We start from the raw sequence: 115343 nt of genomic DNA, 5'->3' as shown, positions 1-115343 counted from the left end.
TCATCGATTCGCGGAAGGCATCTGGTTTGAGTTCGAGCAACTCACCACCTCACCTGCTCACCTGGATCTTCTGAGCCCCTGTGAAGCCAGAGTGACCATTTACGAGGGCCGCTACCATCAGGTGAAGCGCATGTTTCATGCCGTCGGTAACCGTGTAACGGCCCTGCATCGGGAACGGATGGGAAATATCCTGTTGGACGATACACTGGCGGCCGGCGAATACCGCCCCCTTGCTAACGAAGAAATCAATTGGATGCCTGATTGATCTAACTCACAGAGCCTTCGCGAGCATCGACTATGCTTGTATGGCACTCTCACCAGAAACAGGGACGATTCACGGAAATGGCTAACCAGGCGAGCGATTTTTACCCACGGCCACTGCGTCATCTCAGCAGCTACCTCTCGGGACTGGTGCAGGGAAAGCTCTGGCTGAAAGTTTTAATCGGCATGTTCCTTGGGCTGGTAACAGGCACGCTACTGGGCCCGTCTGTGGGACTGGTGGAACCGGAAACAGGCACATTGATCGGTAACTGGCTGGCCTTCCCCGGGCAACTGTTCCTGGCCACCATCCAGATGATTGTGATCCCACTTGTGATTGCCTCGGTGGTTCGCGGGCTCGCCGCCAGCGAAGATCTTGAACAGTTGCGCAAGCTCGGTCTGAGAGTAACCACTTTTTTTGTCATCACCACGGCGATGGCGGCATCGATAGGCCTCTGGATCGGTGACCTGATCAACCCGGGAAGAATGATGGCAGGGCTTGGGACTCCTGTTGCGGCCGGAGAAAACAGCGTGCCCGTCGCGACCATGCCGGGCGTGGATGAATTGCCCAAGACCCTGATCGGCCTGTTACCCGGAAACCCACTCGATGCCATGGTTGAAGGCCAGATGCTCCAGGTGGTGATCTTCTCCATCATTGTCGGCGTTGCCCTGGTGAGCATGGCTCCGGAAAAATCCCGGCCCATGCTCGATCTGCTCGATTCACTCCAGCAAATCTGCATGACGGTTGTACGCTGGGCAATGCGCCTTGCCCCCATTGCCGTGTTCGGCCTCATGGCCCAGCTCACAACCACCCTCGGGTTCAAGGCAATGCTGGGCATGGCCTCCTACGTTGCAACCGTCCTGGCGGGCTTGCTTGTGCTGCTGGGCGTTTACATGCTGATCCTGAAGCTGCTCGCTGGCCAATCCCCCATCCGCTTCCTGAAAGACACACGGGATGTGTTGCTGCTTGCTTTCTCTACATCCAGCTCGGCAGCCGTCATGCCTCTCTCAATACGAACCGCAGAAGACAAACTGGGGGTCCGGCCGTCGGTTTCCCAGTTCGTGATTCCCCTGGGCGCCACCATCAACATGAACGGCACGGCGCTCTACCAGGCCGTTGCCACCATTTTTCTGGCACAGGTCTACGGCATTGATCTCAGCATGGGCAGTATGGCACTCGTGGTCGCCATGGCCGTGGGCGCGTCGATCGGCTCGCCGGCCACGCCCGGGGTGGGCATTGTGATCCTCGCCATGGTTCTGCAGACCGTAGGTATCCCCCCAAGCGGCATTGCGTTGATCATGGGTGTGGATCGGATCCTGGATATGTGCCGGACCGCCATCAACGTCACAGGCGATCTGGTCACCTGCCGTCTGATGGAGAACTGGGCGGGAAAGAGGCTGCCGTCCGAGCCGGTGCCTCAGGAAACTTCATAATCAGACCGAAGTAAACATGACCCCATTGCGCCTGATCAGATGCTGTCAGAGCGTTTTTCTGACTCCTTATACAGCTCTTCCTCGGTGTCACTCCATTGCTCCGAGAGCGCGTCATAAGCCTCCGAAAATCCCTTGCGGGCACGCTCCCACGCTGACGCGGAACTTTCTTTAAGCTCCTGATACCAGTTTTCAACACGAGCCCTCTGTTCTCGCAAAGACTCCAGACTCTTCTGGGACCGCTCCCGCGCCGTATCGCTCATGTCGTCCCAGTTTTCGGAGAGTTGTTGCTCAAGCTCGGCGATACGTCGATCCAGCGCAGAAAGCGTTTGATTGATCGAATCCTCGGCCTGCTCTTTCTGGTCTGCACCGTACTCTTGCAGCGCCTCACCCAGCTCCCGCGTTTCCTGCTTTAGCGACTCCACGGAAGAATCTGAAGAAGAGTCCGGCGAAGACTCGGCCAGAGCAGCCCCTGAAAGCATTCCCACAAAAATCACCGCAAGCGCGTAATCCCGGCTCTTCATAATTCATTCCTCCTGATCATCTCCCTGAACTTTAGCAGCGAGGTCTGGTCGGATGCACGTTCACTAACCCTAATACTGGGAATCACGGCTGATCTGAAAAGAGGCTCTCGACGACCGCCTCGCAGACCTGATCCTGATTGAGGCCTGCGCCTTTCACAGTGAGATCCGCATACCGGGAATACAATTCGAACCGCTCTTCGAACAGCGCGTGGAGCGACTGATCCGGCCTCCGGGAAATGCCCCGCATGCTGTGATCGCCGATTCGCTCAATGACGAGCTCAAGCGGGATATCAAGAAACACAACAGTACCGTTGGTCTTGAGATGTTCCATGGCGCGGGCACTGTAGACGGCGCTGCCTCCCGTGCTGATCACCTTGTGCCGGAGATCCAGCTTCAAAAGTACCTGTTCTTCAATCCGGCGCAGGGCTTCGTAGCCGTCCTGGTCTACAATAGCCTGTAGGGTGCGACCGGCTTCTTCCTGAATGAGGAGATCGGTATCCACAAACCCGAGGCCCAGCCGTTTTGCCAACAGAACACCCACGGTGCTCTTGCCACTGCCGGGCATGCCGATGAGAACGAGGTTTCCTGTATCGGTCGGGTTAACCATGATGCTTGCGTGTACCCCTTTTGAGAATGAGAACTGGCCGGCAATAAAAGCAGAACGTAACATTTTTACGACAGAGCGCGCGCTTTATTCCACCCGGCAAGCCCGTATAATCTCGCAAGAGGCGGTGTTAAAGAATACCTTGAGCCGGCGGTTGTCGGCATTTTTGGCGAGTGAGTAATGACCATCGGCAGATCACGTCTGATCCCATCTATAGCAGCTTTTTTGCTTGTTCTGTCGGCACCCGCCATGGCAGATGGCATCAAGCGTATTGTGCATCCCGATGGGACCGTCGAATTCACCAACGTGAAAAGCGCCAGCCAGCCCAGAGCCTCCAGCGGCAACGACACGGTTTACCGCTATACCGATGACAACGGCGTGATTGCCTACAGCAGTGTGCAGCCGGCTGCTGCCGAGTTCGACGTTATCCGTTTCCACTGCTACGCCTGCGACCCCGAGTCCAACGTCGACTGGCGCAAAACGCCGCTGTTCACCAAGCCTTTCGATTCCGAAATCCAGACCGCTGCGCAGGAATACGGGGTTGATCCTGCACTCGTGCGCGCCGTTATCCACGCAGAGTCCGCCTTCAATGAGAAAGCCCTCTCCCCGGTCGGGGCCCAGGGTCTGATGCAGCTGATGCCGGGTACGGCTGAAGAGTTGGGTGTGCGGAACGCGTTGGCGGCGGCCGAGAACATCCGTGGCGGCGTCCATTATCTGGCCAAGATGCTCAACCGGTTCAACGGGGACATTCGGCTGGCCACCGCCGCCTACAATGCGGGGCCCGGCGCCGTGAGCCGATACCAGGGTGTACCGCCCTACGCCGAAACGAAAGCCTATGTCGAAAGGGTTGGCATCCTTCACGAGCGCTACGCTGCGCTATAGGCCCCTCAGAGGTCCGATAATCAATGAACTTCAAGCGTCTGGAGACCTTTATCTGGGTTGCGACGCTGGGCAGCTTTCGCAAGGCTGCCGAGCATCAGCACACCACTCAGCCAGCCATTTCCAACCGTATCGCCGCTCTTGAAGAGGAGCTTGGAGTCAAGCTGTTTGAGCGCGAATCCGGTCACAGCAAGCTTACGAGCAAGGGGCAGGAGCTACTGCCCTATGCCGAAAAAATTGTCGTTATGGCCCAGCAGCTGCGCAAGCGCGCAGACCGTGGAGCCTCGCTGTCAGGCATTCTCAGGCTCGGGGTTTCCGAAACCATTGTACACTCCTGGCTGCCGAGTTTTTTCCGGGAGCTGAATGAAACGGCCCCCAACCTGGATGTGGAAATCACGGTAGATGTCTCTGGCAACCTCCGGTCCGGTTTGCTGGACCGCAGCCTGGACCTGGCCTTTCTGATGGGCCCCGTTACCGAACCAAAGATCGAAAACCGGGAGCTCTGCAGTTTCCCGCTGATCTGGGTAGCCAGCCCGCAACTGAACCTTCCGGACAGACTTCTGGACCTCAAGGAGCTTGCGGAATGGCCCATCATTACTTACGCCAGAAATACCAAACCCTTTGCTGAAATCAGCCAAAAATTCAGTGAGCTGGATGAGCTGCCGGCGAGATTCTATTCTTCGAGCTCACTGGCAGCCTGTCGACAATTGACCCTGGATGGCATCGGTATCTCCACGCTTCCGCTAAGTGTGATCAAGCACGAACTGGATAGTGGCCGCCTGGTCCAGCTCAGCACCTCGTGGACACCCTCCGAGCTCGCCTTCACCGCTTCCTATTCCGGCACCCCTTTCAACCCGATTGCAGAGCTCGCAGCAAACCTTGGAGTGATGGTGTCCGACGAATACGACCGGACAACACATCACAAAAAGTTATCGCTTGACCTAAAAAACGATAATTAGACTTTTTCAGCAGCCGGTATACCCTGAAATTTAGATGTAAAAGACAATTTCAATCAGGGGTTACCGACATGCACACCGGTGCGTATTCCGATTTCAAGAATAACCTGCTTGATCAGGCCTCAGAATTACGCGCTCGCATTCGTTCGGGCGCCCATACAGCGCCCACAAGTGGCCTGGCCAACAGCTTGCTTCAGGGGAACGTGGTCATCCTGCCGTCCGAATGGGCCGGCGATTTTCTCCTATACTGTCAGAACAACCCGGTTGCCTGCCCCCTGATCGGCATGTCTCAACCCGGGGATCCCAGCCTCCCTGACCTGGGACACGATCTGGATATCCGTACCGATGTGCCCGAATACCAGGTTTTCAGAAATGGCGAGCGAGCGGAGAAAATCACTGATCTCAAAAGCCTTTGGCAGGACGACCTGGTGACGTTTGTTCTGGGTTGCTCGTTCTCGTTTGAAGATGCCCTGATCAGAGCCGGTCTCTCGGTCCGGAACGTGGACGAGGGACGGAACGTTTCCATGTTCCGCTCGAACATTGCCACCCGGCCAGCCGGCCGTTTCAGTGGCAACATGGTGGTCTCGATGCGCCCGTTCAGCGGTCCTGATGCCATCCGCGCCATACAGATCACGACACGTTTGCCCAAAGCCCACGGTGCCCCGGTTCATATCGGCGATCCGGCGCTCATTGGCATTCAGGACGTTAACCAACCTGATTTTGGAGATCCGGTAACGATCAGGCCGGGCGAGCTTCCGCTGTTCTGGGCCTGTGGGGTCACCCCGCAACTCGCCCTCGAGAACGCGCGCCTGCCTTTCGCAATAACCCATGTACCGGGAAAAATGCTGCTCACAGAGCGGCTCAATGAAGAACTTGCGGTACTCTGAGGCCGCAGTTCCGTTTAAACGATAAAAAGCAGAAACACGGGAGATTCGTTATGTTCAAAAAACTCGCTACAGCCACCCTGGTTGCCGGGGCGCTGCTGACCTCATCCGTTCAGGCCGATCAATGGCACATGCCAACGCCTTACGGCGACGCCAACCTGCCAACCCAGATCGCCTATGGTTTTGCCGAGGACATCAAAAACGGCACCGATGGTAATATAGACATCACCGTTCACTCCGGCGCTTCGCTGGTTAAGCACCCGGAAATTCCCCGAGCTGTCAGGACCGGGCAGGTGCAGCTGGGTGAAATTTTCATCGGCATCATGGGTAACACCCATCCGGTGTTCAAACATGACAACATTCCTTTCCTGGCAACCAGCTTCGAAGATGCCAAAAGACTTTGGGAAGCCGCCAAGCCGCAGATCGAAAAGCAGCTGGACAAGGAAGGTATGATCCTGCTGTATACCGTCCCCTGGCCCGCCCAGAGCCTGTATACCAAAGCTCCGGTCAACACCCTGGAAGATCTGGAGGGCCTGAAGATGAGGGCTTACAGCCCGTCCACATCGCGTCTGGCTGACCTGATGAACACCACCCCGACAACCGTTCAGGTACCCGAGATTCCCCAGGCGTTCAGCACCGGCATCATCGACGCCATGATCACCTCACCGTCAACCGGCGCCAACGGTCAGGCCTGGGATTACCTCTCCCACTACACCGACATTAAGGCCTGGATTCCGAAAAACGTTGTGGTCGTTAACAAGCGGGCTTTCCTTCGCCTGAGCGATGAGCAGCAACAGGTGATCCTGGATGCGGCCGCCGCTGCCGAGGCCAAAGGCTGGGAAGGTGTTCGTAAAACCGCTGCCGAGGACACGGCAACCCTGGCGGAAAATGGCATCACCGTTTCCGAGCCGTCTGATGAACTGATGGCCGAACTCCAGAAGATCGGCGACATCATGGTGAAAGAGTGGGAGCAGGAAGCACCGGAGGAAGTTGGCGCCATCCTCTCCAACTACCGCTAAAAGTTCAATCAACGGAAGCCTCCTGAGCATTCGGGAGGCTGTTCCGGGAGGCATCCGTTATGAACTCTCTCCGAGAGAAGTTTTATCTGGCATCTGGCTACGCTGCTGGTTTCTGCATCGCCCTGATCATGGTCGTCATCCTGGCGCAGATCGTCGGCCGCCTGTTCGGCTTTATCATTCCCTCGGCGGAAGACGTGTCCGGCTGGGCGCTTGCAGCCTCCACCTTCTTCGGTCTTGCCTACACATTTCATAACGGCGGACACATCCGGGTCACCCTGGTGATCCAGAAGTGGTCGGGACGGCCAAGATTCTGGCAGGAGCTCGTCGTTCTTATTTTCGGGTTCGCACTCGCCTGCTATATGACATTCTATTGCTGGCACATGGTTTGGGAGTCCTACATCTTCGAAGAGGTCTCTCACGGCTATATTCCTATCCCCATCTGGATACCCCAGGTTCCGGTTGCACTTGGGATGACAGCACTCAACATTGCCATCCTCGACGACCTGGTCGGGATGATCCGCAAGCGCACACCCTCCTATCAGCAGCATGAAGACGAGCTCAACCTGGAGGACGTGTAATGGATATCGCGTTTCTCTCCATTGTACTGGCAGTGTCGATGATCCTGATGCTCGCGGTGGGCGTGTGGGTCTCACTGACGCTGGTTGGCATCGGCGTCCTGGGCCTGCTGCTCTCCGGCAACGATCAGATCGGCCTGCTGTTCGCCACGTCGAGCTGGGGTGCCAGCACCAGCTGGTCTCTAACGGCCCTGCCCATGTTCATCTGGATGGGCGAGGTTCTGTTCCGTACACGGCTTTCCGAAGATCTTTTCAAGGGCCTGGCGCCCTGGATGGGCGGACTGCCCGGCAAGCTCCTCCACGTCAACATTCTGAGTTGCGGGATCTTCGCGGCGGTTTCCGGCTCATCGGCTGCTACTGCCGCAACCATTGGGCGAATGACCCTGCCGGAACTGAAGGCGCAGGGTTACAGTGACAAGATGGCAGTAGGCACTCTGGCGGGCTCCGGTACGCTTGGGCTGTTGATTCCGCCCTCCATTATTCTGATTGTTTATGGCGTGGCCGCAGAGGTTTCCATTGGCCGCCTGTTTATCGCCGGTGCCCTGCCCGGCCTGATGCTGGTCGCCATGTTCATGGGTTACACCATGATCTGGGCCAAGTTCAACAAGGACCAGCTACCGACCACCAAGAAGGAAAACCTGACGTTCTCGGTCAAGATCAAGGCGCTCAGGATGCTGCTCCCGATTGTTGGCCTGATCATCTTCGTGCTGGGCTCTATCTATACCGGTTTTGCCACCCCGACCGAGGCAGCTGCCCTGGGTGTGTTTGGAGCTCTTATCATTGCGGCCGCAACCGGTTCACTAAGCATTCAGAGTTTCAAGGACAGCCTGTTGGGCGCGGTGAAAAGCTCCTGCATGATCGGTCTGATTCTCGTCGGCGCCCACTTTCTGACACTGGCCATGGGCTTCCTGGGCATTCCGCGGGAACTGGCCGCCTGGATCGGCAGCATGTCCCTGTCACCGTTCGAACTCCTGATTGGCCTGACGGTGCTGTTCGTCCTTCTCGGCTGTTTCCTCGACGGGATTTCGGTCGTGGTTCTGACCGTGGCGGTTGTCATGCCGATGGTTCAGCAGGCTGGCATCGACTTGCTCTGGTTCGGGATCTTTATTGTGCTGGTGGTAGAGATGGCACAGATCACGCCCCCGGTGGGCTTCAACCTGTTCGTCATCCAGGCTCTGACCGGCAAGGACATACTGTATGTGGCTCGGGCAGCCCTGCCGTTCTTCCTGCTGATCATGGCAGCACTATTCCTGATTGGCTGGTTCCCGGAGATTGTCACTTACCTGCCCCAGACCATGAGCCGGGGATGACGCAGGCAACAACGTTTTTCGGAGGTACACAATGAAACTCAACTGCGATATGGGTGAGAGCTTCGGCACCTGGACCAAAGGTATGGACTCTGAAGTCATGCCTTACATCGATATGGCCAGTATTGCCTGCGGTTTTCATGCGTCCGACCCACTGACCATGGACCATACCGTCAAGCTCGCACTGGCCCAGAACGTCACCATCGGCGCCCACCCCGGCTACCCGGACCTGCTCGGTTTCGGCCGCCGCGACATGGACTGCCGGCCGGACGAGCTCAAGGCCATCCTGGTATACCAGATGGCCGCGCTGAACGGGATCTGCCAGGTGCACGGCACGTCCATTTCCTACGTGAAGCCCCACGGGGCTCTCTATAACCGGATGATGGTGGACAACACCACTCTATCCGTTGTTATGTCCGCCGTGCGCTCCTATGCGCCGCAATGCCCGCTGGTGGTTATGGCAACCCCCGAATGGCAACAGGTCAAGGACCGGGCGGATGAGTACGGTATCGAGGTCTGGTTCGAGGCCTTTTCCGATCGTGCCTACAGCGACGAGGGCAAACTGGTGAAACGGTCGGTTCGGGGTGCCGTCCACGAAACCACCGAAGCCATTGAAGAACAGGTCACCCAGATTATCCGGGACGGCACTGTCACCTCCATTTCGGGCAAACGCATTCCGATCAAAGCCGATACCATCTGCATTCACGGTGACAGCTACCACGCCGTCGATGCGGCGCGGCACATGCGCCAGGTTGTTGAGGCCCTATGAGAATCGAATCGGTCAACGAAAACACCTGCATGGTGTATTTTGGCGACCAGATCGGAGCGGAATCCGCGGGCCTGGTCAAGCGGGCCACGGACCAGCTGCGACGCGACATGTCCGACCTCATCGTCGACCTGGTCCCCTCATACACCTCAATTCTGGTGACCTGGGATCTGGACCAGGCTGACCGGTTTGCCATCGCCCGCAGGGTGCGCGCAGCGATAGACTCCGACGACGATGGTTCCACCGGGGACGACTCCGCCCGCGTCGTCGAGCTCCCCGTCTATTATGATCCCGAAGTTGGTCTGGACCTGGAGGATGTCTGCGAACATGCCGGCCTGCCCCGGGACGAGGTCGTTCGCATTCACAGTGAACAGCTTTATCAGGTCTACGCCATCGGCTTCGCTCCGGGGTTTGCCTACCTGGGAAGTACCGACGAACGGATTGCCATTCCGCGGAAATCCACTCCCCGTCTGAAAGTCCCTACCGGCAGCGTCGGTATCGCAGGCACTCAAACCGCAATCTACCCGAGCTGCACGCCCGGTGGCTGGCAGATCATTGGCCGCACACCGCAGAAAATGGTTGATTGGGACAGCGACTCCCTGGCCCTGGTACAGGTAGGCGATCAGGTGCGCTTTCGCGCCATAAGCCGGGACGAATTCCTTGAGCTGGGAGGCAATCTCGATGAGCTTTGAAGTCCTCGAACCCGGAATGCTCGCCCTTGTTCAGGATGCCGGCCGCCACGGCTACCAGCATATGGGTGTGACCACCGGTGGCCCCATGGACGAGTTTTCGTTTTTCTGGGCGAACCGTTTGCTGGACAATGATCTTAATGCCCCTCAGATCGAAATCACCTTTGGCAGATTCAGCCTGAGGGCGAACCATGATGCCTGCATTGCCATTACCGGCGGCGATCTGGGCGCCCACATCAACGATCGTGCCGTTGAACCCTGGCGAACCCATCACATCAGCAAAGGTGACCGGCTGGACTTCAACGCGCCCATGAGCGGCTTGCGGGCCTACCTGGCGGTCAGCGGCGGATTCAAGCCAGCCATGAAGCTGGGCAGTTGCGCCACCGTGGCACGCGAGGGCCTGGGCGGCCTCGATGGCAAGGGCGCGAAACTGGCCAAGGGCGATAAGCTCGAGTTTGAGAAAAACGCATCGTTTGTTGAGGCATTTCTTCCCGAACCAGAAATTCCCGATTATCAACAGCACCTGCGCCTGGGGGTTATTCCCGGCTATCAGTATCAGAGCTTCCCCGCGGTTCAGCGGATGAAGTTTTTCTCTTGCGATTACGAAATCAGCCCGAATATCGATCGAATGGGGTATCGCCTCAAGGGCGATGCCATCTATTCGGATCTGGACGGGATTGTCTCGGAGGGGATCGCCTATGGCGCCATTCAGGTTCCGAAAGATGGTCAGCCGATTGTCTTGATGAAAGACCGGCAGACCATTGGCGGTTATCCGAAGATCGGTTGCCTGAGCGCCCTGGATGCGGGCCTTCTGGCCCAGAGGGGGCCGGGTTCATCGGTCAGCTTCTACCTCTCGGACGTTGCCGAGGCCGAAGGCCGCCGAATGCTGTTTAACCAGCGCCTGAAAACAGGCGCGCCCGGCATCAGGGCTGACTGACGCCGGGCGCGTTTGGTAGCAATTGCCGCTGATTATTCGGAGGCGGCAATCAGGCTGGCGTTACCGCCAGCTGCAGTTGTGTCGACGCACAGGTGACGTTCGATCACAAAACGCTGATCCAGGGTGTGCTCTGTAATCAGCGGTAGCAAGGCGCCGTCACGCTTGGCCAGTGCCTCGCGATAGGCTTTCAGCAAGGACTGAACACCGCAGCTGACCACCGCCTCGAAGCCATCGATGGTTGCCAGTGCCTCCGGCTCCAACAGACCCTCTGCGCCAACGATCGGCAGCCCGGCCTTGTTCGCTTTATCGACCACATCCTGAGTGCCCGGTGCAATCACCACAACCTTATTGCCCTGTGACATCGCGGTGCCGGCCTGCTCCAGAGCGGTTTGCTTGTCTGGACCCAGACAGAGCACCACACCACGGGCGTGGTGGGACAGGCGGTTGGTTTCGCCCGTTGGCCCCGGCAACGCCTCCACATGTGCATCCAGCGGCTCCGGAACGTCCCCGAAGATGGCCCTGACTGCGTCCATACGGGCTTCCGGTTTAGTCGAACTCAGTTTGCTGAGCTGGCCGATCAGCTTCTGAAGCTGCTTGGCGTCAACCTTTTTCGCGTTCGAATCCGCCTCGTGCTCCACGGTTTCCCCTTTCAGGAATCGACGAACATACTGAGGACCGCCAGCCTTGGGACCGGTGCCGGAGAGGCCCTCACCGCCGAACGGCTGGGAGCCCACGATGGCACCGATCTGGTTGCGGTTCACATAGGTGTTACCCACCTTGATCCGGCTGGTAATGCGCTCAACCCGGCGATCAACACGGCTGTGGATACCAAACGTCAGACCGTAGCCCTTGGCGTTGACGTCATCCACCACCTTGTCGATGTTCTTCGCCTCGAACGTCGCCACATGCAGTACCGGGCCGAAGATTTCCTCCTCCATTTCTTCGATGCCACTGACGCTGAGAACCGCTGGCGAAACAAACAGCCCTTTCTCGGGGACCTTCATCTTCTTCAACAGCTTGCCGTTGCGCTCGAACTTCTCGCAGTGGTCCACGATCTTCTTGCGGGCGTTCTCGTCGATCACCGGGCCCACGTCCGTGGACAGCAACCAGGGGTCGCCGATGCCGAGTTCTTCCATTGCTCCGTAGAGCATTTCCAGAAGGCCATCGGCAATGTCTTTCTGCACATAGAGCATGCGCAGGGCTGAACACCGCTGACCGGCACTCTGGAACGAAGAGGCCAGCACGTCACGGACAACCTGCTCCGGCAATGCCGTGGAATCCACGATCATCGCATTCAGGCCACCAGTCTCCGCCACCAGCGGCGCGTCCGGCGCCATGTTCTCGGTCATCACCTTGTTGATGCGCTGGGCCGTCGCGGTAGAGCCGGTGAAGCACACGCCACTAACCCGCGAATCGGAGGTCAGGGCCGCACCCACGGTGGCGCCGGTACCTGGCACCAACTGGATGGCATCGGTCGGGATACCCGCCTGATGCATCAGTTCCACAGCGCGAATGGCCAGCAGGGATGTCTGCTCAGCCGGCTTCGCCACCACGGTGTTGCCGGCCGCCAGGTTGGCCAGAATCTGCCCGGTGAAGATCGCCAGCGGGAAGTTCCATGGCGAAATACAACACATCACGCCGCGGGCATCGCCGCTGTCTTTATAGCGAATAGCCTCGTTGGCGTAGTACTGGGAGAAATCGACCGCTTCACGGATCTCAGCAACCGCATCCAGCAGGGATTTGCCGGCTTCACGGGTAGTGAGCGCGAACAGCTCGGCGTAGTTCTCCTCGTACAGGTCGCCCACCTTGCGGACGCAGGCAGCACGCTCTTCAGCCGATTTGGCAGACCAGCTCTCGAACGCAGCCGCCGCGGAGGTAATCGCAGTGTCTACATCGGCATCGGAGGCCTGAGTGACGTGGCCAACCAGATCGTCCGGATCGGCCGGGTTACGTACCACCTGCACTTCGGTACCGGCCACCTCGCCAGCAATCAGCGGACCACCTTTCCATCGATAATCCTTGTAGGCTCCGCGACCTTTCTCGATCTCGTTCACGGTGACCGGATCGGTGATATCCCAGCCTTTGGAGTTCCTGCGCTGATCGCCAAACAGCTTGAAAGGATGCACGATCGCCTTGCTGGAAATGTTACTGCCCATCTCCTCAACACTGACAATCGGGTCCTTGGCAATCTCTTCCGGCGTGATGCGCTTGTCGACAATCTGGTTCACGAAGGAGCTGTTGGCGCCGTTCTCCAACAAACGACGCACCAGATACGCCAGCAGATCCTTGTGCGGGCCAACCGGCGCATAAATGCGACAGGGCACACCACTGACCTTCAGAACCTCATTGTGCAAGGACTCGCCCATGCCATGCAGGCGCTGGAATTCATAATTGTCCACCCCCTTGGTCTTGGCCATTTCAAGAATGGCGGATACCGAATGGGCGTTGTGAGTAGCGAACTGCGGGTAGATCCGGTTCGTCATATTCAACAGTTTGGTGGCGCAGGACAGAAACGATACGTCACTGCAGGCCTTGCGGGTAAACACCGGAAAGCCGTCCAGGCCCATTACCTGGGCACGCTTGATCTCGGCATCCCAGTACGCACCTTTCACCAACCGCACCATGAACTTGCGGTCGTACTTCTCGGCCAGCCCGTACAGCCAGTCGAGAACGAACGCCGAGCGCTTGCCGTAGGCCTGAACAACGACGCCGAAGCCATCCCAGCCGGCAAGCTCGGGATCGGCTACCAGCGCCTCGATCACGTCCAGTGACAGATCCAGACGATCCTGCTCTTCGGCATCGATATTGAAGCCCATGTTCGCAGCCGCGGCCTTTTTAACCAGTTCGCGGGCCCGGGGCAGCAACTCGTTCATAACCCGCTCTTTATTGCCGTACTCGTAGCGGGCCAGCAAGGCAGAGAGCTTGACCGAAATGCCCGGGTTCTTGCGGACATCGCCCTTGCTCGCCTTGGCAATGCTGTCGATAGCGTTGGAATAGGAGTCGTAATAACGCTTGGCATCATCATCGGTGCGCGCGGCTTCACCCAGCATGTCGTAGGAGTAGGTGTAGCCCTTATCCATGTACTCTTTGGCTTCATCCTGGGCTTCATCAATATCGCGACCCAGCACAAACTGGCGGCCCATTTCCTTCATGGCCTGCCCGGCAACAGTTCGGATAACCGGCTCACCAAAGCGCTTGAGCAACTTGCGAAGGGTTTCGCCCACGGTGTTGCGCTCGGAGTCCTTCAGCAGATTGCTGGTCATCAGCAGGGCAACAGTGGCAGTGTTGATCAGTGAAGACGACGCCTTGCCCACGTGAGTGCCCCAGGCGCCTGAGGTGATCTTGTCTTCGATCAGTTCATGGATGGTTGTATTGTCGGGCACGCGCAACAGCGCCTCGGCCAGACACATCAGGGCCACGCCCTCTTTGGTAGTCAGCCCATACTCAGCCAGGAACTTCTCCATGATAGTGGACTTGGCGTTCTTGCGAACGCCGCGTACCAGTTCAGCCGCACGAGCGGAAATGGCGTCGCGCTCGGCCTGGGACAACTGGGCACCAGCAATCATCTCGTGGATAACTTTGTGCTCGTCAGCGAGATAATAATCACGAATCGCCTGCCGGCTATCGACAAGCTCGGGCGTCTGTGATTGCTGCGGTCTCATAGTTGTACCCTCTTAGTTGTTTGTCTCTCCCGCATTCTACCGAGATCGACAAAGACTATTTCTCTATAAAATTCCGACAGGCACCCCATTACGGCTTTTTTAGATAATGAAAATTTAATAATTTTCTTCCAAAACCTTAATTTTAGGGCGCTTTGCCTCTCTTGGTCCTCTACGCGGCTTTCATTGCCAGCTCTCTGAGGACGCCATGCGCCACCGAGAAAACAGCGCAATCCACATCATTGGCGGCCTGCATATCGTTCAGCATCCGCTCCCATCGGCTCAGCAACATCCTTTTGTCCTCGCGCCAGGCCTCGAGACGTGTTTCCGGCGTGCCCTCACCTTCCACGGGTTCGGAAAACACACTGAACGTGAGATTCCGCAACTGGTGATCCAACTCGTCCCTGAAGTGAATGGTCGCCAACACCTGCCAGTGGCCGCTTGCACGGAACGCCCGCATCTGCCTGTCCAACCAGGTCAGATTCAGGCTTTCACCAAGGGTGAAATAGACCCACGCCACGGACTCCAGGTCCTCATCAAGCTGACGGGCAATCTCGACCATATCCATCAGCCAATAGCGGCTCTCCGCAGACGCACACCAGGCAGACAAGCTCTCTGGAACCATCTGCTTACAGTATTCAGCATAGCGGTCATACCACCGACTTGCAGGAATCACCGACTCAAGACGGCTTCTGGAAGCCAAAACATCGGCCATTGGCGCCCTGTAGTGGTCGATGCAGGAAACCGGATCCAACCCCTGCCGACGGTTCTGCAGCAGCCAACTGGTGCTGCGGGTGACCAGGCGGATGGCATCGGCAAACAGATCTGCCTGAACGCCAGCACTGACTTTCCCATCCAGTGATTCCATGGCCTCCCAATGGGCGTCTACGTCATGGATGCGCAGAGAGATCAGGTAGGCCGCAGCAATCCGGCCAGCATCTGCCCCTGTGGCACTGCGAATACGATCGAACCAGGTAATGCCCATGCGGTTCACCATATCGTTGGCAATCTGTGTGGCCGAGATTTCGGCACGCAGGGGATGAGACTCGACGGCTTCCGGAAAAGCGGCCAACAGGGAGGCAGGAAAGGCCGAGTGCAGAGCCGAGTTGAATCGTGGGTCCTGCACGATCGGGGACGCGACCAGAGCCTGCTTGAGCTCAATCTTTGCGTAGGAAACCAGAACCGCCAGCTCCGGCCGGGTCAGACCTCCACCGTGTTCGCGGCGGGCCTGCAACTCCTCATCAGAAGGCAGAAATTCAAGACCACGATCCAGCTTGCCCTCAGCTTCAAGCCTGCGCATCAGGCGATTATACTGGTCGGCAGTGGCAACCGCCGGATTCTGGGCCAGGCTGAGCGCCATGGCCTGCCGGTAATTGTTGCGGAGAACAAGTTCAGCCACCTCAGGGGTCATGGCCCTGAGCATTCGGTTCCGCTCCGGAAGCGACATCAACTGCCGATGCACCAGGTCGTTGAGCAGGATCTTGATATTTACCTCGTGGTCCGAGCAGTCGACGCCACCGGCATTGTCGATGAAATCGCTGTTCACGGAACCGCCGCGACGGGCGAAGTCGATACGGGCCTTCTGGGTAACCCCCAGGTTGCCGCCTTCACCCAGGGCTTTGCAGCGTAGCTCGGTGCTGTCGATACGCAGAGCGTCATTGGTTTTGTCGCCCACATCCTCGTGGGACTCCGAGGGCGCTTTCACATAGGTGCCAATGCCACCGTTCCACAACATGTCCACGGGTGCTTTCAGCAGGGCGCTGATCAGATCCGCCGGCGACAGGCTCCTGGCCTTTATGCCCAGCACCTTTCGCATTTGCGCAGACACCGGAATGGACTTCATGGAACGCGAGAACACCCCGCCGCCATCGCTGATCAACCCGGCATCATAATCGGCCCAGGAAGAACCGGGCTGGTTGAACAGTCGCTGTCGCTCGCGAAACGATGCCGCGGCATCCGGATCGGGATCCACAAAAATGTGCTGGTGGTTGAACGCGCCGACCAGGCGAATCCGCTCCGAGAGCAGCATGCCGTTACCAAACACATCGCCACCCATATCACCAATGCCGACCACGGTGAATTCATCCGTCTGGGTATCCGTGCCTTTTTCGAGGAAATGCCGTTTAACCGACTCCCAGGCGCCCCTGGCGGTAATCCCCATTTTCTTGTGGTCATAACCCTCACTGCCGCCCGAGGCAAAAGCATCACCCAGCCAGAAGCGGTACTCTGCGGCCAGTGTGTTCGCTATATCAGAAAACGTGGCCGTACCTTTATCAGCGGCGACCACCAGGTAGGTGTCATCGCCGTCATATCGAACCACATTTTTCGGGGGCACCACCTGGCCGTCATCAAGGTTATCCGTGATATCCAACAGCCCCCGGATAAAGGTCTGGTAGCAGGCGACACCCTCTTCCCGCAAAGCCTCCCGCGACCCATCACGTGGCGGCTGCTTTACCACGAAGCCGCCCTTGGCGCCTGCGGGCACGATGACCGAGTTCTTAACCTGCTGGGCTTTCACCAGGCCAAGGACCTCGGTGCGATAATCCTCGATCCGGTCAGACCAGCGAAGCCCGCCCCTGGCCACCGGCCCGGAGCGCAGGTGCACGCCTTCGATCCGGGGCGAGTAAACGAAAATCTCGAACTTCGGCCTTGGGCGCGGAATATCGGGAATGGATGACGGATCCAGTTTGAGCGACAGGTAGGACGGAAATCCGCCGTCCTCCCGGACCTGAAAATAGTTGGTTCGAAGCGTTGCCCGGATGAGCATGAAGAAGCGCCTGAGAATACGATCGTCATCCAGGCTTGCCACGGCCTCCAGGGCATCTCGGAGCTCGGCCTCAAGTCTTTCCGCCTTGCCTTTCCGCCCTTTTACATTGGGATCGAAACGGCTGAAGAAGAAAGCAACGAGCCGCGAGGCAACAGCCGGATGACGGGCCAGGGTTTCTGCGATGAAAGGCTGACTGAACCCGAATCGAAGCTGCTTGATGTAACGGGCATAAGCCCTGATCAACGCCACTTCACGCCAGTCGAGGCCGCACAGCATAATCAGCTGGTTAAAGTCGTCGTTCTCGGCAAAGCCGTTCCAGATTTCCCGGAAAGCCGACTGGATCAACGGCCTGGCAGCGCCCAGGTCCGCATCCCGGCATCGATCGTGGAGTTCTACGGTAAAGTCGCTGACGCCGAAGGTTTCGCCATCCCGGCGACGAACACGATAGGGATGCTCACCAAGAACCCGCATGCCCAGGTTTTCCAGAATCGGGATAACGTCTGAGAGAACTACCGGCTGGCCTTCACTGTAGAGCTTGAAGTGGAATCCGGTCTCGGCCGGATCCCGGGGCTGGTAAAAGCGCATGGGCACATCGGTGCTCACCGCAATAGACTGGATCTGCTCGATGTCTGCAAGCGCCTCGGATACCGGAAACCTCGCCCGGTAGGCCGAAGGAAACCCACCACTGAACACCTGGGCATAGCGCCCGCCAATCGAGTCGCCGAAACTCCGGACCAGTTCGCCGTGGAGGTCGTCATCCCAGGATCGGGACTCCTCCACCATCCGGGCCACGATTTCCCGGAGTTCCAGGGATTCATCGTTATCGGACGCCTGATTCTGAAGGACATCGGCAAGCTGTTCCAGCAGGGTTTGTTTTTGTAATGCGCGGGAATCGGTCATCGAAACTCTCCGGACTTGGTATACGTTCACACTGGGCTGATGCAACTATCAGTATACGCAAGGCCGGAAAGTCACTTAGACCATATAGTTTCGGATTAGAGGAGTTTCGATTATATTTGCCATATGATTTAGCCGTTAATTCAATCTGGAACAGACAACATGGCCGAATTGGATCGAATAGACCAATCCATTATCCGCGAGCTACAGAAGAACTCCCGGATCACGGTAACCGAGCTTGCGTCCCGGGTAGGCCTTTCCAAAACCCCTTGCCAGGTACGGATGCGTCGACTTGAAGAGCACGGCTATATCACCGGTTACACGGCGCTGGTGAACCAGACCAAACTGGGCCTCAGCCACATTGCTTTTGCACAGGTCACATTGAATGACACCAGCAGTGGTGCGCTCTCTGCCTTCAACAAGGCCGTTCAGAATGTCTCGGCAGTGGAACAATGTCACATGATTGCCGGCAACTTCGATTATCTGTTGAAAGTCAGAACCCGGGACATGCAGGAATACCGGCAGGTTCTTGGGGAGGAGATTTCGGCCCTGCCCCACGTGCTGCAGACAAGTACCTTTGTGGTTATGGAGAACGTGAAGGACGCGGGTATCTGACACCTGGCACGACGCGCCCCACTACTTCCTTTCCGTACCAATGCCTTTTCCGAGAAAGCGGGGCAGAATAATGCCCTGCTGTCCAATCCACCGGTAAATTGTTGGTCGCGAAACATCGAACTGCCGAGCCACCTCTGAAATATTCCACTGATGGACCTGAAGCGCATCCAGCAACGGGGTCGATTCCGGTTCCGTGCCGGCCAGGTCTCCAGCTGAAGGCGGCATCCGATCGGACACACATTCTTCCGGCAGATCGTAAGCCGTTATCTCGCCGCCATGGCACGTTGCCTCGGCAAATGTCAGGGCGTTGACCAGTTGTCGAATATTTCCCGGCCAATCGAAGGCCAGAAGCGCGCTCACCGCATCGGCGCGTAAGCGAACCTCCGGAAGGCTTCCGCTGACAATCAGGTTTTCCAGCACCGACTGGATAACGTGCAGGCGGTCTGCCCGCTGCCTTAACGGCGGCAGTTTCAGGCAAGCACCGTTGAGTCGATAGTAAAGGTCCGCACGAAATTCACCACGCGCGATCAGCTGAGACAGATCCTGGTGGGTTGCGGCGATAACCCGGCAGTTCACGCGAACCGGTCGATCTGAGCCTATCGGAAGAATTTCGCCCTCTGCCAGAACCCTCAGTAATCGGGTCTGGAGCTGCAGCGGCATATCGCCAATCTCGTCGAGGAACAAGGTGCCACCATCCGCTTGCTGAATCAGCCCTCGCATACCCTTGTTCCGCGCGCCTGTGAAGGAGCCTGCAACGTAGCCAAACAACTCACTCTCAATCAGCGATTCCGGAATTGCCGCACAATTGACCGCCACAAACGCCTGTCCGCTCCGATTGCTCGAATCATGGATAGCGCGGGCAAGAATCTCTTTTCCGGTACCTGTTTCGCCAAGAATCAGCAAACCCACATCCCTATTCCGAAGTCGCTTGGCCAGACCAAGCGTGCGCCGCATGACTGGGTCATCAGCCGCAAGGATATCGAGCCCGGGAACCCGCTCGTCGGCAGCAAGCGTTTCAACCTCAGCCGGCCTGGATGACACGATGCGAGGCTGAATCAGGGCAGCAAAGAATGTATCCCCGCTTCCCTGGCGCCGGAAGGCCCGCACCTGATCGTCCTGATCGAACGGAATGCTCCAGATGTCGTCCAACTGGCATTCGAACAGCTGGGTAAGGTCCGGATTCTGATCCGTCCTTTTCTCCAGGTGCATATCCTCAATCAGCTCTCGCCCGGCTGTATTGCTAGCTTCGACGCGCCCCGCCTCATCAATGGCAAAGAGATACTGACCGTTGACCTGTACAAACTCCCGCGACTTATCGCACCGAAAAATCACCTGACTCCGGTACCTGCGCAGGAAATAGGCATCTTCAATCATCCGCGCGTAAAGTTGAGTCAGGTTCAGAGCGAAGGTCTGACTGTAACGCGCCTCAGGGGAGTCCAGAGCGGAAATGTCCAACACCGCCAGAAGTTCGCCCGAAGGGTCCCTGATGGGCGCCGATGTGCAGGTCAGGCTGATATGGGTGGCATCAAAATGATCGACCCGATGACAGGTCAGTGGCAGCTGTTCCGCGATACAGGTGCCAACCGCGCAAGTGCCAGCGTACTGCTCACTCCAATCGGCTCCCAAATAAAGTCCCGCCTGTCGCAGGCGTCGGTCGGACCGCCGGTCGCCCAGGTACTGCACCGTAATTCCGCGATGGTCCGTCAGAAGCAGCACGTACCCCAAATGGCAAATCATCCCATATAGCTGTTCGACGCCGGCCCTCGCCACGTTCAGGAACTCATCCACAGAATCCTGATGTTCCCGAAGCGTCTGCTCTGTGACGATACGTGCGCTACGTGGCCGACTCGGATCCAGCCCGTATTCCGTAAGGCAACGCGTCCACGAGCGTCCGATCAGCTCCGTCTCGGGAAATGAATGTGCAGGCTGAACGCCATCCACATAACTGAGGATGTTGTCGATGTGTTGACGCTTGGCAAGTTGTTGCGTGGTCATGCAAAGCTCCTGACCCGACGGGCTCTTGTGGTTGTCATCTGTCGGAGGACTACTGCAATATTTATTCAGCTTATACCCTTAACACTTCTCCCCGCATCCTCCTTTAGTACCAGCCAGTAGATTACACCTGTAACGTCGGCAAGCTGGCGGACATGACAGCTGTAATGCACTGAGGCAGAAATTGGCACTGGAGCTTGCACTTCCGCTCATTCAATCCCCCAAAAGACGCCAATCATTTCAGATACCTGGAAGCTCTGGGTGCGCGGAACCGCAACTTGGCACAGCAGCTGCTACGACCACTCTGCAAACAAAAACAATGCAACAGTGGAGATCAGTAATGACGCAGCAACCCAGCACACCCACGCAAAAAGCAGAACAGTGGCTCGCCGGTTTCGAGGAAACCCTGCGATCCGACGCCCCCGAGCAGGCTGCCAATCACTTTGAGGAAGGAGGCTACTGGCGAGACCTCGTTTCGATGACCTGGAACATAAAGACCATGGAGGGGCGGCCAGAGATACAGGATATGCTCGCCAGCGCCGCCAAAGACCGCCGCCCCCATAACTGGCAAGTTAGTGAAGAAGCCACAGACCAGGACGGTGTTATCGAAGCCTGGGTCACCTTCGAAACTACCGACGCTCACTGCAAAGGGCACTTGCGGCTCCGTGACGGGAAAGCCTGGACTCTTCTGACCACCATGCAGGAGCTTCGGGAATTTCCTGAAAAACGCAATCACCTGCGCCCCAAGGGCGCTCAGCACGGCGCGAGCAAATCTCGCAAGACCTGGCTCGAGGCCAGACAGGAGGAAGAACAAGAACTCGGTTACAGCAAACAGCCTTATTGCGTGGTGATCGGTGGTGGCCAGGGAGGCATCGGCCTGGGAGCGCGTTTGCGGCAACTGGACGTCCCTACCATCGTTATAGAGCGCAACCCAAGGCCCGGCGATTCCTGGCGCAACCGTTACAAGTCCCTTTGTCTTCACGACCCGGTGTGGTACGACCACATGCCCTACATCCCCTTCCCCGACCACTGGCCTGTTTTCTGCCCCAAGGACAAGGTTGGTGACTGGCTGGAGATGTACACCAAAATCATGGAGCTGAATTACTGGAGTTCAACGGAATGCACCGGCGCCCGCTTTGATGAGCAGCATCAGGAGTGGGTCGTTGACGTGGTCCGGGATGGAGAAAGAGTTACCCTCCGCCCAAAACAGCTTGTATTGGCCACCGGTATGTCCGGCATCCCCAATATCCCCAACATTCCGGGCATGGACAGCTTTGAGGGAGAACAGCATCACTCCAGCAAGCACCCGGGCGGGGAAGCCTACAAGGGCAAGAAATGCATTGTGCTGGGCTCCAATAACTCAGCCCATGACATCTGTGCCGCCCTCTGGGAAAACGATGCCGACGTGACCATGATTCAGCGTTCTTCCACCCATATCATCAAGTCCGACACACTCATGGACCTGGCACTGGGTGGACTCTATTCAGAGCAGGCAGTCGAAAACGGCATTACCACCGAAAAGGCCGATCTGACTTTCGCGTCCCTCCCCTACAGGATCATGCCTGAATTCCACAAACCGGTTTACGAGCAGGCGCAGGAACAGGATGCGGATTTCTACAACCGCCTGAGGAGAGCAGGCTTCATGCTGGACTTCGGTGATGATGGCTCTGGCCTGTTCATGAAGTACCTACGGCGTGGCTCCGGCTATTACATTGATGTCGGCGCTTCGGAACTCGTCGCCCAGGGGGAAATCAAGCTGAAAAGCGGCGTGACCATCGAACGCGTTAACCCACGATCGGTGACGCTGACCGACGGCACCGAACTTCCAGCAGACCTGATTGTGTATGCCACCGGCTTCGGATCAATGAATGGCTGGGCTGCCCGAATCATTTCTCAGGAAGTTGCCGACAAGGTCGGAAAATGCTGGGGCATGGGTTCTGACACTACCAAGGACCCCGGGCCGTGGGAGGGAGAGCTGCGCAATATGTGGAAACCAACCCAGCAGGAGGCGCTCTGGTTCCACGGTGGCAATCTGCACCAATCCCGACATTACTCCCGCTATCTGGCTCTGCAGCTGAAAGCACGCATGGAGGGGCTGGAAACGCCTGTTTACGGATTACAGCCAGTCCATCACTTGTCCTGATACAGCAGGCGGCCCCGAACCGAGGACGCTCGGGGCCGCCTTGCAGTTCATCACTGCTCGTACTTCGGCTTGTAACCCCCTGCGTCCACGCGGGCCCGATCCTGGTCGGCTTCGGCCAGTGGCTGGACCTCCTCCAGGCTGGCAAGAGAACGCAACGTCAGTCGCTGGTACTCCTCGGTTCCCTTTTTCTTCCAGGCAATTTCCTTGTCGCTGAGCATCCGCATTACCTTGGCTGGTGAGCCAACGATCAGCGAGCCTGGCTCACAGGTGAATTTCGCTTTTACGAAGGCGCAGGCACCAACAATGGAACGAGGCGCGATATGGGCCTCATCCATCACCACCGCATTCATTCCGACCATGGCATCCTCGCCGACAATGCAACCGTGCAGAATCGCCCCGTGCCCGACATGACCATTCTTCTCGACAACCGTGTCCATTCCCGGGAAGGCATGCATCACACAAGTGTCCTGCACATTGGAACCCTGCTTGAGAACGATCCGACCGAAATCCGCACGTAACGAAGCCGCCGGTCCCACGTAGCAATCCGGCCCAATCCAGACATCTCCAATCAGAACGGCGGTGGGGTGCACATAGGCGGACGGGTGAACGACGGGAACAACGCCTTCTATACTGTAGCTGGGCATAACGATCTCCTGGTTAGCCGGGCCCGGCAGCGATCCGCCATACACCGGAATGAAACGTGGGACCCGAAAAGTTATTGTGATTCATTTTCTGTATCACATTATCCTTTTCCGGGAGTTTTTTGATACCCCGGCAGCGGTTTCAGGTGTTAAATCGACCACCATTATGCAGGGAATGCCAGAGCCCAAATAAAATTTCATCGACTTTTCAGGTATATAGCACTGACAAACTATCGCGCCCTACTAAAGTGATACAAAACCAAGCCAGCACAATCCTTGACGAGTATCAATTCTAAGATATACTCATTTTCCACGATCGATAGCACCGTGCCGACCAAGGACACCTTTCACGCTATCCCCCTACAACAAACAACAGGACAACAACGCCATGACTCAGCCGAGCATTCTTCTTGAAATCGATCAGGGCGTGGCTCTGCTTACCCTGAACCGTCCAGACAACCTGAACAGTTTCAATGTCGAAATGCACGAACGCATGCGTGATGCCATCAGCACCGTGCGCAAGGATGAGTCTGTCCGTGTACTGGTCATCACCGGCTCCGGCCGGGGCTTTTGCGCGGGGCAGGATCTCTCCGACCGCAGCGTTTCCCCGGATCAGGAAATGCCGGATCTTGGCGCCTCTCTGGAAAACTACTACAACCCGCTGATGCGTAGCCTGCGGGATCTGCCGATGCCCGTGCTGTGTGCCGTGAACGGTGTGGCGGCTGGTGCCGGCGCCAATATCGCCCTGGCCTGCGATATTACTCTTGCAGCCCGCTCAGCCAATTTCGTTCAGGCCTTCTGCAAACTGGGTCTGGTGCCCGATTCCGGCGGCACCTGGACTCTGCCCCGCGTAGCCGGCATGGCTCGGGCCAAGGGCATGGCGCTTCTGGGTGACAAGATCAGCGCCGAGCAGGCCGAAAACTGGGGCATGATCTGGCGCTGTGTCGATAACGACCAGCTCATGGAAGAAACCATGAAACTTGCCCGCCATTTCGCGACCCAACCCACCAAGGGCCTTGCGCTGATCAAGCGCGCACTGCACGCCAGCGCCAGCAATACCTTTGAAGAGCAGATCAACCTGGAGCGCGATCTGCAGCGCATGGCCGGACAAACCGAAGACTACCGCGAAGGCGTTGGCGCCTTCATGGAAAAACGCACGCCGAACTTCAAGGGGAAATAAGCCATGCCGGCACTGGATACTCAAACCAAAGTCGCCGTCGTCGGCGCCGGAGCCATGGGCTCCGGCATTGCCCAGGTGGCCGCCCAGGCAGGCCATCAGGTTTACCTGCACGACCAGAGAGAGGGAGCGGCTGAGGCAGGCCGTGACGGTATTGCCAAACAACTTCAGCGTCGTGTCGACAAGGGCAAGATGCAGCAACAGGAACTGGACGATGTTATCGGCCGGATTCACCCGGTCGCGAACCTGGATGATGTTGCCGATGCCGGGCTGGTGATCGAGGCCATCATCGAGGATCTCCAGATCAAACGTCAGCTGCTGGCCAACCTCGAGAACCTGTGTGCCGGGGACGCGATCCTCGCCACCAACACCTCCTCCATCTCTGTGACTGCCCTCGGCGCTGAAATGAACAAACCCGAGCGCCTGGTAGGCATGCACTTCTTTAACCCGGCGCCCCTCATGGCCCTGGTAGAAGTTGTCATGGGGCTGGCGACCAGCCAGGCCGTCGCCGATACCGTTCATGCCACGGCAACCGCCTGGGGCAAGAAACCGGTCTACGCGACCTCGACTCCCGGCTTTATCGTAAACCGCGTGGCCCGTCCGTTTTACGCGGAAAGCCTGCGCCTGCTGCAGGAACAGGCCACCGACGCCGCCACCCTGGATGCCATCATCCGCGAAGCCGGCCAGTTCCGGATGGGTGCCTTTGAGCTGACCGACCTGATCGGCCATGACGTCAACTACGCCGTGACCAACTCGGTCTTCAATTCCTATTACCAGGACCCGCGCTTTCTGCCGTCGCTGATCCAGAAAGAACTGGTGGAAGCCGGCCGTCTGGGTCGCAAGAGCGGCCAGGGTTTCTACCCCTATTGCGAGGGCGCCGAAAAGCCCCAGCCTCAGACACAACCGGCTCAGCAATCGGATGAGTCCGTGGTTATTGCCGAAGGCAATCCCGGTGCAGCCGCTCCGCTGCTGGAGCGTCTCAAAGCTGCCGGCCTGACGGTTGTGGAGCGCGACGGCCCGGGGCAGATCCGTTTTGGCGATGCGGTACTGGCACTCACCGACGGCCGAATGGCTACCGAACGTGCCGCCAGCGATGGCATCGCCAACCTGGTGCTGTTTGATCTGGCTTTCGACTACAGCAAGGCCTCCAGGCTTGCCCTGGCGCCAGCCGACCAGGCCTCCGAGGCAGCACTTACCTGCGCTTGTGCTTTACTGCAGAAAGCGGGTATTGCCGTCAGCGTGATCGCTGATCGCCCTGGCTTGGTGATCATGCGCACCGTTGCCATGCTGGCCAACGAAGCCGCCGATGCCGCCCTGCATGGTGTGGCGACAATCGCGGATATCGACCTTGCCATGAAAGCAGGCCTCAACTATCCCGACGGCCCGCTGAGCTGGAGCGACCGCCTTGGTGCTGGCCACGTGTTCAACGTGCTCACCAATATCCAGAACAGCTACGCAGAAGACCGCTATCGCCCTGCCCTGCTGCTCCGGAAGAACGCATTTGCACAGAAGGGGTTCTATTCATGAGCGAGATGGATCCGCAAGTACTCGCCGAAGAATGCGCCAAGGCCATGTTCGCGCGGGACCGCGCCAGCCAGAAGCTGGGCATGAACATTGAGTCTGTCGCCCCCGGTAAAGCGGTCATCACCATGACCGTGACAGGCGACATGATCCAGGGCCACGGCTCCTGCCATGGCGGCTACCTGTTTACCCTGGCCGACTCTGCGTTTGCCTTTGCCTGTAACAGCTACGACCGGGCCACCGTTGCCTCCGGTTGCAGCATTGATTACATGTACGGCGCCAAAGAGGGTGACCAGCTGACCGCCACCGCCGAAGAGCAGGCCCGGGGCGGCCGCACCGGCGTTTACGACATCACATTAACCAATCAGGATGGCCGCAAGGTTGCCCTGTTCCGGGGCCGTTCCTACGAGGTTCGTGGCACCGTACGCAATTCGGAGGAAACTGCATGAGCACCGACAATACCCTTAAAGACGCCTACATCGTCGATGCCATCCGCACCCCCATCGGTCGTTACGGCGGCGCTCTCTCCGCTGTACGTGCAGATGACCTGGGCGCCATTCCCATTAAAGCGCTGACCGAACGCCACCCGGATCTGGACTGGTCGAAAGTTGACGACGTCCTCTACGGCTGTGCCAACCAGGCCGGCGAAGACAATCGCGACGTTGCCCGCATGTCCCTGCTATTGGCAGGCCTGCCGGTGGACGTGCCGGGCAGCACCATCAACCGTCTGTGCGGCTCCGGTATGGATGCGGTCGGCAGTGCAGCCAGGGCCATTCGCACCGGCGAAACCCAGCTGATGATTGCCGGAGGTGTTGAATCCATGTCACGGGCTCCCTTCGTTATGGGCAAGGCCGAGTCTGCATTCAGCCGCAAGGCGGAGATTTTTGACACCACAATCGGCTGGCGCTTTGTAAACCCGCTACTGAAAAAGCAGTACGGCATCGATTCCATGCCCGAGACGGCGGAGAACGTTGCGGCCGATTTCAGTATTTCCCGGGAAGACCAGGACGCGTTCGCCCTGCGCAGCCAGCAGCGCACCGCGGCTGCCCAGAAAGAAGGCCGGCTGGCCGCTGAAATCACGCCGGTCACCATTCCCCGCCGTAAGCAGGACCCGCTGGTGGTGGACACCGACGAGCATCCCCGGGAAACCAGTCTGGAAAAACTTGCCTCTCTGCCAACCCCGTTCCGTGAGAACGGCACAGTGACTGCAGGCAATGCCTCCGGCGTGAACGACGGTGCCTGCGCACTGCTCCTGGCGGGAGCCGATGCCCTCAAGCAGTACAACCTCAAACCCCGCGCCCGCATTGTTGCCATGTCAACGGCCGGTGTGGAGCCGCGGATCATGGGCTTTGGCCCGGCACCGGCCACCCGCAAGGTTCTGGCCACTGCCGGCCTGGAGCTGGCCGACATGGATGTTATCGAGCTTAACGAGGCGTTTGCTGCCCAGGCCCTGGCGGTGACCCGTGACCTCGGCCTGCCGGATGATGCCGAGCACGTGAACCCGAACGGTGGTGCCATCGCCCTGGGCCACCCTCTGGGCATGAGCGGTGCCCGGCTGGTGACCACCGCCCTGAACGAACTGGAGCGTCGTCACGCCGCGGGCCAGAAGGCCCGATATGCCCTGTGCACCATGTGCATCGGCGTTGGCCAGGGGATCGCGCTGATTATTGAACGGACGGATGCGGTGGCCTGAGGCCACCCACCAACAAGAACAAAGACCATTATTCGACAAGAACAACGCAGGACAGAACCATGACCTTACCACTGCAAAAACTTGGCAAACTTGACCGCATGGAAACCGCCAGCATTGATGAGCTGCGCCACGAACAGCTGCAGCGTCTGCGCTGGAGCGTAGTCCATGCCTACACCAACGTGCCTTTCTATCGCAAAGCATTTGATGACATGGGCCTGAAGCCCATGGACATCAACTCCCTGGAAGACCTGGCCAAGGTACCATTCACCACCAAGGCGGATCTGCGGGACAACTACCCGTTCGGTATGTTTGCCACCCCAATGTCCGACGTGGTTCGGGTGCACGCGTCCAGTGGTACCACCGGCAAGCCAACCGTGGTCGGTTACACCCAGAGTGATATCAACACCTGGGCCGACATTGTGGCACGGTCCATCCGGGCCGGCGGCGGTTCTCGTGGCGACAAGGTTCATGTAGCTTATGGCTACGGTTTGTTCACCGGCGGCCTGGGCGCACACTACGGTGCCGAACGACTTGGCTGCACTGTCATTCCGATGTCTGGCGGCCAGACCGAGAAGCAGGTCCAGTTGATCAAGGACTTCGAACCGGACATCATCATGGTTACGCCGTCCTACATGCTGAACATTGCCGACGAAATGGAGCGTCAAGGCATTGATCCCCATAAACTGCCCCTACGGCTCGGCATTTTCGGCGCAGAGCCGTGGACCAACGCCATGCGTTCGGAGATCGAGGAGCGCCTGGGCATCGAGGCTCTGGACATCTACGGCCTGTCCGAAGTCATGGGTCCGGGCGTGGGCATGGAGTGCATTGAAACCAAAGATGGCCCGACCATCTGGGAAGACCACTTCTATCCGGAAATCATCAACCCGGAAACCGGCGAAGTTCTGCCCGACGGCGAATACGGTGAGCTGGTATTCACTTCTCTAACCAAGGTGGCCCTGCCGATTCTGCGCTACCGCACCCGTGACCTCACCCGCCTGCTCCCGGGCACAGCGCGCCCGATGCGTCGGATCGACAAGATCACCGGCCGCAGCGACGACATGCTGATTATCCGTGGCGTCAACGTGTTCCCGAGCCAGATCGAGGAACAGGTTCTGAAGTGCGAGGCCCTGGCGCCTCACTACGAGATCGAGGTTTACAAGGATGGCAATCTGGACTGCGTGGACATCCGGGCCGAATTGAAACCTGGCGCAACAGACACCCCCGAGAGTCGTGCGGCAGCAGCCAAGGAACTGGCCCACCACATCAAGTCCTACATCGGCATCAGCACCCGTGTCGAGGTGGTGGAAACCAATCGCCTGGCTCGCTCGGAAGGCAAAGCCAAGCGCGTATTTGACCGCCGTAACAAGTAAATCAGACCAACCAGCAGAGAGTCAGACGGCAGCGGATGCCGCTGACTCTCGCGCCTTTACCCACCTGAAAGCCCCTGCAACTACCGATTTAAAATTGCTTTCCGTTTGCTGATCTCAATAGCATTTACTCACGTATCACTTTTTTTGTTATGTAAATCAGCACTATAAGATCTTATAAGGAAGCTTTCAGATATAACATGACACACAAAGACAGTTCTTGATATTTATTCAGTATCATATAATATGGAGCTAATGGCCTTCAGTCGTCACTGAGGGATCTCTGTTCACGGACAACAGAACAACAAGCCCGATCCGGAGGTATTTGTTTATGTACGCCCAGCTCGTTGAAACCGGCGCCAAGCGCCTCAAGACCAAAGAGGAAATGTCGCCTGAAGAGCGCGAGTTTCAGGAAAAGGTCGACGCCGAAACCAAGATCGAACCCAAAAACTGGATGCCGGAAGGCTACCGGAAGACCCTGGTTCGCCAGATTTCCCAGCACGCCCACTCGGAAGTGGTTGGTATGCTGCCGGAAGGCAACTGGGTCACCCGCGCGCCGACGCTCAAGCGTAAGCTCCAGCTGATGGCCAAGATTCAGGACGAAGCGGGCCACGGCCTGTACCTGTACAGTGCCATGGAAACCCTGGGTGCTGACCGTGATGAAGAGATCGAGAAGCTGCACCAGGGCAAAGCCAAGTACTCCAGCATCTTTAACTACCCGACCCTGAACTGGGCGGATATGGGTGCCGTTGGCTGGCTGGTGGATGGCGCCGCCATCGTGAATCAGGTAGTGCTTCAGCGCACCTCTTATGGCCCCTACTCCCGCGCCATGATCCGCATCTGTAAGGAAGAGAGCTTCCACCAGCGTCAGGGTTACCAGATCCTGCTGGACATGATGCGCGAAGGCACCGAGGAGCAGAAAGCCATGGTGCAGGACGCCATCAACCGTCTGTGGTGGCCGGCCCTGATGATGTTCGGACCGCACGATGATGAGTCCCCGAACTCCCAGCAATCCATGGCCTGGAAGATCAAGCGTAAGAGCAACGACGAACTGCGTCAGATGTTCATTGACCAGACCGTGCCGCAGCTCGAGTTCCTTGGCTGTACCGCGCCAGATCCGGACCTGAAGTACAACGAAGAAACCGGCCATTACGATTTCGGCGAAATCAACTGGCAGGAATTCTATGACGTTCTCAAGGGCAACGGTCCCTGCAACCGCGAGCGCATCAAGACTCGCAAGAACGCAATTGATGAAGGCGCCTGGGTCCGTGAAGCGGCCGTCGCCTATGCCGAAAAACAAAAACAGCGCGCGCAAGCCGCCTGATATCGGAGGATTAAAACATGTCTGAATGGCGCCTTTACGAAGTCTTTGTACGGTCCAAGCACGGCCTGAACCACAAACATGTGGGCAGCGTGCATGCCTCTGACGCCGAAATGGCCATGGAAAACGCCCGCGACCTGTATACCCGCCGCAGCGAAGGCGTGAGCATCTGGGTGGTTCCCTCTGACACGATCACAGCGTCCGCGTCCGATGAGAAGGAAGTACTTTTCGATCCGTCGGAAGACAAGGTTTACCGGCATGCTTCCTTCTACAAGCTGCCCGATGAAGTCGGACACATGTAAGGAGCGGTACCAATGACACAAGCAGAAGCATTAAAGGAATACCTGCTGCGCCTGGCAGATTCCGACATGATCCTGGGCCAGCGCCTGTGCGAACTGTGCGGCAAGGCCCCGGCACTTGAGGAAGAGATGGCACTGATGAACGTTGCCCTCGACCTCGTCGGCCAGGCCCGCAACTGGTACGAGTATGCAGCCGAGCTGATCGACGATGGCCGGGATGCAGACAAGCTGGCATTCCGTCGCGACGCCCATGACTATCGTAACCTGCTGCTCACCGAGCAGCCCAACGAGGATTACGCCGTCACCATGGGCCGTCAGTTCTTCTTTGACGTGTGGCATTACTTCACGCTCAAGAGCCTGACCGAATCCAGTGATGAGCGCGTTGCGGGCATCGCAGCCAAGGCTCTGAAAGAGGCGACCTACCACTTGCGTCGTTCCTCGGAGTGGGTGAAGCGTCTGGGCGATGGTACCGAAGAAAGCCACCGCCGCATGCAGGAAGCCGTCGATATCCTCTGGCGCTTTACCGGTGAGCTGATCACTCCCGACGACACCGATCGTGTGATGGCCGAGGCGGGCGTTGGCCCCGATCCTGACCAGCTGGCCAAAGACTGGCGCGGCATGGTCAACGAGGTGCTCACCCAGGCAACCCTGACGCCTGGCGCGGAAGACGCCTGGATGTACATGGGCGGCAAGCACGGCGAGCACACCGAACACCTCGGTTTCATACTGGCAGAAATGCAGTTCCTGCAGAGGGCCTATCCCGATGCCACAACATGGTGATTCAGACAGCCGGTCAGCTGTCGACATTCTGATTGCCAGTGATCGGGTGCCGGCAAATGCCCGCCCCGATCTGCTGACAGAGGACGACATCTGGGCACTTCTTGAAGAGGTCAAAGACCCGGAAGTGCCGGCAGTCAGTGTCGTGGAGCTCGGCATTGTCCGGGCAGTGCACTGGGACGGCAAAGAGCTGTCCATTGATGTGACCCCGACCTACTCCGGTTGCCCGGCCACCGAATTGATTGAGGAGCTCATTGCAGAAGCCCTGCGTGCCGCAGGCTTCCGGCATCCGAAAATCAAACAGGTGCTGACCCCTGCCTGGACCACCGACTGGATCACAGACGAAGGCAAAGAGAAGCTTCGGGCATTCGGAATCGCACCACCCGAGGGCAGCTCCAGCAAGATGAGCCTGCTCGGGGAACCGGAAATCATTGCCTGCCCCCACTGCGGCAGCAAGGATACCGAACGGGTCAGCGAGTTCGGGTCCACCGCGTGCAAAGCCCTTTATCGTTGCAAGGAATGCCTCGAGCCCTTCGACTATTTCAAATGCATCTAGAGCCGATACGATCATGAACAAATTCTACTCACTGACCCTCAAAGAGGTCAGACCTGAAACAAGAAACGCCGTATCACTTGCTTTTGACGTGCCAGCAGACCTGGCAGACAAGTTCCATTACCAGCAGGGCCAGCACCTGATCGTGCGAACCAAGCTGGATGGCGAGGAAGTTCGCCGCTCCTACTCGATTTGCCGTAGCGTCAACGATCAGGAATTGCGTATTGCCGTCAAACAGGTTGCCGGCGGTCGTTTCTCCACGTTTGCCAACGAACAGCTCAAACCAGGCGAGACTCTGGAAGTCATGCCTCCGCAGGGCCATTTCTCCATCGATCTGGACCCGGAGCGTGAGGGCAATTACCTGGCCGTTGCCGCCGGCAGTGGCATCACCCCGATCCTGTCGATCGTGAAGACCACACTGGAAACCGAACCCAAGAGTGAGGTCACCCTCTTCTACGGCAACAAGGCCACCAGCAGCACCATGTTCCGTGACGAGCTGCAGGACCTGAAGAACGAGTACATGTCCCGCCTGAACCTGGTGTACATCTTCACCCGCGAAGAACAGGACATCGACCTGTACAACGGCCGCATTGATCACGAGAAGTGCGACAAGCTGTTTGACCACTGGATTAATGCCAAAGAGCTGACTGCAGCCTTTATCTGCGGCCCCCAGCTGATGACCGAGACCGTGCGGGACTCACTGCTGAATCACGGCATGGACAAGAGCAAGATCCACTTCGAGCTGTTTACCCCGGCTGGCGGCGTGCCCCAGGCCCGGAAGGACAGGGATCCGGCCCACGTCGACCCCCAGTCGATCAGCGAAGTAACCGTCATTGCGGACGGCCGCTCCCTCACTTTCCCGCTGGTGCGCGACACCAAGAGCATCCTCGATGCCGGGAACGAAGAAGGCGCCGATCTGCCGTATTCCTGCAAGGCCGGTGTCTGCTCGACCTGCCGCGCCAAGGTCGTGGAAGGCGAAGTGGAGATGGACCAGAACTTTGCCCTGGAAGACTACGAGGTGGAAGCCGGTTACGTGCTTTCCTGTCAGTGCTACCCGATCAGCGACAAGGTGGTTCTGGACTACGACGAAATGTAGTTTCTGCCCCTAAAACAAGACACGAGCAAGGCAAGTCCCGCAGCAGCGGGACTTGCCTTCGCGTTTCAGAAACGAATGGAGTTCCCCCATGTCAGTCCTGAAAAGTTTCATTGCCGGCCAGTGGGTCGGTGAAAAGCCTGCCAAGGCTTTGCCCAGTGCGGTAAACGGCGAGATCGTCGCCCATACCCACGACGACACCCTCGATTTCAAGAACGCCGTTGAGTATGGCCGCAAGGTTGGCGGCAAGAACCTGATGGCCATGGATTTCCAGGAGCGCGCCCTGGCCCTCAAGGCCATGGCCATGTACCTCCAGGAACACAAGAAAGAGCTCTACGCCCTGTCCATGCATACCGGCTCCACCAAGGGTGATAACGGCATCGATATTGATGGTGGCTTTGGCACCCTGTTTTCCTATGCCAGCATGGGCCGGCGCGAGCTGCCGTCCGGCAACGTTGTTCACGAAGGTCCGGTAACACCGCTGGGCAAGAACAACCACTTCGCCGGCACCCATATCCTGGTACCCCGGGGCGGCGTGGCCGTTCACATCGATGCCTACAACTTCCCGGTGTGGGGCATGCTCGAAAAGTTTGCACCCACCTTCCTGGCGGGCATGCCCTCCATCGTGAAGCCGGCCACCTCGACCTGCTACGTGACCGAACTGGCGGTTCGCCTGATGCAGGAATCCGGCGCGCTTCCTGAAGGCAGTCTGCAGCTGATCATTGGCAGCACCGGCGACCTGTTTGAGCATCTGGAAGAGCAGGACGTAGTGACCTTTACCGGTTCCGCCGCAACCGCCCGCAAACTCAAGAACCATCCGAACATCATTAACCGTTCGATTCCGTTCAACGCCGAGGCCGATTCACTGAACAGTGCCATTCTGGCGCCGGACGTCACCCCGGAGCACGACGAATTCGACATCTTCGTGAAGGAAATACGCCGCGAAATGACCGCCAAGGCCGGTCAGAAATGTACCGCCATTCGTCGTATCCTGGTTCCGAAAGATCAGGTGAACGCGGTCTGCGATAAGCTCAAAGAGCAGCTCTCCAAGGTCACCGTGGGTGATCCCTCTGTCGAAGGCGTTCGCATGGGTGCACTGGCCTCCATCGACCAGCTGGAAGATGTGAAAGCCAACATCCAGGAATTGCTCAAGACCAGTGAGCTGGTTGTGGGTGGCGAAGGCAACTTCAAGGCTACCGGCGATGGCACCGAGAAGGGCGCGTTCATTGAGCCGCACCTGCTGCTGTGCCGGAACCCGGAAAACGGCTGTGGCGCCCACGATATTGAGGCCTTCGGCCCGGTTGCTACCGTAATCCCTTACGACACCATCGAGGACGCGGTTGAGCTTTGCTCCAGGGGCCGAGGCTCCCTGGTCACCACTCTGACCACCCGTGAGCCAGCCATTGCCGGCAAGATCGCGCCACTGCTCGCAGCCTTCCACGGCCGCCTGCACCTGCTGGACGCCGAAGCCGCGAAGGAATCCACCGGACACGGCTCTCCCCTGCCCATGCTGAAGCATGGTGGCCCGGGTCGCGCCGGCGGTGGTGAGGAACTGGGCGGTATCCGTGCGGTTCACCATTACCTGCAGCGCACCGCGATCCAGGGCTCCCCGAGCATGCTGGCTGCGGTTACCCGCGAGTATGTACGCGGTGCTGATCTGATCGAAACCGACGTGCATCCGTTCCGTCGCCACTTCGAGGACCTGCAGATCAACGAATCGCTGCTGACTCACCGACGCACCGTTACCGAAGCCGACATTGTCAACTTCGGCTGCCTGTCCGGTGATCACTTCTACATGCACTTTGATGAAATCGCAGCGCGGGACTCCCAGTTCGGCAAGCGTATTGCGCACGGCTATTTCGTGCTTTCCGCGGCGGCCGGCCTGTTCGTCTATCCGGGCGAAGGCCCCGTGCTGGCTAACTATGGTCTGGACACACTGCGCTTCATAGAACCGGTTGCCCCGGGAGACACCATCCGGGCGCGCCTGACCTGCAAGCGAAAGATTGATCAGGGTCGGACATCTCCGGACGGACATCCTCAGGGTGTCGTGGTCTGGGACGTCCAGGTTCACAACCAGAACGATGAAATGGTTGCGAGCTACGACATCCTGACACTGGTTGCCAAGAAGCCCGAGTAACTCCGGGCTTACCTGCTTTCTCCCTGTCTTGGACCCCAGGGAGAAAGCGTCAGGCAAATAAAAGGGGGACAGGTCGCAAGACCTGTCCCCCTTTTATTGGTGCAAGGAAAATCCCGGGCAGCTTTACATACCCAGATAAGCCTCTCGAACCTTCTCATTGCTGAGGAGCTCACGGCCCGTCCCTTCAATCACCACCTTGCCGGTTTCCAGCACATAGCCGCGATCCGCCAGCGCCAGCGCCTGGGACGCATTCTGCTCCACCAGGAAAATGGTGATGCCCTCTTCCTTGAGTTCTTTAACAATGTTGAAGATCTCTTCGATGATCAATGGCGCCAGCCCCATGCTGGGCTCGTCCAGAAGCAGCAGCCTCGGCTTGGCCATCAGGGCACGCCCCATTGCCAGCATCTGCTGCTGGCCACCGGAGAGCTCACCCGCGAGGTTGTGGCGCTTCTGGCGCAGAATCGGAAACTTGGTGTACATCCGCTCCAGATCATCCATCACCTCGGGCGTTTTCCCCCGGGTGTAGGCACCCAACAGCAGGTTGTCGTGAACACTCAGGTCCTTGAACACCTGCCTGCCTTCAGGCACCTGGACAATGCCATTAGCCACCCGCTGATCGGCACCGATCTTCGAAAGATCCTTGCCTTCGAAGGTTATCGCACCCCGGTCTGTCGGCTGCAGACCGGAGATAGTCATCAGCAGGGTCGATTTGCCTGCGCCGTTGGCGCCGACAAGCGACACAATCTCGCCGCTGTTGATGTGGATATCCACATCATGCAGAACTTCAATCTGGCCGTAGGAGGTCACCAGACCCTTGATGGACAGCATTTCCTGTTTGGCATGGGGTGCAGTCACCCGGTCCGCGTGCTTCAGGCCAAGGCCACCGAATTTCTCCGGGGTGTAGCTGACAATCTGGTGCCGCAGTTCACGGAATTCTTCCCGGACCCGCTCACCAAACAGCGGATCATTCTCCACGTCCCGCGCTTCAATGATCTGCTGCCAGTCTTCCTCGGTCAGTAGTTTACGGGCCCGCGGAATCACCACGCCCTCTTCCTTGCGGATGTGCTTGCGCAGGGCTTCCGTGAAACGCGCCAGGGCGTGACTGAATTCCTCGCGACCTTCCGGCCAGCCTTCTTCGCACTCAGCCAGCAACCGACGCAACTCCACCAGCTTTTCATGGCCAATAACGTAGCCCTTGGCCAGCTTCTCCAGCAGAGGCGCTGTCTCAGGAGACTTCTCACTGAGCCGCTTGTAGAGCTCGATATCAGTGGGCGTGCTATGAACCCGCTGGGAAAAGTGCTGAATGTAATTAAAAATTGTCGTCAGCAGCCGCTCATCCGGCCGCTGGTCGTTGAGGTTCATATCACTCAGAAGCTGATCCAGCAGATCCAGAATCCGCCACAGCGCCTGGTGTTCATGAACAATAATCCGTACGGCCTGCTCACTGCGTGACTGGGCAGGCGCCATTTCAGTGTTTTGCTCGCTCATGTGAAATGTCTCCTTGCTCAGCCACCCAGATAGGCGGCGATAACATCCGGGTTCTGGCGGATTTCCTCAGGGGTTCCTTCAGCCAGAACACGGCCGTAGTTAAGCACCAGCAACCGGTCGGATATCCCCATCACCAGTTTCATGTCGTGCTCAACCAGCATTACCGTGGTGCCCTGATCCGCGATTTTCCGGATCAGATCCTCCAGGGCAGCGGTTTCAACCGCATTCAATCCGGCTGCCGGCTCGTCCAGAAGAATCACCTTGGGTTCAGCGGCCAGCGCCCGGGCAATCTCCAGGCGTTTGAGGGCGCCATAGGACATCGCCGAGGCTTCCGTGTCGAGGTATTCACCACAACCCACGTATTCCATCAGCTCCGCGGCACGCTTGCGAGCGGCGGCTTCGTTGCGACGCAGGGACGGCAACCGGAACAGGGTGGTAAACAAGCTGCTCTTGAGCTGCAGGTGACGACCCAGCATCACGTTTTCGATGGCGGTCATGTTCATGCAGATCTGCATCTGCTGGAACGTGCGGCACATGCCTCGTTCCGCCAGCTCATTGGGCTCCAGCTTGGCGGTGCTCTCACCGTTCAGCAGGATCTCGCCTTTGGTCGGCGTGTAGAGACCGGTGATCAGATTGAACAGCGTCGTCTTGCCGGCACCGTTGGGACCGATAACGGAATAGACCTGCCCTGCCTCAACGGAGAAGCTGACACCCTCCACCGCATGCACACCACCGAAGGCCTTATCCAGGCCCTTGACTTCAACCAGTGCTGTCATGCCTCACCTCCCGCTTTTTTACGCATTCTTTTGGATACAAAAGCAGTCAGTGTGGGCAACAGCCCCTTGGGCATAAAAATCATGGTGAGCATCAGTATCAAGCCGAACATGACGTGCTCCAATTCCTGGAAATCCGCCAGAACCTGGGGCAAAAGCTTTAGCACCACGGCACCGAGAATCACACCGAAGGTAGAGCCCATACCCCCCAGTACAACCATGGTGATGAAGAGAATGGAGAATTCGAAACTTGCTACCGCGGGCGTGATAAAACCCTGGAAATGGGCGTACAGGCTGCCCATCAGGCTGGCGTAGATCGCAGAAATCACGAACACCAGGCTTTTGTATTTGGCCGTATTAACACCCACAACACTGGCGGCCACTTCCGAACCATGAACCGAACGCAGCGCCCGGCCAATCGGCGACTCAATGAGGTTCAGAGCAAACCAGACCGCCACCAGAAGCACAGCGCTGGCAAAGATATACCAGGCCTGGAAGCCTTCAATCTCGATACCAAATAACGAATAGCTTCCAAAAGCGCTCAACTGCCAGCCAAACACCTCGAATGCCGGCACCGGCATGCCGTCTGGCCCACCCGTGAGTGCCCGCTCGTTGTTCAGAATGATCGCAATAATGAAGCCCACAGCCAGGGTCGCCATGGAAAGGTAGTGCCCCTTCAGGCGCAGAATCGGCCGACCGACAATCCAGGCGATAAAGCCCACAACGATTGCCCCCACCACCAGCGCAGGCACAGACGACCAACCATAGGTGCCGGTCGCGATGCCGGTAAAGTAGGCGCCAAGACCGAAGAAGCCAGCGTGACCAAGACTGATCTGGCCAGCAAAGCCAACCAGGAGATTAAGGCCAACCACCGTGGCGGCAATGATCGCCATCTGGGTTACCAGTTCATAATGGAACGGGTTGCCCAGAAAAGCGGGAAGAATGATGAGAATCAGGGCCAGGACTACCAGCCCCCGGAGACGCGACTGCATAAAAGTGTTCAACATCAGACGCGCTCCACTACCTTGGCACCGAACAATCCACGGGGCATAAAGAAAAGCACCAGCAGAATCATGGAAAATGCCACGGCATCCTTGTAGTCGGATGAGATGTAGCCGGCCGCCATGGCCTCAACAATGCCCAGCGACAGTCCACCAACAACTGCACCGACACCGCTGCCAAGGCCGCCGATCGCAGCCGCCACGAAGCCCTTGAGCCCGAGAATGATACCGATATCGTAGGAAGTGAACGTGATCGGGGCGACCACAATACCCGCTACGGAGCCCAGCAGTGCTGAAACCATAAACGCCAGCATAAGAACCATCTGGGTCCGGATACCGACAAGGCGCGCCGCTTCCTTGTTCATGGACGTAGCCAGAATCGCTTTACCAATGAGAGTCTTGGTAAAGAACAGCACCAGGCCCACAACCAGGATCGCACCTATACCGAGAACCCAGAGACTCTGACTGTTCAACACCGCACCAAATACCTCAATGGGCTGGTCGGTACTGAAATTCTGCATCACGTGGTATTCCTTGCCCCAGACAACCTGAGCAATACCACGAATAAAGATCGACGCGCCGATGGTGATAATAATCAGGGTAACGACATCTGCCTGTTTGGCCGGTGCGATCGCGAACCGTTGCAAGGCAATGCCGAGGATGCCGGCCAGGATCACAGCCAACACGACCGCGAGGATCATGGGCACACCCATAGACGTAAGGGAAACCGTAGCCATGCCTCCAATCATCAGGAACTCGCCCTGGGCAAAGTTGATGACGTGACTGGCGTTATAGATCAGGGTAAAACCGAGGGCTATCAGGGCGTAGGTCGCACCGATAGTAATCCCGGTGAACAGGTACTGTAAGAATTCTGCGAGCATAGCGGTGGTTCCGGTCGAACATCGGCTGGCGATTGCCCCCGGGAAGGGGTCAACGCCAGCCGCGAGACAGGTTAAAGGAGGATCAGTTAATCAGTTTCCATTCGCCGTTCTGGACTTCCAGAATGCGGAAGGATTCTGGGTCAAGGCCGTTGTGGTCCTCCGGTGACATATTGAATACACCAGTTACACCGACATAGCCCTGAATGCTTTCCAGCGCGTTACGAACAGCCTCTGGATCAGTGGAGCCAGCTTCTTCCATGGCGCGAACTGCCAGCATCAGGCCGTCGTAGGCATAGGCACCGAAAGTGGACACCTTGGAATCCCAACGGGCTTCGTATTCAGCCTTGTAGTTCTGAACCACTTCCTTCTGGGGATCGCTATCCGGCAGAGAATCCGGCACCAGCAGCGGAGACGCGGGCAGACGGAGACCATCGGCTGAAGATCCGGCCAGCTCCAGGAAGCTGTCAGATGCAACACCGTGGGACTGATAGAACGGCAGTTCCATTCCCAGCTGGGCATAGTTACGGGTTACGATGGCCGGACCCTGACCAAAACCGAAGTTCAGCACCGCTTCCACGCCACTTGTGTTACGGATATTGGTCAACTGAGCGGTCATGTCTGTATCAGATCCGCTGTAGGTCACATCAGCTACAACTTCCATGCCCATCTGCTCAGCCACTTCCAGAGTCTGGGTGCGACCAGAGCTTCCAAAACCACCTGTGCCTGAAATCAGACCGAACTTGGTAATGCCTCGATCTTTCATGTCGGTCAGAATACGCTCTGCCGCCATGCGGTCAGTCTGGGGTGTCTTGAACACCCACTTCTTGACCGGGTCGGTAATAACAACCGCACCAGCCAGGGAAATGAATGGCACTTGAGCCTGTTCAATCAGCGGGACCGCCGCCATGGTGGCGCCGGTAGTGCTACCGCCAACAATGATATCGACCTGGTCCGAGCGGATCAGACGGCTGGCGAAGTTACGGGCAGAGGAAGCGTTGCCAACGTCGTCATAGTGAATCAGCTCCAGCTGACGACCAAGGACACCGCCTTCTTCATTGATTTTTTCGACGTACATCTCGAGCGTTTTCAGCTCAGGATCGCCAAGGAAAGACGCCGGGCCTGTCACAGACAGGAACGACCCGATCTTGATGGGTTCAGCTGCCTGGGCGCTCATCATCATGAGACCGGCGGCTGCAACGGCTGCGCATTTTCCTGCGCGACGAATCACTGTTTTAAACATTGTTTTTGTTCTCCCGAATTGTGCAGGGGCTTGAGTATGTTTTTGTGTCATCGTCCGTGACTACGACAGTCCCTATTCTTCGCTCCCGGTAAAATTCGATACCATTGACGAATATCAAACGAAGTTATTGTATCATAACTCTCGTGTCAACTGATTTCAGGGAGTGCGGCCACAGCTCTTTCAGTAAAGCCGACACCGGCGCAACGCGCCAGCACGCCTTACAGAAAGACAAACCTTTACCTGACACGTAAGAACCGCATAATACGTGCAACATGTTTCATTGATTCTTATTTGCGAACTCAGGCCATGACTGCAAAAAGCCAGCTAGAATTGCTCGTCAAGAATTTCCAGAAGAAGCGACCCCTGCGCGCGGGTTCGCTCATCATCACCATCTACGGCGATGCCATCGTCCCTCGCGGCGGCAATGTCTGGCTGGGCAGCCTGATGAAGCTGGTCGAGCCCATGGGCATCAGTCAGCGGCTGGTCCGCACCTCGGTGTATCGCCTGGTTCAGGAATCCTGGCTGCAGACCGAGAAAGTGGGCCGTTGCAGTTATTACAGCCTCACTGGCCCGGGTCTACGCCGGTTCGAACAGGCTTTCCAGCACGTCTACAACCTCGACACTGAGGAATGGAGCGGAAGCTGGTGCCTGGTGTATCTGAACCAGTTGTCTCCGGAGCTCCGGCAAAAAGTTCGAGAGGAACTGAAGTGGCTGAGTTTTGGCAGCATGGCGCCGGGCTTGATGGAGCATCCCCGATTTACCCGCAGCGAGCTAATCCCCATGCTTCAGGAATGGGGAGCACTGGAAGACACCATTGTTATGCAGACCATGCCCATGGAGCAGAAGAGCCCAAAGGCCCTGAGGCTGCAGGTTCGCGAAAGCTGGAACCTTGAGGAACTGGGCGGCCGGTACAGGCGTTTCCTGAGCCAGTTCCGCCCCTTGTGGCGGGAACTTCAGACCGAGGACACCCTCGGCCCCGAGGAGTGCCTGATTCTCCGGATCCTCCTGATCCACGAATACCGTAAGATTCTTCTGAGGGACCCACTGCTGCCTGACGAACTGTTACCCGGTGACTGGGAAGGCCGAAGCGCCAAACAACTGTGTCGAAACCTGTATCGACAAATCTACGTGCGGGCGGAGCAATGGCTGGACGAGAACCTCGAGAACGCCTCTGGCCCACTTCCAGGGCCGGGCGAGAAGTTTTACAAGCGCTTTGGTGGCTTGAGAGATACGGCAGCCCAGACGGATTCGAACACAGAATCGGAAGCGCTCTAACCGCTAATTAATCGGATGACTGCCCAGAAGAGGAAGAAAGCTGCTTTCTGGTTGCGAGGCGTCCCTCGCGGCGAATCTGGGCATTTTTATATCTGCGCTTCTGCTCGCCCGTCTCCGGAATGACCTCCGGCACATCCACCGGCTTGTCATTGTCGTCCAGAGCAACAAACGTGAAAAACGCCGACAAAATATGGCGAGTGTCACCGGTGTAACTGTTCTCCGCCTCCACCTTCGCACCGATCTCCATGGACGAACCCCAGCTCCGGTTCAGCGACAGGCTGAACAGCAATGTATCGTTGCCCTTGGCCGGTGCCCTGAAATGAATCGAATCTACGGCAGCCGTGACGCATACATGGGCAGAATGCCGCTCTGCCACAACCAGCGCCAGCCGGTCGCATTTCGCCATGATCATGCCGCCGAACACTGTGTTATGAGAATTCATGTCGTTCGGAAACACCTTGTAAACGTGCTTCTCAATTGCAGATGCTGAGACGGGCTTTGAAGGCTTGTCAGCCATTAATGATCCTCTTTTTCCGGTGCCGATGAAGCAATGACGTCTCTGACCACGCTCGCGCTGTGCAAAAACGCCGCCTGTTCTTTTTCGTCAAGCCGCGGATGCAGGACCCGCTCAATGCCATTCCTGCCAATAACAGCAGGCAGGCTCAGGCAGACATCGTCCACGCCGAGAAAGCCGTCGACACGAAGGCTGACCGGTAGCGTGTGCTTCGCATCCGTTGCAATGCATTCGATGATCTCTGCCGCTGCCAGGGCAACCGCATAGTTGGTGCAACCCTTATGCTTTAGAACCTCAAAACCCGCGCGGGACGCCCTTTCAAACAAGGCATATCGCCCCGGCGTAGCGTCGAGTGTTTCTCCGCCAACGTCAGCGCAACTCATGGCCGGAAACTGGCTATCGCCATGCTCGCCCAGAATGTAAGCGCGAATATCCTCACTGTGGATGCGAAGCTCTTCTGCCAGCAATTGGCGAAACCTGCTCGAGTCCACCAATGTGCCGGTTCCAATAACCTGATTTGGACGAAAACCGCCAAACTCCAGAGCATAATGCACCAGAACATCCACAGGATTCGACACCATCACGATCTTGCAGTCCGGCGACATTCTCGCCAGCTCTGGCATCAGCTCCTTCATCAGTTCGACATTGCCCTGAGCCAGTTCCAGACGACTGCTCATGTTTTTCGGTGTAGGAACTGATGCGCAGACGGCAATCACATCCGAGCCGGCAGTATCCGAAAGAGTCCCCGCAGTAACCTGTGCAGGCGTATTCACAAACAATTGACCGTGCCGCAAATCAAGCACATCACCCAACACGGATTCTTTACTGCGACCAACCAGAACCAGTTCGTTGATTATGTTTTTCAACGTCAGCACGAAAGCCAGCGTTGACCCGACATTGCCCATGCCAATGACTGAAACTTTCATACCTCTACTCTCCCTCTGTGGAACCGCGCAAAGAACGAACCTGAAACACTGGTTTACCTGAAATGATGTATTAAGATGGCCCCTGACTTACTGATTCAGGGATGATCAAGGCATGGCTAAGCAACATTTCCGATATTCCGCCAGTATTTTGAAAACCGGCCAGCTACTGGGCGGACTAGGCGCATTACTGACCTTCATGCTGGGCAGCCTCTTCCTGCTGGAACTGCCAAACCTCAGCGAAATGGACCTCGCGCAGATCTACAAAGATGACTATGGCAACGTCCATTTCGACTTACAGATACTGGTTATCGTTGCGCTGATCGGCGCTCTGGTTGCAGCAGCCAATCGTAAAGTGAAAGTGAGCCTGGACAGTGAGACCGTCAGCATCAAAATTCCCAAACTGACCGGGCTTGGGTTGATGGGACTGACCACTGGCGAGCATCGAATCCCGCTGCACACCATACGGAAGATCGAGCTGACCCCGGTTACCGGTTTCCGGAATATGGCTCAGGCTATTCAGCAATCGCGGCTCAGCCTCATTACTGACAGTAAAACCTACCTGCTTCAACCCTACAACTTTTTGAGGGTCGGCGCTCCGGATCATCGACTGGGGCTTGCCGGAGCCTTCGGGAAACCCAAGGCGCGAGTAGAAGCCATAATCAGCGAAGCGCCTCTAGTGAGAGCCCTATCGGAAGCCGCAGGTGAAGCGCGTGTTGCCTCGACACCCGTTGATCGTACCGGGCCGCTCGCCAAACACTTCAACCTGCTCAAGCACCGGGGTATGTTGATTGAGTTGGTATTGCTGAGCGGCATGGGCCTCTATGCACTGACTGACTACCTCGTGCTCACCAACTACCTGATTCTTGGAGATTTGCCCATATGGCCATTTGTCTCAATGGGCTTACTGGCAGGAGCATTGGGGATTCGGCTTGGCAGAGGCGCTCCCGGCCCTGAGCGACTCGGAGTTGCCGCCATGCTCTGCATCGTGGCGATAGCAGCAACTTACCCCGGAATACAACGCTATACTCTCATCGCCTCCCCGGAGCCTGTGCCCATTGCCTACGAGATGGTCGAGGCCGCTTACTTCCAGAATTCAAGCTACCCTGCTATCGATCAACGGGACAGTAATATTCGAGAATACTGGGACAGCCTTCAAGCAGGAACGGACTTCTCTTTCTCGATCCACAAACCGGTGCTGGGCTTCGCCATGGTTGATATGTCGCCGGTGTACGAAAAGAGTCGGGCCTTTTACCGTGCCGGCGGCCAGTAGCACTCACGGCAAATAAAACGCTGCAGCGGTTCAATCACCGAAGCTTATTGGGAGAGAGTAGGCTCTGCCTCTCTTCCCTTTGCCTGCCGTGCGAGATGAAGCATAACAACACCTAACACCATCACCACGAGAGTCAGCCAGAGGCCGTTGGTGTAATTACCCTCCACATCGGCAAGATAACCAACCACGGCGGGCGCGACCATCTGTGCAATGCCATAGCTGAAGGTAAGCCGACTCATAGGCCGTGAGGGGTTCTCGGGGAAAACCCGTCCCACCATCGCCAGCATCATGCTGACAATACCGATAAAGCTGGCACCGTATATCACCGAACTGAGCATCACACTGGCCAGACTGGTATTCACAATCAGCATCAGGATGCTGACGGAGTTCAGGGTATAAGCCAGATAGAGCGCCAGCCACTGCCCCCAGCGGCGAGAGAACACATCCCATAACCAGCAGGCGGGGGTGGCAGCAAGGCCTGCAATCAGCCAGACCAGCCATCCCTGCCCCTGAAGTTCGGGTATGGATTCCGCGATCGCGACCAGAAAGGTGGCCGTGACCACATAGCCCACGCCGGCGCAGAAATACGCCAGCTGCAGGATCCGTATGAACCGGCTTCGCTCATCACCGGCCTTGGCCGCACCTGTTTTCGGCAAAGCACAGGCCCGATAGTCCGGCATCCAGCGCCAGGCCGGAACCAAGAGCGCCAGGGCCACCAGCCCGTAGATTACCCATTGCTGATCCCAGGTAAACGGATCTTTGATCAGTTCCGCTGTAACGGCAGTCAGGACAATCCCGAGGCCTATACCGGAAAAGAACACGCCTAGCTCGGATTTCTGGTTGTTCTTGATCAGCCAGCTCATCAGCAGACCAGCGCCAAGCAACATGCCCGCGGAGGTGCTCAGCCCGGAGATGAAACGCAGGATGAACCACAGCCACACGTTGGTGGTGTACCCCATGAGAACCGTTGAAACCACCGCAACCACCAGCCCGAGCTGGTAAAGCCTGACCTTGAGACCGAGATCGCTGATGCGGGTAATGAGGACCGCGCCAGTCAGGTAGCCGGCGTAGTTAACGGTTGCCAGCATGCCGACAACCGATTTGCTCAACCCCAATGCCGCGACCATTTCCGGGATCATGGGTGTGTAGGAAAACCGGGCAATCCCCACCATGACCACAACAGCAATCACGCTGGCGACCAACACCTTTATTGTTTCTATTGGCTTCACAGGGTGTCCTTACTTCGGAACAACTTCAGCTCAGGCGCGGCCCAGGAACTTGCGCTCCTCCACGTTAATGCGAATGCGATCTCCGGTGGAGATGTGCTCGGGAACCTGAACGACCAAACCCGTTGCAAAACGGGCGGGCTTGGTTCTGGCCGTCGCAGAGCCGCCCTTCACAGACGGGTCCGTCTCCTCGATTACCAGTTCAACCGTGGGCGGAAGAGCCAGAGAAACCGGCGAATCCTTCAACAGGATGACCATGACGCCCTGAGTATCTTCGGAAATGAACAGCAACTCGTCGGCAATGGCCTCGCGGTTCAGGCTGTACTGGGTGAAATCCTCGGTATCCATGAACACGTATTCATCGCCATCGGCGTAAGAAAAGGTGGCTTCACGGCGAGTGAGATCGGCCAGGTTAAGCATGTCCGAATCCTTGAAGGTCTCGTCCAGCTTCTGGTTGGTCACCACATCGTACATGCGCATGCGGTAAAGACTGCCGCCGGCCCGGCCCTGGGGCACTGAACGCTCGATGTCCTTTACAAAATACACCCGACCATCGTATTCAACGGCGGAGTTCTTTTTGATTTCACTGGCTCTGGGCATGTCTTCTGTTTCCGTAAAATAATTGGGATTTTGGGGCTGCTGATATACCACGACTTCGCCCCGGAATCGATAGATCTTAACTAACCAGGGCACGAACATCCGACAGGAAGCGGTCTACCTGTTCATTGGTCGTTGCCCAGGAACACATCAGACGGGCACTGCCACCGATAAAATTATAAAAGCGCCAGCCTTTGGCCCGCAGTGCTGCCTGCAACGGCTCCGGCATCTCCACGAAAACACCGTTGACCTGTCTCGGGTAGCGTAGCTGGATACCTGGAAGGCCTTCCAGCCCCGCGGCAAGGCGCTGGGCGCAGGCATTGGCGTGACGAGCGTTCTGCAACCACACATCGCCTTCGAGAAGCCCGCACCAGGGTGCAGAAATATAGCGCATCTTGGAGGCCAGCTGACCAGCCTGCTTACAACGCCACTCGAAGTCCTCCGCCAGAGACCGGTTGAAGAACACCACCGCCTCGCCGAGCGCCAGACCGTTCTTGGTACCGGAAAAGCATAAAACATCGACACCGGCCTTCCAGGTAATCTCCGACGGATGCACATCCAGCGCAGCCACCGCATTGGCGAAGCGGGCACCATCCATATGAATATTGAGCTTGTGGCGATCGGCGACCGACCGGATAACCCGCAGCTCCTCGGGTGTATAGACCGTGCCAACCTCTGTGGCCTGGGTAAGGCTGAGCGCCTTGGGCTTGGGGTAGTGAATATCGGTCCGTTTGGTTACCAGGTGCTCGATGCTCTCCGGTGTCAGCTTGCCGTTTTCACCCTGCCCCAAGAGCAGCTTGGCGCCGTTGGAGGCGTACTCCGGGCCGCCGCATTCATCGGTTTCAATATGGGCCAGCTCATGGCAGATCACGCTGTGAAACGACTGACCGATCGAAGCCAGGGCCAGAGAGTTGGCGGCGGTGCCATTGAACACAAAGTAAACGTCACAGTCGGTATCGAACAGCGTCCTCAGACCATCCGCCGCCTTTTGAGTCCAGCTGTCCTCGCCGTAGGCTGGTTCATCCATCCGGTTGGCCGCTTCCATGGCTTTCCAGGCCTGCGGGCATACACCGCTGTAGTTGTCGCTGGCAAACTGCTCGGACTGGGACACAACGCGCTCCTGAGTTCTGAAAGGAAAGCCTTTAACGTTATAGGAACCATCCACCCTTGCCAACATGCATTCCATCCCAATTCGAGTGGAGCCAGGGGGAACGAGAAAGCCCGATACTTTATACTCGTGCCCCTGAAAGCCAGCAGAACAAGGACTCTCCCGCCATGGGGCGCTTCAATATCGCCAGTATTCCCGGCCGGATTATCACCGCCATTATCGCAGTCGCCTGCCTGGCCGGCAGCTACTATGCAATGACGTCCGGGCTCAGCCAGCTCACCGAGGCACGGCAACTGGAACGACTACCTGAAACGCCCGTCGGCGCTTTGACCACAGGCCCCTATGTGATAGCAGGCGAGGTCACGGATCAGCTGGGAACTCTCGAAACCCCCTATTCCAAAACCGAGGCGGTCTACTATCGCTACAAACTGGAGGAGGAATATCGCGACTCGGACGGCGATCTGCGTACCCGCACCCTGGATTCCGGCGCCCGCGGCGGCGACTTCCAGCTCAGGGACCAGACCGGCTCGGTCATTGTGGCTCCTGGCAGCGACCTGGAAACGGTCGAATGGAATCTGGAGCGAACCTATCGCAATCAGTCCGGCCGCAGGATCTACTCGGAGTGGGCGCTCATTCCCGGACACACGGCGCGCGTAATCGGTCAGTACAGCAGCGAAGTCGGGGCAGTTAACTTTTATGGCCTCGAGGACTTCAGCCTTCCGGCCATGGTTTCCCGGAACACCCTGGCCGCGGACAGTGGCGACCGGTTCTTCGAAGCAGCCATCCGCATTTCCATCGCAACTGGCCTTCTGGCTCTCGGTATCGCGCTTTCGCTTCCTTTGATCAGAATTCACCGGTTCTGGGTCTATGTTCTGGTAATGACGATTGCGGTGTCCGGCACGCTCTCGGTGCTCGGCATCAATAAACTCCGGCAGGAATGGTCTGCCATCGCCACCTTGTATGAGGCCCGTTATCAAAAGATTGATGAGGCAAGCGCACGCTCGCTGGTATTGGCCGACGTGGCGGCTTTACAGCAACTGATCCGTCAGAGCACCAGTGGCTGGCTGGATCGCTGGATGTTCCGGAGCGTGGTCCAGAATCGCCTGCCAGTTCCCGAACTTGATGAGCAGACCGCCGGCATTGCCCGTTCCATCGTGGCCAGCCAGCCCGAGGGACGATACCAGCACGCCTGGACCAGCCGAGGGCTTGCAGCTGCCAGCATTATAGCCGCCCTGCTGCTTTTGTGGCTTTCGATCCGAACCGTCAAGTTCAAGCGCCTGATCGAAGCGGTACCTACCAGCAGCACCCGGGGACTCAGTTTTGGCGTCTCGGAGCTCAAGGCGATGGTGGATGTCGATGATGACCACCCGCCCCTTCGGGACCCATTGAAGAATGAGAAATGCGTGGCCTTCGACTACAAGGTGGAAGAAAAGCGTGGCTCCGGCAAAAACGAGAAGTGGCGAGTCATCGAGCATCGGGAAGAACGAGCGCCTTTCTGGCTGGAAGACAGCGAGGGAAAGGTTCTCGTCCAGCCAGACGGTGCGAAGATCGAATACCCGCAGTACCATTCGGAACGCCGGGGCGACAGGCGTTACACCGTCCGCTTCCTCGACACCTTCGTGAACGTTTACTGCCTGGGCTTTGCCGGCCTGGATCGCGATCAGCCGGACCGACTCACGATCCAGAAGGATGATGCCTCACCCTTCCTGATCAGTGGGAACCAAGAAGAGGACATTGTGCTGGATCGGGGGGCGCGGGGTTTTGCGGGCATCGCCCTGACACTTGGCCTGTTCCTGTTCTCCACTACGGCCCTGTTTGCCGCAGATGGGGGCTTCAGCCCGGACAACCTGATTCTGTCTGCCCTGACGGTACCGATCGTCCTGCTCGTCTACACAGGCATACTGCACTACAACGACATTGTGTTCCTGAAAAACCGCGTGGACCGGGCAGCCGCCAATATCGACACCATTCTCCAACAACGCCATGAGCTCTGGCCCAACCTGGAGAAGGTCGTGAAGGCGTCTCTGGCCCACGAAAAACAGCTGCTGAAAGCCATTGCCCAGCTACGCAGCGCGGACCCTGTCGAGATGAGTTCGAAGGGCCAGGCAGACAAGCTTATCCAGTTTGAACAGAAGGTAACCAATGCGCTCCAGGCCCGGATCGAGGGATATCCGGACCTGAAGAACAATGAGGTAATTCAGAAGTTCATGTCGATCATGGCAGAGACGGAAAATTACCTTTCGCTCTTGCGAAACAGCTACACCGAGAGCGCGATGATCTACAACACCCGGATCCAGTCGTTCCCGGACGTGATCCTGGCAAAGCTGTTCCGTTTCCGCGAAGCACCGCAGTTCAGTTCAAAAACGTGAACTAGCCGTTCAGGCCAAGGTGTTCGGCGTCCTGCTCGATGCAACGATCCAGCAGCGCCAGATAGTCCGCTTTGGCCTTCACCTTGGTTTCGCGGTGGGCGCGCATGTTCAGGGTTTTGAAATGCTGCGCCAGCTCGGTGGCCCGCTCAACCAGTTTGTCCTGGGCAACCACCTCGTCCAGGAAGCCCGCCTCTACGGCTCCTTCCGGGTTGTAGATCTCAGCGTTCACGACCGAACGGTAAAAGTGGGCCGGTGCCAGTCGATGGCGGGCAATCTCAATCCCGGCGTGGTGCATGGTCATGCCGATTGCCACTTCGTTCAGGCCCAGCTTGAAGGGCCCCTCAACACCAATGCGGTGATCCACTGACAGCAGAATGAACGCGCCCTTGGCAATGGCATGGCCGCTACAGGCACCAATGATTGGCAACGGGAATGCGGCCAGACGCCGGGTAAAGCTGGAGCCGGTTTTTACCAGCGCGGCTGCTTCTTTCGGCCCCTTCTGCATTTCTTTCAGGTCGTATCCGGCAGAGAACACGCCTGGCTGCCCAGTCAGGATCACAACGGCCTTGTCCTGTTCTGCCCGATCCAGCGCCGCGTTGAGCCCCTCGAATACTTCCTGACTCAGGGCATTGGCCTTGCCGTTGCTGATGGCAATCGTGGCAACATCGTCTTTCAAATCATAACTTACCAGCTCAGTCACCTGTTCTACCTCTCTACCGGGATTAAAGTGAGCGTTTGTTTACTTCGGTGGAGCTGATTGTGGGTTAGGCGGGCCAGAGATTCAATATCCATCGGTCATGTCGCCAAAACCTGGCCGAAATTTGAGATAGTCAAGTATCCGGTAAGGTCGCGAAGCGAACATTCAAGCGGCTGGAGCAATACTCTCCCCCCCGCTGTATTAAGCCTCTTTTTTAGGAATGTTCGCAGCGACAGGGCAGAACCCGGGGCTTGCCGAATAGAGGAGGTGTGTCAGGGTTAATTTGATACCCATACAGAAATCTAGCGTACCAAACCACCATGTTAATAAACTCATCAGTTCCATGATGAAGACTGTGATGAAGAATATGACAGCACAACATCGCGTCGCTTGGCGGTCCTTCCCGCCAGGCCCCGTGACAGCAGCGTATAAACGCATGGTGGATTCGGGGGAGGTGCAACGAGATGACGCGCAGGTCGCTCTGGCGGCAAAATTCGATGCCCTGCACGAGTCTCTTACCTCGCTCCCACCAGTATCAGTACGCAGCGACGAACCGACAGAGAGCAGCTTTAAAAACAGCAGTCCACTGTTACGGTTACTGGCGCGATCCTTGGCACACGCTCAGTCTTTTCTTCGAAAGAAGTTCCATTTGTGGTCTTTTGGTCCACCACCGCGAGGCATGTACATTCATGGACCGGTCGGGGTCGGCAAGAGCTTTCTAATGGATCTCTTTTACGCGTCGGTTTCTGTTCCTGATGATAATTCTTGCTGTACTAATGACAGCCACAAACACATAAACATAACCAAACGCCGCGTCCACTTTCATGAGTTCATGCTAGACGTCCATCATCGCATCTTTGCCTACAAACAGGAGTACCCACGAGGTGATGCGATTCCCATCATCGCGCAACAATTGGCACAAGAAGCCCAACTCCTCTGTTTCGATGAATTTCAAGTGACAGACGTTGCCGATGCCATGATTTTGAAGCGACTGTTTTCATTATTATTGGATTTGAATGTGGTGGTAGTGGCTACCTCGAATCGCTCTCCCGATGCCTTGTATGAGGGAGGCATTAACCGCTCCCTCTTTTTGCCATTCATAGACATGTTAAAACACACATTCGACATTATTTCCATGGAGGATTCCCAGAAGGATTATCGACTTGAAAATCGAGCGGATGGTCAATCCTATTTTTGGTCAAACAAGAAAGTTCATAGTGATAATAATAGTAAAAACAACATGCAGGCGCAGTTGGAAAAAATATTTGGTAGCACTGCATCCGGAACTGAGGCCGAGATCATTCCCGTCCTCTTTGGTCGCACCGTCCAGGTGACCCGATTGAATGACCGGTGCGCCTGGTTTGACTTTTCCGAGTTGTGCTACCAACCGCTCGGGGCGGCCGATTATATTTCTCTCTGCCGCCGATTTCCGGTCATCATCATGGAGCGCGTCCCCCAACTGGACGCCAATCACCTCAACGAAGCACGACGATTCGTGACCCTCATTGACGCGTGTTATGAATCTCGCACCCGCTTGGTGCTGGCGGCACAAGTCCCGCTCGACGAGTTGTTTGTTGATTTTGAAGCGCAAGTCGAAAGCAGCGACGGAGATGAAGAATTGATTGTCAATGAAAAGGGAGGAAACTCAAGTTCCTTTGCGACCACCATGATTCGCACCAAAGAGGGAGAATATTATGAGTGGTCGGCGACGGGTCGAATTGGCGTGTCACTGGCACAGCTATCGTCCGCCAATGATCTCGCCTTTTCCTTTCGACGAGCCGCGTCTCGGTTGGTTGAAATGGGAGGAAATGAATGGGGACGGCAATGACTAAAGGTCGCAGTGCGAACGTTCGCTTTTGTTTAGTAGTGCCCTGGATGCGGCTCGATCGCAAAGCGGACATTCTGGTAAGACGCCTGGAACTCCTCTTGCGTGCCTGGCGGGTGGACAAACCAACCGCCAATCTCTTTAACGAGCCGGCCGCGGCAATTCGGGTAGCATGGCCTCCAAGTCAATCGTGTAGGTAGAGAAAAAAGCTTCCGCCGCTTCAATTAAAGCAGTCTCGTTTTCAAGTATCCCAAGATAGACCGGCCACTCGGCGTCTATCAGTTCCGTGCTGTAAAGCTGCGGATCGACGTCCCCCAGTTGTGCAAGAAACCGGAACTCAGTTTCGTTCATGACGATGTAATCGCACCGTTTGTGCAGAAACATGAGCAGCATCTGCTCGGCATTGTAGGCGTCATGGCGCACCAGATGGCTCCCAATCCGCGCCTCAAGTCGATCACTGTAGACAAACCATCTGCGAAGACAGATACCTCCCTTGAGGTCATCGAAAGAGTCGGGTTGCCGGCCAGGCTGCGCAAACACGCGGTCACGCCAGGTCAACAGCGGCCCTACGGCGTGCATTCGGTCCGGCAGAGGCATCCACAGCGGGTTGGCGAAAACCGCATTGGCTAGTCCTCGCTCCAGAGCCCAGGCCTGGCGTTTGCGCGCCATCGGGAGGAAATCGGCTTCGATTCTGGTCTGTTTGTTGAATTCGTTGATCACCTCGACCAAAATGCCCTCGTTGAGATTATTGCCGTAATAAAACGGCAGAAAACCCTCGTCCGATCCCATAATCTTGAGCGTTTGGGAAGAAGCTGGGAGGAGCCAGAATGCCATGATGGTAAACAGGACTACTCTCATTCGATCCTCTTGGAGTGATCAATCGGGTAAGGCCGTCGCTTGCCCGACTCTGTCTTGCTAGTTACAGACAGTTTGGCTCGAATTCTGGCCACACGCCATGAGAAAGTCGATGTCGCTGCAAAGTCAGCTTTACCCACAAAAACTGTGGATAACTTTGTGGGAACAGCTCGGATAGGTGCCTTCAGCCCTGCAATGGCAAGGCCTCAGCAATTGTGGCGTTTTAATGACCGGCCAGCGAATAAATGGCCTTATCAGGCTAGCGAATACCCTTCGACTGCAGCCACTGAGTGATCTGCGCCTGATTCATGGCGCCGCTCTGGCGGGCCACTTCCCGGCCATTCTGGAACAGGATCATTGTGGGGATGCTGCGAATGCCAAACTGGCTGGCCGGACCCTGGGCCTGCTCGGTGTTCAGCTTGGCAAAGCGGACCTTGCCCCGCCAGTCTTTCGCGGCCTGCTCAAACTGAGGCGCCATCATCTTGCAGGGGCCACACCAGCTTGCCCAGAAGTCCACCAGCACCGGCAGATCACTGCGTCTGGTATGGGCAGCAAAGCTTTGATCCGTAAGTTCCAGAACCTGATCCGGCCACAACGGCTGCTTGCAGGCACCGCAATTACCGCCGGATGACAGTTTATCCGCAGGCACGCGATTGATCTTGTGGCAGTGGGGACAAACCAGGTGTCGGATGTCAGTCATGATTGATTACCCTCAGGTTGTGTTCTGATAGCAAAGATCGGGGCAGAGAAAGAGAAATCAAGCGGCGCACCCAGGCCGGTATCGCCAGCGCGGGCGTTTATGCACATAATGGAAAGCAAACATTGGCTGGCAACAGGAATGCTGGGGTTCAGGATGAAAAGACTTGATGGCAAGACCGCTCTGATCACCGGCGCGGCCCGCGGTATTGGTGAGGCAATCGCTATTCAGTTCGCCGAGCAGGGAGCAACGGTCATCGTATCGGATATCGATGACCAACGGGGCTAGGCACTGGTTGATGGTTCGGAACTGGACATGCGCTATCTTCACCTCGACGTCAGCGATGAGGCCCAATGGATAAGCTGCGCCCGTTCCATTGAAGATCAGTTCGGGGGGCTGGACATTCTGGTGAACAACGCCGGAATCACCGGTTTCCTGGAGAGTGCCGGACCCCACGATCCGGAAAACCTTGACCTGTCTTCCTGGCACAAAGTCCACGCTACAAACCTGAACGGTGTTGCTCTCGGCTGCAAGTATGCGATCAAGTTGATGAAGGGCTCCAAGTCCGCCAGCATCGTGAACATCTCCTCGAGGTCCGGCATTGTGGGCATTCCCGGGGCGGCGGCCTACGCGTCCAGCAAGGCCGGCGTCCGGAATCACACCAAGTCAGTGGCGTTGTACTGCGCCGAAAAAGGCTATCCGATCCGCTGTAACTCCATACATCCCGGCGCCATCATGAGCCCCATGTGGGAAGCGATGCTTGGAGAGGGAGAAGCAAGAGAAGCTGCGATTGCCGAGGTAGAAGCTGGCGTTCCAGTCGGAAGGATGGGAAAGCCCGAGGATGTTGCCTATGCGGCCCTGTACCTCGCCTCAGACGAATCAAACTACGTAACTGGCATTGAGCTGAACATCGACGGAGGAATACTGGCCGGAAGCGCCTCAGCTCCGGCCAGACGATAAAAGCCGTCTTCAGAAATCGGACATCACGTCCTGAAGATCCTGCTTGAGCTCTTCCGGTTCGGTGATCCATACCGTTTTATCGAGGCCGGGAAACACACCCACATCAAGTCCATCCCTGGTTAAGCCTGGAACCCATTTCCGAAAGAAGTCTGGCAGTGAAATACTGCGGGGCGTCAGCTCCTCGCCGCCGTTGGCGTACTCGGCGGCAAACGCCGAAGCCGGCCACACGGGCAGGTATTCCACATCGCCGTCTTCCGAGGCGATCTTGAGGAATTGGCTCTCACCATTAACCAGAATCCAGATTTCCCGTTCCTCGGCCACCTGGCTCAGGAAGTAGTCGTACCGCTCTTCACCATCCATTTCCATTACTTGATTGAGGTCTTCACTGCTCATGTCAGGTACGCCATTCCAGTCGTTTGCTTTTGGGTATTTGCCGGAGACTAACACGTATTTGGCAGAGACTGGCGGCCGCTTTTCCAAAACATGGCCAGCAGCGCTGCAAGGGCCAAGTTGCCGAACAGCATGAAGGGGTACATTTCAGGGGAGATTCGCAACCATTCACCGGTGAAGTTCATCATGGCGTGGAAAATCAGGACCGCCAGAATGCTTCTACCGGTGCGGTTATAAACGAGCACAATCAACAACGTATGGCAGATGATCATCGGCATCCACCAGTAAAGCTCGGGGTGAAACGTGGTGTTGGCGTAATACCCGGGAAACCAGACGAAGGGTGCGTGCCAGAACGCCCAGACTGCGCCATTCACCAGGCCAGCCACAACCGGGCTGAAACGTTGTTGAAGGGCGTCCAGATAAAAACCGCGTAACCCCACCTCTTCCACTGCCGGAAACACAAAGGAAAGAACCAACAAAAACAGCAAGGGCCCGGGCTTAACAAACAACTGCCAGTTCGTATCGAGGGGCTCGCCAGCAACGCCCAGAAGCATTGCCAAGCTCGCCATGGCAAGATCGTACGCAAGCCAGAACAACAGGATGATGAGCCACCAGCGGCCGGGGATACGACGCCAGTCCGTCAGACGCCGCCACAGGTCTTCCAGTTGCTCTTTTCCACCTTTCGCCGCTGCAAGGCCAAGACCGGCAACGACAGGGCTGGCCCCGCCAATCAAAAACCAGATCAGGTTTGGAAATGCCCAAACCGAGGAATCCGAGAGCAACACCGGTATCCAGAAGATATACGCCCACCCCAGGTACACCAGGGGGAAGGCTATTAACGGTCGCCTGATCAATGGCATTGCCCTCCGTGAGTCATCGTTCCGGGCAGTATCCCCGCAACGCGTCAGCCTTTGTTGATATATATCAAGTGTTCGGCAGGTCAATGGTAACCGAAGGACTTCTCCCTACCCACGCCTTGGTTTAGCTGCGTATCATCATGATGCAGTGGAATCGGCTGACTCCTCAGCCATCCACAACACGGACACCCGAGAATGCCTTCTACAGATCAAAGCACACAACCCCATGCCATCCCCTTTCGGTCGATAACCCTGTTTCTGTTGCTGACCTTCGGCATCGCCTGGGGAATCCTGGCTGCCTTCATCTTTTTTCCTGCAACCATGGTTGGACTGTTCGGCGAAATCACCGGCGAACACCCGCTTTTCTATCTCGCGGTCTGGGCCCCGGCCATCTCGGCCTTCATTGTGATTTTTCGGTGGTCCGGGCTGGAAGGATTGCGACGGCATTTGGGGCGCGCCCTGCTGTGGCGCTGCTCATGGCCCTGGTATGCGTTCCTGCTTCTTGGCGTGCCCTTGGTGTTCTTCGTGGGGTCGTTCTTAAAGGGCAACCTTTCAGAGACTGCCTTCCCATTCCCGTCTGCGTCCTCGTTTCTGGTTGCACTTTTTTTTATTGCTATCAAAGGCCCCATTGAGGAGTTCGGCTGGCGAGGCCTGGCACTCCCCCTCCTGCAACGCAAGATGACGCCAATATGGGCCGCACTTGTCATTGGCGTGATCTGGGGGCTTTGGCACACGCCAGCTTTTCTGCTGAGTGGTACCGAGCAGAGCGCCTGGTCATTCCTGCCATTCATTACGGGCACCATTGCACTGAGTGTGATTGTCACCCCTCTGTTCAATGCCTCCCGGGGCAGCATCTTCCTCCCCGCACTCTTTCACTTCATGCTCATCAATCCAGTCTGGCCCGACGCCCAACCCTATGACACCTATATTTTCGCGTTGATTGCCATTGTCATCGTCTGGTTACATCGGGACAGTATGTTCACGCGCACCAATAGCGTTACCGAGGTCGTCCCGGACAAACAGTGAACGCATTGATGACTTTGCGAAAAGGGCCGGGTTCCGGCCTCAAAACTTTAATTCTGGTGAGCCTGCTCTCGTTGACTGCCTGCCTGGCCAGTCCTCAGCGGGCAGCCAATACGCCCCTGGAGGCCGCATTCTCAGACGCACTGGAGCGGTTTCAGAGCGAGTACGATTTCCCCGGCATAACCGCCAGTTACGTGCTTCCTGATGGTTCTTCGCACTCAGCAGCAGCCGGCTGGGCCGATGCAGAACTTCGCGAGCCAATGACGCCGGAGTCGAGAATGCTGGCCGCGAGTATCGGCAAGACATTCGTTGCCGCCACCATGGTGTCGGTCGCCCAGGAACGCGACATGGATCTGGACGCCACCGTATCGACATGGCTGGGTCGGAACAGCTGGTTCCGGCGGCTGCCAAACCATCAGAGCCTGACTGTTCGCCAGCTGCTTAATCACACATCGGGCTTACCGAACCATGTGTACCTGCCAGCCTTTGCAGAAGCAGTCTCACAACGCTGGCCGGAACCCGGAAACTCATTCACACCCGAAACACTGGTCGGTTTCGTTCTGGACGCAGAAGCACTGTTTCCAGCAGGCGAGCAATGGGCTTACACAGACACCGGGTATATTCTTATCGGACTTGCCATTGAAGCGATCACGGGACGAACTTACTACCAAGAGGTTAACGACCGTTTTCTCGAACCACTGGAGCTGACGGCAACAGCAGCATCGAACAAACGCTGGCTTCCGGGCCTGGCTGCTGGGTATGTTACTGCCGACAATCCCTTTGGCTTCCCGGCAAAAACAACAGATAAGAACGGCGTTATGGTGTGGAATCCAGCGCTGGAGTGGACCGGCGGTGGACTGATCAGCACTTCCCGTGACCTGGCACAATGGGGGGCTGCCCTGTTTGGCGGACAAGGAGTGTCAGAGGAGATCCTGAACACAATGCTTCAGTCTGTTCCGATCGGCGAAGACATGCCCGGGACCTATTATGGCCTCGGCGTCGCCATTTCCCGATCGGGTCCGCTTTCACCGGTCTTCGGTCATGGTGGCTGGATCCCTGGCTACAGCTCAAGTCTCCGTCATTATGTCCGGAGCGGGATTACCATTGCCTTCCAGATCAACAGTGATCGTATCTCTCACCAACACCTGTCTGACATCGAACTATGCCTTGCCGCTGTAGTCATATCAGGTGGCAAAGAAACCGACTGTGTACCCTGAGCACATCGCCCCCGACTAGTCGCTAACCCGGAGCTGAAAAATGAAAAAACACCTCGCCCTCCCGATCCTGTGCATCGCGATGCCTGTCTTCGCGCAACCGGCGCCTCCTCAAAAGGGGTTCAGTGGTGAAGTCTCGCTAAATGCGGGGATCATCTCTTCAACGTCCAACTTTAACGTCGATGGCGACCGAACCATCAGCTCTCTTGAGAACAAGGCAGACAGTGAGTCAGAGGGCCTGATTGCGCCGCTTGGCAACGTTGCCTACACCTTTGGCGATGGACTGAAACAGCAGATTTACTTTGGTACCACACGGGAAGACATAGCGGTCGGCACGCTGGCTGTGCAACTGGGGTATAAACACACACTCATTACCGGCACGGTAGTGGATGTTTCCTTTTTGCCCACGGTGATTTCGGGAGAAACCTGGCAGAACCCATATGAGCTGAATACGCCAAGACGAGAAACCGACATCTCGGGCAACGCCTATCGCCTTCAGTTGAACAGCATTTCCGGCTCCGCCTTCAGCCTCGATCTTGCCTTTGCGACGGCGGATGTTGAGGACGATCTGACCGCAGGAACCGATCTGGCTCGCGATGCCGACATTTACTACGCCAAGGGCAGTTACCGTTTCACCCTCTCTCCGACCAGCTTTGTCTCACCCTCTGCCCTTTACATCCAACATGATGCCGATGGCAGTGCCAGTAGCTTCGATGCCTATGGCGCCGAAGTAAGCTGGTTCAACATTCTGGGCAGGCACAGCCTGGTTTTGACTGCAGGCTTCACCAGACGGGACTACGACAGTGCCAGCACGTTGTTCAATAAGAAGCGCTCGGATGATGAGCTCAACTTGTTCGCGGCCTACGAGTACCCGGAATTTATGGGTTGGAAGGATTGGTCGTTTATTTCGTTTGCAGGCTACGGCGACACCCAGTCCAACCTGACCTTCTACGATGAATCTTCATACCTGTTTGCAGTGGGGCTGAACTACAAGTTCTGATCAGCCCCGGTTTTGATCGGCTGACCCCTAGGATCGAGCCCTCGCCATGCGAAACAGGGCCTCTGGCGAGATTCGCTTGATCCAGAGGGCAGCCATTTCCTTGCCCTTACCCACCGGGATTTCGCGTTTCTTTGCCGTTAACCCCTTGAACACCACCTCCGCGCACTCGGTCACGTCCATGCCGCCTGCAATATCCTCATCTTCCTTGCCGTAGGCTGATCCGTCACCGGCAAGGGCATTGCGGGAAATATCCGTGCGAATGAAGCCGGGGGTGATTGTCGACACGCTCACTCCCTGGCCTTCCACCTCGGCGCGTAACGCATCGAAGAATCCCATAACGGCATGCTTCGCGGCACAATAGCCGGTACGCATGGGGGCGCCGACCTTGCCGGCAACGCTGGAGGTCACGGCAAGGTGGCCGGAGCCACGCTCGAGCATATGGGGAAGCACCGCTTTGGTCAGCGCAATCTGGCCCATGACATCCACATCCATGAGCTTTTGGTAAACGGACATGTCGGTGTCCTTGCACAGGGACCGCTGCGAAACGCCGGCGTTGTTCACCAGCAGATCGATGGTACCGAACTGAGCCAGGACCATCTCAACCTTGCCTGGAAGTGAATCCCAGTCGGTAACGTCCAGCGGGAGTACCAATACTTGCCCAGTTGCTGTCCCGGCGACAGCCCGGCAACGTTCGGCAACACGCTCCAACTCATCTTCCCGGCGAGCGGAAAGCACCAGACGGTCACCATTCTTCGCAAACTGCAAAGCAAGTGCTTCACCGATGCCAGAGGAAGCACCGGTTATCCAGGCGGTTTTGGCAGACATGCAGGGTCCTCGAGAAATCTCAGTTTTCCACCATCCGGGCCCGAAGCCTAGGTAGCTGAGCCGGGTAGTGTTCCTGAATGAAGGTTACCATGCCCTCCCGGACCGCACATCTCAGGTCCCAGTTCTTGCTGGAGTTGGCGGCGCTCATCAAAAAACGCACCTGGATGGCCTGATCACTGGAATCGGTCACCTGCACCGAGGAAAATTCGCCATCCCAGAGCCCCGATTCATTGAGCAGACGAGTGAATTCCTGCCGGAGCGGTTCGACCGGCATGGTGTAGTCGACCCAGATAAAGACGGTTCCCAGCAGCTCTGCGGTATTCCTGGACCAGTTCTGGAACGGGTTCTCGATAAACCATTGCAGCGGAACAACAAGGCGGCGGAGATCCCACACGCGCAGGACCACATAAGTGGCAGTCACTTCCTCGACCCAACACCACTCACCCTGCACGTAAAGCACGTCGTCTATACGGAAAGGCTGAGTCAGAGCGATCTGCATGCCAGCCAGCAGGTTGCTGAGCACAGGACGGGCCGCGAAACCGAGAATCAGGCCGCCGACACCCGCGGAGGCGAGAAGGCTGGCGCCCATGTGCTGAACCGATTCAAAGGTCATCAGGGCAGCGCCGAGACCGATGATCACGATGAGAATGTTAAGTGCGCGGACCAGGAATCGGGTCTGGGTTTCGACCTTGCGGGCTCGCTTCCACTGCCCTTCCAGCACCGGATTGAGCGCGACAATGACTTCGCCAATAGCCGAGGTCAGTCTGACCGCCGCCCAGGTGATAGCAAGGATGAGCAGCAGGGTGGCAACCTGCTGAATGGCTGAGATCAAGGGGAGATCCGCTGGCGCGGCGGCCAACGAACCGACCAGGGTAAGCAGGCAGAAAACGACACCCAAAGCCCGGGCAGCGGCATCCAGAAACAGCCGGATGACCGTTCGGGACTCTGAGAAATGCCGGAACACAGCGAGGGCCAGACGGTAAACGATGTAAGTAACCGCAACCGCAAGAATCGCCGAAGACCCCGGCCACAACCAAGCCGTGAAACCGGCTTCAAACGATTCCAGCATCAGCCCTCCAGGAGCTTTCGATCAGAGGAGTTCGCGGGGAAGAACGTCCCTGTCCCGCTGTGTTCCATAAAAGCCTAGACCAGCCCTTGCTCACGCGCCATTGCCATAGCGGCTTTGGGCCCGGTCCAGAGCGAAGGAAGGATAATCAGTGAAACCGGAATCGCTGTCAGCACAATGAACTGCTGGAGCACACCAATCTGGCCGGCCCCCATATAAAGAAGAATGGCGGCCATCAATGCCATAGCACCTCCCCAGAACACACGAATCCACGGATTCGGTTCGTCATGACCAGCCCCGACCATGGCAATTGAATAGCTCATGGAGTCGCCGGTGGTGGCTACGAAGATGGTCGTCAGCAGCAATATCGCAGCTGCCATCCAGGTACCGCCCGGCAAGGCCTGAGCGACGGTTAGTGTTGCCACATCAAAACGGAAGTTGTTCAGTGCCTCGGTCAGGTCGAAAGTGCCGGCAAGCTGGTGGTGAATGCCAGAGCCACCCAGGAGGGTGAACCAGATCGTTGTCGCAATGGGCGCCAGAACAGCCACAGCCATAACCATTTCGCGGACTGTCCGGCCACGGGAAATTCTGGCGACAAATACCGCCATCAAGGGGGTATAGCCAATGAACCAGGCAAAGAAAAACACTGTCCACCACTTCATCCACCAGGCGGGCGCCGTTTCGGCGGTCATGGTCGCCATCGCAAAGAACGAGGTGACGTATTCACCCATCGACTGGGTGTAGGTATTGGCCAGGAACAGCGTGGGGCCGAAGACAAAGATTACCCCGGCAATGACCAGTGCCAATATCACGTTGAAACGGCTCAGCAACTGAATGCCCTTGTGCAGACCGGTCATGGCCGAGGTCATGTAGACGCCAGCCAGCACCACCAGCACGCTCAACTGGGTACCGTAACCGTCTGACACTCCGAACAGTTCATGCAGACCAAAACTCATCTGGGTGGCCAGAAACCCGATGGGCCCGACGGTTCCGGCCACAACGGCAATGACACAGAAGGCATCAATGACACCACCGAGCCGACCCTGAATCACCTTCTCGCCAAAGACCGGGTACAACAGCGTTCTTGGCTGCAGGGGTTTGCCCTGGCCGTAGTGAGCCCGGGTCAGAACCAGAGCCGTGAGGGAGCCGAGCACTGCCCAGGCCAGGAACCCCCAGTGAGTGAACGACTGGGCCATGGCGGGCGCGACCGCTGCAGCGGATCCAGCTTCGGTATCAAACGCCGGCGGTGTAACAACGAAGTGGTAAACCGGTTCACCGGCGGCAAAAAACACACCGCCCCCGGCCAGCAAGGTACACATGATCATCGAAAGCCACCGGAAGCGCCCGATTTCCGGTCGATCCAGCCCGCCGATTCGCGCGGCACCGGCGCGGCTCAGGGCCGTACCAACGGCAATGAAGAAGGTGAGTAGCAGGAGCACCTGGAAGAAGGAGCCCAGATAGGTAGCGGTCCACGCGAATCCGCTTCCGATCAGGTTGGCCACGTAGCTGCTGTCAATAATGGAGGCGCCCACAAACAGAAGTATGAAGCCGATAGTAAGCACCAAAACAACGGGATCACTGTCTGTAAGCGGCCCGCTCCTGGCTCGCGGGAGAGATTTAGATTGAACGGTCATGAAGTCTGCCTCCGGAAGAAAAAGCCGCGCAGGCTACAGGAAGTGAACGGATGATGCACGGGGGATTTCTGAAAATACGCATGGTCCGATAAAAAGCACCACCGTATCGTTAGGGTTCTATCTTTCGAGGAGATCACTCTTGTCGCATCTGCACCTGGCCATACTGCTGGGCATGACCGTGGCACTCGGGCCATTGGCACTTGATGCCTATTTGCCCGCTTTCCCGGAGATTGCCGACGGTCTTGGCGTCGATCACGGGCACGTGGGGCTCACGCTCAGCGCCTATGTAACCACACTGGGTCTTGCCCAACTGGTGGGCGGCCCCCTGTCTGACCGATACGGTCGCAAACCGGTGCTTTTCGGGGGGCTGCTGATCTTTATGGCAGGCGCGGTCATGGTATCGCTGGCGGATAGCCTGTCCGACATGGTGCTCTGGCGGATAGCGCAGGGTATTGGTGGCGCTTTCTGTGCGGTGTCGGTTCCTGCGATTGTTCGCGATGAAGTCAGTGGACAGGACGCTGCACGGCTGTTCGGGCTCATTGGCCTGATCATGTTCATAGCGCCCGCTGCGGCACCCTCGCTGGGTTCACTGATGCTTGCACTGGGTGAGTGGCATTGGATATTCCTGATGCTAGCCTGCTATGCCGCGTTTCTTGTGCTGACTCTCCAGGTGGCGCTTTTCCCGAGGCTTCAACCGCGCACACCAACAACCACGCCCATTCGCTCTCTTGTGACCAATTACCTGCTGGTACTCAGGCACAAAACCACCATGCGCTTTATTGGCATTCAGGTTCTGTGTTTCAGCACCATGCTGTTGTTCATCACCCATTCTTCGTTTATCTACCAGGAATGGTACGGCCTCTCCAACAGCACGTTCGCCATTTTGTTCGCCGCCAACATTGCGTTCATGGCTGCCCTGAATCTGATTAACCGTCCGCTGCTGAGGCGATTTTCCTCGGTGCAACTGGTGCGCGCCCAGGTTATTGCACAATGCCTGACTCTTGTTGCGCTGGTTGCCAGCGTTCAGTTCCATGGCCCCCTCTGGCTGGTGGCAGGCTGCATCATTGTTGCCATCGGCTGCCAGGGCGGCATAGTGCCTAACAACATGGCCAACGCCATGGAGTTTTTCCCGAACCTCAGTGGCACAGCGGCCGCCCTGCTGGGCGCATCGCAGTTCACCATTGCCGGGGCCGTCAGCACCCTTTCTTCTGTCTCGGGTGACCTGACACTCCTGAGCATCGCAATTTCAATGCTGGCCTGCTCGTCGGGTGCCGTTCTTCTTGCCCTGGGCGCGCCCAGGGCGGTGGCTTTGGCGAAAGAATACGGTTTGTAACAATTTCAGCACAGGGATCGTCTAAACAGTTTTCGGGGGAAATTGAACCACCCCCCACAAAGAAGACGTATTGCTGAAAGCAAACACAACAAAGGATGTGTCCAGAAATGACAATGCCAATACCGGAAGCGCAGTCCCCCACCCGAGCACTCACACCAAAAGTTGGCCTCCTGAGAACGCCGGATCTGAGCGCTGGTTCCGCAGAGGACAAACGCGCCGAAATCGCTTCCTACTTTACCAACACCTTTGACATTTACACGCGCCTTTTCGACTGCCTTGCCGATGACGCCGGATACTTCCAGAAGTCGATACCCCTGAGACATCCCCTCATCTTTTACCTTGGCCATACCGCAACATTCTTCGTTAACAAGCTGGTACTGGCCAAGCTGCTCCCCGAGCGCATAGACCCGCACATGGAATCGATTTTTGCAGTGGGTGTCGATGAGATGAGTTGGGACGACCTGGACGAAGACCATTACGACTGGCCCACCGTCGCCGAAGTTCTGGATTACCGGGCCAAAGTCCGGGCCACCGTTCTCGATCTAATCGAAACACTCCCTCTCAGCCTGCCTATCAACTGGGAAAGTCCCTGGTGGCCAATCGTCATGGGAGTCGAGCACGAACGTATCCATTTGGAGACCTCGTCTGTGCTGATCCGCCAACACGATCTGGCAAGGGTCCGCCCGCAGATGGAGTGGAACCCGATTCGTGAAACCGGTGAAGCGCCGGAAAACGAACTGATCACCGTGCCAGCCGGCACAGTTTCAATCGGCAAACCCTACGATGACGCCTACTACGGCTGGGACAATGAATACGGCGAACACGAGGCTCGGGTCGACGAATTCAGGGCCAGCCAGTATCTGGTCAGTAACCAGGAATTCCTGGAGTTTGTCGAAGCCGGTGGTTACCAGGAAGATCGATTCTGGAGTGAAGAGGGTTGTGCCTGGCGACAATTCGCCAAGGCCAGGCATCCGACCTTCTGGCGCTGGCAGAATGGATGGCAACTGCGCCTTATGGCTGAAGAGGTCGAGATGCCCTGGGACTGGCCCGTGGAAGTGAATTACCACGAAGCCAAAGCCTTTTGTGAGTGGAAACGGGAGCAAACCGGCCAGCCCATCCGCCTGCCCACAGAGGACGAGTGGCACCGCCTGTGCGAGGAGGCCGGCATCGAAGAAGTGGGGCATGATCCCTCCAACGCCAACCTGCATCTCGACCATGGAGCATCGTCGTGCCCGGTTACCAGGTTCCGGCATGGTCAGTGGTTCGACGTTGTTGGCAACGTCTGGCAATGGACGGAGACACCGACCTATCCGTTCGATAATTTCAAGGTTCATCCGCTGTACGACGATTTCACAACGCCGACGTTCGACGGGCAACACAACCTGATCAAGGGCGGCTCCTGGATTTCCTGCGGCAACGAAGCCCGATTGTCGGCTCGTTATGCGTTCCGCAGGCACTTCTTCCAGCATGCCGGCTTCCGCTACATCGCCTCCGAAAACGAGGCCGTGCAACCCAACGCCTACTATGAAAGCGACCGGTTGCTGACTGAATACGCGGAATTCCACTTCGGTGACACCTGGTTTGGTGTCGAGAACTTCCCCAAAGCCCTGGCGGATCTTGCCCTGGATGCGATGACGGGCAAGCCAACCGGAAAAGCCCTGGATCTGGGCTGTGCCTGCGGCCGGTCCAGCTTTGAATTGGCAAGGCGCTTTGACGAGGTGGAAGGTGTCGATTTCTCGGCCAACTTTATCAGGCTGGGCGTGGAGATGGCCGAGCAGGGCTCCATTCGCTATGCGCTGGCAGAGGAAGGTGAACTGGTCAGCTATCACACCCGGACACTTAAAGAGCTGGGTCTTGAGGAATGCTCAGATCGGGTAAGCTTCTACCAGGGCGATGCCTGTAACCTGAAACCGCAGTACTCGGGCTACGACCTTGTTCTGGCGGCCAACCTCATTGATCGCCTTTACCGCCCAAGGCGCTTCCTGGACAGCATTCACGAGCGCATTAACGACGGTGGCCTGTTGGTTATTGCCTCACCGTACACGTGGCTGGAGGAACACACGCCGAAAGAAGAGTGGATTGGCGGATTCAAAAAGGATGGAGAGAATCACACCACCCTGGATGGCCTGAAAGGACACCTTTCACAGCATTTCCGCCTGGTCAGTGAGCCCAGAAAGGTGCCTTTCGTTATCCGCGAAACCCAACACAAGTTCCAGCATACCCTGTCGGAAGTGACTATCTGGGAGCGGTTGCCGCGCTGATCAGCGCGGTGATTTCCTCACTGATCGCCCCGTGGTCCTCCAACTGATCGAACCAGTTGGTGGCCACTTGGTCGGTCGTCAGGCCCAATAGCGTCCCCAGCACGATGCCTCTGTGAACGTTATCGCCACCCAGGTTGGTGTTCATGCGCAGCGCAAGCCATGGATCGTTCCGGTATTTGTAGGCCAGGTACAGAACAACCGGCCAGGAGTCGGAGATATAACACGCCGGCGAATACATCCTGCCCACGACTTGGTTGTCGGGCAGGTTCTGCTTGACCAACCCCGCGATATCCAGCCCGCCAGCACCCTTGCCAGCCTCTGAAAGCAGCGCCTTGACACCCTCCTCATCGGGACCTTCGAGCAGACCACAGAGGAGTTTCACGTAGCGGTCGCACACCCTCATCAAGCTCTCATCCGGATGGGTCAGCGCAAGATGGTCCCGACAATGGGCCTGAATGCCGGGTACGTCCCTGCCACGGAGTCGCTCTGCAAACACCAGTGCGGCAATCGTCACCAGGCCACCGATGGAAGGCGTATCGTGGGTAACCATGGCACACTGCTGCGCCGGTAAACCCTTCGCATAATTGGCGAAAAACCCTCGATGGTAGGATTCCGCATAGGTGTCCGGATGGGCCGGTGGATCAGCGGTCATAAAGCCGATGTACGCCGAGAGAAACGCCTGAGAACTGTATTCACCGTTCCCGTCCGCCAGGCAACGCATGAGCACGCGGCTGCAATGGGCATTCAGGGTGTTCTCGCCCGCACCCATGCCTTGGTGATAATGCACGTTCGGTACATTCCAGAACTGGTCGCGGCCCTTGAGGATAACCTCGCCCACAATTTGCGGCTCTGCCTCAGCATTATGACCAGAACGGCGACCACCACTGCGGGTGGAATGCAAAGACATGATCGATGAAGGATGGAACTCCGGTGCGGCCTCAAATCGCTGGACCCCTCCCGGAAACGCCTTTTCGATGTCCATCGGGTTGTAGTACCAGTGGACGGGCATGGCGAGGGCATCAGCAACGAACTGTGTTTTCAGTGCGCTCGCAATTCGGGATACATAGTTGGAATCAACGCTCATCACATCATCTCCTGACACAAACGCCTCGTAATCCCGTTGCTGTCAATTACAGACAGTTTTCTGAGGCACACAAAAAAACCGCGCCCCGGAGGGCGCGGTTATGACCAGACAATCTAATCACTGCACTTGCTCGAAGTAACCGGTCAGCCGGTCCTTATTCGTTGCAGCGGCTGCAGTGAGCTTATCCACCGCGGCTTTCGCAGCGTCATAATTGACCGCTTCACCTACCTGAATCACACCAGCCATGTTCAAAGCAGCGTGGGGCGTGCACTTATACACATATACGCCCTCTTCACTGAGCGTTACGGTAACACCCTGATTCATGGCACCCTGCCAACCTTCCGCGCCCTCAGGCACTTCTACGGATACTGAATTATGGGCCGGATCAACCAGCACGAATTTGACAGTATCGCCGGGCTCAGCTTTGACGAATCCGGGTTCAAAGACCATGGCACCGTCAGCGCCGGAGTTCTTCATTTCAACGACGTGTTCGGCAGCCATTGCAAAGCCAGAAATCATACTTAAAGCGGCTGCGGCGACGGTATGTTTGAACGGTAACTTCATAGTGACTTCACCTCATTGGTTGGCCATCGAAAGTACTTAGTATTACGCACCCTACCCTCTCCAAGATCCCTTTCGACTCTAAGGGCATATCCTTATGGGAACGACACTCCTGGTTTGCCAAGGATCATTTCTGAGAACCAATGAGGGTCTGTTTCGTAGAAACTGCCATAGTGTCTACGGATATTGAATGATGGCGGAACTACAGATCGACGGGATACACCACCAGCAGCTCTCCCACCTTGGAGTGAGCAGGCAGTTCGAGCAGGAGCTGCGTTGCAGTCATGCGGGAGAAACCGGTGCCGTGTGGATTTACCGGGGAATTCTGGCTACGCGACCCCGAAAAGAGCTGCTGGATTTTGCAACGGAGCACCTGGCCTCGGAGAGCGAGCATCTGCGCTTCTTTAACCAGCTTCAGTGCTGTTATCGCCCGAGCCTGCTGCTGCCACTGTGGCGCCTGGCCGGCTTTTTGACCGGTCTTATCCCGGCCTTAATGGGAAAACAGGCGATTTTCGCCACGATCGAAGCCGTGGAAACCTTTGTTGACCTGCACTACCAGGAGCAGATCAAAACGCTTTCTCCGCATGCATGGCGCGAGTCGGAGCGGGCTATACTTGCAGGATTCGAGACATGCCGGCTCGACGAAGTCCACCACCGTGACGAAGCCGGGCAATATCGATCCGCTGAGGCGAGTCTTCTTCTGAGGCTATGGACAGGGCTCGTGGGGGCCGGTTCCAAAGCGGCTGTCCAGTTTGCCCGACTGATTTGAGAGTCATTCCATGAGCCTGATATCCAAACCCTTTGATGACAGCGGCGTTGAAATGGTGGACGAGATCGCCCAGTACGGTACTGCCATCTCGAAACGGCTCGAACAATTCCGATCGAAACGCCAGCTTCGCCACGACTCACCCGGCGGCTACTCCGGCATCGTGATCGCGGCTTCCATCTGCAGTGCGATGGGAAACATCATCGAACGCTCGAACCAGGAGCCTTTTCGTGACGGGTACGCCCGAGCGGCCCAAACGTTTTTCTTTGAACACGTCTCCCCGGATGCACCATCAATCCCTGCAACTGTTGAGGATTGCCGCTCGTCGCCCGAGCTCCTGCAGGTCATCAACGCCTTATTGGCAGACGACCAGATACTGCCCGCGGATGGCAGCGTTTCACTCCAGACTGTCATGATGGCTCTGGTCTGGTCGGCACTGACCTTTGCAATGGAGTCTCTACCGCCGGAGCAAGCTCGCTCCTATGTGCAACAGCAGATTCTGAACGGAGACCGGGAATCGGCTCGCCATTAGGCAAAAGGGGTTTATGCAACAAAAGACGATCACTGACGAAACCTTGAGGATGGGCGTTGACGTCCTGGCTGAGAAAGATCCCGACCTTTACGAGGTGCGAGCCCGACTTGGATACCCGCCAACCTGGACTCGCGAACCCGGGTTTGCATCGTTGGTCCACATCATTCTTGAACAACAGGTCTCGATCAAAGCCGCCGCCACCATGTTCCAGCGGCTCGAGTCCCACCTTGAAACGGTAACGCCTGACTCTGTGAGGTGCGCCGGCGAGTCCGGGCTCAGGAATGTCGGGCTCACACGGCAGAAATCCCGGTATTGTGTTGGGCTGGCCAACCGGATAGCGAATGGTGAGCTCGACCTCTCCCGGCTCTCAACACTTGACGATGCCGAGGGCCGAAGCCACCTTTTGGGTATACCCGGTTTGGGGCCCTGGACCGTCGATATCTATTACATGATGGCCTTGGGCAGGCCGGACGTCTGGCCCCAGGGCGATCTGGCACTGGCATCCGCAATACAGGACATCAAAAAGCTCGATGCCCGACCGACAAAGAATGAGCAGTTGGCCTTTGCCGAACAATGGGGGCCGTGGCGCGCGGTAGCGGCTCGTATGCTCTGGATGCATTACCTCGACGCCCGAGGTCAGTGAAGGAGGAATTGTGATCTACGAAACTGAAATGAAACACCTTGCCCGCTGCGTGGAACTGGCTTCAATGGCCGTTGATAGCGGGAACCCGCCGTTTGGCTCTGTGCTGGTGGATGAGACCGGTGCCGTCAGGTACGAAGGACACAACGAAACCGCTGGCGGTGATGAGACCCGCCACCCGGAGTTCGAGATAGCCCGTTGGGCGGCTGCCAACATGACCCCGGACGAGCGAGCAGCTTCAACGGTCTATACCTCTGGCGAACACTGCCCGATGTGTGCGGCTGCCCATGGTTGGGTGGGGCTCGGCCGCATCGTCTACGCAAGCTCGTCAGAGCAGCTTTCAACCTGGCTGGACGAACTGCATGTGGCGCCACCGCCCGTTGCAACCCTGCCAATCAACCAGGTGGTTCCGGGCGTTCCCACCGAGGGCCCCTTCCCCGCGCTGGCAGACGCAGTGCGCGAGCTACACCAGCGTTATGCTTTGGCCGATCGAAACAAAACATAGTTTCCCAGCAGGGCCAGTGATGCGCCCAGCACCGCGGTTGCTGTCCATTCAAAACCCTCGAGCCAGGTCGACACACTCAGGGCGACCACCGGGAAGAGCACGGTGGCGTAGCCAGCCTTGTCGGCCCCGAGAGTCTGGATAACGGTGATGTAGCAATAAAAGGCAATGATGGAGCCGGGCACCGCCAGGAAGACGGTTGCCCCCCAGAATGTCGCCGCAGTGGGGACCACCCATTCCACACCCTGAATCAGGCACCAGATGCCAAGAATCACCGCGCCGTAAACCATGGCCCATGCGTTGGCGAGGAAGAGCGGCACCTTTGACATCCGCACCTTGATGCTGACCAGGTTACCCATGGAAAACCAGAAGGTTCCGGCAATCGCGAACAGAATGCTGGTCGCCGTGGCATTGCCAAGCTGCAGATCATGCCAGAACAGAAGGGCCACGCCCGTGATACCCAGAGAAATTGCCGGATAGAGCCGGGCAGTTGGTCTCAGGCGCAACCAGAGCCAGCCATTCAGGGCGTTAAACAGAGCGGCCAGAGAAAACACCACCGCCAGCAAACCGCTTGTCATGGATTCAGCTGCACGATAAATCAGCAGGAAGTTGATGCTGTACAGGGTTGCCCCCTGCAGCACCAGCCAGCCGTGCTGTTTGAGGGTCAGTTTTTCCAGCCTGCGCACCAGAGTTACAACCAGCAATGCGACGGCAGAGGCCATGACGAATCGGTAGAAAACGGATATATCGACCGGCGCCGCTTCAACCTGCAAACGAATCGCTGTCCAGGTGAGGCCCCAGATCAGTACCGTCAAACCATAGTGAACAGAGATGGGCATGCCAGTGGGGTCCTGTAGCTATCGGGAACAATCGTTGATCGGGGGGCAGAGTAGAACCAGGACAGCACCAAAACTTGTCAGATCCTACTGAACCGTGGATGATTCTTGAAGAGGCCTCTCGTCCATACCGATCCTACATCCGTATACCAACGCCGCACAACTCATGCAGAAGCGTCGTTTAATCACTGACTTCGGAGCCCTATGCGCATTCGCGTAACGCATCAAAGGATTACTCTTGCTCTACAATTAATACTACTTGGTGAAGCCGCCTTTGCTGTTTGGGGCCAACGATGGTTCACCGCTTTCTTGACGGCAATGATTATCGCCATCACGTTCTTCCCCCTACTGTTTGAACGCCGTTTCCGTATCCACATTCCCCCGGAGTTACAGCTGGCCGCCATCGGGTTTGTCTTTGCTTCCCTGTTTCTCGGAGAAGTCCGCGATTACTACACGCGGTTCTGGTGGTGGGATATGGCGCTCCACACCACATCGGGATTCTTGTTGGGTATTCTCGGCTTTCTCCTGGTACACATAATGAACGAGACCGAAAAGATCCACGTGCATATGAATCCCGGCTTTGTCGCGTTTTTCGCATTTATGTTTGCACTGGGTGTGGGCGCACTGTGGGAGATCTTCGAGTTCTCCATGGATTCCCTGTTCGGCATGAATATGCAAAAGCCAATGCTTGGCGACCCTTCCGGGCTAACGGATACCATGTGGGACCTGATCGTCGATGCGATCGGAGCACTGGTCATTTCCGTATTGGGCTGGCGCTATCTGAAGAACCCTGACAAACGCTCCTTTCTGGAGCGCTGGATTGACTCGTTTATCGAAAGAAATCCGAGATTTTTCAAGAAATAACTTAGAACTGTCCGGTCACTCAACGAGCCCCGATCGAGGCACGAGACACGCCATCGCGGTCAGCGAAACGTCTCTAAATACCGCCTCTGAGGCAACAACACTCGGGAAGCGATCGTAAAGCATCCGCCGGCACGTGGAGGTTCGTGCCTCGGCGTTTTCGACACAATCGGCGTAGGCCTTATCGCCACTGCCCTCGCCTGTAGCATCTGAGCAGAATTCCGGAATCTGCCCGAACATCCAATCGACGGCGGCGCTCAGCTCCACCGGATTGGCCCGCAAATTGGTCAGGCGGCTGGCATCAACTGGCTCAGGTTGTTCGCGGGTCTGGTCCCAAAGAACAAACAGCAGGGCAGCAGATACCAATACAACAGTGACCTTGGGAAACTTCATGGGCGCCTTTTCAATCCGGTGAATCAGATCGCCGATCATAAACGCTCAGGCATCTTCTGTCCCGGTTTCCTATACTATCCGGGATTCAATGCATCAGGGTTTGCCACGGACAAAGGCCCTGCCACTCAAACACCGCGCTCACAAAGCCACAAGGAGTTCTGCAAATGACCACACTGATTGTTGGTCTGATTCTGTTTCTCGGCGTGCACTCGCTCTCCATCGTCAACGAGCCTTTGCGTAACCGATTGAATGCGTCCATCGGCGAAGGAGCCTTCAAAGGACTCTACTCCGTCGTCTCTCTCGTAGGCCTGATTCTGATCGTCTGGGGTTACGGCGCCGCCCGGATGGATCCGACCGTGATCTACGTGCCACCCGCCTGGCTCAAGCATGTGGCCTTCCTGCTTCTGGTCCCTGTGTTCCCGTTGCTGTTCGCCACTTACTTTCCGGGGAAAATCAAGGCAAAGCTGGGGCACCCCATGCTGGCTGCCGTCAAACTCTGGGCCCTGGCACATCTTCTCGCAAACGGGATGCTGCACGATCTTCTGCTGTTCGGGTCTTTCCTGGCCTGGGCGGTGGTCGACCGTATTTCCATGAAACACAGAACCCAGCGGGCCATTCCAACGCTGCCAGCCACCAAAGCCAACGACGCAATTGCCGTCATCGGTGGCCTTGCGGTGTATGTGATTATGGTGGTCTGGGCCCACCAGTGGCTCTTTGGCGTGGCGCCGGCCTGAGTGACCGGCGCTCAAACGGATTAAAGCCCCTGAGCTCCCCGGCGCAACCAGTCGTGCACGAACGCAAGCTTGCGTTGCGCCGTTTCCGAGAGCACAAACGGATAAAGATCAGACAGCCCCATGGAACGGTTCACGTGGTTAACCCGAATGGCCAGCGACGCTGCGACATTTATCAGCATTGCCGTGTCCGGCTCAGAGTAAGGGTCCCAACCCTGTCGCGGCACCTCGGGCGAGGTCAGACCGGATGATACAAGACTGTCGGTGATGTCTGTCAGGTGCAGCAGATGCGCAGCGGTCTCGGCCCAGTCTTCGTGAGGGTGTGCCGAGGCATAGCTGGTCAGGTAAAACAGTCGCCAGTCTTGGGGCGGACCGTTATGGTAGTGATGCTCAAGCGCCGCAGGATAATCAGCACGTTCATCACCAAACATCTCCCGGAACGCATCCAGAAAATCCTCCCGCAAACTCAGTCGCCACCAGAGCATATGGGAAATCTCATGGCGCATATGGCCGACCATGGTTCGATAGGGTTCATCCAGGGCCTGCCTTCGGGTAGCACGAACCACGGGATCAGCCTCGGCGACACTGATCGTTACCACACCGTTGGCGTGCCCCATGGCCACAGGGGTCAGCCCCTCGGCCAACATGTGGAAAACCGGGCGCGTGCCAGGATCTTCCGGCCGGAACCAGTGCCAACGGCCGAGATTGTCCAGCACCCAGCGTTTCGCGGCCTCGGTCTCAGCCCAGTTCGGCATGGCATTGAAAATATTCGGGTCTGGTGCCAGTGCGGTCATCGCGCAGGACCGACAGAAGGCCCCCTTTTCGGGCGCAATCCAATTGCAGCCGATAATGTCCCGGTTCACACAAAACGGTGGCATCGGGACGAACGCTCTTGCCTGGGGGTCGTAAGCGACCGGTGTACCCTGGGCAGTGGTCAGATTGTCAAACCACAGATTTCCGGAACCAACCGGGTTGGAAAAAACCTTCATAGAGCTGGTGCTCCTGTTGAACGGCAGCGTGCCTGAAAATGAATTGCCGCTCCCCCGAACCTATACCCTATGGCGACGGAACACCAGCCAGGACCACAAATCGAACGGACTACCACTTACATTCTGATCACCAACTCGTCGTAATCAAAGCGCACTTTCGGTAGTCCGGACGTTCTGTCACGGGCACTGCGGTAGCCCAGAGCAACAATAGCCGAACTCTCCAGACCCAGCTCTGACAATCCGAGCACCTCATCATAGGCCGTGTGATCAAAACCGGTCATCGGGCAGGTATCGATCCGCATTGAGGCGGCAGCGGTGAGAAGGGTGCCCAGCGCAATGTAGGCCTGCTGATGCGCCCAGGCCTGTTTTTCCGCCTGGGATTTGGCCGCAAGAGCCTGTTTCATGTGCTCAACATAGCCCGAGATGTCGTCGGCAGGCACGCCCCGGGTTTTCACAAACTGGGTGACATACCGGTCCACTGTGTGATCGCCAATATCCGTCTGAGCCGCAAAAACAATCAGATGCGAGCAGTCCAACACCTTCTGCTGGCCGAAAGAATAGGCCAGCAGGTCCCGCCGAACCGCTTTGCTCTCAACAACAAGGATTTTGTAGGGCTGCAGTCCATACGAAGAGGCGCTCTTGCGAGCCGCATCAACCAGTGTTTCCACGGTGTAGCTGTTCAGCTTTTCAGGCGAAAATTCACGGACGGCGTAACGCCAGTCCAGGGCTTCATGTATGTTCATAACGCTTTCTCCAGGAAAATCAGTCCAAGACCGGTGGTTATCGAGCCGAGGTATAAGGTATTGCGATGGGCCGTAACGGGGCCGCGTCGCCGCCGCGAATCTTCAGGGGTGTTCCAATGAAGGCAAACTCGTAGACCTTGTCTCGTGCCAGCTGTTCAAGGTTGACCAATTCCATAATCGTGACGCCCTGCTGGGCCAGCAAATAGGTGTGCACAGGCACATAGTTTTCACTGTCTTCTGAAGGGAAAGCTTCAAAGCTGAGATTGTCGGCGCCCAGCGACAATGCCTGTTTCTCGCCAGCCAAAAAGCGCGCTGCTTCCATGCCAAGCCCAGGGGCATTTGCCATAAATCGGCTTCCGTCACTGTAGTGGCGCATGCGACCGGTGCGAATAAGCACGACATCGCCTGGTGCAATGCTGGTCCCCTGGGCGGTCAACGTATGTTTAATGTCGTCTCGCGTGATTCGATAACCGGGAGCAAGTTCATCAAGCCCTTTTGCTGTCGGAATATCCAGAAGCACGCCTTTGGCGATGATCGGGGGCATTTTTTCAACGCCTGTCCGATTCCAGCCCCGATCCCCGAGATGCTCCTCGGCGGAAAAGTGATTCCAGACCTTGCCGTTCAGGCCGAAATGATTGAGTGCGTCAATATGGGTACCGGTATGCGCATACATCGAAAACGCGGATCCGGTGTAACTGACATGTGCGTTCATCTCGTCGCCTACCGACAAGGGGTCGTCGACCACAGTGCCTTTGGGGGTATGGGTCATCCACATCTGGAAATGTGGATCGCCTGCTGCCTGCCAACTGGGCATCCCGATGTAGTACTCGACACTCAGGTCATAGGTTTTCTCTGGATTCAGGTTCTCGAGCGCCGCTTTTCGCGATTCCGGGGTGATCATGTTCAGGCGGCCGATTTCATCTTCCGGCCCCCAGGGGCTCGAAGCCACATCAGCGCCCACCGCCATGGCGGGTGCCAGAATCGTGGCAAGCAAGGTGGAGCGGAAAAGTGCAGTGCGATGGTTCATAGAGTTGCCTCCTTCAGGTTGAAGTGGCAACTCTAGTGGGGCGGAAACACTCAAAAAACGGATGAAACAGAACTACATATTTTCCGAAAAGGAAACAATAAAGGAAGGAGAGCGGATTAGCCGCGAGATTGCCGCTATTCCCAGTAAGGCTTCTCTCCCAGATGCTGATCGAGGTGATCAAGCAGCAGGCGGACCTTCGTAGGTTGTTTACGACCGGGTGGAAACAGGGCAAATACGGTGTAGGGTTCGGGTGGAAACCCGGGCAACAGGGGAATGAGGGAGCCTGATTCAATATCTTCCTGGACGAGAAACCGGGGCACTAAACCAACGCCGGCTCCCCTCAAAAGACTCTGTCGGATTGCCAGGCTGCTGTCTGTTCGATAGTTGCCGCTGACCATCACTTCCCGATCACCGAGTTTCCAAACCCTCGGCCTGTCGTGGAGAGTAAACGTCAAACAATTATGCCTGGCCAGATCCGCAGGGGTATGAATCTCCGGGACACCCTTCAGATACTCCGGTGATGCACAAACAATGTTCCTGGACTTTCTGAGTGGTCTGGCAAAAAGGCTTGAATCGGCCAGGGAGCTGCGAACCCGGATGGCGATATCGACGCCCTGCTCCACCAGATCGACCATCCGATCACTGAGCTGCAGATCGATATCGATCTCGGGAAAGCGGTTCAGAAAACTGTCGATAGCCTCTGTGATGTGAGTCAGCCCGAAGGACATGGGCACATTCAGCCTTATTGTCCCCCTTGGCTCCGCCTGAAACCCTCTTGCCTCCAGTTCTGCGTCTTCAAGCTCGTCCAGCAGGGCCTGGGTCCGCTTGAGGAAGGCGAACCCGGCATCGGTCAGATTCATCCGGCGAGTGGTTCGGTTGATCAGCTTCGTATCGAGGTCTCGCTCCAGAAAAGCAATGTGTTTGCTGACCGTCGCCGCGGTGATCTCCAGGTCGTCCGCTGCCCGGGTAAAACTGCCCAGCTCTGCAACGCGTCTGAAGATGCTCATCGCTACCAGCTTGTCGGTGGCCACTGAATACTCCCGATTATTTCTGATTTGGAAGGAGTATTGTTCGAATGCGCCCGGTTATCAACTGAATCAATTCCGGCAAACTGGTTCCTGGTGATATCCCCTCACAACCCGGAGCACTTGGTGATGATAGCCTCTGCGCAGCGTGCGCTTTTCCCACCCCAGGCCGCAGTTTGGACCCTCCTGCTGGCCAATGGATTCCTGATCGCCTTGATGCTGGCGCTGGCAAAAGCAGCAACATCCCAGGGTATGCCGGCCGTCACTTATGCCTTCTGGCAAACGCTTATTGCAGGAGCCGTTCTGCTGTTGTGCTCCCAGAAACGCCGCTCTCTGCTGGAACGTCGCCTGAGCCGCTATTTTCTTATCAGCGGTTTGACCGGTATCGCGGTCCCGAATGTCATCGGGTTTTATCTGGTGACAAAACTGGGGGCAGGATTCACGGGCATCATGTATGCCCTGCCACCAATATTTACGTTTCTGATCGCCACTGGCATGGGGCTCGAAAAACGCAGCTGGATCAAACTGGCAGGGCTATCGATTGCGGTCATTGCCTGCACCTGGATCGTGCTGCAACGCCATTCCGAGATCAGCAGCCCTAACCTACTGTGGTTTGCCATGGGCCTGATCATCCCGGCCATGCTGTCTATCGGTAACGTCTACCGTTCAGTGGCATGGCCTGATGCAGTAAAGCCCATGATCCTCGCATCAGGCACGCTACTGGCATCCGCTTTAACGCTTGGCCTGTTCGCAGGCCTGACCGGGACGCCCATTTTTCCGGAAAGCACAGGTTTCTATCTCCTCGGTATTGTCGTTCTGCAAGGCCTCCTGACCGCGCTGACCTACCTCTGCGCCTTTGAACTCCAGCGGCGCTCCAACCCGGTTTTCTATAGCCAGCTTGGCGCAGTAGCTGCTGTGTTTGGCTTGCTGATTGGCGTTGTCTGGTTCAGGGAAGACTACTCGGTAAGCATCTGGCTGGGAGCATTCATGGTTATTCTTGGGCTCAGGATCAGCAACAGGACAACAGCTCAAACCGCGACGACCTGAATCCATCAACCAGATTTATAACCAACCCACAAACAAATTCATTTGCCTCATCCGGGCACCGTTCCTAGGATGGTGACTTCTGTCGCCCAAAATAAGAATCACACCCCGGGGAACCAGGCATCATGACTTTCCGCTCCGTACTGATAGCCAATCGCGGTGAAATCGCGATCCGCCTTGCCAGAGCCTGCAGCGAACTTGGTATACGGGCAGTAACCGTGTTCTCTGAAGACGATGCCACGAGTCTGCATACCCGTATGGCCGATGAGGCAGTAGCTTTAACGGGCCGTGGCGTGAAGGCCTACCTTGATGGGACGCAACTGGTAGATCTGGCAACGGCCCATGGCTGCGATGCGGTCCATCCGGGCTACGGATTTCTGGCGGAAAACGCCGATTTTGCCCGCCAATGCGAACAGGCCGGATTGGTCTTTATTGGCCCGTCGCCAGACGTATTGGAGGAGTTTGGCGACAAATCTGCTGCCCGAACTCTGGCGGAGCGCTGCGACGTTCCTCTGATCAAGGGAATCAACAAGCCGGTGAGCCTGAGTGAAGCCCGAGCTTTCCTGAATGAGCATGGAGCTCTTATGCTCAAGGCGATTGCCGGTGGCGGCGGCCGGGGCATGCGGGCGGTTCACACCGAAGCGGAGCTTGAGCAGGCTTTCCAGCGCTGCCAGTCCGAGGCTCAGTCAGCCTTCGGCAGTGGATCGCTCTACATTGAGCAGCTGATTGGTCGGGCGAGACACATTGAAATCCAGATAGTAGGCGACGGCACCGGAGCCGTCAGCCACCTCTGGGAGCGCGACTGCAGCCTGCAGCGGCGTAACCAGAAGCTGATCGAGATTGCGCCGAGTCCTTCACTGGACGCCTCGATCCGGGATGCCATGATCGACTGCGCCCTCAGGCTCGCCAGTTCCATTAACTACCGTGGCCTTGGAACTTTTGAGTTTCTGGTGGACCAGGACCAGCCGGGCCGTTTCTATTTCATGGAGGCCAACCCCCGTATTCAGGTTGAGCACACGATCACCGAAGAGATCACCGGTGTTGATCTGGTGCAAACCCAGCTGAAGCTACTTGCGGGCCACAGCCTCGCTGATCTGGCACTGGAATCTGCACCACCAGCGCGAGGATTCGCGATTCAGGCAAGGATCAACAGCGAGACGCTTCACGCTGATGGTCATGCCACCGCGGCTACCGGCACACTCAGCACCTACGAGCCACCCTCGGGCCCCGGTTTACGAGTCGATGGCTACGGTTACGCCGGCTACAGCATCAGCCCTTCGTTTGACTCCCTGCTCGCCAAGCTGGTTGCCCACGGTAGCGATTATCCATCAACACTCCGACGGCTGTATCGGGCCCTTTGCGAGTTCCGCCTCAACGGTGTAAGCAGCAATATTGGCCTGCTCCAGAATCTGATCCGCCACCCAAGCGTTGAATCCTGGGCTGTTACCACACGCTTTGTCGAAGACCACCTGGAATTCCTGATCCCTGAAGAGACCAGTACGGCCCATCCTAATCTGCACTTTGGCAATACATTGGCGGCAGAGGCCGCCGAGAGCCCGAAAGCCAAACCCGCGCCGGCAGGCACGATCGGCATTGAAGCCCCCAGTTCCGGCACGGTTGTCAGTATTGATGTCGTACCGGGAGATGCAGTTGCCGTGGGCGACCCCATCGCGGTGCTCGAAGCGATGAAAATGGAATTCGTGGTCAAGGCAACGCAATCCGGAATCGTCCACACAGTTGCTGCAGAACCAGGCGCAACGGTGAGCGAGGGGCAAGCGCTGGCGTATCTGGAACCGGCCGAAGTGGACGCCAGTGGCATTCAGAGCGAAGAGGCGGTTGATCTGCAGTATGTCCGTGCCGATCTGGCGGAAGTGCTGGAACGTCATGACCTTCTGACGAATGAACGCCGCCCGGCGGCAGTCGCAAAGCGACGTAAGAAGGCCCAGCGAACCGCCCGTGAAAACGTTGAAGACCTGCTCGATCCGGACAGCTTCAACGAATACGGGGCACTGGCACTGGCGGCACAACGGCGCCAACGTTCGGTAGACAAGCTGGTTGAAATGAGCCCGGCGGATGGCCTGATTACGGCCATCGGTAGCGTGAACGCCCGGGACTTTGGAGCGGAAGCGGCACGCTGCGCAACCATGGCCTACGATTACACCGTGTTTGCCGGCACCCAGGGCCTGGCCAACCACCGCAAGGCAGACCGAATACTGGCTCTGGCGGAGCAATGGCGAATTCCGCTGGTTCTCTTTGCGGAAGGCGGTGGTGGACGACCATCCGACACCGACACCAATGGCGTGTCCTTTCTGGACTGTCATACCTTCGTCAGCATGGCTCGTCTCTCCGGGCGGGTGCCCACGCTCGGCATTGTCTCCGGCCGATGCTACGCGGGCAATGCGGCTCTGTTGGGCTGCTGCGACACCATCATCGCCACCAAAGATGCCAACCTGGGCATGGCAGGGCCCGCGATGATTGAGGGCGGCGGCCTTGGGCGATTCAGCCCGGAAGAAGTCGGGCCAGTTTCGGTTATGGGCCCCAACGGGGTGATTGATATCCTGGTTGAGAACGAAGCAGAAGCCGTGCGCGTGGCGAAGCAATACCTGTCTTACTTCCAGGGCCCTTTAGAGGACTGGCAGTGCGAGGATCAACGCCACCTGCGCCACCTGATCCCGGAAAACCGCATGCGGGTCTATGATATCCGCCAGGTCATCGAAACCTTCGCCGATCAGGACAGTTTTCTGGAACTCCGCCAGCAATTTTCGCCCGGGCTGATCACTGCACTGGTGCGCATTGAGGGCCGTCCAATGGGCCTGATCGCCAATAACCCCGCCTACCTGGGTGGGGCGGTGGATGCCAACGCGGGGGACAAGGCGGCCCGCTTCATGCAACTGTGCAACGCCCACAACCTGCCGATCCTGTCACTGTGCGACACACCGGGCTTCATGGTGGGGCCTGACGCCGAAAAGCAGGCCACCATTCGCCACGTTTCACGAATGTTTGTCGCTGCAGCCAATCTTACTGTGCCTTTCTTCACCGTGATTCTGCGCAAGGCTTACGGTCTCGGCGCCCAGGCCATGGCGGCGGGCAGCATGCTCACGCCTTTCTTTACCGCAGCCTGGCCGAGCGGTGAGTTCGGGCCCATGGGCTGGGAAGGTGCCGTGCGTCTGGGCTTTGCCAAAGAGCTGGCCGCCCAGCCTGACGAGGAATCACGAAAGACCATGTTCGATGCCTTTGTGGCCAAAGCGTATGAGCAGGGCAAGGCGCTCAACGTGGCCAGCTACCTGGAGATTGATGCGGTCATCGACCCTCAGGAAACGCGGGCCTGGCTGGTCAGGGGGCTTAATTCCACGTCCGCCGGAGACCCTGGCGGACGTGGAAATGGGCGGTTTGTGGACACGTGGTAAACGTCAATCTCAACAGCTTGTGACCTTGGTAACCTTGACGCGAAACTCGCGTGCTGCACAGGGCAAGGTCTCGGGCACTTCCTCTGTGTCACCGTAGCAACCGTTCACATTGTTCAACATCGTGTCCATAACACCACGATGCTGAACACTTGCGGAGCCCGGGCAATAGACTTCGAAATAGACATCAAGGCATCCCACCTCTTCCGGCTTGATGCTTGGGACAGTTCCGAAAACGTGCTTTGAGGGACCCGGACAAGATCGGCCATAGAGTTTTATACCCTGCTGCATTGTTGCCAGATAAGCCGCCCGACGAGCCTCGCGCTCTGCCTTTTCACGCTCTCGCGCACGCTGGCGCTCCAGTATTTCCTGCTGACGTGCCAGTCTCCGAGCCTCCTCAGCCTGACGGCGTTCTTCTGCTCTTTGGCGGGCTTCTTCCTCAGCCTGTCGGCGTGCCTCAAGCCGTCGCCGCTCCTCTTCCGCACGCTGTCGCCTTTCGATCAGCTCAGCTTCCATACGTTCTGCCTCGGCAAGCTGTTGAGAGCGTCTACGCTCCATCTCCCGTCGCTGTTGCTCCTGCTGACGTTTGATGGCCTCCTCACGGCGCCTTTGCTCTTCATACATACGCTGTTGCATCTCAAGCTGCTGCCGCTGCTGAGCCAACTGACTTTCAGTGAACTGTTTGAACTGCTGAACGGTCTGATTGAGCATTAGCATCGTGTTGTTGGAGCTGGAACTGGAAGGCTGATCATAAGAGGGCTCACGGCAGTACCTCGGATTCTGGTAACCGTCGACGCAATCTTCGTATTCTTCCCGAATCGGGCAATTCGCACTGCATTCCTGTATCCGGCGCTCCATCGCCAGGCGCTTTTTCTCTTCCTCGGCAATTCTGTACATTTCCTGTCGATAGTCCCGGGCTTCTGCCAGACGTTTCCGGGACGGTTCATCGAAAACCAGTCTCTCCGCCTCTTTGAGCTGCCGATCCGCGCAGGGAAAATCCCCTGTGTCCACACATTCATAGGCCTTGTCGACGGCGGCGCTGAAGTCCTGACGATCCAGCTGGTCCAGTTGCTCAAGCATTTCAAGCTGTTTCAACATCTCTTCCATGTTGTCACCGCCGGGTTTTGGCTGATTGGCTGCGACTGTCTGGACAACAACAGCCAAAACAAGTGCAAACAGAAAAGGGGACTGGCGAACGGTCTTCATTACAGCGTCCTCAGGTAAGCAAGGTTTTCGTGGGTCTGTTCGATTTCAAGACTGAAATTTCTCAACGCCCGGACACTCCCGTGCCCCTCGGGCAGCCAGTCGCTTACCAGCCGTTTGGCAATGACCAGAGATCCAGGCTGATCGCAGTCTGTCCCAACCGATGGAAACAGCTGCATGAATTCCGGGCCCGGTATCCCCTTCGACACCGGCAAACGCCCCTGAAGCTTCCGAACCGGTTGCAGGACACAATGTTCAAGCCACCGCCCATGGGTATTGTGTTCCATTTCATTCAATCCGTTCTGAAGCAAAGCCATAACTTCCGGATCGCTCAAAAGGCTCATCAGGGATTGAAGGCGGGCCTGTTCAAGGCTTATCAAGGTTCTTTCCTCCAGCAGCAAATGAGCTTCCCTGACATGCTGATCATGGGAGTAGAGTTCCAACAGCAAATCGGATTTCAGCGTTTTCAGCAGGCGCATCTTCGCCGGGGTGCGAAGATATTCATCAAGTGATGATGGCGTATTCCAACCAGCAGTGCCGCTCACCAGTTCGAACGCCCGTTCGTAATAGGGACGGGTGCTGGGGAAGTAATATCCCTCCCGTTCGGCGTTTTTCAGAGACTCAAGAACACTGTCATCTGCGAGTTTGCTGCGCCTGAGCGCTTTGAAAAAAGAGTCCGGGCGTAGATGCCCCGTTTCCAGATTACCGGCTACGGTGGGTTCATCTGACGCCTGTTCCACGAGGGCTGCCAGAGTATCTTGCAGGAGGGTGGCACAATTATTCGTGAAAAAGCGGTAGTTGCCCCTGAAGCTCCAGTGAATCTCCGACAACTCTCGCACCACTTGTTCCGTCTCTTCGGGGCGTAATTTCAGGGGAATTGAGAACAGGTTTCTGTCCGCAAGTAAGGTATTGGTTCGGTAAGCTTCCATAAAGGAAAAGCCGGTCAGATGGGCGTCGTATCCACCGAACGCTCCTTTGATCAGGCTCATTTCAAGTTCATTTATGCGGGCAACGTAGCCAAGGACCACATGATCGAAAATGTTTTCGTTGCACTCGGCATCACTCGATGACCTTGAGGGGCAGACGATGAGTCGAATAGAAAGATGGCCGAATTGGGAGGCAACCGACTCGCCTGGTGAGGCAAACATTATGTGTATGCTGCGGACAAGATCCGGCGCTACGGAGAACTGATACCCGCCTTTTTCACGATCCAGCAGATAAAAAGGGACGGTTGGAGGGCACTCTCTATAGTCCAGGGACTCACCCAGCCTTTGTGAGAAATAGTAGGCATAGGCCGGGTGCCGACATTTATAGGACGTATCGGAGCGGTACTTCGTTAGTTCAATCAGGAAGTCTGCATCACTGCCCTGCTCTCCTGTCACCAGCCTGCTCAGATCCGAAAATCGGTCATCGGGTTCTATCAATTCTGCACGAGAGCCATCCAACTCAAGCGTGCTTAAGCTGGAGCAGCCTCCCAACGCCAAAAGCACCAGGCCAGAAAGAAGCAGGCGGAATTTCACGGCGAAGAAGCTTCAGAGTTTGTCCGCGGCCCTCGCGACCAGAGAGTCAGGGTTCGCCCAACGGGCCGCAGCCGTTTGGCGACGCAATGTTTCCAGCCTGCTGTCCTTAATCTGTTGGTCAGTGGTCGTTACCGGTGTCGAAAGCAGTTCAGCTGTGAACGTCGGTGCTACAATCCATGGCGCCGAAATAATTTGGGAAGAGCCCGGGTCATCACCATAGATCCCGAGAAGCGCGGACTCGGACATCGCAAAATATTCCATTTTGCTGGCCTCGAGATCATCGATCTTTTTCTGACGCTCCGCCTTCGCTTCCCATTCGGAAGCTGTCTGCGCGTTGGCGGGCACACCATCCCCTGAACGATACCTCTGTGCCATGCGCTCCATTGCGGCGGCATTTCCAGCCCGAGCACTCGCCAGTTCTTTCTCCAGTTGCTCCTGTGCGGCCTTTTCAGCGGCAATCCGGGCCTGTTCCCGACGTCGCTGTTCTGCCTTTTCTGCGGCCATTCTCGCCTCTTCCTTGCGCAGGGCTTCCTGCTTCTGCCCATAAGCTGTCAGGGTTTTATCCGGCAGGGAAACACGAACCCGCTCAGGCACTCCGGCACGAAGCTCAATTCTTTTGACGAATACCTGTTCAAATTCCCGACCGACCGGACGAACCACTCGCAGCTCATGGGCGCCCGCGGTTGTCAGAATCGGGAGTTTTGCATAATCCTCGCATTCGAATTGATAGGCACCGTCGAGGTAGACGGCCGCACCGTTTGTATCTTCCTCGCAATCAATGCGAACAAGGGAGTTAGATGCGAGTACAGCCGAAGAGAAGGCGAATAGCAGGAAACCCAACAACAACTTCATTTTTTTTACCTTTGCGACATCAGGACCTGATTACATATCAGTAATGTGATCATGGATTGGCCAATTGATCAATATCAAGTTGGCTCAGAACTGGCTCCGGCCCCTCAACAGAACCTGAAAATCATCAATACTGTCGTCGCCATCCAGGGGGAAGGCAAAGTCCAGGTGCAGCATTCGTTGCACCTCAATCCTGCTTGAAGCCAGCCTCATGCCGAAGCCAACATCCTTCAGCACGCCTTCGTCCGGTCCACTGTTCCGGTCGTCGGTAAACCAGGCACGGCCTACGTCGGTGAATAGCACACCGCCCACACGGAACAGTTTGAACGGATGCCAGTCCGGGAAATAACGCCGCTCCAGGGTCCATAACACACGACGATTACCCTGCTGGTATTCACTGGGATAGCCGCGCAAACCGTTCTCACCGCCAATCAGCAGTTGCTGATCGGCGGTGAGATTATGCGCTGCCGTGAAAGCCAGGTTGGTGTACCAGCTGTTCCAGCGCTCCGAGCCGCCATGAAAATACTGAACGCTCACTGTCCCCAGCAGGTTTTCCACCCGATCTTCATCGAGCCGGTACGTGCCGCTCTGGCTGAGGGAATAGCTGGCGTAGTTGGTCTCCGAAGCGTGCAGCACATCCTGGAAATCCATGTTCAGCACCACGCGGTCCTCGGTGGCACCCAACCCACTGCCGGAGTAGCCCAGCTCGGTTCGCCATACGAAACCGTCCCGCACATCCTCCACCCGTTGAAGTCGCGTGAGGTTGGTCATCTCCCGGAAGCGGTTCTGGCGGTAATCAAAGCCAACCCAGGGGTAACTCAGGGTCCGGTCGTCCGGGAGGATGTCGAGATCGGGTTCGTTGGGCAAACGGTCGAACATGAGTGCATCGTAGCGGTATCCGGCGAGCAACCTCAGTTGCCGGCTGTCTCTCTCAGCCAGGCGCCAGCCTCCATCGATACTGAAGAACTCCTGGCTGCGCCGATAATCGGCAATGGCCTCCGCTCCAACGTAGCGGGATTCCTCCCGTACGTCATCGATGCCGCTCAGGCCAAACCGCCAGTCAGTGGTCTCGCTGAAGAAAGGCCTCTCGAGGTAGGCGCCGCGGCCGCGGCCATCGCTTCTCTCATCAAACGAGAACCCCGCTTGCCAATGCGAACCCAAGACGTTCGGGTCATCAAAATACAGACTGGTTTCGGTGCGGTCCGGGTCCTTGGCATAGCCGATGCCGAGGCTCTTGCCTGACCCGGCAAAGTTGGGATCAGACAACCCGAAGTTGGTGGTGTTTTCACCGCCGGATCGCGATACCCCCACGCTCGGAAACAGTGTCCAGGTATCCCTGGTGAGCACGCTCACCTCAACCTCATCGCCACAAACCCGGGTTACGCCTACCCAGGCAGCCGTCAAATACTCACGCTGGCGCAGCACCCGCTCGGATTCGGAAATAGGCTCGGGCTCGTAGACATCCCCTTCTTCAAACACCAACTGGGCACGCAAGGCGGACTCCCAGGTAGGCGTGTTGAGCGCGTTCAGGGTTCGATAGAGCGCGTTGTCCTGCTCAGGGTCGGTGGTATCAAAGATCGGGCGGCGAAGAATACGGATGCTGCCAATACGTGCGTCCTCGGGAATCTCCAGGTCATTCTGGCGCGCAAGCTGGTCCCTCGGTTGGTCCAGATCAATGGCTTCGGGTTGAATCCTGCTGGCAATGCAATCGTCACGGCTCGATTCGGCAGCAGCGCAGGATCCGGCGAAAACCAATCCCGAGACAACAAGCATTTTCCTGAACACCATACTGACCTCTACAGCCGCATAGACAATAATTTAGCCCAGCGTTACTGCACTGTCAGCGGTCGGGCGGTCGCCATATAGGAACATCCTCCTGTTTTGGTTCTTCCCAGTCCCGATGCATGGCGCTGCTTAGCGCTTCTTCCAGCTTCATGAAGAGTTCACCATAACGGGGACTGAACCGGATACCTTCCTCAATTTCTTTCCAGGCGTCGAACAGCTCATCCTCATGGGCTTTCTCGTTGTCCAGGAAAGCCCAGGTCATCTGGCGGGCACGCATCGGGTGTACACCCATGGCGGTCAGAGCATGGCCGCCGAGCTCAAGCGCCGAATGATAGGTTTCACTCACCACATCATCGGCACCCGCTTCCCTCAATCGGTATCCGTGGCCTCGGTCGAAGGCGCGTGCCAGCACCCAGACACCAGGGAAAAACTGCTTCACGTGTTCGACCATCTGTACCGAACGGTCACGGTCGTCAATGGCCACGACGAGCAGGCGGGCCTGCTCAATGCCTGCGGTCTCCAGCAAATCCGGCCGACTCGCATCCCCGAAGAAACTCTTGATATTGATCTGCCGGAGGTTCTCGATCTGCTCGATCTCATGGTCCAGCGCCACGATGGGAACCTTATTGGCCCGTAACAACCGACAGACAATCTGCCCGAAACGACCCACACCGGCGACAATAACCGGCGCCTGCTCGTCGATGGCATCCGCCTCCCGGTCATCGTTCTGTGAACGCCGATAACGGGGCAGCACAATCCGGTCGTACACAATAAACAGCAACGGCGTCAGGAACATGGATAGCGCCACCACCAAGGACAGAATCTGGGAGGTGTCCACAGGAATAACGTTGTTCTGAACGCTGTAGGTCAAAAGGACAAAGCCAAATTCACCAGCCTGGGCCAGTGAAAGCGTGAACAACCAGCCATTACTCCCATGCACCTTGAACAACAATGCCAGGCCGAGCAGAATCGCGGCCTTGACTGCAATCACGGCGAACGCAAGGGAGACCACCGTGCCCCATTGCTCGGACAACACGTCGAAATTGATCCCTGCGCCGACGGTGATGAAGAACAGGCCAAGCAGCAGTCCCTTGAACGGTTCGATGTTCGCTTCCAGCTCATGCCGGAACTCACTGTTGGCCAACACCACGCCGGCCAGAAAGGCCCCTAGTGCCGGGGACAGGTTCACCAGACTCATCAGAGCCGCAATCCCGATGACCAGCATCAACGCCGTGGCCGTGAATACTTCGCGCAGGCCTGACTGCACCACATAGCGAAACAAGGGGCGGCTCAGATAGTGACCACCCACAACCACCGCAGCAATAGCCGCCACCACAACCAGCCCGTGGGCCCAGCCGGGAAGGCTGTCCACAAGATTCAGGTTGCCACCGTGGCCATCGGAGGTGCTCGCCGCGTCCATTAGCTCCGGTAGAGCCAGCAAGGGAATCAGGGCAAGCATGGGAATGACCGCGATATCCTGAAACAACAGAACCGAGAAAGCACTGCGACCACCTTCGGTTTTGACCAACCCCTTTTCGTTGAGGGTCTGCAGGACAATCGCCGTGGAAGACAAGGCAAAGATAAGACCGACCGCAAGCGCCGTCTGCCACTGCAGCCCGAGCCAGACAGCCACAGCCATACCGGCTGCCGCCGTCAGCACGACCTGGAGTCCACCCAGGCCAACCAGACGGACCCGCATGGCCCACAACGCCTTGGGATCAAGCTCCATCCCAACCAGGAAGAGCATCATCACTACGCCAAATTCAGCAAAATGCTGGATGGTGTTAGCTTCCTGCCCGACCAGCCCTGTGACCGGGCCGATCACCACGCCCGCCACCAGGTAACCAAGCACAGACCCCAAGCCAAAACGTTTTGCCAGGGGCACGGCGATCACTGCTGCCACCAGGTAGATAAAAGCCTGGACGAAATAAACTGTCATCAATGATTTCCTTGATTCAAAGTCGGGCGGCTAGAGGATATGCAAAATAGCATTCTCGGCAGGTCCGTTTAGCGTAGACCGAGGAATGCTTCTTTGACATGCGAGGCAAGCGCATCGTTGAGAGGATTTGAACCCCGACGCACCAGCGCCAGCTGATAGAACCCGATTTCCGGCAGGGTATCACCGGCTACCTCTTTCAGAGGCGGACGGATCAGGCTTTGCGGAAACGGAGCCACAGCCAGATCTGCCAGCATAGCGGCCTCCTGGCCGGAACAATGCTCACAGGTGTAAGCAATCCTGTAAGGTATACCCGCTTTGTCCAGTGCCCGTAGGGTCATACGCCGCCAGGCACAGCCTTCATGGGCCATCGCAATCGGCAGCGGCGAACGCTGATAGGCTGACGAACCTTCCCGCCCTGCCCAGACCAGAGGTTCCTCGTGGACCACCTCACCGCGGGGAATACGACCCTCATCGGCCACGGTCACCAGAGTCATATCCAGTTCACCGGCATCCAGACGAGCCAGGTTCTGTTTGCTGGAGCCGACCACGACATCCACAAGCACTGCCGGATAGGATCTGGCAAATTCTGCAAGGACTTCCGGCAGAATCCGGGTACCGACATCGTCGGAAGTGCCAATACCTACTTTCCCCTCAAGGGTCGGCGAAATAAAGTGTTGCACGGCCTCTTCGTTCAGCCGTAATAACCGGCGCCCGTAGTCGAGGAGAATCTCACCCTCTGCGGTCAGAGTGACTCGCCTGGGCTCGCGGATAAACAGTGTTTTCCCCAGGTTCTGTTCAAGTTGCTTGATCTGCATGCTGAGGGCCGAGGGTGTTCGGTGAACGGCTTTGGCGGCACTGGTGAACGTACCGTGCTCAGCAATGGCAACAAAACTCCTGAGAACATCGTTATCAAGCAAAGGCATATTCATGGGAGGACCTTACGAGTCGGTTTCTGGCCAGCAACTGCCTTAAGCATAGCTGAACGAGATCTTAAATTCTTTTCGTTTGATTGAAGGCAGAGAGAGTACCAAAATACGCTCTGTAGGCACCCGTAAGCGAGTTACACGACGTCTCCAAACGAGCTGCTGCAAGCCATTCACCAACGGTCGGGGCCGTAAACATGTTGAAGAGCACAGAGCATCACGCAACCACCGCAATGCAGCCGATTACCTCCTGGTTTGAGGGATATTCCAGACGCCAGCAATTCCGCCGTATGGCTGAATCATTGCTGAAAGAGAAAGACGACACGCTTTCAGATCTCGGCTACGATCGCCATGATCTGGAAGGCGCCCTGCACCTTCCGATCCGGAACGACGCGATGCAATACATCGAGGCACGTCGCTCCAAACGCGCCATGGAAGCTCGGAGGACAAAAAGTCCTCGATTGGCCGGCTAACGGCCGGCCAATTCTGAGAACCGTACCAGCTTATAATCACCTGTCAGCACATCGGCCAGATGGCGGATGTGCTCAGGCGTAATCTCACAGCAGCCACCGACAACACTCGCACCATCGTCCAACCACTGTTTCACCTGGAGAGCATACACCCCCGGGGAAACGTCCGGCCTGGCTTCCAGTTCATCCACCAGAGCCCCACCGGCCATAGGCTCAACGGTTTTAAACGCGTTCGCGTAACCGCCCGTACAGGGAAACAATCCGGCCAGCTCAGGCATTGCCTTAGAAATCACTTCCGGATCGCAGCAATTGAGCATGACGGCCGTTGGCCCGAATGGCTTCACCGCTTCGACTGCCTGGGCAAGCGTTTCCCCCGACCGGAGCTTGCCATCCGTTTCCAGCCTGAACGCCACCCCAAAGGGCTTGCCTGATTCATCGGCGGCGGCACAGGCGGCTTTCGCCTCCAGGGAGTTCGTCATGGTTTCGATGAGGAAGACATCTGCCCTTCTCTGCAGTTTAACGAGGATATCGAACTCCGACTTCAAATCCTCGAAAGTCCGGGCAGGTTGGCTCCGGTAGCTACCAACCAGGGGTGGAAGGCAACCGGCGATATCAACGTCTGCGCCCGTTAGCTCGATGGCGCGCTCCAATACCTCAAACGCCCGTTGATGGATTGCACCAAGCTCGTCACCAAGGCCTTCTCTGGCCAGTCGTGTGGGCGTTGCGGCATAGGTGTTCAGTGTCAGGGTACGGGCGCCGGCCCTGATAAAGTCAGCATGGACATCGGTAACAACGTCCGGCTGCTCCCGCATTACCGCCACTGACCAGAGCAGTGACGTAACATTCATGGCCCTGCGGTAGATTTCCTGGCCCAGGCCGCCATCGAGGAGTGCAACAGATTTCATAAAGTACTCATCAGGGTGTAACGATATTGAACCGGCCCTGAGGCTTGTCCAGCATGCTGAAGAAGCCTATCAGGTCGAGCCTGCTTCCCTCAAAGCTGATCTCGTCACTGAACAGAAGTTCCTTCAGCCCTGCCCGTCCAATCAACAGGTCTACAAACAGAGGCCGCGTCAGACGCAATGTGGCATCAGCGGGAGTGCCCTCACTGACCAGACGGTTGTGAAGCACTGAATGTTTCAGAGTCAGCAAATAACTTTCCTGCAGATCGGTGAATACAATCTTGATGGTAGTGTTCTCGCCCTCTGCGTCTTCGGCCTTCAACCGCACCGCCATGCTGTCGAAGAACAGCGATATTGGCGTGTTCAATAGCACCTCTCTCATCATCGCCGGTTTGATGCCCTCTTCCGGCGAGCCGTGACGCAGCTCATAGGCCCCCGTCAGATAGAAGTCCCGCCAGGGGGCAGATTCCGCCTGATAACCGAGCTGATCATAGACTCTGGCCAATAGTTGTTTGGCGTCGTCGTTATCCGGCTCGGCGAAGACGACATGATTGAGCAATTCCGCCAGCCAACGGTAGGTATCACGCCCCTTGGCAGCTCCCATGTCCGATGCCGCCTCGAAATCCTCAAGAGCTTTTTCCAACACTTTGTCCGCACCGCCCATCATCGCCACATAACGTCTGGCAGATTCGCTTTCGGGCAATGGATCAAGCTGAGCCGGATTCCCGGCAAACCAGCCCAGGTAATGCTGATACACCGCTTTGGCATTATGCGACAAGGTGCCGTAGTAGCCCTGGTTGTGAAACGCCTGGTTCAGTTCTGGCGGCAGCGACAACTGGTCGGCGATCTCACTGGGCGTGGCGCCCCGGTTCATCAAACGCACTGTCTGATCGTGGATGAACTTGTAGGTATCCCGCTGCACCGCCAGGAAGTCCTGGATGTTCTCCTGCCCCCACAACGGCCAGTGGTGACTACCGAAATAGATATCGACGTCGGCAAACAGGGTCTTTGCCTCGTCAATGAAGCTGCTCCAGAGCTGGGCATCACGAACCTTCGCGCCCCGCAAGGTATAGATGTTGTGCATATTACGGCTGACCAGCTCGGCACCACAAAAGGCCTTCTGCTCGGGAAGATAGAAGGTGAACTCTGCCGGCGCCTCAGAGCCAGAGACGATCTGGAAAACCATTGGCACACCGTCCACCGTCAGCTCAGTGCCTGTCTCGCTGATCAGATCCGTCGCCGGCGCAAAACCAAAGGTGCCGAACCCGGGCCCTTTACCCAGGCCAGTGCCAACATGGCCGCGTTCATCCCGCTCCAGGCGTTTGCCATACATAAACATCGCCCGGCGCGTCATCGCGGGGCCGGCGATGATGTTCTCACTGGTTGCTTCTTCCTCGAATCCGGCTGGCGCGATAATGCGCAGATTGGCTTTTTCTTCATCCGAAAGGTGCTGAAGAATGCCTTGCACGCCACCAAAGTGATCAATGTGGCTGTGAGTATAGAGAATCGCGCGCACCGGCTTTTCGCCGAGGTGTTCCCTGGCAAACAGGAAGGCTTTGCTGGCAGTCTCCCGGGCGGTCAAAGGATCCACCAGAATCCAGCCGGTATCGCTCTCGATAATCGACATGTTCGCCAGATCGTAACCCCGGATCTGGTAAAGCCCGTCGGTAACCTGGAACAAACCATGAATGTTATTGAGGGCAGCCTGACGCCAAAGGCTTGGATTGACCGAAGCCGGAGCGTTTTCTCCGTTCTCATCGATAAAGTCGTAGGCCGGCATGTTCCAGACCTGGCCGCCGTCAAGATGATCAATGACCAGCTCCGGATCCTGGGCAATCAGTCCCCTTCGGGCGTTCTCGAAGTCGTCACGATTGTCGAAGGGCCGCTGGTCCAGCACCTGCCGATTTGCCTGGCCGGTACTGGCCGTTGGCCCAGTGTGTCCGGCACTGTTGGCTACCGATGAATCCGGACCGGAATCACACCCGGTCAGGGCCAGCGCAATACCTAACAGAGGAACAAGGAGAATCTTCACGGCTGAAGGCATGCGGGGAACCTATCGAGCTGTTGTTATTGGTTAACCCAAGTTTACTCCAGAGTCGGCCAGAGTCTGCGTAAGTCAGGCAAAATACTCCTGAATCCACTCGAACAGTTTGGTTGCTGACATATCGCCAAACGCCATCTGCTGGAAGTCGCTCCCCACTTCATCTTCGATGGTCACGAACTGGTACAGAAGAATGCCGGGCTGTTCATCGTGCAGTATCAGCGTAATTCTTCGGCGAGTGCGCAGACAGTCAATGGTCATCACATCCGCTGGTATACCTGCATCACGCATACCCCGGCGAACCTCCACTACCGGATTGATGTGCTGGTGGGTGGCCTGAATGCGGGCATGGGCATCGCTGGCAAGGTCGGACAGGGTTTTGAGGGGATCTTCAGACATTGGGGCCGATTCGCTCCGAGGGTTGTCATCTTTGCTCAGCCAGATTACCAGAGAATGAGCAATCCTTAAGCGAAATCTGCCTCTCTTATGAGTAGCCTGCGCCTGAATTGCTCAACGCTGAGGGTTAACCGATATGGTCAACATGCTGGCCGCTATTCCAGTCAGGGCACTATTCGCCCGACTATTTTCACTCGTTTTTTTCGTGCTTGCTTTCACTTTGGTCAGTGCCACTGTAATGGAGGTGATCAGCGCGCTTCAATCTGGCCAGCAGCTTATGCAGGCGCTGATCAAGGGCGTTAACGGCAGCATCATCGCTCTCGCTGTCTACGAGCTGGCAATGGTTATCCGATCCGAATACAGCGGGCGTTCAGAATCCCACGACGTCATAACCATGATGAGACGAACGCTGCCGCGTTTTATAGGCACGGTCTGCGTTGCCATGTCGCTTGAAGGCCTGATCATGATCATCAAATACAGCCAGTTGGAGCTGGCCGGCAATCTCTATTATCCCGTCGCCATCATCGTCAGCACCGCCCTGCTGCTGGCATCCTTGGGCTTATTTCTGAAGATGGCTCCCAAAGATCAGACAGACCCTTGAGTAATCCTGTCATCCAGGCTGAAGTCACTCATAGACATCATGCAAGGTCAGCATCTTGAAGTCCGGGACCACACCCAGTCCAGGGCGGTCGCTGAGTGTCATACGCCCTCCCGATACCTCCGGTGCGCCGGACGCAAGCTGAGTGGTGTTGTAGTTATGGAGATCGGTCGTATTAAGCAACGCCCTCGTCGGGGTACTTGCCGCCAGGTGCGCGTAGGCCGCCGTTGCAATACCACTGCCCCAGGCATCCTCAATTGTCATGGATATCCCCGAGTCCACACACACATCGCGGATAATGCGCGACGGTGTAAGCCCACCGAATTTGCTCACTTTCAACGCAATGGCGTCCATGGCGTCATCCCGCAGTGCACGCTGAAGATCGCCAAGGGAGTTCAGGCTTTCGTCCAGCTTGACCGGATGCCGCACCCGTCGCCTCACTGACAGGCATTCCTCGTACTGGCGGCAGGGCTGCTCCAGATAAAGGTCAATATCCTCAACCGCCCGGGAAAATCGCAACGCCTGATCCCGCCGCCACGCTGCATTAATGTCGCCAATCCAGAGCTCATCGGGTTGCTTGAGCTTACTCAGTATTCGAACCAGTTCAATATCTTCCTCAACGTCGTGCCCGAGCTTGATCTGGATATGGCGAAATCCCTCCTCGCGGTATTGCCGCAGCGACGCCTGCATCTCAGCCGGGTCGGCCAGGGGCACTATCCGGTGCAAAGGCATGGAGGGTGTCTGCAGGCCACCAAGCAGGGTATAAACCGGAAGGCCGGCCGCCTTGCCGAGAAGGTCCCAGCAGGCGATATCAATGGCCGCCTTGGCAACAGCCTGACCGGTAAGAGCCTGATTCATCCGTTCATGCAGGGACGAGATTTCTCGGGGATCCGCACCCATCACGGCGGGGGCCAGCAAGTCCAGGCAGGCAGGAATGCCTTCGGCAAACGCCGGCATATAGTTGGGGCCGCAAGGGCAAACCTCTCCGTAGCCTTCCAGCCCCGTGTCCGTTGTTAAAACCACCACGGTGCTGGTGAATACCTGATGGGAACGGCCGCCTGCAAAGGCATAGGCCTTGCCGGTGTACTTAAGGTCTGCGGTGTAGGCTGCAATACTGGCGATACGCATGATTGGCTCCGGGCTTCCACCCAATGATCGACGGTATATCCAATGGAAGTGTAGTCCCTGCCCCGTGTTTCGTTCAGGACAAGTGCCAATGAGTCACCCCCGCGCCGGGAGCGTTCCATGCCAAACCGGAAGAGCCATATCCTCAGGGTCATCATTCGGGCCACCGGTGCGGCTTTTGAAGGCCCCCTCTTCAATCGGTACCCGGAATAAGGCCGTTGCCTTTCGCTCCTTGTCATTCGGTACCCTGACCTGCTCCCACCGCCCGGGCTCTATCTGGTTAATGATGGCTCGGAACGCGGCATCAAAAGCGGCATGGTCAGTTACCGGAACCGCATGGCCATACAACACCAGTGACTCATAGTTGGCACTGTGGTTGAACGCCGATTTGGTCATCACCCATTCATTCGTCACGGCGAACGAAATGCAGAGCAATGCGCCCGACTCCAGACGTCGGGATAACCGTCCGCCATTCAGCGTATGCACGTATAGATCATCCCCAACTCGCCAGGCGGTGATCGGGATGATACGAGGCTCGCCATCTTCGACAAATCCCACATGAGCCGTTTTGAGCCGATCAATCAGCCTGTAAGCTGTTTCCCTGTCATAGCTTGCTCGCTTGACCGCCCTCTGCACCCTGCTGCGTGGGCAGGAAGTCAGAGGGGACGCCACGGTCCCGGCCACGTCACTCGTTGTCATCAAAAGCTCCTTTCCAGTCCTGTACTTCAAAAAATGTACTTCTATTGAAAGGCACTTCTGATACCATCGAAAGATCCAGATTATGACTTTTAATGGGACCAGTTGATGTGATCGACGATATCCGGCTAGACAGCACGGATCCGCTGCAACACCAGCTGTATCAACGATTGTCCGAACGGATACTCGATCAGCGCTACCCACCCGGGCGTCAGATGCCACCGAGCCGCCAGATGGCTCAGGACCTGGGCATAAGCCGCAACACGGTGAACGCTGTTTATGAACAGCTCAAAGCGGAGGGCTTTCTTCAAAGCCGTGCCGGCAAGGGTGTCTTTGTCCATGAAGACATCAAATCAGCCGTGAACCCCTCAGGGCCAGGCCTGAACAACCCCGTTGGCGATTCCATGAAACTGCCACCACTACCTGCACTTCCACGGGGAAAGTCGAAGCCTGTAGAAGACGCCAGTTTGCCATTTCAGCCGGGCTTGCCAGATCTGGATGCGTTTCCCATCCGAAGCTGGAACCGGATTCTGCACCACCAGGAAAGCCGGCGGACACTGCGAGGATATGACAGCATCCAGGGGTATCAGCCCCTGAGACGCGCCATCGCCACCTACCTGCGAACCTCCCGCGGTGTTCGCTGCGAAGAGCATCAAGTCATCATCACCAACGGCGCACAACAGGCCCTCTCGCTGCTTGCCGACGTTTTTCTGCAACGGGGCGACAGTGTCCTCTGCGAGAATCCCGGATACCGTGGCGCCCGGAACGCGCTGGGCCGTCTAGGCAATCCTGTGATCCCAATTCCCCTCAGGAACCAGGTCCTGGATGTGGAAGCGTTGCCAGGCCTTGAGCCTGCCAGAGCCAGACTCCTGTTCTGCACGCCCACGCACCAATACCCAATGGGCGGCATCCTGGACCTGTCCCAGCGCATGGCGCTGGTTCAATGGGCCCAGCGCAATGAGTGCTGGATCATCGAGGATGACTACGACAGCGAGTTCCACTTCTATAACAAGCCCTTCGCCGCCATCCAGGGCCTGTTCGAGAATGCGCCCGTGCTCTACATGGGCAGTTTCAGCAAAACGCTGCTACCCGCATTGCGCGTTGGCTATCTGGTGGTCCCGGAGCCGGTGGTCGAACCCTTACTCTGGGCAAAACAGATTAGCGGTGGCGAGACGCCCCTTCTTTCCCAGGCAACCATCGCCGAATTCATTGAGAGTGGTCAGTTCACACGCCACCTGCGGCGCATGCGCCAGCTATACCGGGACAAGTGGCAACTCTTCCAGCGCGAGGTTACGGAAAAGCTCGGCGGGCTTGCTCAACCGGTGGCGGAAAGCGCCGGGATGCATCTGGTACTTGAAGGAGATTTTGACGACCTGGCGATCAGCCAATGGCTAAAAACCAGGGGATTTGGCAGTACACCGCTGAGCGCGCACTTTCTGGGAGATTCCGCCAGAACCGGCCTGGTTATGGGGTTCGCCAGCGCCAATGAGCACCAAATTGCCAGATGTGTCACCGAGCTCCGGGCCAGACTAACGAACCAGACTCACTCGAATTACCTTTAAGCGCTGCTGAACCCATGGCAAGCTGCCTGTTGTAAAAAATTAAAAGGAGAGTTCAATGGGAAGTTCAAAGCTGGTCGGTATCGTTTTGCTGGTGGTTGGCGTCGGGCTGCTCTATTTCGGCTACCAATCAACCCAGTCATTGGGGAACCAGTTGACCGAAACAGTGACGGGGCGTTTTACAGACCAGACCATGTGGTATCTGATCGGCGGGGCGGCCGCGGCGGCCGCCGGCGCTTTCCTGGCATTTTTCAAGAAATAAGCCTGCCGGTTTTTCACCGCTCGGGCCTGACCACAAACCAGCTGGCCAGGACGAGCGCTCCGAAAACCGTGTACGCCAGAATAAACACCCAGTCCGGTGCACTGTAATACAGAATGGAATGCAGCCAGTGCTGGATGAACGATCCCTCATAGCCTGCCTCCCCGGCCTTTGCCCGAAGCGCCATTTCCCAGGTCGTAAGCGGGCATAGCACACCCAGCCAGGACTGCAGAACCACAATAACGATCACAGCCAGGTGGCTGAGACGGAACCAGACATTGCGAACCCAGCGCCACTGGAGGAAATAGCCAGCGAACGTCGCCACCAGCCCCAGGATCACGAAGGCCACCAGCATCGTGTGCAGGATGAGGAGCACATCAGCAAAGATCAGTAACCATTGGCTATCCATCGCTACTCTCCAAAGACTGCTGAGCTGCCAGTTTTGGTCTATTGTACAGGCACGTCAATCTCTGCCAGTGAGGGAGCGATCAATGAGCCATACACCACCTCCAGCCAGACTCGGATTCCTCTACCCGGGCCATGCGGCCGAAGATGATTACCCTCTGATGGGTTCCATGGTGAAGCCTGCGGCGCAGGTAACTCTCATTCACACCGAATTCCTGGAGGACGCCCATACCGTTGATGCCCTCAGTGAGATGGGCAGCATCAGCCGTCTCTCAAAAGGTGCAGAAAAACTGGCTGACTCAGGGATTGAGTCGGTGATGTGGACCTCGACCAGCGCGAGCTTTGTACTCGGCCTCGACGGTATTCGCCAGCAGATTGACACGCTCGAGAAACTGCTGAGCGTACCCGCTTCCACAACGGCAATGGCATTCGCCAGAGCAGTGAAAGCCATTGACGCCAAACGGGTGGCCATCGCTGCCACCTACCCCGATGACGTCGCACAGCGATTCCGGGCGTTCCTCAATCATTTCGATATCGAAGTTGTGCATCTGGCCAGCCGCGGGATCATCACAGCGGCGGAAGTAGGGTTGCTTGAGAAAGATGCGGTTATCGAATTTGCTTTGGCCAACGTCAGGAAAGAAGCCGATGCCCTGCTGATTCCAGACACTGCGCTCCACTCTGCGGCCTGGCTCAACGATCTGGAGCAAGCTATCGGGCAGCCGGCGCTGACTGCCAATCAGGTCAGTTTCTGGGAGGCTTTGCGACTATGCGGCAAGCTCACTCCCCAACCGGGGCTCGGCCGTCTGTTCGAACACATGCCCGAAGACTAGGCGATCACGTATCTGGCACGGCCCTGCTTTTTCGCGCGGTACAGCGCTTCATCGGCTCTTCGAATCATGTCATCGATGGAATCAAACTCGCTGGCCAGGCCCTGACAGATTCCGATGGAACAGCTGAGTACCTTGCTGTCGGGGCTATCCTCATTCGGCACCGCACGCTCCTGCCATTGCTTCAGAACCGCTGCAGCAAGGAATTCAAACCGGTCGAAATGCTCGCCCTCGATCACAGCCATGAATTCCTCGCCACCATAGCGCCCGAGGATATCCGTCTGCCGTTTGTATACCTGCCTCATGATGTCAGCCTGCAGTCGAATAGCCTGATCACCCTGCTGGTGGCCATAGTGGTCGTTGAACTGCTTGAAATGATCCAGATCCATCATGAACACAGCGAGCCGCTGATTGGAGCGCCGCTGCAGGGCAAACAAACGCTCGGATTCACTCATAAGTGCCCGCCGATTGAGCAGATCGGTGAGCCCATCAACGGTGCTCAGTGCAACCAGCTGCTCATTGGCATCCTCAAGCTGACCCAATAGCCGATCGATCCTGTGCCTGCCAATCACTCCAATGAACAGCGAACCAACCACGAATCCAGCGTTCATCCAGGTTCGCTCGCCGTATACGGGATCCAGCAGCATCAAGCCGATAAATCCAAGGGAACTGAGCAGCATCGCGGTTAACGCGTAATAGAATTTCATTCCGAACACGAAAAAACCGAAAAAGGCGTAAAGCAAAGTTCCCTCATAAGGAAAACTGAAACCCGCCTGCGCCCAGGAAACATGGATCACGTAGTAATTAGCGTATGTGAGGGCAAGAACTGTCCCCAGAAAAGCTGTTTGCGCAAAATTTCGGAATTTCGGAAAAAAGGTGGCGGCGAGTAGGCTAGCGAGAATTGGAAGCTGGACCAGAGCCCTGTTGGTGATATAGGCACCTGCCAGTTCCCGGGGGATCAGCTGCAAGTCACCAATCATGAATAGGGCAATCAGTACGCCGCCAACCAGAATAGATAGCCGGAGCAAGAGTATGTCGCGAGACGATGTGGCGTTTGGAACAACCGCGATATTCGGCATAAAAACAATTCTCGCAAGGCTCTCTCACCGTGACACACAAAAGATCTAAACAAATTATCGTTTAAACAACCAGCAGTTTGTCAGATCTTTGCGGACGGTAAGGTTTGATATCAGAAACGACCACTGTCAAGCTCATGATCGAGTCCCCTGATTACCCAAACCATCGGAGAATGCGCTATGACACTGCATCTGGAACTCGCCCCTCTTATCAGCCTTGGCGCCGGGATCGGCATACTGGTGTTCCCCAAATTGCTCAATTACATTGTGGCCGGCTACCTGATTGCGCTGGGTGTGCTCGGTCTATTCGGGCATTCCTTTTAAGGCAGCCCGACATTCCCGGCCTTGCCGTTTTTGGACGACTCGGTGTCGTATTGGATTTACCTCCCCTGACCAATTAGAGCCACATTGAATCAAGGCCCTGTCCGGTGCGACAGCGCAGTGACGTTCATTGCAGGCAAAGGGGAAGAAAAATGGCACAGCTACCGAAACGAGCGAAAGTCGTAATCATTGGCCAGGGCGGTATCGTTGGCTCGTCGGTAGCGCACCATCTGATCGAGCAAGGCTGGGATGACATCGTGGGCCTGGAAAAGTCCGCCATTCCCACCGATATCGGGTCCACATCCCACGCTTCGGATTTCTGCTTCACCACCTCCCACGACAAGTTGAACATATACACCACCAAATACAGCCAGGCGTTTTATGAAAAGCGCGGCAATTACGTGAAATGCGGTGGAATGGAAGTGGCCCGAGCTGATGACGACGAACGTATGGACGAGCTTCGGCGCAAAGTGGGGTCCGGGAAAGCGTTCGGTACCAACGTGAGCATCATATCGCCCAAACAGGCAAAGGAACTGTTTCCATTGCTCGACGAAAGTCAGATCCAGGGCGCCATGTGGGACCCGGATGCCGGACTGGTGGTGCCCCGCTCCCAGAGAGTGGCCGGCGACCTGGTGGAAGAAGCTGTGGCCACCGGTAAACTGCAGGCTTTTGCCTATACACCTGCCATCCGCATTGATGTCCAGGACGGCCAGGTGCGCGGCGTTAAGACCGAAAAGGGGTACATTCAGACTGAATATGTGGTGCTTTCGATGGGTATCTGGGGCCCCTTGATGGCTCACACTGCCAACGCCCCCCTGCCACTGATGCCGCTGGAGCATCCTTTACTGTTTTTCGGCCCCTACGAGGAGCTCAATGGCACCGGCAAGCAGATCGTCTATCCGCTGTTCCGGGATCAGGGCAATTCCGCCTATGTGCGGGACACCGGCGACCCAACCACCACCGAAGGCGGTCGTATCGAGTGGGGCTATTACGAAGCAGAGAACCCACGGCTGGTCTGCCCCGGCGCCATTGCGGAGCCCGGTGATTCGCGGATGTCGCCATCAATGCGGGATCTTTCACTGGACCAGGTCATGAACGCCTACGAAAAGGCCATTGAGATTACTCCGATCCTCGGCGAGCTGGGGTGGGAGGAGAAACACTCTTTCAATGGCCTGCTGTCAGTGACGCCGGATGGCGGTTCACTCATGGGCGAATCCCCGGAAGTCCGTAATCTGTGGTTCTGCGAGGCGGTCTGGGTGAAAGACGGCCCGGGTGCGGGCAAGTTACTGGCCGACTGGATGACCCATGGTTCCCCTGAGATGGATCCTCACAGTATCGATATCGCACGCCATTACCCGCTGCAGAAAACCCCGGACTACGTGTATAACCGCTGCTACGAGACGGCCAAAAAAATCTATACCCCGGCGGTTCACCCCCGTGAACCTTTCCTTACCGGTCGCAAGATGCGAACCAGCCCTTTCTACCTGCGGGAAGTCGGACTGGGTGCTTACTTTATGGAGGCCGCGGGCTGGGAGCGTGCTCACGGTTATGCGGCCAACGAGTCCACCTTGCTGGCGAAATATCGCAACCGGATCCCGGTGCGGGAACATGAATGGGACGCCCGACACTTCTGGGAGGTATCCAACGCCGAACAGCTCGAAATGAGCGAATCCGTGGGTATGATCAATCTGTCCCATTTCGCCATCTTCGACATTTCCGGTGACAACGCGGAAGCGCTGTTGGAATATCTGTCAGTTGCCAAAGTCGGCGGCACCACCCCCTACGGCAAAGGTGTCTACACCCATTTCCTCGACGAGCGCGGGGGCGTGCGTTCCGACCTGACCATCATTCGGCGGGGCGCCCAAGACTATCGGGTTGTCTGCGGCGGCGACACCGGCCACCGTGACTATTGCTGGATCACCCGTATGGCCCGGGAGAAGGGGCTGGACAACATCCATTTGCATGACCGCACGGACGAACTGGCGACCCTCGGCCTCTGGGGGCCCAAGGCCCGGGAGACACTGGCCCAGCTCGTTACCGATCCGGACCAGTTATCCGCGGATAATTTCCCGTTTGCCACCGCCCGGGAACTGAACATTCGAGGGGTCCCGGTCTGGGCCTTCCGGATTTCCTATGTTGGAGAACAGGGCTGGGAGCTCTATTTCCCGTTCAGCTATGGCTTGAGAATCTGGGACCTGCTCTATGATGCAGGCGTCACGCCGGTGGGCATCGAAACCTACGCCAACACCCGGCGCCTGGAGAAGAGCCTGCGACTGCAGAACGTGGACCTGGAAACGGAATACAACCTCTACGAAGCCGGACTGCAACGACCCAAGGTCAAGGAAGCCGATTTTCACGGCAAAGCCGCGTATCTGGAACAGCGGGAGTGGCCCCAACAATCGGCCTATTTGTGCACCATGAACATGACCGAGCACCGGGATTCGAATGGGGTGCTGAGGTATCCGGTCGGCCAATGGCCGATTCTGGACCCACAAACCGGCGAAGTATTGATGGATAGCAAAGGCCGCCGCTCATACAACACCAGCATCGCATGGGGACCTTCGGTCGGAAAAATAATCCTGCTGGGTTATATCCCCGCCGAGTACGCTCAGGAAGGCCGAGAACTGACCCTGGAATACTTCCAGGAACACTACCCTGTTCGCATCGAAGCGGTAGGTTACCGGGCCCTGTTTGATCCGGACAACGAACGAGTGCGATCTTGAACAAGGGCCAGTCGCATAGGGGCCAGCCTCGAATCACGAATGTCGCATCTGGACCAGTGGCATATTGATTACAGCTTTAGAATGGAGCCAGATAGGAACTGCTTAGATATTGCACTGTCAAAGTGCAACAACTAGTGTTCAAGTTGTGGCGGTGAGCATGGCAGACATGGACTACTGCGCCAGCCCCGGTCGGGGCAAGGGGGTTAACATGGCCACAGACATAGGCTTGGAGACAGGCAAGGCTGCTGATGAATCCTTCCGGGTGGGCTTTCTGCTGATCGAAAACTTCACCTTGATTGCCCTTGCCACCGCGGTCGAACCACTTCGCGTCGCCAACCAGTTAGCGGGCACCGAACTCTACTCATGGAAGCTGCTCACAGCCGAAGGGGGCTACGCCCGCGCCAGCGACGGTATCACCATGGTGCCGGATGCCTCCATTCGGGAGGATCACAGCTTCGACCTGGTCATCGTTGTTGCCGGCATTGATGTCACCCGCAGCTTTTCGCGCCACGAAGTCCAATGGTTGAAACAGATGGCGCGGCGGCATGTTCTGATGGGAGCAGTCTGCACAGGGCCTTATGTACTGGCCAGTGCCGGACTACTGGACGGCTATGCCTGCAGTGCCCATTGGGAGTGCCTGGAAGCCATGCAGGAAGACTTTCCGAGGGTTCAGACCAACAACCATCTATTTACCGTCGAGCGTGAGCGCATGACCTGCACCGGTGGCACCGTACCAATGCACATGATGCTCAGCTTCCTGGGCCGGCGTCATGGACAGGAGCTCAGCAACGCGGTTTCCCATATGTTTGTCTGCGATCGGATCCGGGAAGAACGCGAACAACAGCCCATGCCCATGCATCCGGGCCTGGCCCGGGCGCAACCCAAGCTGGCGGAAGCTGCCCAACTCATGGAAGCCAATATCGAAGAGCCGCTTGAACTTCAGGAATTGGCAACCCTGGCAGGGATCTCTCGCCGACAGCTGGAACGACTGTTCCTCAAGCACTTGGGGTGCACGCCCTCACGCTATTACCTGCGGGTGCGGCTCAACCGAGCGCGCCGGCTACTCAAGCAGACGTCCTGTTCCATCGTCGAAATTGCCTCCATGTGCGGCTTTGTCTCCGCCACCCACTTCAGTCGCTGCTACCGTAAGACCATGGGGCGCGCTCCCAAGTATGAACGGATGGAAGCCTTCGCTCCGTCGAGGGCCGAAGCGCTCATGACAGATACCATGGACAGCTTGCCCTCTTCATCCCTGCAAGCCCTGAAGCGGGCCCGAACCGAGCCAACCTACGGAACGTTTGAGACTTCCGCCGGGCGCGCAGTCTCAGGTTAACCCCACCACAAGGCCATTCTCATCCAGGGCAATATCCAGAGCGGCAGGCCGCCTCGGCAACCCCGGCATGGTCATAATGTCGCCACAGACTGCCACCACGAATCCGGCTCCGGCCGACAGGCGCACCTCCCTGACTGGCAACATATGCCCGGAAGGGGCGCCCTTCACCGAAGAGTCCACCGTGAAGCTGTACTGCGTCTTGGCAATGCACACTGGCAGATGGCCGAAACCAAGGCTCTCGTACTCCTCAAGCTGTCGTTTCGCTAGCGTGGTAAATTCCACATTGCCCGCGTGATAGATGCAAGTAGCAATGGTCCGGATCTTGTCTGCCAGCGGCATACTATCCTCATAGAGAAACTTCACTGCCGGCTTGCCCTCGTCCATCTGGTCAAGCACAGCCTGAGCCAGCTCGATCGCCCCTTCACCACCAGTTGCCCAGTGATCGGCAGGCACCGCCCGCACGCCGAGCTCTTCGCTGATCGACTGGACCAGTGCCATCTCCTCTTCGGAGTCATCCGGGAAACGGTTGATGCACACCACCGGGGTCAAACCGAACTGCTGCAGGTTGCGGATATGACGCTCAAGATTGGCAGCCCCTCTGCGCAAAGCCAGCAGGTCGGGAATACCCAGCCGGCTGCGGGGAATACCACCCTGCATTTTGAGGGCTCTGATGGTACAGACCACCACGGCGGCATCCGGGCGCAACCCTGTATGCCGGCACTTGATATCGATGAACTTTTCCGCGCCCAGGTCGGCCCCAAAACCGGCCTCAGTAACGACGACGTCATTCAGCGCCAGGGCAGCCCGGGTTGCAGTAACGGAATTGCACCCATGAGCGATATTGGCAAAGGGCCCACCATGGATAAACACTGGATTGTGCTCCAGGCTCTGCACCAGGTTCGGCTGCAATGCCTCTTTCAATAGAACGGTGAGTGAGCCCTCCATACCCAGATCACGAACCGTGACCGGCGACATGTCCGAACGCCGTCCCACGATGATATTTCCCAACCGCTGCTTGAGGTCGGCACGACCGTCCGCCAGGCACAAAATCGCCATAATCTCGGAGGAAACGGTGATGTCGAAGCCGGTTTCCCTGGGCACGCCGTGGGCGGAACCACCGAGCCCGGACACCACATTACGAAGGGAGCGATCAGTCAGGTCGAGCACCCGTCGCCAGCTCACATAACGCGGGTCCAGTCCGGCCTCATTCCCCCAATGAAGGTGGTTGTCGATGAGCGAAGCCAGCAGATTATGAGCGGTGGAAATAGCATGGAAATCACCATTGAAATGCAGATTGATGTCTTCCATTGGAATCACCTGTGACCGGCCTCCCCCTGCGGCTCCGCCCTTCATGCCAAAACAGGGCCCCAACGACGGCTCCCGCAGACAGACAGAAGAGCGCACACCCAGCCGATTAAAACCATCGTTCAGTCCAACGCTGGTTGTGGTCTTTCCCTCGCCAGCCGGAGTGGGCGTTATTGCGGTGACTAGCACCAGCTTGCCTCTGGGAGCAGAGTCCGATGTGTCGACATAGGCCATATCCAGCTTTGCTTTGTAATGGCCAAAGGGCACCAGGCTCTCCGCCGGCAGGCCAAAACGCTGCTGCGCCAACAGAAGAATCGACTGGGGCTGCACCGAACGGGCGATCTCGATATCCGGAGTGCCCGGCGGCGGAAAGTCCGTGGCCGCCGGCGTCTCGGATGTCAGTTGATGGTACTGAAGACTCATGACACCGCCTCCCTCTTGTCGTCGACGGACCCACTGTGTTCCTGAATCCATTGCGCAGACTGGCGCAGGCCTCCGAATGGAAATAGATGAATGCCCCGCAGCAGGGTCTCCGGATTATCCAGGCAATACTGCACCAGCGTCCGGACCATGTCGTCGGGCTTCCAGGCGCCCAGCATCCGGGCACTACCAGGGCGACGGAGCAGTAAACGTGCGGATGCGCCTACCCCACACTGGGCGGCATAGGCGATGAGCGTTTTAACCCGCGTTGGGCCGGCCATGCCAATATAGACAGGCACCTCTTCCAGAACATTGCCCAGGCCCTGCAGCCAGTCGATCACCACATGCGCGTCGAAGGTGAACTGGGTGACTACCCAGAGTCTCGTGGCGGTAGTGCGGGCGTATTCACGCTTAATGCTCAATGCCTGTAACAGTGTTGCCCGATCCGCCATAGGATGGCCATCGGGGTGAGCTGCAACACCGATACCATGGAATCGGAACTCGGCCAACAATCCCGATTCGAGTACGGCCAGGGTATCGGAAAAAGGGCCCGCAACCGCATCGCTGTCGCCTGCAATCAGCAACAGTCGGTCCACCCCGCTTTCCGACAATTGAAACAACCAGTCACGAAGCTGACCCCGGCTCTGGGCCATTCGGGCAGGTACATGAGGAACTGGCTGCATACCCAGTTCCAGAAGCCGACGGGAGGCTTCCAACGTGTCGTTGAACTGTCCCTTTGGCAGGAAAGGTACGTATACGCAGGTGCCCGCCGGCAGGAGATCCGGCAGGTGCTCTGCCGTGAGGATCTGCCGGGGTGTCGCCTCTATGGAAGCCAAGCGCACCAGGTCACGAAACCTGGCTTCTGCCTCCCCGTTGGGCCAATTGAAGGCCTGTCTCTCGCTCATCTGTGCCATAAACCGTGCACCCGATTGCTAACGGTGTGTACCCGACAGCTTGCACCGCCGGCTCTTTTCGCTCTGCTAGTCAGCGAAATCAATTCCCTTGGCCCGGGCTCTCTCGCGGGCATTGGGATTCACCGAGGGGCGGAAGGGTACTTCCACGACTTCCGCTTCTACAGCAGTTGAGCCGTCTGCAGCGGCATATTCCACCGGAAGGTGCACGGTCAGGCGGGTGCCGACAGAACGAAGAGCAAACGGCACATAGGCCAACGCAATGTTTGTCTCAAGTTCCGGCGAGTACCAGGGGGATGTCACATAGCCCTCGGGTTCGTCGCCATCCGGGCCGCTGATCAGCCAGAAATCGTTTGAGTAGTCAGTCACCTTGCCACCACCAAAGCGGATACCCACCATAATGTGACTGAACGGCGGACGACCGGCCTCCATCTGCTCCCGGATCTGCTCAAGCTTTTGCTTGCCGATGTAATCCGCATCCTTGTTGCGCGGCACCTGATAGGCCAGGTTGCACTGGAACGGCAGGGTTTCCTGATCCAAATCCTGGCCCCAGGACAGGATGCCTGCGGCAATTCTGCGATGGTGGGCGGGCGCTATTACCCGGAGGTTGTGGGGCTCGCCTGCAGCAAGCACGGTATACCAGAGGTCCTCGGCGTATTTAGTCGCATCCTTGAGGTAAATCTCGTATCCCTTCTCGCCAGTAAAGCCGGTCTGTGAAACGATCACGTCGTGGCCCCTCACCTGGCCCTCCATCAGGCCATAGTAGGGAATGTCGCGAACTGCGTCGCCAAACAGATCCGCCATGAGCGCTTCTGACTTGGGTCCCTGAATCTGCACCGGTGCCACGTCAATTTCCGCGATGGTGACATTGAAGCCCATACCAATGTTCACGCCTCTCATCCACAGCTCCAGATCGCTGTCGGAGAGGGAAAACCAGAACTCATCCTCGGCAACCCGTAACAGAACAGGGTCATTGATGATGCCGCCTTCCTCATTGCACAGGATGACGTACTTGCCACGCATGGGCTTGATTTTGGTCGCGTCCCGGGTGATCACGTAATTCACAAAGCGCTCCGCATCCGGGCCTTTGACCTGGATCTGGCGCTCAACCGCCACGTTCCACATGGTGACGTCGTGTATCAGCGACTCGTACTCCAGCATGGCGCCACCGTCTTCGGGGCGAATATAGCCCCGGGGATGGTACATACGGTTGTAGACGGTCGCCCGCCAACAGCCGGCCTCATAGGCCAGGTGCCAGTATGGCGACTTGCGAACCCGCGTGGAGATCAGCATCTCCACCGGCGTGGGGCCAGATTGGCGCAGGTTGATGGGAACGCGTCGATCAGACTGGTCGACGCTGTCGGGATGGCGTGCAGCACCGGCCCGTTGTTGTGGATAATCCAGAAGTGCTTGCTCGAATTTAACAGCCATTGCTATCTCCCCCTTACCGGGTTGTCGATAGCCCTAATGTGGCCCTCTTTGAGGTTGCCGGGAGGAACCAATACGACACTGAGTGGACTAAATGCGTCACGAAACCAATGAAGTCCCGCACCAAATATGGAAATCGCCCACCAAACCGCACCATATCAAAGCAGGCCGTGCTTCACCGATTATGTCCCACTCGGCGAATTGTGCATTTTGCACAAGAACAAGCCGATTACCTTGCATGATTCAGGCTGAATAAACGGCCATGGCACAAACGTTGCCAATTCCCTCCGTGTTTACAAACGACACGGAGAGATCGACATGACCACTGAACCGACCCCGAAAGAACAGGATTACCCCCTAAGCCCGGTTCCCATGGACCAGCGCAAAAGCGTTTGGTCCATGGGGCTGGTACTCCTTGGCTTTACCTTTTTTACCGCCACCATGTGGGCCGGTGGCAGCGTTGGTGTTGCCTTCGACTTTTCCACCATGCTCATGGTGCTGGCCATCGGTAACCTGCTATTGGGTGTCTACGCCGCTGGGCTCGGTTATATCGCCGCAAAAACCGGACTGAACACGGCATTGATGAGCCGATTCACCTTCGGCGAAATTGGTAGCAAACTATCCGACTTTATCCTGGGTTTTACCCAGATTGGCTGGTATGCCTGGGGCACGGCCACCATGGCCATCCTGCTGGTAAAACTGACTGGCATGCCGGAAGGCATGACCACACCGCTTATGGTGCTATTCGGTTTCGCCTTCTGCGTAACCGCGTTTATCGGCTATCGCGGCCTCGAGTGGCTGTCCCGAGTTGCCGTGCCCGCCATGATCATTCTGGTGGCCGTCAGCATGTCAATCGCCACGTCCGATGCCGGCGGCCTGTCGGGGCTGCTGGCCATTACCCCGACCAATGAAATGAGTGTTGCAGCGGCAATCACGCTGGTCTTCGGCACCTTTGTCAGTGGCGGCACCCAGGCCACCAACTGGACCCGCTTCGCGAAATCCGGCAAAACCGCCGTGATCGCCACACTGCTCGCGTTCTTCCTGGGCAACGGCCTGATGACCCTGATCGGCGCCTTCGGTGCCCTTGTCTACCAGCAGGCCGACATCGTCGACATCATGGTCGCCCAGGGCCTTGCAACCCTCGGTATCCTGATGCTGTTCCTGAATCTCTGGACTACCCAGGACAACACGGTTTACAACTTTGCGGTCGCAGGCTGCAACCTGATCCGTACCCGCCGCCGCAAGTCAGTGACCATTGCTGGTGCCGCGATCGGAACAGTACTGGCGGTATTGGGTATGTACGAGTGGCTGATCCCGTTCCTCGTTCTGCTCGGCACCTTTATCCCGCCAATCGGTGGCGTCATCATGGCCAGCTACTTTGTCGGCTATAAACGCCAGTACCCGGACCTGACAATGGTTACGCTTCCAGCCTTCAACTTCCCGGGGCTCGCCGCTTACGCCATCGGCTCCGCCGCCGCCTATACTTCTCCCTGGATCGCACCCATTGTGGGTGTCATCGTTGCGGCCCTGAGCTACAGCATCATTCTGGTCGTCAGTGAAGCCGTACGTGAACGTAAAGCACAGGTCATGGGAGCCATTTAAGTGACACTGCGATGCCGTGATGTACCGCTGCTCCCTGGCCTGGAAGCCATTCGGCTCCGGGGCGGGGAGTCCGCAACGGACAACGCGGTGCGTTGGCCCTATGTTGCAGAGAACCGCTCTTTCAAGAGCTGGGTGAAGGGTGGCGAACTGGTTTTCGTCACCGGTATCAGCCGGCATCGCAGCCCTCAAAACCTGGCCGAATGCCTTTATGAGGGCAAAGAATGCAACGTCTCCGGTTTAGTCGTACTCACCGGAGATGCCTACATCGGCCAACTGCCGAACACCCTGTGCCGGCTGGCCGACGAACTTGCCATACCACTTTTTGAGCAGCCCTATTCTCTGCCCATGGTGGAGGTAACTGAAGCCATAGGCAGAGCGATTGTATGGTCTGAGCACACGTCAGTTGACCAACTTGATCACGACGCCCTGGTCAACTCTGCTGAGTTGCTGGACGCCTGGATCGCATGCAGAGGCAACCAAAGCGCCATGGCAGATGCGTTAGGCTGTCACAGGAACACAGTTCGTAATCGAATGAACCAACTCACTGGATCATCGCCAGACCAGCCCAAACAGACTGACCCATTCAAAACACTGCTGCTGGCTCACCTGTTATTGAAACCATAACCACTGGTGAGTCCTATCCAGGAGAGAAGATGACCAAACAATTGAATGCCGTAGTGAACGCACGCTTACAGGACCAGAAGGGGCTATACAGACTCGAGATCAGCAATGGTCGCTTTTCAGCTATCGCAACCCAATCTGAAACCACCACTGCAAAAGAGGGTGAACTGGATGCCGGTGGTAACCTTGTCACACCAGCTTTCGTGGAGCCACACATTCATCTCGACGCCGCCATGACTGCGGGGGAACCCCGCTGGAACAAAAGCGGCACCTTGTTTGAAGGCATTGAATGCTGGTCCGAACGCAAGACAACCCTGAGCCATGACGATGTCATCAATCGCGCCACCCAGACGTTGAAGCTATTTGCGGCCCATGGCATCCAATACGTTCGCACCCACGTGGACGTTACCGATCCGAAGCTGACCGCCCTTAAAGCCATGCTTGAGGTTCGCGAACAGACAGCCGGATTTGTCGACCTGCAAATCGTTGCTTTTCCCCAGGAAGGCATCTGGTCATTCAGGAACGGCCGAGAACTGATGGAAGAGGCCATCCGCCTCGGTGCAGACGTTGTCGGTGGCATCCCGCACTTTGAATTCACCCGTGACTATGGAGCGGAGTCCGTCCGCTGGCTAATGGAACTGGCCCATAAGAACGATCGCCTGGTAGATGTACACTGCGATGAAATCGACGATCCCGAGTCCCGGTTTCTGGAAGTTCTGGCCGCCGAAGCGCTGCGACTGGACTATGGTTCGCGGGTCTCCGCCAGTCATACCTGTGCCATGGGCTCCTATAACGACGCCTACTGCAGCCGACTGTTCCGACTGTTGAAAAAGTCCGGTCTGAGATTCCTGTCCATGCCAACGGAAAGCCTGCATTTGCAGGGCCGATTCGACAGCTACCCCAAACGCCGTGGCATTACCCGCGTCCCGGAACTGCTTGATGCGGGGCTGAAAGTCGCCTTCGGCCAGGATTCCATCCGCGACCCGTGGTACCCCATGGGCAACGGCAACATGCTCCGCACCCTCGATGTCGGCCTTCACGCCTGCCATATGTTGGGCATGAGTCAGATCGAACGATCTCTGGAACTCATTACTGATAACGCGGCCGCCGCGCTAGACCTCAAGGAATACGGCATCGCCGAGGGACTGCTGGCGCGCTGTATCGTGCAGCAGGGTAGAACCCCCTATGAAGTGTTACTGGGCCAACAGCCGGTTATTGCGTCGGTACGGGACGGTGAGCTATTGGTCCACAGGGAACCCGCGAAAGTTCAGGGCGGCCTACTTTTGCAGTAAGCCACCCGACCAGGTTCAGCTTCCGTGTTGCAGATCACCCTGCAAAACGGGAAGCTGCACCGTTCCCTCGATATGCACGAAGGGTACAAATGCATCCCTGGCAGGCATCAGAGCCTCAGCCTAGCCTGACGTTCATTCGGGTGTAGCCACGCACAAAGTTGGATTGCACGTATTCGGGCTCACCGACCACTTCAATCGCTTCAAAACGCTTCAACAACTCCTCCCACAGAATACGCAGCTGCATTTCCGCCAGCCGGTTACCCATGCAGCGGTGCACACCAAAGCCAAAAGAAAGGTGTTTGCGGGCATTCTGGCGGTCTATTATGAATTGATCCGGATTCTCTATGGCACGCTCATCCCGATTACCGGAGGCATACCACATCACTACCTTGTCGCCCTTTCTGATGGTTTGCCCGCTCAACTCAACATCCTGCTTGGCGACCCGGCGCATATAAGCCAAAGGCGTCTGCCATCGGATAATTTCGGAAACCATGTTCGGTACGAGGTCCGGGTTTTGTTTGAGCCGGACAAACTGGTCGGGGAATTGATTGAGCGCCAGGACACCGCCGGTCATGGAGTTACGAGTGGTGTCATTGCCGCCCACGATCAACAACACCATATTGCCAATGAATTCCATGGGTCGGTTAATCATATCCCGGGTGTTTTCATTGGCCAGTAACAGGCTGATCAGGTCAAACCCCATGTCCTCGCCGGCTGCCTTGCGCGCCTCTTTCTCACGCCAGAGCGAAGACATCTGTCGGGCCATGTCGGCAGCCGCTCTAAAGCCTTCATCATTATCCGCATTTCCGCCGGTCGTCTCGGGCGACCCAGCGGCCAAGTCAGACCAATACGCCAGTTTATGGCGTTGCTCAAAAGGGAAATCGAACAAAGTCGCCAGCATCCGCGATGTTAGCTCAATGGAGACTCTCTGCACCCAGTCAAACGGTTCACCGATCGGTAAATGGTCCAGAACCTCGGCGGTGCGACTTCGGATCAGGTCTTCCATTTGCGCGAGGTTTTTCGGCGCCACCACATTCTGGACCGCCTGGCGCTGTTGGTCATGTCTGGGCGGGTCCATGGCTATGAAGGTTTCTATTTCCAGCCCTTCTGGTTGCGGCCCGATGGAAATAATCGGTTCTGCAGAAAAAAGATCATGGCGCGTGTCGACAAAAAGGATGTCTTCATACCGTGTTATGGACCAGAACGGGCCAAATGGGCTATTTGCCTGGTAGTGTACCGGGCACTCATCCCTCAGCCGCTTGAAATAGGAGTGCCAGAGCCCCTGCCGATAGAGAAAGGGATTACTGACATCTATGTCCGCCAGGGCAAGCGTAGACACCCCCGGCAGCGGGACCTCTCTGAAAACCGGCACCGCCCGGTTTTTGCCCGCACGCTTTTTAACGCTCTGAAAGGCATGCGCGCCTTTGATCTGCCAGTGCAGTGGAATTCTGGATGCGACTTTATCCAGAACAGGTTGAAGGGCGGGTTCCAGTCGGGAACTGAGCAGGCTCATACTATACCTCGGAGGTCAGAATCTGTTTGTGAACGCGAGCTCCCACTACCGTGGAAGCTGGCATCAGAAGGCACTAAGTCGGGTTTACATCTGGAATTCCGGCAAATGCACGACCATGCCGTCCATCGACTCTGAAACCGTGACCTGACAGGACAGCCGGGAGGTATCCGTTTTCTCCGGCGTCATGGCCAGCATGCCCTCCTCGCTGGCGTACATCTCGCCCGTCGATTCCACCCAGCTCTTGTCCACGATCACGTGGCAGGTACCGCAGGCACAGGCCCCGCCGCAATCTGCATCAATACCGGGTATACCATTCTCAACAGCGGCTTCCATCAAGGATTTTCCCGCTTCGATCTCCACCGGATGTTTTGCACCATTGTGTTCAACAAACGTGATCCGACCCATGAACTTCCCTCCCTTGTTGTTATATGGCTGAAAAGCTCAAACCAGAATAAGCGCCGGCGGGTGTAGTCGGTAGGTCATTAATTGACACTCGGGGGTCATTTCACGACACTTGCAAATACCCAAGCCGGATTCGCACAACCCGGTCCGGCACAGCTCATTCAGGTAAATCAATCCCCATGCCTCCCTTCAATGCCAACCATCCCTGCATCCCATCGAACTACAGTCGACTGATCGCAAGGGAGTTGGGCTTACAGGCAAAGGAAGTGACTGGGCTACTCGCAATGACCCGACTCTCGCTTGATCAGTTTCTACGGGAGGAAACCCTGCTGACGCCTCAACAACAGGTCCAGATTCTGCAAAACAGCTTACAGTTGGCGGAAGACGACGCCATTGGCCTGCGCCTGGGGCAGCGCATGACCTCGCCTACTCATGGTGCCATGGGGTTTCTGGTCAACAGCAGCCCCGACTTGCTCACCGCAATCAGGGCATTCAAGGCATTTATGCCGATAAGAATGAATCTCGCAAAATTGACGCTGGTTTCCAGAAATGACTGGCTCGAAGTGATCTGCTCTTTCAACATGGAGCTTGAGGAGGATCTGCTAAGGGTATTGAGTGAAATCTTCGCGATTATCTTTTTCGACTGTGCCGAGTTCATTGTTGGTCGCCCGCTATCAGAGGCCTCTCTGTATTTCGCGCATCAGGAGCCGAGTTACAGCAACCTCTATCCGACTTACCTGCCGGGAGGGATAAACTTCGGCTGCAAGCACATTTCGCTGACACTCCCACTCGAGGCATGCAAAGTCCCCAATGCCTCCGCCAACCACGAAAACTACATGATGGCGCTGCAGCAGTGCGAAACCATGCTCGCCCAGCTTCAATCCAATACGAGTACCTGCAAGTTTCAGGTCCAAAGGATGATGTTATCCCGCCCCCCCGGAATAGTCAGCGAAGAAGAAGCAGCGGCCGCGCTGT

The 115343-nt window shown here is 57.1% G+C and carries 103 protein-coding genes and 2 pseudogenes (2 of these 105 running past the window's edge); 54 read left to right on the top strand and 51 right to left on the bottom strand.

Going from position 1 to position 115343, the window contains the following annotated elements; translation table 11 throughout:
• On the top strand, positions 1 to 265 hold the 3' end of the coding sequence (locus FMN52_RS14710) for a pseudouridine synthase (protein ID WP_148609325.1). 434 nt of this gene lie to the left of the window's left edge; the window shows 265 of its 699 coding nt (coding positions 435-699); the start codon falls outside the window, past its left edge; it ends in the stop codon at positions 263 to 265.
• A gap of 77 nt (positions 266 to 342) precedes the next feature.
• Complete coding sequence (locus FMN52_RS14705) at positions 343 to 1692, top strand: dicarboxylate/amino acid:cation symporter (protein ID WP_148609324.1); 1350 nt, start codon at positions 343 to 345, stop codon at positions 1690 to 1692.
• A 35-nt stretch (positions 1693 to 1727) separates the two neighbouring features.
• Here the strand turns inward: FMN52_RS14705 and FMN52_RS14700 are convergent, their stop codons facing one another.
• Both FMN52_RS14700 and FMN52_RS14695 read right to left on the bottom strand, forming a co-directional pair.
• Positions 1728 to 2213, bottom strand: coding sequence for a hypothetical protein (locus tag FMN52_RS14700; protein WP_240339491.1), 486 nt, complete (start codon positions 2211 to 2213; stop codon positions 1728 to 1730).
• Positions 2214 to 2295: 82 nt separating this feature from the next.
• Complete coding sequence (locus tag FMN52_RS14695; RefSeq protein ID WP_148609322.1) at positions 2296 to 2820, bottom strand: shikimate kinase; 525 nt, start codon at positions 2818 to 2820, stop codon at positions 2296 to 2298.
• A 177-nt stretch (positions 2821 to 2997) separates the two neighbouring features.
• Here FMN52_RS14695 and FMN52_RS14690 point away from each other — a divergent pair, with 177 nt between their 5' ends.
• The 9 genes from FMN52_RS14690 to FMN52_RS14650 all read left to right on the top strand — a co-directional run bounded on the left by FMN52_RS14690 (position 2998) and on the right by FMN52_RS14650 (position 10829).
• A complete protein-coding gene (locus FMN52_RS14690) occupies positions 2998 to 3699 on the top strand; it encodes a lytic transglycosylase domain-containing protein (protein WP_148609321.1) in 702 nt (233 codons plus the stop codon).
• A 23-nt stretch (positions 3700 to 3722) separates the two neighbouring features.
• Positions 3723 to 4655, top strand: a complete 933-nt coding sequence (locus FMN52_RS14685) for a LysR family transcriptional regulator (protein WP_148609320.1) — start codon at positions 3723 to 3725, stop codon at positions 4653 to 4655.
• 68 nt (positions 4656 to 4723) lie between these two features.
• On the top strand, positions 4724 to 5539 hold the full coding sequence (locus FMN52_RS14680; protein WP_148609319.1) for a putative hydro-lyase: 816 nt from the start codon (positions 4724 to 4726) through the stop codon (positions 5537 to 5539).
• Positions 5540 to 5589: 50 nt separating this feature from the next.
• Positions 5590 to 6555, top strand: coding sequence for a TRAP transporter substrate-binding protein (locus tag FMN52_RS14675; RefSeq protein WP_148609318.1), 966 nt, complete (start codon positions 5590 to 5592; stop codon positions 6553 to 6555).
• Positions 6556 to 6614: 59 nt separating this feature from the next.
• Positions 6615 to 7133, top strand: a complete 519-nt coding sequence (locus FMN52_RS14670; RefSeq protein WP_148609317.1) for a TRAP transporter small permease — start codon at positions 6615 to 6617, stop codon at positions 7131 to 7133.
• Positions 7133 to 8440, top strand: a complete 1308-nt coding sequence (locus FMN52_RS14665) for a TRAP transporter large permease subunit (RefSeq protein WP_148609316.1) — start codon at positions 7133 to 7135, stop codon at positions 8438 to 8440. Before FMN52_RS14670 ends, FMN52_RS14665 begins: the two co-directional genes overlap by 1 nt.
• A 31-nt stretch (positions 8441 to 8471) precedes the next feature.
• Positions 8472 to 9206, top strand: a complete 735-nt coding sequence (locus tag FMN52_RS14660) for a 5-oxoprolinase subunit PxpA (RefSeq protein WP_148609315.1) — start codon at positions 8472 to 8474, stop codon at positions 9204 to 9206.
• Positions 9203 to 9895, top strand: coding sequence for a 5-oxoprolinase subunit PxpB (pxpB, locus tag FMN52_RS14655; protein WP_148609314.1), 693 nt, complete (start codon positions 9203 to 9205; stop codon positions 9893 to 9895). The genes FMN52_RS14660 and pxpB overlap by 4 nt, the downstream gene beginning before the upstream one ends.
• Positions 9885 to 10829, top strand: coding sequence for a biotin-dependent carboxyltransferase family protein (locus FMN52_RS14650; RefSeq protein ID WP_148609313.1), 945 nt, complete (start codon positions 9885 to 9887; stop codon positions 10827 to 10829). The genes pxpB and FMN52_RS14650 overlap by 11 nt, the downstream gene beginning before the upstream one ends.
• 32 nt (positions 10830 to 10861) lie before the next feature.
• Here FMN52_RS14650 and putA read toward each other — a convergent pair whose 3' ends face one another.
• Both putA and FMN52_RS14640 read right to left on the bottom strand, forming a co-directional pair.
• On the bottom strand, positions 10862 to 14491 hold the full coding sequence (gene putA / locus FMN52_RS14645) for a bifunctional proline dehydrogenase/L-glutamate gamma-semialdehyde dehydrogenase PutA (RefSeq protein WP_148609312.1): 3630 nt from the start codon (positions 14489 to 14491) through the stop codon (positions 10862 to 10864).
• Positions 14492 to 14660: 169 nt separating this feature from the next.
• A complete protein-coding gene (locus tag FMN52_RS14640; RefSeq protein WP_148609311.1) occupies positions 14661 to 18155 on the bottom strand; it encodes an NAD-glutamate dehydrogenase in 3495 nt (1164 codons plus the stop codon).
• Positions 18156 to 18314: 159 nt separating this feature from the next.
• On the opposite strand from FMN52_RS14640, the gene FMN52_RS14635 reads away from it, so the two are divergent.
• Positions 18315 to 18767, top strand: coding sequence for an Lrp/AsnC ligand binding domain-containing protein (locus tag FMN52_RS14635; RefSeq protein ID WP_148609310.1), 453 nt, complete (start codon positions 18315 to 18317; stop codon positions 18765 to 18767).
• A 21-nt stretch (positions 18768 to 18788) separates the two neighbouring features.
• Here the strand turns inward: FMN52_RS14635 and FMN52_RS14630 are convergent, their stop codons facing one another.
• A complete protein-coding gene (locus FMN52_RS14630; RefSeq protein WP_148609309.1) occupies positions 18789 to 20762 on the bottom strand; it encodes a sigma-54-dependent Fis family transcriptional regulator in 1974 nt (657 codons plus the stop codon).
• 337 nt (positions 20763 to 21099) lie between these two features.
• Here FMN52_RS14630 and FMN52_RS14625 point away from each other — a divergent pair, with 337 nt between their 5' ends.
• Positions 21100 to 22902 (top strand): NAD(P)/FAD-dependent oxidoreductase, encoded by a 1803-nt coding sequence (locus FMN52_RS14625; RefSeq protein WP_148609308.1) that lies wholly within the window; start codon positions 21100 to 21102, stop codon positions 22900 to 22902.
• Positions 22903 to 22952: 50 nt separating this feature from the next.
• On the opposite strand, the gene FMN52_RS14620 is transcribed toward FMN52_RS14625, so the two are convergent.
• Positions 22953 to 23546: a phenylacetic acid degradation protein PaaY gene (locus tag FMN52_RS14620; RefSeq protein ID WP_148609307.1), complete on the bottom strand. Its 594-nt coding sequence runs from the start codon at positions 23544 to 23546 to the stop codon at positions 22953 to 22955.
• Positions 23547 to 23931: 385 nt separating this feature from the next.
• Between FMN52_RS14620 and paaG the strand changes: the two genes are divergently transcribed.
• The 11 genes from paaG (at position 23932) to paaZ (ending at position 35481) form a co-directional block, all read left to right on the top strand.
• Positions 23932 to 24723 carry a 2-(1,2-epoxy-1,2-dihydrophenyl)acetyl-CoA isomerase PaaG gene (gene paaG / locus FMN52_RS14615; protein ID WP_148609306.1) on the top strand — a complete coding sequence of 264 codons (792 nt, stop codon included), beginning with the start codon at positions 23932 to 23934 and terminating at the stop codon, positions 24721 to 24723.
• Positions 24724 to 24726: 3 nt separating this feature from the next.
• Positions 24727 to 26247, top strand: a complete 1521-nt coding sequence (paaH, locus tag FMN52_RS14610) for a 3-hydroxyacyl-CoA dehydrogenase PaaH (RefSeq protein WP_148609305.1) — start codon at positions 24727 to 24729, stop codon at positions 26245 to 26247.
• Positions 26244 to 26690 (top strand): hydroxyphenylacetyl-CoA thioesterase PaaI, encoded by a 447-nt coding sequence (gene paaI, locus FMN52_RS14605; RefSeq protein WP_148609304.1) that lies wholly within the window; start codon positions 26244 to 26246, stop codon positions 26688 to 26690. Before paaH ends, paaI begins: the two co-directional genes overlap by 4 nt.
• The gene (gene pcaF, locus FMN52_RS14600; protein WP_148609303.1) at positions 26687 to 27934 is read left to right on the top strand and encodes a 3-oxoadipyl-CoA thiolase; all 1248 of its coding nucleotides are present in this window, start codon (positions 26687 to 26689) and stop codon (positions 27932 to 27934) included. The genes paaI and pcaF overlap by 4 nt, the downstream gene beginning before the upstream one ends.
• A gap of 59 nt (positions 27935 to 27993) precedes the next feature.
• Positions 27994 to 29304, top strand: a complete 1311-nt coding sequence (gene paaK, locus FMN52_RS14595; protein WP_148609302.1) for a phenylacetate--CoA ligase PaaK — start codon at positions 27994 to 27996, stop codon at positions 29302 to 29304.
• A 328-nt stretch (positions 29305 to 29632) separates the two neighbouring features.
• A complete protein-coding gene (gene paaA, locus FMN52_RS14590) occupies positions 29633 to 30625 on the top strand; it encodes a 1,2-phenylacetyl-CoA epoxidase subunit PaaA (RefSeq protein ID WP_088827366.1) in 993 nt (330 codons plus the stop codon).
• Between the two features lie 17 nt (positions 30626 to 30642).
• On the top strand, positions 30643 to 30924 hold the full coding sequence (paaB, locus tag FMN52_RS14585) for a 1,2-phenylacetyl-CoA epoxidase subunit PaaB (RefSeq protein WP_088827364.1): 282 nt from the start codon (positions 30643 to 30645) through the stop codon (positions 30922 to 30924).
• A gap of 12 nt (positions 30925 to 30936) precedes the next feature.
• A complete protein-coding gene (gene paaC, locus FMN52_RS14580; RefSeq protein ID WP_148609301.1) occupies positions 30937 to 31701 on the top strand; it encodes a 1,2-phenylacetyl-CoA epoxidase subunit PaaC in 765 nt (254 codons plus the stop codon).
• Positions 31685 to 32254, top strand: a complete 570-nt coding sequence (gene paaD / locus FMN52_RS14575; protein ID WP_148609300.1) for a 1,2-phenylacetyl-CoA epoxidase subunit PaaD — start codon at positions 31685 to 31687, stop codon at positions 32252 to 32254. The genes paaC and paaD overlap by 17 nt, the downstream gene beginning before the upstream one ends.
• 13 nt (positions 32255 to 32267) lie before the next feature.
• Positions 32268 to 33347: a 1,2-phenylacetyl-CoA epoxidase subunit PaaE gene (paaE, locus tag FMN52_RS14570; protein WP_148609299.1), complete on the top strand. Its 1080-nt coding sequence runs from the start codon at positions 32268 to 32270 to the stop codon at positions 33345 to 33347.
• Positions 33348 to 33435: 88 nt separating this feature from the next.
• A complete protein-coding gene (gene paaZ, locus FMN52_RS14565) occupies positions 33436 to 35481 on the top strand; it encodes a phenylacetic acid degradation bifunctional protein PaaZ (RefSeq protein WP_148609298.1) in 2046 nt (681 codons plus the stop codon).
• Positions 35482 to 35604: 123 nt separating this feature from the next.
• Here the strand turns inward: paaZ and FMN52_RS20010 are convergent, their stop codons facing one another.
• From FMN52_RS20010 to FMN52_RS14540, 6 genes and pseudogenes are all read right to left on the bottom strand, one after another.
• A complete protein-coding gene (locus tag FMN52_RS20010) occupies positions 35605 to 36309 on the bottom strand; it encodes an ABC transporter ATP-binding protein (RefSeq protein ID WP_240339515.1) in 705 nt (234 codons plus the stop codon).
• A 210-nt stretch (positions 36310 to 36519) separates the two neighbouring features.
• Positions 36520 to 36948: pseudogene (locus FMN52_RS20005) on the bottom strand (hemerythrin domain-containing protein); the annotation flags it as partial.
• 38 nt (positions 36949 to 36986) lie between these two features.
• A complete protein-coding gene (locus tag FMN52_RS14555; RefSeq protein ID WP_148609296.1) occupies positions 36987 to 37745 on the bottom strand; it encodes an ABC transporter ATP-binding protein in 759 nt (252 codons plus the stop codon).
• Positions 37742 to 38749 (bottom strand): branched-chain amino acid ABC transporter permease, encoded by a 1008-nt coding sequence (locus tag FMN52_RS14550; RefSeq protein ID WP_148609295.1) that lies wholly within the window; start codon positions 38747 to 38749, stop codon positions 37742 to 37744. Before FMN52_RS14550 ends, FMN52_RS14555 begins: the two co-directional genes overlap by 4 nt.
• Positions 38749 to 39624, bottom strand: a complete 876-nt coding sequence (locus FMN52_RS14545) for a branched-chain amino acid ABC transporter permease (RefSeq protein WP_148609294.1) — start codon at positions 39622 to 39624, stop codon at positions 38749 to 38751. Before FMN52_RS14545 ends, FMN52_RS14550 begins: the two co-directional genes overlap by 1 nt.
• 82 nt (positions 39625 to 39706) lie before the next feature.
• A complete protein-coding gene (locus FMN52_RS14540) occupies positions 39707 to 40864 on the bottom strand; it encodes an ABC transporter substrate-binding protein (protein ID WP_148609293.1) in 1158 nt (385 codons plus the stop codon).
• A gap of 306 nt (positions 40865 to 41170) precedes the next feature.
• Here FMN52_RS14540 and paaX point away from each other — a divergent pair, with 306 nt between their 5' ends.
• Complete coding sequence (gene paaX, locus FMN52_RS14535; RefSeq protein ID WP_148609292.1) at positions 41171 to 42139, top strand: phenylacetic acid degradation operon negative regulatory protein PaaX; 969 nt, start codon at positions 41171 to 41173, stop codon at positions 42137 to 42139.
• A 7-nt stretch (positions 42140 to 42146) separates the two neighbouring features.
• On the opposite strand, the gene FMN52_RS14530 is transcribed toward paaX, so the two are convergent.
• Both FMN52_RS14530 and FMN52_RS14525 read right to left on the bottom strand, forming a co-directional pair.
• Complete coding sequence (locus tag FMN52_RS14530; protein WP_148609291.1) at positions 42147 to 42656, bottom strand: acyl-CoA thioesterase; 510 nt, start codon at positions 42654 to 42656, stop codon at positions 42147 to 42149.
• The gene (locus FMN52_RS14525) at positions 42656 to 43579 is read right to left on the bottom strand and encodes a lactate dehydrogenase (RefSeq protein WP_148609290.1); all 924 of its coding nucleotides are present in this window, start codon (positions 43577 to 43579) and stop codon (positions 42656 to 42658) included. The genes FMN52_RS14530 and FMN52_RS14525 overlap by 1 nt, the downstream gene beginning before the upstream one ends.
• Positions 43580 to 43691: 112 nt before the next feature.
• On the opposite strand from FMN52_RS14525, the gene FMN52_RS14520 reads away from it, so the two are divergent.
• Complete coding sequence (locus FMN52_RS14520; protein WP_148609289.1) at positions 43692 to 44849, top strand: hypothetical protein; 1158 nt, start codon at positions 43692 to 43694, stop codon at positions 44847 to 44849.
• Positions 44850 to 44893: 44 nt separating this feature from the next.
• On the opposite strand, the gene FMN52_RS14515 is transcribed toward FMN52_RS14520, so the two are convergent.
• The 3 genes from FMN52_RS14515 to FMN52_RS14505 all read right to left on the bottom strand — a co-directional run bounded on the left by FMN52_RS14515 (position 44894) and on the right by FMN52_RS14505 (position 47783).
• Positions 44894 to 46078 carry a YbfB/YjiJ family MFS transporter gene (locus tag FMN52_RS14515; protein WP_148609288.1) on the bottom strand — a complete coding sequence of 395 codons (1185 nt, stop codon included), beginning with the start codon at positions 46076 to 46078 and terminating at the stop codon, positions 44894 to 44896.
• Between the two features lie 30 nt (positions 46079 to 46108).
• Positions 46109 to 46675 carry an elongation factor P-like protein YeiP gene (gene yeiP / locus FMN52_RS14510; protein ID WP_062781535.1) on the bottom strand — a complete coding sequence of 189 codons (567 nt, stop codon included), beginning with the start codon at positions 46673 to 46675 and terminating at the stop codon, positions 46109 to 46111.
• Between the two features lie 76 nt (positions 46676 to 46751).
• Entirely contained in the window at positions 46752 to 47783 is a 1032-nt protein-coding gene (locus FMN52_RS14505) for a low specificity L-threonine aldolase (RefSeq protein WP_148609287.1), read from the bottom strand.
• A gap of 164 nt (positions 47784 to 47947) precedes the next feature.
• Between FMN52_RS14505 and FMN52_RS14500 the strand changes: the two genes are divergently transcribed.
• A complete protein-coding gene (locus FMN52_RS14500; protein ID WP_148609286.1) occupies positions 47948 to 50149 on the top strand; it encodes a LemA family protein in 2202 nt (733 codons plus the stop codon).
• A 1-nt stretch (position 50150) separates the two neighbouring features.
• On the opposite strand, the gene FMN52_RS14495 is transcribed toward FMN52_RS14500, so the two are convergent.
• The gene (locus FMN52_RS14495) at positions 50151 to 50849 is read right to left on the bottom strand and encodes a crotonase/enoyl-CoA hydratase family protein (RefSeq protein WP_148609285.1); all 699 of its coding nucleotides are present in this window, start codon (positions 50847 to 50849) and stop codon (positions 50151 to 50153) included.
• 355 nt (positions 50850 to 51204) lie between these two features.
• Here FMN52_RS14495 and zapE point away from each other — a divergent pair, with 355 nt between their 5' ends.
• A complete protein-coding gene (gene zapE, locus FMN52_RS14490; RefSeq protein WP_240339490.1) occupies positions 51205 to 52674 on the top strand; it encodes a cell division protein ZapE in 1470 nt (489 codons plus the stop codon).
• Positions 52675 to 52812: 138 nt separating this feature from the next.
• Here the strand turns inward: zapE and FMN52_RS14485 are convergent, their stop codons facing one another.
• Both FMN52_RS14485 and trxC read right to left on the bottom strand, forming a co-directional pair.
• Positions 52813 to 53529, bottom strand: a complete 717-nt coding sequence (locus FMN52_RS14485; protein ID WP_148609283.1) for a transporter substrate-binding domain-containing protein — start codon at positions 53527 to 53529, stop codon at positions 52813 to 52815.
• Between the two features lie 256 nt (positions 53530 to 53785).
• Complete coding sequence (gene trxC / locus FMN52_RS14480) at positions 53786 to 54226, bottom strand: thioredoxin TrxC (protein ID WP_148609282.1); 441 nt, start codon at positions 54224 to 54226, stop codon at positions 53786 to 53788.
• Between the two features lie 99 nt (positions 54227 to 54325).
• Between trxC and FMN52_RS14475 the strand changes: the two are divergent.
• A pseudogene (locus FMN52_RS14475) lies at positions 54326 to 55183 on the top strand (SDR family oxidoreductase).
• Positions 55184 to 55192: 9 nt separating this feature from the next.
• On the opposite strand, the gene FMN52_RS14470 reads toward FMN52_RS14475, so the two are convergent.
• Both FMN52_RS14470 and FMN52_RS14465 read right to left on the bottom strand, forming a co-directional pair.
• On the bottom strand, positions 55193 to 55576 hold the full coding sequence (locus FMN52_RS14470) for a DUF2750 domain-containing protein (RefSeq protein ID WP_148609281.1): 384 nt from the start codon (positions 55574 to 55576) through the stop codon (positions 55193 to 55195).
• A gap of 47 nt (positions 55577 to 55623) precedes the next feature.
• The gene (locus FMN52_RS14465) at positions 55624 to 56433 is read right to left on the bottom strand and encodes a type II CAAX endopeptidase family protein (protein ID WP_148609280.1); all 810 of its coding nucleotides are present in this window, start codon (positions 56431 to 56433) and stop codon (positions 55624 to 55626) included.
• A gap of 192 nt (positions 56434 to 56625) precedes the next feature.
• Here FMN52_RS14465 and FMN52_RS14460 point away from each other — a divergent pair, with 192 nt between their 5' ends.
• From FMN52_RS14460 to FMN52_RS14450, 3 genes are read left to right on the top strand one after another with little or no spacing between them, the layout of a single operon-like run.
• The gene (locus FMN52_RS14460; protein WP_148609279.1) at positions 56626 to 57456 is read left to right on the top strand and encodes a type II CAAX endopeptidase family protein; all 831 of its coding nucleotides are present in this window, start codon (positions 56626 to 56628) and stop codon (positions 57454 to 57456) included.
• Positions 57453 to 58670 (top strand): serine hydrolase domain-containing protein, encoded by a 1218-nt coding sequence (locus FMN52_RS14455; RefSeq protein WP_148609278.1) that lies wholly within the window; start codon positions 57453 to 57455, stop codon positions 58668 to 58670. The genes FMN52_RS14460 and FMN52_RS14455 overlap by 4 nt, the downstream gene beginning before the upstream one ends.
• 40 nt (positions 58671 to 58710) lie before the next feature.
• Entirely contained in the window at positions 58711 to 59667 is a 957-nt protein-coding gene (locus tag FMN52_RS14450) for a DUF2860 domain-containing protein (RefSeq protein WP_148609277.1), read from the top strand.
• A 27-nt stretch (positions 59668 to 59694) separates the two neighbouring features.
• On the opposite strand, the gene FMN52_RS14445 is transcribed toward FMN52_RS14450, so the two are convergent.
• From FMN52_RS14445 to FMN52_RS14435, 3 genes are all read right to left on the bottom strand, one after another.
• Positions 59695 to 60492: an SDR family oxidoreductase gene (locus FMN52_RS14445; RefSeq protein ID WP_148609276.1), complete on the bottom strand. Its 798-nt coding sequence runs from the start codon at positions 60490 to 60492 to the stop codon at positions 59695 to 59697.
• Positions 60493 to 60511: 19 nt separating this feature from the next.
• The gene (locus tag FMN52_RS14440; protein WP_014577996.1) at positions 60512 to 61561 is read right to left on the bottom strand and encodes a mechanosensitive ion channel domain-containing protein; all 1050 of its coding nucleotides are present in this window, start codon (positions 61559 to 61561) and stop codon (positions 60512 to 60514) included.
• 74 nt (positions 61562 to 61635) lie between these two features.
• Positions 61636 to 63192: a BCCT family transporter gene (locus FMN52_RS14435; protein WP_148609275.1), complete on the bottom strand. Its 1557-nt coding sequence runs from the start codon at positions 63190 to 63192 to the stop codon at positions 61636 to 61638.
• 64 nt (positions 63193 to 63256) lie between these two features.
• On the opposite strand from FMN52_RS14435, the gene FMN52_RS14430 reads away from it, so the two are divergent.
• Both FMN52_RS14430 and ovoA read left to right on the top strand, forming a co-directional pair.
• Complete coding sequence (locus FMN52_RS14430) at positions 63257 to 64525, top strand: multidrug effflux MFS transporter (protein ID WP_346341313.1); 1269 nt, start codon at positions 63257 to 63259, stop codon at positions 64523 to 64525.
• A gap of 107 nt (positions 64526 to 64632) precedes the next feature.
• Positions 64633 to 66786, top strand: coding sequence for a 5-histidylcysteine sulfoxide synthase (gene ovoA / locus FMN52_RS14425; RefSeq protein ID WP_148609273.1), 2154 nt, complete (start codon positions 64633 to 64635; stop codon positions 66784 to 66786).
• On the opposite strand, the gene FMN52_RS14420 is transcribed toward ovoA, so the two are convergent.
• Positions 66761 to 67870 carry an ADP-ribosylglycohydrolase family protein gene (locus tag FMN52_RS14420; protein ID WP_148609272.1) on the bottom strand — a complete coding sequence of 370 codons (1110 nt, stop codon included), beginning with the start codon at positions 67868 to 67870 and terminating at the stop codon, positions 66761 to 66763. The two genes, ovoA and FMN52_RS14420, sit on opposite strands and share 26 nt — an antisense overlap.
• A 117-nt stretch (positions 67871 to 67987) precedes the next feature.
• Entirely contained in the window at positions 67988 to 68434 is a 447-nt protein-coding gene (locus FMN52_RS14415; protein WP_148609271.1) for a pseudoazurin, read from the bottom strand.
• Between the two features lie 190 nt (positions 68435 to 68624).
• On the opposite strand from FMN52_RS14415, the gene FMN52_RS14410 reads away from it, so the two are divergent.
• From FMN52_RS14410 to FMN52_RS14395, 4 genes are read left to right on the top strand one after another with little or no spacing between them, the layout of a single operon-like run.
• A complete protein-coding gene (locus tag FMN52_RS14410; RefSeq protein ID WP_240339488.1) occupies positions 68625 to 69200 on the top strand; it encodes a demethoxyubiquinone hydroxylase family protein in 576 nt (191 codons plus the stop codon).
• Between the two features lie 10 nt (positions 69201 to 69210).
• Entirely contained in the window at positions 69211 to 69729 is a 519-nt protein-coding gene (locus FMN52_RS14405) for a hypothetical protein (protein WP_148609269.1), read from the top strand.
• Between the two features lie 13 nt (positions 69730 to 69742).
• Positions 69743 to 70372, top strand: coding sequence for a DNA-3-methyladenine glycosylase (locus FMN52_RS14400; RefSeq protein ID WP_148609268.1), 630 nt, complete (start codon positions 69743 to 69745; stop codon positions 70370 to 70372).
• Positions 70373 to 70382: 10 nt separating this feature from the next.
• Entirely contained in the window at positions 70383 to 70874 is a 492-nt protein-coding gene (locus FMN52_RS14395) for a nucleoside deaminase (RefSeq protein ID WP_227499637.1), read from the top strand.
• Here the strand turns inward: FMN52_RS14395 and FMN52_RS14390 are convergent.
• Complete coding sequence (locus FMN52_RS14390; RefSeq protein ID WP_148609267.1) at positions 70844 to 71710, bottom strand: EamA family transporter; 867 nt, start codon at positions 71708 to 71710, stop codon at positions 70844 to 70846. The two genes, FMN52_RS14395 and FMN52_RS14390, sit on opposite strands and share 31 nt — an antisense overlap.
• A 315-nt stretch (positions 71711 to 72025) precedes the next feature.
• Between FMN52_RS14390 and FMN52_RS14385 the strand changes: the two genes are divergently transcribed.
• Positions 72026 to 72571: a hypothetical protein gene (locus tag FMN52_RS14385; RefSeq protein WP_240339514.1), complete on the top strand. Its 546-nt coding sequence runs from the start codon at positions 72026 to 72028 to the stop codon at positions 72569 to 72571.
• 15 nt (positions 72572 to 72586) lie between these two features.
• Here FMN52_RS14385 and FMN52_RS14380 read toward each other — a convergent pair whose 3' ends face one another.
• Entirely contained in the window at positions 72587 to 73000 is a 414-nt protein-coding gene (locus tag FMN52_RS14380; protein WP_148609265.1) for a hypothetical protein, read from the bottom strand.
• A 125-nt stretch (positions 73001 to 73125) separates the two neighbouring features.
• Between FMN52_RS14380 and FMN52_RS14375 the strand changes: the two genes are divergently transcribed.
• Positions 73126 to 73695 carry an NnrU family protein gene (locus FMN52_RS14375; RefSeq protein WP_148609264.1) on the top strand — a complete coding sequence of 190 codons (570 nt, stop codon included), beginning with the start codon at positions 73126 to 73128 and terminating at the stop codon, positions 73693 to 73695.
• A gap of 20 nt (positions 73696 to 73715) precedes the next feature.
• On the opposite strand, the gene FMN52_RS14370 is transcribed toward FMN52_RS14375, so the two are convergent.
• The 4 genes from FMN52_RS14370 to FMN52_RS14355 form a co-directional block, all read right to left on the bottom strand.
• Positions 73716 to 74681 carry a putative zinc-binding metallopeptidase gene (locus FMN52_RS14370; RefSeq protein WP_148609263.1) on the bottom strand — a complete coding sequence of 322 codons (966 nt, stop codon included), beginning with the start codon at positions 74679 to 74681 and terminating at the stop codon, positions 73716 to 73718.
• 116 nt (positions 74682 to 74797) lie between these two features.
• On the bottom strand, positions 74798 to 75424 hold the full coding sequence (locus FMN52_RS14365) for an NAD(P)H-dependent oxidoreductase (RefSeq protein ID WP_148609262.1): 627 nt from the start codon (positions 75422 to 75424) through the stop codon (positions 74798 to 74800).
• Positions 75425 to 75461: 37 nt separating this feature from the next.
• Positions 75462 to 76451 (bottom strand): cyclase family protein, encoded by a 990-nt coding sequence (locus tag FMN52_RS14360; protein WP_148609261.1) that lies wholly within the window; start codon positions 76449 to 76451, stop codon positions 75462 to 75464.
• A gap of 134 nt (positions 76452 to 76585) precedes the next feature.
• Complete coding sequence (locus tag FMN52_RS14355) at positions 76586 to 77482, bottom strand: LysR family transcriptional regulator (protein ID WP_148609260.1); 897 nt, start codon at positions 77480 to 77482, stop codon at positions 76586 to 76588.
• Between the two features lie 123 nt (positions 77483 to 77605).
• Between FMN52_RS14355 and FMN52_RS14350 the strand changes: the two genes are divergently transcribed.
• Together FMN52_RS14350 and FMN52_RS14345 are read left to right on the top strand one after the other, a co-directional pair.
• Complete coding sequence (locus tag FMN52_RS14350) at positions 77606 to 78523, top strand: DMT family transporter (protein WP_148609259.1); 918 nt, start codon at positions 77606 to 77608, stop codon at positions 78521 to 78523.
• Between the two features lie 122 nt (positions 78524 to 78645).
• Positions 78646 to 81927: a carboxyl transferase domain-containing protein gene (locus FMN52_RS14345; RefSeq protein ID WP_148609258.1), complete on the top strand. Its 3282-nt coding sequence runs from the start codon at positions 78646 to 78648 to the stop codon at positions 81925 to 81927.
• Positions 81928 to 81936: 9 nt separating this feature from the next.
• Here the strand turns inward: FMN52_RS14345 and FMN52_RS14340 are convergent, their stop codons facing one another.
• The 6 genes from FMN52_RS14340 to FMN52_RS14315 form a co-directional block, all read right to left on the bottom strand.
• Positions 81937 to 83130: a hypothetical protein gene (locus FMN52_RS14340; protein WP_148609257.1), complete on the bottom strand. Its 1194-nt coding sequence runs from the start codon at positions 83128 to 83130 to the stop codon at positions 81937 to 81939.
• The gene (locus FMN52_RS14335) at positions 83130 to 84509 is read right to left on the bottom strand and encodes a DUF4105 domain-containing protein (RefSeq protein ID WP_148609256.1); all 1380 of its coding nucleotides are present in this window, start codon (positions 84507 to 84509) and stop codon (positions 83130 to 83132) included. The genes FMN52_RS14340 and FMN52_RS14335 overlap by 1 nt, the downstream gene beginning before the upstream one ends.
• A 150-nt stretch (positions 84510 to 84659) precedes the next feature.
• Positions 84660 to 85499 carry a hypothetical protein gene (locus tag FMN52_RS14330; protein WP_148609255.1) on the bottom strand — a complete coding sequence of 280 codons (840 nt, stop codon included), beginning with the start codon at positions 85497 to 85499 and terminating at the stop codon, positions 84660 to 84662.
• A gap of 84 nt (positions 85500 to 85583) precedes the next feature.
• Positions 85584 to 87284: a BamA/TamA family outer membrane protein gene (locus FMN52_RS14325; protein WP_148609254.1), complete on the bottom strand. Its 1701-nt coding sequence runs from the start codon at positions 87282 to 87284 to the stop codon at positions 85584 to 85586.
• A gap of 52 nt (positions 87285 to 87336) precedes the next feature.
• Positions 87337 to 89220 (bottom strand): monovalent cation:proton antiporter-2 (CPA2) family protein, encoded by a 1884-nt coding sequence (locus tag FMN52_RS14320; protein ID WP_148609253.1) that lies wholly within the window; start codon positions 89218 to 89220, stop codon positions 87337 to 87339.
• Between the two features lie 68 nt (positions 89221 to 89288).
• Complete coding sequence (locus tag FMN52_RS14315) at positions 89289 to 90149, bottom strand: LysR family transcriptional regulator (protein WP_148609252.1); 861 nt, start codon at positions 90147 to 90149, stop codon at positions 89289 to 89291.
• A 191-nt stretch (positions 90150 to 90340) separates the two neighbouring features.
• Here FMN52_RS14315 and FMN52_RS14310 point away from each other — a divergent pair, with 191 nt between their 5' ends.
• On the top strand, positions 90341 to 90616 hold the full coding sequence (locus tag FMN52_RS14310; RefSeq protein ID WP_240339487.1) for a hypothetical protein: 276 nt from the start codon (positions 90341 to 90343) through the stop codon (positions 90614 to 90616).
• On the opposite strand, the gene FMN52_RS14305 is transcribed toward FMN52_RS14310, so the two are convergent.
• The 3 genes from FMN52_RS14305 to FMN52_RS14295 form a co-directional block, all read right to left on the bottom strand.
• A complete protein-coding gene (locus FMN52_RS14305; protein WP_148609251.1) occupies positions 90613 to 91518 on the bottom strand; it encodes a homocysteine S-methyltransferase family protein in 906 nt (301 codons plus the stop codon). The genes FMN52_RS14310 and FMN52_RS14305 overlap by 4 nt on opposite strands.
• 10 nt (positions 91519 to 91528) lie before the next feature.
• Positions 91529 to 93559, bottom strand: coding sequence for an alkyl sulfatase dimerization domain-containing protein (locus tag FMN52_RS14300; RefSeq protein WP_148609250.1), 2031 nt, complete (start codon positions 93557 to 93559; stop codon positions 91529 to 91531).
• Positions 93560 to 93631: 72 nt separating this feature from the next.
• The gene (locus tag FMN52_RS14295) at positions 93632 to 93955 is read right to left on the bottom strand and encodes a hypothetical protein (protein WP_104270613.1); all 324 of its coding nucleotides are present in this window, start codon (positions 93953 to 93955) and stop codon (positions 93632 to 93634) included.
• 133 nt (positions 93956 to 94088) lie between these two features.
• Between FMN52_RS14295 and FMN52_RS14290 the strand changes: the two genes are divergently transcribed.
• Entirely contained in the window at positions 94089 to 94553 is a 465-nt protein-coding gene (locus FMN52_RS14290; protein WP_148609249.1) for a hypothetical protein, read from the top strand.
• Between the two features lie 24 nt (positions 94554 to 94577).
• Here the strand turns inward: FMN52_RS14290 and FMN52_RS14285 are convergent, their stop codons facing one another.
• Both FMN52_RS14285 and FMN52_RS14280 read right to left on the bottom strand, forming a co-directional pair.
• Positions 94578 to 95678, bottom strand: a complete 1101-nt coding sequence (locus FMN52_RS14285; RefSeq protein WP_148609248.1) for an enolase C-terminal domain-like protein — start codon at positions 95676 to 95678, stop codon at positions 94578 to 94580.
• Positions 95679 to 95771: 93 nt separating this feature from the next.
• Positions 95772 to 96374 (bottom strand): pyridoxamine 5'-phosphate oxidase family protein, encoded by a 603-nt coding sequence (locus FMN52_RS14280; protein ID WP_148609247.1) that lies wholly within the window; start codon positions 96372 to 96374, stop codon positions 95772 to 95774.
• Between the two features lie 92 nt (positions 96375 to 96466).
• Between FMN52_RS14280 and FMN52_RS14275 the strand changes: the two genes are divergently transcribed.
• Together FMN52_RS14275 and FMN52_RS14270 are read left to right on the top strand one after the other, a co-directional pair.
• Positions 96467 to 97933, top strand: coding sequence for a PLP-dependent aminotransferase family protein (locus FMN52_RS14275; protein WP_240339486.1), 1467 nt, complete (start codon positions 96467 to 96469; stop codon positions 97931 to 97933).
• Positions 97934 to 97988: 55 nt separating this feature from the next.
• Positions 97989 to 98192, top strand: coding sequence for a DUF3185 family protein (locus FMN52_RS14270; protein ID WP_148609246.1), 204 nt, complete (start codon positions 97989 to 97991; stop codon positions 98190 to 98192).
• A gap of 13 nt (positions 98193 to 98205) precedes the next feature.
• Here FMN52_RS14270 and FMN52_RS14265 read toward each other — a convergent pair whose 3' ends face one another.
• Positions 98206 to 98598, bottom strand: a complete 393-nt coding sequence (locus FMN52_RS14265) for a DUF2784 domain-containing protein (RefSeq protein WP_148609245.1) — start codon at positions 98596 to 98598, stop codon at positions 98206 to 98208.
• Positions 98599 to 98680: 82 nt separating this feature from the next.
• Between FMN52_RS14265 and FMN52_RS14260 the strand changes: the two genes are divergently transcribed.
• Positions 98681 to 99424, top strand: coding sequence for a maleate cis-trans isomerase (locus FMN52_RS14260; protein WP_148609244.1), 744 nt, complete (start codon positions 98681 to 98683; stop codon positions 99422 to 99424).
• On the opposite strand, the gene FMN52_RS14255 is transcribed toward FMN52_RS14260, so the two are convergent.
• Positions 99421 to 100500: a GGDEF domain-containing protein gene (locus FMN52_RS14255; protein WP_148609243.1), complete on the bottom strand. Its 1080-nt coding sequence runs from the start codon at positions 100498 to 100500 to the stop codon at positions 99421 to 99423. The two genes, FMN52_RS14260 and FMN52_RS14255, sit on opposite strands and share 4 nt — an antisense overlap.
• 177 nt (positions 100501 to 100677) lie before the next feature.
• On the opposite strand from FMN52_RS14255, the gene FMN52_RS14250 reads away from it, so the two are divergent.
• The 3 genes from FMN52_RS14250 to FMN52_RS14240 all read left to right on the top strand — a co-directional run bounded on the left by FMN52_RS14250 (position 100678) and on the right by FMN52_RS14240 (position 104874).
• Positions 100678 to 100821: a DUF3096 domain-containing protein gene (locus tag FMN52_RS14250; protein ID WP_088827271.1), complete on the top strand. Its 144-nt coding sequence runs from the start codon at positions 100678 to 100680 to the stop codon at positions 100819 to 100821.
• A gap of 149 nt (positions 100822 to 100970) precedes the next feature.
• Positions 100971 to 103541, top strand: a complete 2571-nt coding sequence (locus FMN52_RS14245; RefSeq protein WP_148609242.1) for an FAD-dependent oxidoreductase — start codon at positions 100971 to 100973, stop codon at positions 103539 to 103541.
• Between the two features lie 208 nt (positions 103542 to 103749).
• Positions 103750 to 104874 carry a GlxA family transcriptional regulator gene (locus FMN52_RS14240; RefSeq protein WP_148609763.1) on the top strand — a complete coding sequence of 375 codons (1125 nt, stop codon included), beginning with the start codon at positions 103750 to 103752 and terminating at the stop codon, positions 104872 to 104874.
• On the opposite strand, the gene FMN52_RS14235 is transcribed toward FMN52_RS14240, so the two are convergent.
• The 3 genes from FMN52_RS14235 to FMN52_RS14225 all read right to left on the bottom strand — a co-directional run bounded on the left by FMN52_RS14235 (position 104866) and on the right by FMN52_RS14225 (position 108941).
• Entirely contained in the window at positions 104866 to 106602 is a 1737-nt protein-coding gene (locus FMN52_RS14235) for a formate--tetrahydrofolate ligase (RefSeq protein ID WP_148609241.1), read from the bottom strand. The genes FMN52_RS14240 and FMN52_RS14235 overlap by 9 nt on opposite strands.
• Positions 106599 to 107513, bottom strand: coding sequence for a methylenetetrahydrofolate reductase (locus FMN52_RS14230; protein ID WP_148609240.1), 915 nt, complete (start codon positions 107511 to 107513; stop codon positions 106599 to 106601). Before FMN52_RS14230 ends, FMN52_RS14235 begins: the two co-directional genes overlap by 4 nt.
• 66 nt (positions 107514 to 107579) lie before the next feature.
• Complete coding sequence (locus tag FMN52_RS14225) at positions 107580 to 108941, bottom strand: glycine cleavage T C-terminal barrel domain-containing protein (RefSeq protein ID WP_148609239.1); 1362 nt, start codon at positions 108939 to 108941, stop codon at positions 107580 to 107582.
• A 315-nt stretch (positions 108942 to 109256) separates the two neighbouring features.
• On the opposite strand from FMN52_RS14225, the gene codB reads away from it, so the two are divergent.
• The 3 genes from codB to codA are packed head-to-tail and all read left to right on the top strand — an operon-like array spanning position 109257 to position 112453.
• Positions 109257 to 110540 (top strand): cytosine permease, encoded by a 1284-nt coding sequence (gene codB, locus FMN52_RS14220; RefSeq protein WP_148609238.1) that lies wholly within the window; start codon positions 109257 to 109259, stop codon positions 110538 to 110540.
• Positions 110541 to 111164 (top strand): PucR family transcriptional regulator, encoded by a 624-nt coding sequence (locus FMN52_RS14215; RefSeq protein WP_148609237.1) that lies wholly within the window; start codon positions 110541 to 110543, stop codon positions 111162 to 111164.
• Positions 111165 to 111193: 29 nt separating this feature from the next.
• Entirely contained in the window at positions 111194 to 112453 is a 1260-nt protein-coding gene (gene codA / locus FMN52_RS14210) for a cytosine deaminase (RefSeq protein ID WP_148609236.1), read from the top strand.
• A 115-nt stretch (positions 112454 to 112568) separates the two neighbouring features.
• Here codA and FMN52_RS14205 read toward each other — a convergent pair whose 3' ends face one another.
• The gene (locus FMN52_RS14205; RefSeq protein ID WP_148609235.1) at positions 112569 to 113966 is read right to left on the bottom strand and encodes a cytochrome P450; all 1398 of its coding nucleotides are present in this window, start codon (positions 113964 to 113966) and stop codon (positions 112569 to 112571) included.
• 84 nt (positions 113967 to 114050) lie between these two features.
• Positions 114051 to 114371 (bottom strand): 2Fe-2S iron-sulfur cluster-binding protein, encoded by a 321-nt coding sequence (locus FMN52_RS14200; protein WP_148609234.1) that lies wholly within the window; start codon positions 114369 to 114371, stop codon positions 114051 to 114053.
• Between the two features lie 176 nt (positions 114372 to 114547).
• Here FMN52_RS14200 and FMN52_RS14195 point away from each other — a divergent pair, with 176 nt between their 5' ends.
• Positions 114548 to 115343, top strand: partial view of an AraC family transcriptional regulator gene (locus FMN52_RS14195; protein ID WP_148609233.1) — the 5' portion only. 302 nt of this gene lie beyond the right edge of the window; only the first 796 of its 1098 coding nucleotides appear in the window; it begins with the start codon at positions 114548 to 114550; its stop codon lies off the right edge, out of view.

Source organism: Marinobacter sp. BW6, assembly GCF_008107725.1.
Lineage (GTDB): Bacteria > Pseudomonadota > Gammaproteobacteria > Pseudomonadales > Oleiphilaceae > Marinobacter.
The sequence above is the reverse complement of the archived record's forward strand: the minus strand, read 5'-3'. Positions and strand labels throughout refer to the sequence as shown.

Coding starts and splice junctions, on each gene's coding strand:
- FMN52_RS14705 (WP_148609324.1), top strand. CDS start 343: ATGGCTAACCAGGCGAGCGATTTTTACCCACGGCCACTGCGTCATCTC.
- FMN52_RS14700 (WP_240339491.1), bottom strand. CDS start 2,213: ATGAAGAGCCGGGATTACGCGCTTGCGGTGATTTTTGTGGGAATGCTT.
- FMN52_RS14695 (WP_148609322.1), bottom strand. CDS start 2,820: ATGGTTAACCCGACCGATACAGGAAACCTCGTTCTCATCGGCATGCCC.
- FMN52_RS14690 (WP_148609321.1), top strand. CDS start 2,998: ATGACCATCGGCAGATCACGTCTGATCCCATCTATAGCAGCTTTTTTG.
- FMN52_RS14685 (WP_148609320.1), top strand. CDS start 3,723: ATGAACTTCAAGCGTCTGGAGACCTTTATCTGGGTTGCGACGCTGGGC.
- FMN52_RS14680 (WP_148609319.1), top strand. CDS start 4,724: ATGCACACCGGTGCGTATTCCGATTTCAAGAATAACCTGCTTGATCAG.
- FMN52_RS14675 (WP_148609318.1), top strand. CDS start 5,590: ATGTTCAAAAAACTCGCTACAGCCACCCTGGTTGCCGGGGCGCTGCTG.
- FMN52_RS14670 (WP_148609317.1), top strand. CDS start 6,615: ATGAACTCTCTCCGAGAGAAGTTTTATCTGGCATCTGGCTACGCTGCT.
- FMN52_RS14665 (WP_148609316.1), top strand. CDS start 7,133: ATGGATATCGCGTTTCTCTCCATTGTACTGGCAGTGTCGATGATCCTG.
- FMN52_RS14660 (WP_148609315.1), top strand. CDS start 8,472: ATGAAACTCAACTGCGATATGGGTGAGAGCTTCGGCACCTGGACCAAA.
- pxpB (WP_148609314.1), top strand. CDS start 9,203: ATGAGAATCGAATCGGTCAACGAAAACACCTGCATGGTGTATTTTGGC.
- FMN52_RS14650 (WP_148609313.1), top strand. CDS start 9,885: ATGAGCTTTGAAGTCCTCGAACCCGGAATGCTCGCCCTTGTTCAGGAT.
- putA (WP_148609312.1), bottom strand. CDS start 14,491: ATGAGACCGCAGCAATCACAGACGCCCGAGCTTGTCGATAGCCGGCAG.
- FMN52_RS14640 (WP_148609311.1), bottom strand. CDS start 18,155: ATGACCGATTCCCGCGCATTACAAAAACAAACCCTGCTGGAACAGCTT.
- FMN52_RS14635 (WP_148609310.1), top strand. CDS start 18,315: ATGGCCGAATTGGATCGAATAGACCAATCCATTATCCGCGAGCTACAG.
- FMN52_RS14630 (WP_148609309.1), bottom strand. CDS start 20,762: ATGACCACGCAACAACTTGCCAAGCGTCAACACATCGACAACATCCTC.
- FMN52_RS14625 (WP_148609308.1), top strand. CDS start 21,100: ATGACGCAGCAACCCAGCACACCCACGCAAAAAGCAGAACAGTGGCTC.
- FMN52_RS14620 (WP_148609307.1), bottom strand. CDS start 23,546: ATGCCCAGCTACAGTATAGAAGGCGTTGTTCCCGTCGTTCACCCGTCC.
- paaG (WP_148609306.1), top strand. CDS start 23,932: ATGACTCAGCCGAGCATTCTTCTTGAAATCGATCAGGGCGTGGCTCTG.
- paaH (WP_148609305.1), top strand. CDS start 24,727: ATGCCGGCACTGGATACTCAAACCAAAGTCGCCGTCGTCGGCGCCGGA.
- paaI (WP_148609304.1), top strand. CDS start 26,244: ATGAGCGAGATGGATCCGCAAGTACTCGCCGAAGAATGCGCCAAGGCC.
- pcaF (WP_148609303.1), top strand. CDS start 26,687: ATGAGCACCGACAATACCCTTAAAGACGCCTACATCGTCGATGCCATC.
- paaK (WP_148609302.1), top strand. CDS start 27,994: ATGACCTTACCACTGCAAAAACTTGGCAAACTTGACCGCATGGAAACC.
- paaA (WP_088827366.1), top strand. CDS start 29,633: ATGTACGCCCAGCTCGTTGAAACCGGCGCCAAGCGCCTCAAGACCAAA.
- paaB (WP_088827364.1), top strand. CDS start 30,643: ATGTCTGAATGGCGCCTTTACGAAGTCTTTGTACGGTCCAAGCACGGC.
- paaC (WP_148609301.1), top strand. CDS start 30,937: ATGACACAAGCAGAAGCATTAAAGGAATACCTGCTGCGCCTGGCAGAT.
- paaD (WP_148609300.1), top strand. CDS start 31,685: ATGCCACAACATGGTGATTCAGACAGCCGGTCAGCTGTCGACATTCTG.
- paaE (WP_148609299.1), top strand. CDS start 32,268: ATGAACAAATTCTACTCACTGACCCTCAAAGAGGTCAGACCTGAAACA.
- paaZ (WP_148609298.1), top strand. CDS start 33,436: ATGTCAGTCCTGAAAAGTTTCATTGCCGGCCAGTGGGTCGGTGAAAAG.
- FMN52_RS20010 (WP_240339515.1), bottom strand. CDS start 36,309: ATGCTGTCCATCAAGGGTCTGGTGACCTCCTACGGCCAGATTGAAGTT.
- FMN52_RS14555 (WP_148609296.1), bottom strand. CDS start 37,745: ATGACAGCACTGGTTGAAGTCAAGGGCCTGGATAAGGCCTTCGGTGGT.
- FMN52_RS14550 (WP_148609295.1), bottom strand. CDS start 38,749: ATGTTGAACACTTTTATGCAGTCGCGTCTCCGGGGGCTGGTAGTCCTG.
- FMN52_RS14545 (WP_148609294.1), bottom strand. CDS start 39,624: ATGCTCGCAGAATTCTTACAGTACCTGTTCACCGGGATTACTATCGGT.
- FMN52_RS14540 (WP_148609293.1), bottom strand. CDS start 40,864: ATGTTTAAAACAGTGATTCGTCGCGCAGGAAAATGCGCAGCCGTTGCA.
- paaX (WP_148609292.1), top strand. CDS start 41,171: ATGACTGCAAAAAGCCAGCTAGAATTGCTCGTCAAGAATTTCCAGAAG.
- FMN52_RS14530 (WP_148609291.1), bottom strand. CDS start 42,656: ATGGCTGACAAGCCTTCAAAGCCCGTCTCAGCATCTGCAATTGAGAAG.
- FMN52_RS14525 (WP_148609290.1), bottom strand. CDS start 43,579: ATGAAAGTTTCAGTCATTGGCATGGGCAATGTCGGGTCAACGCTGGCT.
- FMN52_RS14520 (WP_148609289.1), top strand. CDS start 43,692: ATGGCTAAGCAACATTTCCGATATTCCGCCAGTATTTTGAAAACCGGC.
- yeiP (WP_062781535.1), bottom strand. CDS start 46,675: ATGCCCAGAGCCAGTGAAATCAAAAAGAACTCCGCCGTTGAATACGAT.
- FMN52_RS14500 (WP_148609286.1), top strand. CDS start 47,948: ATGGGGCGCTTCAATATCGCCAGTATTCCCGGCCGGATTATCACCGCC.
- zapE (WP_240339490.1), top strand. CDS start 51,205: ATGAAGAATATGACAGCACAACATCGCGTCGCTTGGCGGTCCTTCCCG.
- FMN52_RS14485 (WP_148609283.1), bottom strand. CDS start 53,529: ATGAGAGTAGTCCTGTTTACCATCATGGCATTCTGGCTCCTCCCAGCT.
- trxC (WP_148609282.1), bottom strand. CDS start 54,226: ATGACTGACATCCGACACCTGGTTTGTCCCCACTGCCACAAGATCAAT.
- FMN52_RS14470 (WP_148609281.1), bottom strand. CDS start 55,576: ATGAGCAGTGAAGACCTCAATCAAGTAATGGAAATGGATGGTGAAGAG.
- FMN52_RS14465 (WP_148609280.1), bottom strand. CDS start 56,433: ATGCCATTGATCAGGCGACCGTTAATAGCCTTCCCCCTGGTGTACCTG.
- FMN52_RS14460 (WP_148609279.1), top strand. CDS start 56,626: ATGCCTTCTACAGATCAAAGCACACAACCCCATGCCATCCCCTTTCGG.
- FMN52_RS14450 (WP_148609277.1), top strand. CDS start 58,711: ATGAAAAAACACCTCGCCCTCCCGATCCTGTGCATCGCGATGCCTGTC.
- FMN52_RS14445 (WP_148609276.1), bottom strand. CDS start 60,492: ATGTCTGCCAAAACCGCCTGGATAACCGGTGCTTCCTCTGGCATCGGT.
- FMN52_RS14440 (WP_014577996.1), bottom strand. CDS start 61,561: ATGCTGGAATCGTTTGAAGCCGGTTTCACGGCTTGGTTGTGGCCGGGG.
- FMN52_RS14435 (WP_148609275.1), bottom strand. CDS start 63,192: ATGACCGTTCAATCTAAATCTCTCCCGCGAGCCAGGAGCGGGCCGCTT.
- ovoA (WP_148609273.1), top strand. CDS start 64,633: ATGACAATGCCAATACCGGAAGCGCAGTCCCCCACCCGAGCACTCACA.
- FMN52_RS14420 (WP_148609272.1), bottom strand. CDS start 67,870: ATGAGCGTTGATTCCAACTATGTATCCCGAATTGCGAGCGCACTGAAA.
- FMN52_RS14415 (WP_148609271.1), bottom strand. CDS start 68,434: ATGAAGTTACCGTTCAAACATACCGTCGCCGCAGCCGCTTTAAGTATG.
- FMN52_RS14410 (WP_240339488.1), top strand. CDS start 68,625: ATGGCGGAACTACAGATCGACGGGATACACCACCAGCAGCTCTCCCAC.
- FMN52_RS14405 (WP_148609269.1), top strand. CDS start 69,211: ATGAGCCTGATATCCAAACCCTTTGATGACAGCGGCGTTGAAATGGTG.
- FMN52_RS14400 (WP_148609268.1), top strand. CDS start 69,743: ATGCAACAAAAGACGATCACTGACGAAACCTTGAGGATGGGCGTTGAC.
- FMN52_RS14390 (WP_148609267.1), bottom strand. CDS start 71,710: ATGCCCATCTCTGTTCACTATGGTTTGACGGTACTGATCTGGGGCCTC.
- FMN52_RS14385 (WP_240339514.1), top strand. CDS start 72,026: ATGATTATCGCCATCACGTTCTTCCCCCTACTGTTTGAACGCCGTTTC.
- FMN52_RS14380 (WP_148609265.1), bottom strand. CDS start 73,000: ATGATCGGCGATCTGATTCACCGGATTGAAAAGGCGCCCATGAAGTTT.
- FMN52_RS14375 (WP_148609264.1), top strand. CDS start 73,126: ATGACCACACTGATTGTTGGTCTGATTCTGTTTCTCGGCGTGCACTCG.
- FMN52_RS14370 (WP_148609263.1), bottom strand. CDS start 74,681: ATGAAGGTTTTTTCCAACCCGGTTGGTTCCGGAAATCTGTGGTTTGAC.
- FMN52_RS14365 (WP_148609262.1), bottom strand. CDS start 75,424: ATGAACATACATGAAGCCCTGGACTGGCGTTACGCCGTCCGTGAATTT.
- FMN52_RS14360 (WP_148609261.1), bottom strand. CDS start 76,451: ATGAACCATCGCACTGCACTTTTCCGCTCCACCTTGCTTGCCACGATT.
- FMN52_RS14350 (WP_148609259.1), top strand. CDS start 77,606: ATGATAGCCTCTGCGCAGCGTGCGCTTTTCCCACCCCAGGCCGCAGTT.
- FMN52_RS14345 (WP_148609258.1), top strand. CDS start 78,646: ATGACTTTCCGCTCCGTACTGATAGCCAATCGCGGTGAAATCGCGATC.
- FMN52_RS14340 (WP_148609257.1), bottom strand. CDS start 83,130: ATGAAGACCGTTCGCCAGTCCCCTTTTCTGTTTGCACTTGTTTTGGCT.
- FMN52_RS14330 (WP_148609255.1), bottom strand. CDS start 85,499: ATGAAGTTGTTGTTGGGTTTCCTGCTATTCGCCTTCTCTTCGGCTGTA.
- FMN52_RS14325 (WP_148609254.1), bottom strand. CDS start 87,284: ATGGTGTTCAGGAAAATGCTTGTTGTCTCGGGATTGGTTTTCGCCGGA.
- FMN52_RS14320 (WP_148609253.1), bottom strand. CDS start 89,220: ATGACAGTTTATTTCGTCCAGGCTTTTATCTACCTGGTGGCAGCAGTG.
- FMN52_RS14315 (WP_148609252.1), bottom strand. CDS start 90,149: ATGAATATGCCTTTGCTTGATAACGATGTTCTCAGGAGTTTTGTTGCC.
- FMN52_RS14310 (WP_240339487.1), top strand. CDS start 90,341: ATGTTGAAGAGCACAGAGCATCACGCAACCACCGCAATGCAGCCGATT.
- FMN52_RS14305 (WP_148609251.1), bottom strand. CDS start 91,518: ATGAAATCTGTTGCACTCCTCGATGGCGGCCTGGGCCAGGAAATCTAC.
- FMN52_RS14300 (WP_148609250.1), bottom strand. CDS start 93,559: ATGCCTTCAGCCGTGAAGATTCTCCTTGTTCCTCTGTTAGGTATTGCG.
- FMN52_RS14295 (WP_104270613.1), bottom strand. CDS start 93,955: ATGTCTGAAGATCCCCTCAAAACCCTGTCCGACCTTGCCAGCGATGCC.
- FMN52_RS14290 (WP_148609249.1), top strand. CDS start 94,089: ATGGTCAACATGCTGGCCGCTATTCCAGTCAGGGCACTATTCGCCCGA.
- FMN52_RS14285 (WP_148609248.1), bottom strand. CDS start 95,678: ATGCGTATCGCCAGTATTGCAGCCTACACCGCAGACCTTAAGTACACC.
- FMN52_RS14280 (WP_148609247.1), bottom strand. CDS start 96,374: ATGACAACGAGTGACGTGGCCGGGACCGTGGCGTCCCCTCTGACTTCC.
- FMN52_RS14275 (WP_240339486.1), top strand. CDS start 96,467: ATGGGACCAGTTGATGTGATCGACGATATCCGGCTAGACAGCACGGAT.
- FMN52_RS14270 (WP_148609246.1), top strand. CDS start 97,989: ATGGGAAGTTCAAAGCTGGTCGGTATCGTTTTGCTGGTGGTTGGCGTC.
- FMN52_RS14265 (WP_148609245.1), bottom strand. CDS start 98,598: ATGGATAGCCAATGGTTACTGATCTTTGCTGATGTGCTCCTCATCCTG.
- FMN52_RS14260 (WP_148609244.1), top strand. CDS start 98,681: ATGAGCCATACACCACCTCCAGCCAGACTCGGATTCCTCTACCCGGGC.
- FMN52_RS14255 (WP_148609243.1), bottom strand. CDS start 100,500: ATGCCGAATATCGCGGTTGTTCCAAACGCCACATCGTCTCGCGACATA.
- FMN52_RS14250 (WP_088827271.1), top strand. CDS start 100,678: ATGACACTGCATCTGGAACTCGCCCCTCTTATCAGCCTTGGCGCCGGG.
- FMN52_RS14245 (WP_148609242.1), top strand. CDS start 100,971: ATGGCACAGCTACCGAAACGAGCGAAAGTCGTAATCATTGGCCAGGGC.
- FMN52_RS14240 (WP_148609763.1), top strand. CDS start 103,750: ATGGCCACAGACATAGGCTTGGAGACAGGCAAGGCTGCTGATGAATCC.
- FMN52_RS14235 (WP_148609241.1), bottom strand. CDS start 106,602: ATGAGTCTTCAGTACCATCAACTGACATCCGAGACGCCGGCGGCCACG.
- FMN52_RS14230 (WP_148609240.1), bottom strand. CDS start 107,513: ATGGCACAGATGAGCGAGAGACAGGCCTTCAATTGGCCCAACGGGGAG.
- FMN52_RS14225 (WP_148609239.1), bottom strand. CDS start 108,941: ATGGCTGTTAAATTCGAGCAAGCACTTCTGGATTATCCACAACAACGG.
- codB (WP_148609238.1), top strand. CDS start 109,257: ATGACCACTGAACCGACCCCGAAAGAACAGGATTACCCCCTAAGCCCG.
- codA (WP_148609236.1), top strand. CDS start 111,194: ATGACCAAACAATTGAATGCCGTAGTGAACGCACGCTTACAGGACCAG.
- FMN52_RS14205 (WP_148609235.1), bottom strand. CDS start 113,966: ATGAGCCTGCTCAGTTCCCGACTGGAACCCGCCCTTCAACCTGTTCTG.
- FMN52_RS14200 (WP_148609234.1), bottom strand. CDS start 114,371: ATGGGTCGGATCACGTTTGTTGAACACAATGGTGCAAAACATCCGGTG.